Consider the following 115343-nt stretch of genomic DNA (forward strand, 5'->3'; position numbering starts at 1 on the left):
CTTACCGTTTCGGCTTGAAGCCTTTGGGCTTGTGACTGGAGTTGGCCGAATTGACCCCGAGAATGCCTCCCAGTGCGGCCATGCCAAACGCGCCGAGCAAAAAGAGGAACGCCCCCCATTGCAGCGGGGCATCAAAGCCGAGAAAGCCGATCAGAAGGATCAGGAGAAAGTAGGAGACTCCGGTTAACCCACCGTAGTACCAGCCTTTGCCGCCACAGCGCTTTCCGCTGACGAATCCGCCCACGAGAAGAGCGATCGCGTTGATGATGTACGTAAAATAAGGCAGAGAGCCTTCGCGCATGTCGGTAAAGCTAAGAAGCAAGGTAGCGAGCAATGCCCCAAACAAGACGAGACCTGTCGTGTACAAAAGACCTGTCAGTACAGAGGTGGACGCACTCCGCACAGTATTTACCCCCTCGCTGAGCAACTGTTTGTACCATCTATATGAGACGCTTGGCCCCTGTATTCATCTTCGCGTTGAACATTGGGAGGAATTTTCGTATGATGGATGGGGAACGAGACGGGGGTGAGGAAAGTTGATTAAAACGTACTTTTATAACCATTCCGAGCAGAAGATGTTTCACGACGTTGATCTGGCTACGAAGGATCAATGGCTGAAATCTCCCGAGGATTTGCTCTGGATTGATCTGTATGATGTGGGGAACAATGAGTTGCCCTATATTGCCAAGATCTTCGACTTTCACCCGCTGGCCATCGAGGACTGCCTGCACGTCAGTCCGCGTGCCAAGGTAGACAAGTACGACGATTATTATTTCTTCGTTTTTCACGCCCTGCGCTACAATGAAGAAAGCGACGACGAGATTACCACGGTGGAACTGAACGTTTTTCTCGGCCCCAACTACATCGTTACGATCCACAAATCTCCGATGAACACCATCGGACGGATCGCGGCCATGTGTCACCGCAACAATTCCTATCTGAATCGAGGTCCGGACTACTTGCTCTATGCGATTGTCGACGGGATTACCGATGAGTATTTCCCGATTATCGACCGGATCAGCGTGCGGATTGACGAACTGGAGGACGAGATTTACGAACACCAGATGGAGGAAATTACGGAAGAGTTCCTGGCGCTGAAACGGACGATTATTTTGATCCGGCGTGTCATCATGCCGCAAAAACGAATTTTCGCCAATGTGAATGGCCGCTTCTCTTTCGATATTTCCGAGGAAAACGTTCCGTTCTACAGCGACTTGACTGACCATTTGGAGCGCATAGCGGATTCAACCGAGACGTTCCGCGATCTGGTGAACGGTGCGCTCGATACGTATTACACGATCATCAGCGCCAAGACGACGGAAACGATGCGCGTCCTCACGATTATTTCCACCATCATCCTGCCGCTTACGTTTATCACCGGACTTTTCGGGATGAATACGTTCGCCTGGCTAGGGGAAGAGGCAGAGCCTTACATGCTCATCACTGCGCTTGTCATCATGCTGGCGATGACCTTCATCATGCTGCACATTTTCCGCAAGCGAAAGTGGTTGTAATTGGAGCTAATAGTTGCAAGCCCCTTGCCGAACACTATCGGTAAATGTTCGATAGGGGGCAACGGGAAGTGGACGATATTTCAACCGTATTGTTGCGCACCCTTTTCTCGTACTTTTTCCTCCTGATCCTGCTCCGCATCATGGGCAAGCGAGAACTGGGAAAGCTGTCCGTTTTTGATGTCGTGATCTCCATTATGCTGGCGGAAATGGCGGTACTTGCTATTGAGGACGTGGAAATGCCCGGGCTTCGGTTTTATTTGCCGATGCTTTTGATTGCTTTGCTGGAAATCGGGATGTCGTACCTTTCGCTCAAAAGCAAAAAATTTCGCGATGTCGTGGACGGCTCGGCCGATATGATTATCGAAAACGGGGAAATCCGCGAGCAAGCGATGCGCCGAAATCGGCTGAATATGGATGACCTGCTGGTTCACCTGCGGCAAAAAAACGTCAAAAACATCGCGGACGTGGAGTTTGCGCTGATCGAGCCGACAGGGCAAATGAGTGTCTTTTTGAAGCAGGAAAAAGAACAGCTCACGCGTGAAGATGTGGGACTGCCTGACGAAAAGCCGGTAAGTCCTGCTTCTTATAAAGGTCTGCCCATTCCGTTGATTCTCGACGGCAAGGTCAGGCAGGAAGCTTTGCAAAAGATCGGGCAAAATCAGCTTTGGCTGAAGCGGGAAATCCGCAAGTACGGGATCAAGGATTTTCGCGAGGTGTCTTTTTGCAGCATTGATGAGCACGGCATCATCTATCTCGACAAAAAAGACAAGCCGCTACACTAGGTGTCAGCGGCGCGGGAAGAACATGGCGAGCTGTTCGCCGATCCAGGGGATGCGGCGGACGTCCTGTTTGCCGAGGACGCGCATCGCCACGAGAAGTACCAGATAGACCAAGGCGCTAATGCTGGTGCTGGCGAGAAGCAGCTTGCCTGTTGAGGAATGCAGGAACAAGTGATTCGCCATGTAGGAGCCAAGGTACCCCATGGCCAGCATGGCGATCCCTATTTTTCCGAATTCCCATACGTCAATCGTAAAGCCGATTTTTTTGACGAGACTGGCAAAGTGGAGCAGCGTTCCCAATGTGATACCGATGTTGGCGGCAATCACAGCGCCATGGATGCCAAAAGCCGGCTGCGCGGTAAACACGAACATCGCCCCTGTCTTGATGATGGCGCTAAGCAGCGTATTGCGAAAGACGACCTGGGCGTAGTCGAGACCTTGCAAGGCAGCTGCCAGAGGCGCCTGGAAAAACAGAAAGACGGAAAAGGGAGCAAGCTCCTTCAGCAGGGCTCCGACTTCGCGATACTCGCTGCCGTAGAGCAGCACGCACAACGGCTCGGCAAAAATAGTAAGCAGGACGGTACAGGGTGCTCCGATTACGAGTGTGATGCGCATCGCTTGGTAGATGCGTCGATGCACGAGAGGAGCATTTTTTTGATAGGCGGCTTCGGCGACGGCAGGAACGAGCGAAACGGACAAGGAATAGGTTAAAAATGTGGGAAAGAGCAGCAGCGGGACGGCCATTCCGGCAAACTGTCCGTACAATCCGGTTGCGGCTGCCGTCGTGTACCCGGCGATGACGAGCGCGAGCGGCACGAGCATCGGCTCCAGGACGTAGGCGATCGAACCGATGATCCGGCTCAGCGTGACGGGCAGCGCGACGTGGATCAACTGCGCGAGGCTGGCTTTGCTGGCGGAAACCGCTTTTCGAAATGGCGTTTCCAAAAGCTGTGCAGCAGCTTTTTTGCTTCCTTTTCGGTATTGCCAGACAATGTAGAGGAGTCCGGCTGCTTCCCCGAAAATGATGCTGGCAACCGCCCCCGCCGTGGCGTACTCGATTCCTGCAGATAAAAACGACATGGTCATGACGACGACCAGCGCCATGCGGGCTACCTGCTCCAGCAGCTGCGAGACGGCTGTGGGGATCATGTTTTGTTTGCCCTGGAAATACCCGCGCAACACGAGCGAAATACTGGAGATCGGGATGACAGGGACAGCGGCGAGCATGACGATATGGGCGCGAGGGTCGGCGAACAGCGCCCCTGCAATCCAGTGGGAAAACAACAGGAGCAGCGTGCAGACGAACAGGCTGATGCCGCCGGCCACCGACAAGGCCAACAGCAGATAGCGGCGGGTCAGCCGGGGGTTGTTCGCCGCTTCCGTCTCTGCTACCTGTTTGGCGATGGCGACAGGCAGACCGAATGTCGTCACCGTAATCAGGAAGTACAACAGGGGCACGACCATTTGATACAGCCCCATTCCTTCCGCTCCGATGATGCGCGAAAGCACGATCCTGTGCGCAAAGCCGAACACTTTGGTGATGCCGCCAGCAACGATGAGGATAACCGTTCCGTAAAAGAATGACTGTTTCATGGAAGGCTCCTTTGCAAGGAAAAATTCACTCAGTAAAGAATATGGACGTGCCGCTGTCGGCATGACTACTTTGAGGGGGAAACAGGGATGGATCAAGCGCAAAAACAGGAATGGTACGGGCGAGTAGCAAGTCTTTGCCAGAGCAAGGCCGAGGAATTTGCCTTGCTGGGCTATGAAAATGTGGTGGCTACAGACGTCTGGGAATGTGTGACGAGCGGGTACAAGGAATTTCCCCCGATGCACCGCCTCGTCAACGATATCCTGTCGCTCAAGCCGAACAAGTACATGAACTATCTCATGATTCAGATGTATAAAAATTCGTAGTGAAACTTCTTGTCTCGACATTCGTATAAGAAACATGCTCATTGTAGATAAGGAGTTGGTTCCCATGGTTCAATTTTCCAGCATGAATTGACACGTTTTTTCATCCTTCGCTATAATGGGCATATTGGTTTCTCGCCTTGGCGCGGGACCCTGTTTATGAAAGAGGGGTATCACAACGATGATAAAATGGGGAAGATTTCTCCTGTTCCTGGTTGTTGTCGGGCTTTTGGCGACGCTTGTGTCCACGACGACCAAACAGGTGGCAGGAAACATCACTCTCGGCCTGGATCTGCAGGGCGGGTTTGAGATTTTGTACGAGGTGGAGCCTCTTGAGGAAGGCCACAAGGTTGATATCGAGCTGTTGAAATCAACGGCACACATGATTGAGAAACGGATTAACATCGGCGGCGTGGCAGAGCCGGTGATCTCTACCGAGCTGCCAAACCGGATTCGCGTGCAAATCGCTTCGCAATCCGCGGACCAGGACAAGCTGCGCGAGCTGATCGGCAAGCCGGCTGTGCTGACCTTCCGCGACGAGTCGGGCAAGATCATCCTGCAAGGAAGCGACCTGGCGCCAAACGGGGCAGCCGTCGGTTACGATGATTTGAAACGCCCGCTGGTAACGGTGAAATTTACCGATGCCAAAAAACTGGAAGACGTGACGCGTGCCAACTTGCATAAGCGTATGGCCATTTACCTGGATGAAACGCTTCAAACCAATCCGACCATTCAGTCAGTCATTACGGGCGGAAGCGCACAGATAACGGGTGACTACACCCAGGAGTCGGCACAGGAACTGGCTGACCTGCTCAATTCCGGTGCCATGCCAGCCAAGCTGATTGAGAAACAGGTGACATCGGTAGGAGCTTCCCTTGGTGCTCTCGCCCTGGAGAAAACGCTCTATGCCGGTTACATCGGGGCTGGCCTGATCTTCGTGTTCATGCTGCTCGTCTACCGCATGCCAGGGATGATCGCCAATATTACACTGGCTGGGTTTACGTATTTTTGTATGGTCGTACTCGACTGGATGGATGCTACCCTGACGCTGCCCGGGATCGCCGGATTCATTTTGGCAGTAGGGATGGCGGTCGATGCGAACATCATTACGTATGAGCGTATCCAAGAAGAAATTCGCTCGGGCAAAACGATTTTGTCGGCTTTCCGTTCCGGTGAGCGGCGTTCTTTGATTACCATTATCGACGCGCACGTGACGACGTTGATTGCGACCGGCGTTCTGTTCTATTTCGGGACAAGCTCCGTGCAAGGGTTTGCCGTCGTACTGGCAATGACAATCATCGTGAGTATCATTACCAACGTGTTTGGGTCTCGCTTCCTCCTCTGGCTGGTGGTCCGTTCCAACATGTTTAAAAAGCCGTTCTGGTTCGGAGTAAAGGAGAGTGAGATCGGTGAGCTTTGATCGTGAACACACTGTTATTCGATTCGACATCGTAAAGAATCGCCGGAAGTTTTTCATGTTCTCTTCCGTGATTATTATCATCGGTTTTTTGTTTATGCTGTTTCAGGGGCTGCACCTTGGCGTTGACTTCAAGGCGGGGACCCGTCTGGACATCTACGTAGGAAAAGAGTTCAATCCCGCTGATGTCGAAGCGGTGTTGAAGCAGGAGATTCCGAACGTAGCGTTTACCAAGGTGACGCCGTACGGAACGTATCAGGCGTTTACCCGCTTCGATCAAACGATCTCCTCCGATACGCTGATGAAAGTAGAAGAGGCGTTGAAGAAAAAGTTTGGCGATCAGGTGACGAAGCAAGTATCGTCCGTTGACCCGAGTATCGCGCAGGAAATGGTGAAAAAGGCAGCGATCGCGGTCGGGATTGCTTCGCTTGGGATCGTTGTCTACATCGCCATCCGCTTCCAGTTGCTGTTCGGGATTGCCTGCGTCGTCGGGCTTTTGCATGACGTCATCATTCCGATCGCGCTGTTCTCCGTGTTCGATCTGGAGGTAGACATTACCTTCATCGCCGCGCTGTTGACGATTCTCGGTTACTCGATCAACGATAAAATCGTTATTTTTGACCGGATTCGGGAGAACCTGCGCACCATGAAGTCCAAGACCATTCCGGATTTGGAGCATCTGGTGAACGTTTCGCTCTGGCAAACGATGCGCCGTTCCGTCTACACCGTAGCGACCGTGTTCTTTACCGCGCTTGCCATCGCGGTGCTCGGCAGCGAGAGCATTCGCAACTTCTCGCTGGCGCTCTTGTTCGGTCTGGTGAGTGGTACCTACTCTTCGATTTTTATTGCTGCTCAAGTTTGGGTAAACTTGAAGGAGCGGAATATGAGAAAGAAAAAAGAAGCGTAAGCGCATGGGCTTGTACGCGAAAAAACTTTCGCAACGTAGACCGCAGGGATGGTTTCCTGCGGTTTTCTGCTTAACGAGAAGTCCGCGACGTTTTTTGTCCATGTCCCCCTCGGGTGATCCGCTCTCGCCACAAAAGCCGTAAAAACGCCATGTTTTATGCAGTTGTCAGTCTCCCGCTCCATCCTCTATAATGAATGAGGATTGGAGGAGAGCCTATGCTGAAAGCGAAAACACGCTGGAAACTGGCCACCTACGATGAACAGATTGCGGCCCGGATCGCTGAGGAGTGCCAGCTGACTCCGCTCGTGTCCAAGCTGCTGGTGATTCGCGGCATCGACACAGCGCAGAAGGCCCGTGATTTTTTGCAAGCTGGCCCGGAATTGTTTCATGACCCTTTTTTGCTGGATGGAATGGAACAGAGCGTGCATCGCATTCAACAAGCCATAGAGAGGCAAGAGCCGATCTGCATTTACGGAGACTATGACGCGGACGGGGTCAGTTCGACATCGTTAATGGTACATCTGCTGCGCCAACTGGGCGCTGTTTTTGACTACTACATTCCCAACCGTTTTACGGAAGGGTATGGGTTACATAAAGACGCCTTGGCGCATCTGCATAAAAGCGGTTACAAACTGATTATTACCGTCGACACGGGAATCAGCGCAGTAGAGCAGGTAGCGTATGCCACACACTTGGGCCTTGACGTCATTGTAACCGACCACCACGAACCTCCGGCTGTCATCCCGGAGGCATTTGCTGTGATCAACCCGAAAAAGCCGGGCTGTACGTACCCGTTTGACATGCTTGCGGGCGTCGGAGTGGCTTTCAAGCTGGGGCATGCTTTGCTGAAGGAGCCTCCCTTGCATTTGGCTGACCTGGCTGCACTGGGGACGATCGCCGATCTCGTGCCGTTGGTGGATGAGAACCGCATTCTCGCCAGCGTGGGCCTGAAGCGACTGAATCAGACGCGCAATATCGGCTTGCAGGCACTCATCCGCGTGTGCGGGCTGTCGGACAGCGAACTGTCGGCAGGGCACGTCGGATTTGCTCTCGGACCGCGCCTGAATGCGAGCGGACGGCTGGAGACGGCAGAGTCCGCCGTCAAGCTGCTGACGACCGAGGATCAGGCCGAGGCGGAGCAGTGTGCGCAGATTTTGGACGATTTGAATCGCGAGCGCCAGGAGCTGGTGGCCGCGATGACGGAAGAAGCTGTACAGATGGTGAGAGAGCTGTACCCACCGGAGGAAAACAACGTCCTCGTGCTGGCCAAGGAAGGCTGGAACGTCGGCGTCGTGGGAATTGTGGCGTCTCGGCTGGTCGAGCTGTTTTACCGTCCGACAATCGTGCTCGGCATCGACCCGGAAAAAGGGATCGCCAAAGGCTCGGCGAGGAGCATTGTCGGCTTTGACATGTACGAGGGACTGACGGCATGCAAGGAGTGGCTCCCGCATTTTGGCGGACACACCATGGCGGCAGGAATGACCTTGCCTGTGGAAAACCTCGACTTGCTGCGCAACAAGCTGAACGCATTGGCGGGCGAGTGGCTGTCGGCAGAAGACTTTATCCCGCTGACCAAGGTCGATGTGGCGATGAGCTTGGAGGAGATCAGCCTGGAGGCAGCGGAGCAGCTGGAACGGCTCGCTCCGTACGGGATGGGCAACCCGACGCCGCTCGTCTTGCTGGAGGAAGTGGAAACCCAGGGAATGCGCACGATCGGACGCGATGACAACCATTTGAAATGCACGCTCGTCCGGTCAGGCCAGGCGCTGGATGCCATCGGCTTCAACTGGGCGCACGTGACGAAAAAAGTGACCCCCAAAGCGCGCCTTCAGGTGTTGGGAGAGCTGTCGGTCAATGAATGGAATGGCAACCGCAAGCCGCAGCTGACGATCCGCGATCTGTCGGTCAATCACCAGCAGGTTTTTGATTGGCGGGGAAGTCGTGATAAAGTAGAGAAATGGCAGCAGCTTGCGGCTGAGTCTGAAACGATGACGATTGTGTTTCGCAGGGAAAACTATGAGCAGCTGGCGCAAAAGGCGGCGGAAGCGCAACTGTCGTCCCTGCTTTTGCTCGGGTCATCCGTAAAGCCTGAACACGAGGGAGCGAAGCAAACGCTCGTCCTCTACGATTTGCCCAAGCGCCGTGCCGATTTGCAGGCGATCGGCGCCATGCTCCGGCAGGCGGAGCGAATTTACTGCCTGTTTGGCGACCCGGATTTGGGGATGGAGCGGCTTTCCTGTCCGGGCCGGGAGCACTTCAAGCAGCTGTACCAGATTTTTGTGCAGGTGCCAGCTGTGAAACGCATTCATCTGGATGCGCTGGCTCGCAAACTGCAATGGAAACGAAGCTTGCTGGACGGAATGCTTGCCATTTTTGTCGAACTGGAGCTTTTACGCGAGGATGCGGAACAGTACCGATTGCAGCAGACCGGGGAAAAAAGGCCGCTGGAAAGCTCGATTATTTACGCAGAGTGGAAAGAAGAGGCGCAGCTTGCGACAGACTTGTTGCTTTCTTCTTCGGAATCATTGATTCAAACGTTTCAACAGTTGGTGGCACCCGTCACCGTATAGGAGGAATTTTTCATGGATTACAAACAATACATTCGCGTCATTCCGGACTTCCCGCAACCGGGAATTCGCTTCAAGGATATTACGACTCTCCTGAAGGACGGCTCCGCTTATCGCGCTGCCATTCAGGATTTGGCTGCCTTCGCCCGCGAAGTGCAGGCGGATGTTATCGCAGGTCCGGAAGCGCGCGGATTTGTTGTGGGGGCTCCGCTGTCTTACGAGTTGGGAATCGGCTTTGTGCCGATCCGCAAATCCGGCAAGCTGCCTTACGAGTCGATCAAGGCCGACTACGATCTGGAGTACGGCAAGGACGCGCTCGCGGTACACGTGGACGCGATTACGCCTGGGCAACGCGTTCTGATTGCAGACGACCTCTTGGCAACCGGGGGAACGATTGAAACCACGATCAACCTGATTGAACAACTGGGAGGAAAAGTGGTCGGCGCTGCTTTCTTCATCGAACTGTCGTACCTGGAAGGGCGCAAAAAAATCGGAGAAGTTCCGATCAAATCCTTGGTGCAATATTAAGGAAGCAGATTTTGTCCATGCTTTCTTTGTGCAACGAAAAACGGGCCGCGCGCCCGTTTTTTTCTTTTGGTGCGTCCTGTTCATACTTTACGGGGGAAACAGCTTTACAATACGAACGACATAAAAGATAATAGTATGAAATAGACAAGTGGGATTCCTTCAGCCTGTTTCTTCGATAGCAACGACAACCTGTTCAGGCTTTTTTTATACGCAACGGAGCCTTCGCCTGTGACATAAGGCTTGGCAAAGCCTAGTTTTCCAATGAGAGGATAAGGGAAGGGAACTATGATTACCGGCATTGATGAGGTAGTAAAAAAAGCTAGCACCTATTTATCACAATCGGATCTGGACCTGATTACGCGTGCCTATCAGTTGGCTGAAAAAGCTCATGAGGGGCAGATCAGAAAATCAGGCGTTCCGTACATTATGCATCCGATTGCCGTGGCGGGGATTCTCGCAAACCTGCACATGGACGCCGTCACGATTGCGGCCGGATTTCTGCATGATGTGGTGGAAGACACCGACGTGACGCTTGACGATCTGCGGGAACAGTTCGGGCCTGATGTGGCTCTCTTGGTAGATGGGGTAACCAAGCTGGAAAAAATCAAATACAAGTCCAAGGAAGAGCAGCTTGCCGAAAATCACCGCAAGATGCTGGTCGCCATGGCTCAGGACATCCGGGTCATCATGATTAAGCTGGCAGACCGTTTGCACAACATGCGGACGCTCAGACACATGTCCGAAGAAAAACAACGCGAGATTTCCGATGAGACGCTGGAAATCTTCGCTCCGCTGGCCCATCGTCTGGGGATTGCCTCCGTCAAATGGGAGCTGGAGGACACGGCGCTGCGCTATCTGAATCCGCAGCAGTATTACCGCATCGTCAACCTGATGCAAAAAAAGCGGGTGGAGCGCGAAGCCTACCTGAACGAAGCTGCGGACACGATCCGGGAGAAGCTGGGCGAATTGAATATCGAGGCGGAAATATCGGGACGTCCGAAGCACATATACAGCATCTTCAAAAAGATGACCAAGCAGAACAAGCAGTTCAACGAGATTTACGATCTGCTGGCGCTGCGCATCATCGTCAACGACATCCGCGATTGCTACGCGGTGCTGGGCATCGTCCACACCTTGTGGAAGCCGATGCCTGGCCGGTTCAAGGATTATATCGCGATGCCCAAGACCAACATGTATCAATCGCTGCATACGACGGTGATCGGGCCAAAAGGCGAGCCGCTGGAAGTGCAAATTCGCACATGGGATATGCATCAGACGGCAGAAATCGGGATTGCGGCGCACTGGGCGTACAAGGAAGGCAAAAGCGTCGTGCAAGGCTCGTTTGCCGAGAAGCTGGGCAGTCTGCGCGAGATCATCGAAGGCGGGTCCGAAGAAGCGCCCAATGCGCAGGAGTTCATGGAAAGCCTCAAACAGGATTTGTTCTCGGATACGGTCTTTGTCTTCACGCCAAAAGGCGATGTCGTGGAGCTGCCCAAAGGCTCCGTGCCGATTGATTTTTCTTATCGGATTCACTCGGCGGTGGGCAACAGGACGATCGGGGCAAAAGTAAACGGCAAGATTGTTCCGCTGGACTACCCGATGAAAACGGGCGATATCGTCGAGATTCTTACTTCGAAGCATTCGTATGGACCGAGCCAGGACTGGCTGAAAATGGCGAAGTCCGCCCATGCGCGCAATAAAATCAAGCAATGGTTCAAAAAAGAAAAGCGGGAAGAAAACGTCGCCAAAGGCCAGCAAATGGTGGAAGCCGAGATCAAGGCGCGCAACTTCGACGTGAAGGAAGCAATGACGGATACGAATTTGAAGGAAGCGGCGGCACGGTTTAATTTTCAGGGGGCCGAGGACATGTTTGCGGCAGTCGGCTACGGCGGCATTACCGCCTCGCAGATTGCGACCAGACTGCTCGACAAGCTCCGCCGGGAGCGGGAAGAGCAAAATCCGGTCATCCCGGAAGTGAAGCAAAATCCGGCCCACCGTGCGCAAAAGAGCGCATCCGGCGTCAAGGTGCGGGGCGTAGACAACCTGCTGGTGCGCATCTCACGCTGTTGCACCCCGGTTCCAGGCGACCAGATCATCGGCTTTATTACCCGCGGGCGCGGTGTGTCTGTACACCGGAAAGACTGTCCGAACGTGTTGGCAGACGAGTGCTCGGAGCGTTTGATCGACGTCGAGTGGGATACGGACCAGAAGCACAATTTCAACGTGGAAATCGAGATCACGGGCAATGACCGCAGCGGCCTTTTAAACGACGTGCTGCAAGTCGTGGCTGAGACCAAGACGAACATTGCGGCGGTCAGCGGCAAGGCAGACAAAAATCGGGTGGCCACCATTCACATGACCATCTCGATCAGCAATGTGGATCATCTCTTGAAGGTTGTGGAACGAATCAAGCGCATCAAAGATATTTATACGGTTCGCCGCATTCTGAGCACCTGATCTTTTCTGGATCGGGTGTTCTTGTGTGCGAAGGGAAAGGAAGGAATCGACGTGAGAGTGGTCGTGCAAAGAACGAGGGAAGCGAGTGTAACCGTTGCCGGCGAGGTAGTGGGAAAAATCGAGCACGGGCTGTTGCTGCTGGTAGGCATCACCCATGAGGACAGCGAAAAAGAGGTGGAATTCGTCGCGGACAAAATCGCCCATCTGCGCATTTTTGAAGACGAAGAAGGAAAAATGAATCGGTCCGTGCTGGAGACAGGCGGGCAGATTTTGTCCGTGTCCCAGTTTACGCTGTACGGAGACTGTCGCAAGGGAAGAAGGCCCAACTTCATGGCGGCGGCTCGCCCGGAGCAGGCGGAACCGCTGTACGAACTGTTCAATGCCAAGCTGCGGGAAAAAGGTCTGGTGGTGGAGACAGGGCGTTTTGGCGCGATGATGGACGTGCGCCTGCTCAATGACGGGCCTGTTACCTTGATCGTAGAATCGTAAGGAGGAGGGGGACGGACAAATGGCACAAGAGGCACTGGTAATCGGAGCGAGCGGGATGCTGGCAGAGGTGGCGCGCTGGCTTGCCAAAGAAGGCTGGCAAGTAACGGTGGTGGGACGAGATCGCCGCAAGCTCGAACAGGTAAGGGACGGGGCTTTGCGCCCCGAAGCTGTTCATTTGCTCCCGCTCGATTACGGGCAGACGGAGACGCTGCGCACCGCCATGGCAAAACTTGTGGAGAGCCGAGGCCCGATGAATCTGGTCGTGGCCTGGATTCATCAAACGTCGCCAGATGCGCTTGCGACCGTGCTGGCAGAGCTGTCCCGTTCCCCGTGGCCGTTTCGCCTGTACCACGTCTGCGGCAGTCGCGCCTGGAAAAATCCTCCGGTTGTCCATGTGCCGGCAACGTGTTCGTACCATCGGATCATTTTGGGCTTCGTGTGCGAAGGAGACGAGGCGCGCTGGCTGACCAACGCGGAAATTGCCGATGGCGTCATCCGGGCAATCGGGGATAACGCAGCGCAGGCAATCGTCGGCCAGGTTGAGCCGTGGGAGAAGCGCCCGGCCTACTGAACAAGCGAACAAGTGCAAGATCCAAAGAAAAAACGGCTGCCGAGGCAACCGTTTTTTTGTTTGCGCGAAGGGCGACTCCTCCCGGATCAACCGCCCTGCGGCTGCAACGAGTTGAAGTATTGGACAATCCCTTTGAACAGGCCCTCTGCCGCCAGATCCTGCTGCTTCTCCGAGCGGGCGCGAATCTCGTCGTTGTAGTTCGAGAGGAACGAGATTTCGGCGAGGATGGCGGGAACGGTATTTTCCCGCAGGACGAAGTAGTCGCCGAAGCGGGACTGCAAGTCTTTGTAGTTCGTCGCCTTGACCAGTTCGTTTTGCACCAGGGAGGCGAGCTTGCTGGACAGGCCCTGCTGGTAGAAAAACACGATGGAGCCGTTGGTCGCCGTATTGGGATGGGTATTGTGGTGAATGCTGACGAAAATATCGGCTTTGTTCTGCACGGCTACGTCCACGCGCTGCTGCAAGGTAAGCTTGCGGTCGTCCGCCCGCGTCATGATGACGTTGGCTCCGGCCGCTTCCAGCTTGGCGCGCAGGAGCAGGGCGACTTGCAGGTTGACGGTTTTCTCCAGAGTGGAAAAGCTGGAGCCGGTCGCGCCGTTGTCGGTTCCGCCGTGTCCAGGGTCGACGACGATCAGCTTTCCGGCGAGCGCCTGGCTGCGAATGACAGCAGGCGCTCCGCTCGCCGCTACCAGCCAGCCGGCAACGTAGCCTGTCTGGCCGTTGCTGAGCGTTACTTGGAACCAGTCGCCTTCTTTCTTCACGATGCTGTATTTCTCGCCTGTCTGTACTTGCCGCAGCACGCTGTGTTCGGTGCCGGGACCGGTTCGGACATTCGTATTGGCGTTGATGATGGTGACGTACGGGCCGCTTGGCGTAGGCGTATTGGCTCCTGAAACAGTGACGAGCCAGCCTGCGACCCAGCCTGTTTTTCCGGCAGAGGTTTGCACGCGGTACCAATCGCCTTGCTTTTCCAATACCTTCAGCTTGCTGCCGATGGGCAGCGTGGCGAGAATCGCGCTGGACGTATGGGACTCGCTGCGCAAATTCAGCCCGTCTGTTTGCACCGTCGCGGTCTGTTCAGCAGCAGTGACAGGCTTGCTCGGCTGAGCGGCAGAAGTGCCGCCTGAGTTGGAACCGGGAGCCGTGGTGGTGTCTTGGGCAGGCGTGTTGCTGTTCGTTGAGATCCAGGCGTTTACGCCATCGTACGGGAACTGGATCCAGCCGTTTTGCTGGGTCAGCACGGTAATCGTTTCGCCTGGGTGCAGCTGTCCAATCGCAGGCTTGCTGGCATCCGGCGCAGGGTAGACATAGGGGGCAAAATCGAGGGTCAGACTGGCCCCCTGAACGGCTGACGGCTTCGGTGTGACAGCGCCCCCGGCAGTGCCCGGCGGTTTGCTGCCTGCCTGTCCGGTTGGCGGCGTTCCGGCTGTTCCGGCGCCTGGCACGGGGCCTGTCGAGGCGGCCGAGCTGTCTTTGACGAGCCAGGCGGCTACCCAGCCTGTTTTGCCTTCGCTTGTCTGAATCAGGATCCAATCGCCATTTTTTTGCACGATCGGGTAGCGCGTCCCGGGGTTGATTTTCTGGAGGACCGGGTACGTTTGCCCGGGACCGGAGCGCACGTTCAGGTTGGTCGTTGTACTCTCTACAGTGCCGGCCGCAGCGGGCGCAGGCGACTGCTGCGCCGAGACGAGCCAGTTGGCTACCCAGCCGCTTTGACCATTGGGAAGCTTGACCTGCACCCAATCGTTTTGGGCAGAGAGAACGGGTAGCACCGTCTTGTTCGGCACAGAAGTGATGACCGCGCTCTGGAGGCTTGGACCGGAACGGACATTGAGTTTGTCCACGGCGACCCGAACAGAATCGGCGGCCCAGGCCGTCGACATGGGGAGGGAGATGGCGCAGACGATCGCAAGGAGCGACCTCAGCATGTTTTGACGTACAGACACGATAGACATCCTTTCCAGATCATGAGCATGCTGGAATACGAGCCCAGCGATTTTTCATGTTTTTGCCAACGTACTATCTTCGCGCCCGGTTCGTTTTTTTCCTGCAAGAAGCGACAACGCTTTGCAAGTCGTTCGCCCGACTGCAAAGTCTCGCAGAAGGCCATACTAGAACGGAAGAGAACCATAGCACGCAGGAGGCGTAGAGTGTGAGGCAGTCAAACAAAGAAATCGTTGCGCAAGGCTTGAATCGACAATTTTTTTCCGTCGACTTTCATGACGATCTGGCCAAAGAATCGTCCCGGCAAACGGTAGAAATGTCCCACGAGTTTGTGGGCGGCATGCGCGACGTACACAAGCCAGGTCCAAACAGGAAGTAATCGCCTGAGGTGCCGCTCCTTTGCATGTGTTGACCGGGGGAATCTCCGTCAGCTATGATGAGGAATGGCATTTTAAAAAAGCAGGTGAACGGTCATGATTCAAATAAAATGCGAGGGTCACGCGTTCGAGCGCGAACTCTCCTTGATTCTCGCCTTGTTTTACGAAGATCCCGCGCTCGCCTTTGTCTCTTCCTGGGAAGGCGATGCTGCTATGCGAATCAAGCTGGCACTGACGGTGCAGGACGACGGGGTTGTGGCTTCGGGCGAGCTTTTCGCCGAAAACAGGCAGATCGCCCGTCAAGTCAAACGCAACTACGTCTCGCGTGACGAAAAGGCGATGCGCAAAACGGCCAAGCAGGCGCTCTGCTACGCCTTGCTGCTGATGCTGGAGGAACATACCGGCATCGAGCAAGGCTGGGGCATCCTGACGGGAATTCGCCCGACCAAGCTATTACACCAGTTGAACGTGGCTGGCGTCGGACGCGAGGAAGCGCACAGACAGCTCCAGCAGGATGTGATTTTGCGCCCGCACAAGCTGAAGCTCTTGCAAGCGATCGTCGACAAGCAGCTTCAGGTGGTGCCCGACCTGTACCAGATCGACCGCGAGCTGTCGGTGTACATCGGCATCCCTTTCTGCCCGACGAAGTGCGCGTACTGTACGTTCCCTGCCTATGCGATCCGCAGTCATACCGCTTCGGTCCATCCGTTCCTCGAAGGGCTGCATTACGAGATCGAAAAGGTGGGCGAGTGGCTGACGAAAAACGACCAGCGCATTACCTCCATCTACTTCGGGGGAGGCACGCCGACGAGTATTACGGCCGAGGATCTGAACCAGCTGTTTGAGACGATGCATCGCAGCTTTCCGCATATGGACGGGGTGCGCGAGTTGACGGTGGAAGCGGGCAGGCCGGATACGATTACGGCGGAAAAGCTTGCGGTGATGAAGCGCTGGGAGGTTGACCGCATCAGCATCAATCCCCAGTCGTTCACGCAAGAGACGCTCCGCGCGATCGGCCGCCACCATACCGTCGAGGAGACGATTGAAAAGTACCATCTCGCCATGGAAATGGGCCTGACGAACATCAACATGGATTTGATTATCGGGCTGCCCAACGAGGGAGTGGCCGAGCTGGCGCACAGTCTCGAAGAAGTGGAGAAGCTGATGCCAGCCTCGCTGACTGTGCATACCTTGTCGTTTAAACGAGCTTCCGAGATGACCCGGAACAAGGAGCGCTACAAGGTAGCCAGCCGCGACGAGATCAGCAGGATGATGGAGATGGCTTCCGCCTGGACAGTCGCGAACGGCTACGATCCCTATTATTTGTATCGCCAAAAAAACATTTTGGGTAACCTGGAGAATGTCGGCTACGCCAAGCCCGGCCAAGAGAGCATCTACAACATCATGATTATGGAAGAGGTGCAGACGATTCTCGGCCTTGGCTGCGGCGCCGTCTCCAAGCTCATGGCGCCGGGCAGCGGCAAGCTGAAGCGTTTTCCGAATCCGAAAGACCCGAAAACCTACAACGAGACGTACAAGACGCTCGTGGAAACCAAGCTGCGCGAACTGGACGAAATCTACGGAAGGGGCGTCGATTGCGCCATAAAGGAAGCGCACGGGCAGGCGTCCTTGCCGATCACCTGAGTAAAAAAAGTTTTATGGAGCGCCTGTTGACGCCCGCTGGCCGGTTTGCTATGATTCACAGTAAGCTTTTTGATACAACCAGATCTGATGACGGGAACAAGTATCCAAGAAAACGGATAACCAGAGAGGAAGCGCCGTGGCTGAGAGTGCTTTCGTATCACGACTTGGTGAAGGACATCCCCGAAGACCGCAGTGAACGGGCGAGGCTTCGTCCTCGATTCTTCAGTAACTGGCAGGCGTGTGTCGGCGTTAACGGCTAAATAAGTGGGATAGCCTTTTGCACAAGGCTGTTCAAACAGGGTGGCACCACGGGAGTATAACCAGTCTCTCGTCCCTGACATGTGGCGGATTGCTGAATGTCAGGAGGCGAGGGACTTTTTTATTTGGCATCGGAGAGGTTTTCTCATCCTGGGGTTTGGCGTAGCCCAAGTTTTTCAAAAGACATGGAGGTTCGAGAGGAATGACGAGAATCCAGATTCCCCGCGGTACGCAAGATATCATGCCGGGTACCGTAGAGCTGTGGCACTACGTGGAGGCAAAAGCCCGCGACCTGTGCCGCCGCTTTAACTACGCGGAAATTCGCACGCCGCTATTCGAGAGTACCGAGCTGTTCCAGCGAGGCGTAGGCGAGACGACGGACATCGTGGAAAAAGAGATGTACAGCGTGGCCAACCCGCGCAGCAACGACGCGCTCACGCTGCGTCCGGAAGGGACGGCGGGCGTCGTTCGTTCCTATGTGGAAAACAAGCTGTACGGTTCGCCTAATCAGCCGACCAAGCTGTACTATTTGGGGCCGATGTTCCGCCACGAGCGTCCCCAAGCAGGACGCTACCGCCAATTCGTGCAATTCGGAGCCGAAGCGATCGGTTCGAGCGATCCGGCGATTGACGCCGAAGTGATCGGGCTTGCCATTCGTCTGTACCAGGAGCTGGGGCTGACAGGGCTGTCCGTCGAACTGAACAGCGTCGGGACGGTAGAAGATCGCTCTCGCCACCGCGAACATCTGCTGGCGCATTTGAACGGCGTGCGCTCCGAGCTGTGCGAGGATTGCCAATCCCGGATTGATCGCAACCCGCTGCGCGTCCTCGACTGTAAAAACGAAACGTGCAAAGCCTTGACCAAAGACGCTCCATCCATTCTGGATTATTTGAGCGAAGAGTCGGCGGCTCACTTCGAAGCAGTGAAGGGCTACCTGACTGCGCTCGGCATTCCATTTCACGTCAACCCGCGTCTGGTGCGCGGATTGGACTACTACACGCTGACCGCTTTCGAAATCAAGATGGCGGAGATCGGCGCAGTGGAAACGCTGTGCGGCGGCGGACGCTACAACGGTCTGGTCGCGGAGCTGGGCGGCGACGACATGCCGGGAATCGGCTTCGCGCTGAGCATCGAGCGCCTGCTGCTTGCGCTGGAAAAGCAAGGGGTGCAGCTGCCGGTTACAGGCGGAATCGATTGCTTCGTCGTCGTGCAGACGCCGGAAGCGAAAAGAGCCGCATTTATTCTCGTAGACCAGTTGCGGCAGGCCGGGGTAGCCGCTGAGCTGGACTATCTCGACCGGAAAATGAAGGCGCAATTGAAGCAGGCAGATCGCCTCTCTGCCCGATTTACCGCGATCATCGGGGAGTCCGAGCTGGCAAACGGCACCATTGTCCTGAAGGAAATGGCAACAGGCGAGCAGCAGGAGATCAGACAGGACGAATTTGTCGCGGTCCTGGCTGCGAAAGTCCAACAAGCACACTAGCAAAACAACAAACCAAAAGTGAGGGAAATCATCATGTCTTGGCAATATCGCACCGTGCATTGCGGTGAAGTGACAACTGAACACGTAGGACAGGAAATCGTATTGAACGGCTGGGTGCAAAAGCGCCGCGACCTCGGCGGGGTCATTTTCATCGACTTCCGCGACCGCACGGGAATCGTACAGATCGTCTTCAACCCGGAGCATAACAAAACAGCGTGGGAAGCGGCGGACAAGGTGCGCAGCGAGTACGTCCTGGTGGTAAAAGGAAGCGTCGTGAAACGTGCGCCGGAGGCAGTCAATCCGAAGCTGAAAACGGGTGAAGTCGAGGTTCACATTTCCGAGCTTCACATCCTGAACGATGCGAAAACGCCGCCATTCCCCATCGAGGACGACATTGATGTTGACGAGCAGGTTCGCCTGAAATACCGCTACCTCGACCTGCGCCGTCCGGAAATGCAGCGTTCCCTGATTTTGCGCAGCAAAGCGGCGAAAGCATTCCGTGACTTCCTCGATGAGAACGGCTTCGTGGAAGTGGAGACGCCGATGCTGACCAAGAGCACGCCGGAGGGCGCGCGCGACTATCTCGTCCCATCCCGCGTGCATCCGGGCGAATTTTACGCGCTGCCGCAGTCGCCGCAATTGTTCAAGCAGCTGTTGATGGTGTCGGGTCTGGAGCGCTACTATCAAATCGTGCGCTGCTTCCGCGACGAAGACTTGCGGGCTGACCGTCAGCCTGAGTTTACCCAGGTGGACATCGAGACGTCCTTCCTGTCGATGGAAGAAATTTTGCCGATGATGGAAAAAATGGTGGCGCACGTCTTCAAGCAAACGATCGGCGTGGAAGTGCCGACTCCGTTCCCGCGTCTGACCTACGCGGAAGCGATGGCTCGCTACGGCTCCGACAAGCCGGACGTACGCTTCGGCATGGAACTGACAGACGTATCCGACCTGGTTGCGACCAGCGACTTCAAGGTGTTCGCAAGCGTGGTCGCTGGCGGCGGACAAGTAAAAGCGATCAACGCCAAAGGTTGCGGTCATTACTCCCGCAAGGAAGCGGATGACCTGCAAAAGTTCGCGGCCCGCTACGGCGCGAAAGGACTTGCGTACATGGGCTTCAAGGACGGCGAAGTAAAAGGCCCGATCGCCAAATTCTTCAAGGAAGAAGAGATCAACGAACTGAAGAAGCGCCTCGAAGCAGAAGAAGGCGACCTGCTCCTGTTCGTGGCCGACAAGCCGAAAGTCGTTGCGGACGCATTGGGCGCCCTGCGCTCCAAGCTGGGAGCCGAGCTCGGCCTGATCGACCACAGCAAGTTCGCTTTCCTGTGGGTCGTCGACTTCCCGCTGCTGGAGTGGGATGAGGAAGCCAAACGCTATGTCGCGCTGCACCACCCGTTCACGCGTCCAAAAGACGAAGACCTGCATCTGTTCGACACCGATCCGGGCCAAATCCGTGCGCAAGCGTACGACATGGTCCTGAACGGCTACGAGCTGGGTGGCGGTTCCATGCGGATTTTCAAACGCGATGTCCAGGAAAAAATGTTCAAGGCGCTCGGCTTCACACAAGAAGAAGCGCATGAGCAATTCGGCTTCCTTCTGGATGCGTTCGAGTACGGCACGCCTCCACACGGCGGCATCGCGCTCGGTCTGGATCGCCTGATTATGCTGTTGGCCGGCCGTACCAACCTGCGCGAAGTCATCGCGTTCCCGAAAACGGCAAGCGCGAGCGACCTGATGGTTAATGCGCCGGATGTGGTAACGCCCAAGCAGCTGGCAGAGCTGTCCATCGCCACGCTGGCAAAAGAAGAAGAAAAGGTAGAAGCGTAATCGACTTGCGCAACTGCATTGCTCTTTGATACATTGGTAATACTAGCTACAAGCCCTGCGATGTTCGTGACATCCGATAGTTTTGAGCCACAAAGTTTGTCTCGGGAGTTTTTCGTCCGCAATTGTAAAGGCATGCCTCCATCGAGTGGACGTCTGCAACAGTTGGGCAAGACACCCACCTGCGATCCGCAGGTTCAAAACTAAGGAGCAACACGGCATAATGGGGCTCCTTTTTTCGTTGCGATTCCTACTTTTCCGATTGACTATCATTTTACTTGCGAATGAAAGGTGAAACTTGCGATGCTTCATCAATTTTCCCGCTGTGAATTGGCCTTCGGTCCCGAAGGTTTGGAAAAAATGAAAAACAGCCGCGTCGCCGTTCTCGGTATTGGCGGCGTAGGTTCCTTTACCGTGGAAGCGCTTGCCCGCACCGGTGTCGGCAAGCTTGTGCTGGTGGACAAGGACGCGGTTGACATCACCAACATCAACCGGCAAATTCACGCGACGCTCCACACGATTGGACAGAAGAAGGCAGAACTGATGAAAGAGCGCATTGCCGCGATCAATCCGGAATGCGAAGTCGTGACGCTCAACATGTTCTACAACGGAGAGACCGCCGAGCAGCTGTTTGCCCATGAGCTTGATTACATCGTGGACGCCATGGATACGATGTCTGCCAAGCTGCATCTGATCCAGGAAGCCAAGCGTCGCCACATTCCCATCATCTCCAGCATGGGAGCCGCCAACAAGATGGACCCGACCCGCTTTGAGGTCGCGGATATTTCGCAGACGAGCTATGATCCGATTGCCAAGGTCATTCGCCGCGAGCTGCGCAAAAAAGGCATTTACAAAGGCGTCAAGGTGGTATATTCCAAAGAGATTCCGGTGACCGTGCGCACAGATGTCCGGGAAAAAATCGTGACCAACCCGAACTCCCCGATCAGCAAAGTGCGGCAGCCCCCGGCGAGCAACGCTTTCGTCCCATCCGTAGCGGGTCTGATTTTGGCCAGCGTCGTCGTGCGCGACCTGCTGGGCTGGCAGCCCGCCAAAGGATAGGCTAGCATGAACGATCTGTTTTCGTATGCCTATGACCAAGAAGGAGGCCGCAAGCAAAAGCCGCTCGCTGCCCGCATGCGGCCCAAGACGATCCAGGAAGTGATCGGTCAATCCCACATCTTGGCACCGGGCAAGCTTCTGCGCCGGGCGATTGAAGCCGACCAAGTATCCTCGCTCATTTTTTACGGTCCGCCCGGCACGGGAAAAACGACGCTGGCCAAAGTGATTGCCCGCACCACCCGCACGCATTTTTCCGAGCTGAACGCGGTCACGGCAGGAGTAGCGGACATCCGCAAAGTCGTGGAAGCCGCCAAAGAACGGCTCGTGATGGACAACCAGCGGACGACGCTGTTCATCGACGAGATTCATCGCTTCAACAAGTCCCAGCAAGACGCGCTTCTTCCCTACGTGGAGGATGGGACGATTATTTTGATTGGCGCCACGACGGAAAATCCTTATTTTGAGGTCAATCCGGCGTTGCTGTCGCGCTCGCAGGTGTTTGCCCTGCAACCGCTGTCGCACGAGGAGTTGCGGCAGGTCATGGAGCGGGCGCTGAACGACGAAGAAGACGGACTCGCAGAACTGTCCGTCAAGGTGACCACGGAAGCGGCGGAGCATCTCATCCAGTATGCGGAAGGAGACGCCAGACGGCTGTTGAATGCCTTGGAGCTGGCAGCGACGACGACGCCTCCTGACCCGGACGGCAGTGTGACGGTGACCCTGGACGTGGCTGTCGAGTCCATCCAGCGCCGCGCTGTTCGCTACGACAAGAGCGGCGACAATCATTACGATACGATTTCGGCTTTTATCAAATCGATCCGCGGCTCCGATCCCGATGCCGCGCTTTATTGGTTGGCGAGGATGATTGACGCGGGCGAAGATCCCCGCTTCATTTCCCGCCGACTGGTGATTTCGGCTTCCGAGGACATTGGAAATGCCGATCCGCAGGCGATCTCGGTTGCGGTTGCCTGCTTTCAGGCGGTAGAATTGGTGGGGATGCCCGAAGGCCGAATCCCTCTGGCCCAGGCGACGACCTATTTGGCTACGGCGCCGAAAAGCAACGCTGCCTACAATGGCATCAATGCCGCCCTGGAGCGGATTCGGACCGATGGCCACAAGCAGGTTCCGATTCACTTGCGGGATTCGGCCTACAAGGGCGCAGCCAGGCTGGGACACGGTCAGGGATATCTGTACCCGCATGATTACCCGTATGGATACGTGCCCCAACAGTATCTGCCTGACGGTGTACATGACACGTTCTACCAGCCCAAGGATTTTGGCTATGAGCGACACATCCGGCGCTTTCAGGAAGAGCGGAAAAAGCTGGATGCGCGCGGACTGCCCAAGAAAAACTCCCCCGAATAACGGGGGAGCAGAAACATCAGGTGCGGACATCTCCGCCGGGTTTGTTCGGCAAATCACCGTTTTCATTCGGCTGTTTGCTCTGCTCGCTTGCCCCGTAGCGGGCTTTGTGGGCAATTGTGCCCGCAGGCTGGTCGTACAAGGTGTCGGACGGGTGGTTGCGTCCTTGGACCGAGCGTTTGTTCGTTGCCATTTTGCTTTCACCCCCCTAAGATGCTAGTGTGTCCCAGGACGCCCAAGTCATGTAGGGGAAGGGAGTGGGTAAACCCAAGAATAAGAGGAGAGTTGCTACGTGAAGATTTCGACGAAAGGACGCTACGGACTGACGATCATGATGGAGCTGGCCAACCGGGTAGGAGAAGGCCCGACCTCCTTGCGCAGCATTGCCCAGAAGCACGAATTGTCCGAGCATTATTTGGAGCAGTTGATTGCGCCTTTGCGCAATGCAGGATTGGTGAAAAGTATTCGCGGAGCCTACGGCGGCTACGTGTTGGCGAAACAACCGAATGAAATCTCCGCCGGGGATGTCATTCGCGTACTGGAAGGTCCGATCAGTCCGGTTGAGTTTGCGGAAGAAGAGGACCCGGCGAAGCGTCATTTGTGGCTGCGCATTCGCGACAGCATATCCGCCGTGCTCGATTCCACCTCGCTTCAGGATTTGATTAGCTATGAAGACGACGGACATACCGATAACTATATGTTTTACATTTAAGTACGACTACCAAGCCAGTAGAAGGTGACACAGTGTCTGACATGTTGTATTTTGACCACGCTGCGACGACTCCGGTACATCCCCGCGTACTCGCGGCGATGACTCCGTACCTGACGCAAGTATTCGGCAACCCGTCCAGTGTCCACGGTGCCGGACGCGAGGCGCGCAAGGCACTGGAGCAAGCGCGGGATGCGATCGCGAGCTTTATGGATGCCGATCCGCAATCGCTTATCTTTACCAGCGGCGGAACCGAGGCCGACAATATGGCGATCATCGGCGGGGCGATGGCGCAGCGCGAACGCGGCCGCCACGTCATTACGACGCAAATCGAACACCACGCCGTCCTGCATGCCTGTGAATATTTGGAGCAGGCCGGATTTGAAGTGACGTACTTGCCTGTAGACGAGACAGGCACTGTCCGCCTGGAGGACGTGAAGCAGGCGGTCCGCCCGGATACCGTGCTCGTCTCCATCATGTACGGCAACAACGAGGTGGGGACGATTCAGCCGATCGAAGAAATCGGAGAGTTCCTGCGGGAAAAAGGCATTATTTTTCATACCGATGCGGTTCAGGCCTTTGGCGTGCTGCCGATTCGCGCAAGACAGCTGCCTGTGGACATGCTCTCCGTTTCGGCGCACAAAATCAACGGCCCGAAAGGAGTGGGGGCGTTGTACCTCGGTCGCAAAGTGCCGGTTATGCCGATCCTGCACGGCGGGTCGCAAGAACGCAAGCGCAGGGCGGGAACGGAAAATCTGGCCGGAATCGTCGGCTTTGCCGAAGCGGCAAAAGTAGCGGCGGAAGAGATGGCAGACCGTGTTGCCAAATACAAGCGCATGAAGGCCGCCATGCTCGCCGTTTGGGAAGAGACGAAAATCGCATACCAGGTAAATGGACACCCGACAAATGTCCTGCCGCATATTCTCAATGTCAGCTTCCCTGGCGTGCATACCGAAACCATGCTGATGAATCTCGATTTGGCACGGATCGCAGCCGCCAGCGGCTCGGCCTGCACGTCAGGCTCCCTGGAGCTGTCGCATGTGCTTGTGGCGATGCGGCTGAAGGAGGAGATCGCCCGGTCGGCGATCCGCTTCAGCTTCGGGATGACGAATACCGTCGAGGAAGCAAGACAAGCAGCGCAGACCGTGGCAGAAATCGTTCGCCGTCTCGTGCGCAGCAAATAAGCAAAGCAGTGACGCAAAACACCAGCGAAAATCGCCTGGAAGCAGAAGAACGCTTCCGGGCGGTTTTTTTTGCCACCGGAACAAGGGCAGAAGGCTTCGCCAACCGCATACGTCCAGTTGGTCATTTTTATGGAAAAAAATGGTTGTTTGAATGGATGCCAACCGAATCTGCCAAGCATACGTTACTACTGACGTCGGTTTTCAAGGAGAGAGCATGTTAACGAATCAAGCATCCAACGCTGCCGAGACACAGACGAAACGAATCGAGGCTCCGCTGCTCAGGGAGGCGGAACCAATCAGGCAGCCAAAGCTGCTGAGGGCAGAGTGCCATTATTTTTGCGCCATCTCTGACGGGACCAAGCTGGTTTACACAGACGAGGATGCGTGCCTGCCGTACAGCACAGGCGGCATTGTTGGCCCCGAGGACGTGTCCGTGGTGAATTTGTTTATTAACGGGCTGATTCAGCCGCCTGTACTGTACGAGGTGGCAAAAGGCAGGCTGCGGCTGCTCGCCCAGGAAGCTCCTGCCAAGGACGCGACCGTGATTCTGCAATTCATCGCCATTGCCTCTTCGTAGCGATCGCGGTCAAAACAAGCGCACGGCTCCGTCGTTCGTCCGCCATGTTTGCACATCTTGCGCAAGCAACAGATCAGAGGGAAAGGAGGAGGGCAATGGAAATTTTGAAATTGGTCCTGACCGCATCGACGACGACCAACGTGGTTCCCACTGTCACGAGATTTTTTCGCCGAACATTGGCTCTTGTGATCGGACCGGCGACGTTGACGGTCCAGGCAACTGATTTTCTAAAGGATGACGGCACAGCGGCCACTTCTCTCCCCGCGCTCCCGGCCAGCAACAGCTACTACAACGTATATATCAACGGGATCATGCAAATGGGCGGGCTTTCCACGTATACGCCGGGAGGGGCGGGAGTGGGAAAGCTGGAGATTGCCGTGCCGACCGGCCAAACGATTGCGCTTAGCACCGTCATCGTTCTGGAAATTGTCAGCTATGCCCCGACATCATCGACAATCGTGACGTAAAGCAGGCCGCGGCGGAGACGATTGCCCGGATGGCTGAGCGGTTGTCAGAGCAGGGAAAACGCTTTACAATGGAAAACATATGACTGCGAGAAACATCCACTTTTCCCGGTAAAGTGGATGTTTCTGTTCGTGCCACTTTGGCTCTTTTGGAGCAAGCAAGAGAGGAGAGGGTGAGATGGAGGCGCAGCAATCAATCTCCCTGTTTGCGGAACCCTTTATTCGCGGCTACATGACACACGAAATTTTTTACAACGAAGAAACGTGGTACGGCGTGATTCGTCTAAAAATAGAAGAGACGACGGAAGCACTCAAGGAATCGGAAGTCATCATTGTCGGCAACTTTCCTCGTCCGCATCCCGACGAGCTGTACACGTTTTACGGCGAGTGGAAGATGCATGCGCGCTTTGGCCAGCAGTATGTGGCCAAGCGTTACGAGCGGGAAACGCCCAGGACGCTGGCGGGCGTAGAGCGCTATTTGGCCAGCGGGCTGTTTCAGGGCATCGGCAAAAAGCTGGCCAAGCGCATCGTGGAGCACCTTGGGGTAGATGCCTTGACGATTATTGCGGATCATCCGGAACGGCTTGCCGAAATCCCGGGCATTTCCGAATCGCGCGCCAAACTCATTTACGACTCTGTCCTGGAGCATCGCTCGCTGGAGAGCGCGATGGTCTTTCTGTACGACTTCGGGATCGGCGTGAATCTGGCGCTTCGCATTTATCAGACGTACAAGCTGGAGACGATGAGGGTACTCAAGGAAGAGCCGTACCGCCTGATCGAGGACATCGCCGGGATCGGGTTCAAGCGGGCAGACGACATTGCCCGCGCGACAGGTATCGCGGCTTCGTCGGAAGAGCGCGTAAAAGCGGCGGCCTTGTTTGTGCTTCAGGAGGCGTCCTATTCGGAAGGCCACGTCTATTTGCCCGTGGGGGAGCTTTGCGAGAAGACGCTCCGTCTGTTGACGGAATGCGGCGGCCACGCCTTTTCTGGCGAAGAGATTACCCACGCCGTCGAGGCTTTGTTTGTGGCGAGCAAGGTTGTCTGGGAAGACGAGCGCGTCTACCTGCCTTCCTTGTTTTTTGCCGAGCTGGGGCTTGCCAAGCGATTGCGCCACTTCGCGAAGCGCGATTCGTTCGGATCGTTCCCGGCCTCCGAATTTTACCGTGCCCTGGGGGCTGTAGAGGACGAGTTGGGCATCACGTATGCCCAGACGCAGCGAGATGCCATTGAGCAGGCGATCACGTCCGGGCTGATGCTTTTGACAGGCGGACCGGGTACAGGCAAAACGACAGTGATTCGCGGGATTTGCCGCGTCTTTTCACAGTTGCACGGCCTGTCGCTCGATCTAAAAACATACAACGAAGAAAATCCGTTCCCGATCCTGCTCGTGGCTCCCACAGGTCGCGCTGCCAAACGGATGACGGAGACGACAGGCTTGCCCGCCATGACCATCCATCGTCTGTTGGGCTACAAAGGCGAAAGCTTCGAGCACGACGCGGAGCATCCGATTCGCGGCCGACTGTTGATCGTGGACGAGATGTCGATGGTCGATATTTGGCTGGCGAATCAGTTGTTTCGCGCCGTGCCCGATGACATGCAGATCATTATGGTCGGCGACCCCGACCAGCTGCCGTCCGTCGGTCCGGGAAACGTGCTGCTCGACATGATCCGTTCCGGCCTGCTGCCGCTGGTACAACTGACGGAGATTTATCGCCAGGCCGAAGAGTCCACCATCATCCGGCTGGCGCACGATGTGCGCAAAGGCCACGTCCCGGCCGATTTGCTCGATACGACTCCGGATCGGCGTTTTTTCACAAGTTCGCCACAAGATGTACCCGAAGCGGTGAAACAAATTTGCCTGGCAGCCGTAAAAAAAGGGTATACGGCAAAAGATGTACAGGTTTTGGCCCCTATTTACAAAGGCAATGCCGGGGTAAACCGGTTGAATGAAGAACTGCAGGAGCTGTTTAACCCGAAGACCCCGCAAAAGCGCGAGGTGACGTTCGGCGACATGACTTTTCGCACAGGCGACAAGGTCCTGCAACTGGTGAATAATGCCGAGGAACAGGTGTTCAACGGTGATATGGGTGAAATTGTTGCGATATTTTTCCCGAACGAAAACGCAGAGAATCAGGAAATGCTGGTCGCTGCCTTCGACAATCGGGAAGTGGTGTACAAGCGTTCGGATTACCACCAACTGACGCTTGCCTACTGCTGTTCCGTACACAAATCACAAGGGAGCGAATTTCCGATCGTCGTGATGCCGTTCGTCAAAAGCTACTACCGAATGCTCAGGCGCAAGCTCGTGTACACGGGCATTACGCGGAGCAAGTCTTTTCTCATCATGTGCGGGGAGCCGGATGCGTTTCGCGCGGCCGTGGAAACCGATGAGGAAGGCGTGCGGTACAGCTATTTGGAGCAGCGGCTCAAGCAGGAGTGAAGCTGGAACCATTTGCGCCGAATGGACAGACGCCTTTCGCCCGATACTAAAAGAGCGGAAGGGGGATGTCCCACATGCGCAAGGCAATGGATGTAGTCGGTTTGCCAGTTGTTTGCCTCCAGTCCGGAGAGACGCTTGGCACCGTGCGCGACATTCTTTGCGACTCCACTTGGCATGTACGAGGAGTCTTGCTGAGCGAGCAGGGTTGGTTCCATTCTGGCACCTATATTCCTACCGAACAGATTCATGCGGTAGGGGAGTCCTGCCTGACCGTATCGGGAAAAGACGCGATCACGCCCTTGCCTCATCTCGCCGGGTTTGAACCTGTCGGCATCGTGACGGGAAAAACAAAGCTGAAAGGGAAAGCGGTCATTACCGCTTCCGGAGAACTCCTGGGCAGACTGGAAGATGTTTACTTTTCAGCAAACTGGGAGAAACTTGTAGGGTACGAACTGTCTAACGGCTGGTTTGCAGATGTGACAGAAGGGCGCAAGCGCCTGTCTGTACCGGCTTCCGTCATCATCGGGGAGGAAAACCTGATCGTGCCGGACTTTGTTCGTAGCTAGGCGTGATAAGGGAGGAAAAAGCGTGATGCGTGTTATTTGCCCGAACTGCAGTTCCAAAGATGTAGGAAAGATTGGAACCAATCAATACTACTGCTGGAATTGCTTTATAGAGATGAGCGTTTCCAACGAGCAGATTGCTTCTGTCTACCAGGTGGAGGAAGACGGGTCCTTGCATTCGCTCAATGATCTGTTTATGGAAGATCAGACCGCTTCCGCACAACTGAACATGTAGCTGCTGCTCATGCGGTACAAACAAACTGGAGGTGGCACGCTTGTTTACTCGAAGCCTTTTGCGCGTCCTTGCCACAAGCGGAATCGTGGCTGTCATCGGCTATTTGATGGCCCCGCGCCGCCGCAGTCGGTTTTCGCTGAATTGGAATCGGTTGCCGTTCTCCATGCGTGATGTGACGCGCATGATGAAGACGGGACGCAAGCTGATGCGGGCGGTTACCCGTTAACGAGACTTTGGCGGCAACAGGAACGTTCAGAAGCACCCGAACATAGGATGGAGTTCGGGTGCTTTTTTTGTACGCAAAAAAGCTCCGTCGCATCGAGACGACGGAGCTTTTTGGGCGATGGATTAGTTTTGTTCGGCCAGTCGTTTTTGCTGCCGGCTTTTCATGCGTCCGATCAGCAGTACGCCGACCACGACAGCGACGATGAACAGCCATTTAACCCATGGGTACGCGGCGAAGAACGGCGTGAGGAATTTCTCGTTTGTGACCATGCTGGCCGCAGTATAGGCGAGAACGCCAGCCCCGATGTAGATGATGATCGGGAAACGTTCCATGAACTTCAAAATCAGCGTGCTTCCCCATACCATGATCGGCACACTGATGATCAGTCCGATGACGACGAGCAGAAAATCGCCATGCGCGGCACCGGCAACGGCGATGACGTTATCGAGACCCATCACCGTATCGGCGACGATGATGGTCCAGATCGCTGCACCAAGGCTTCCGCTCACCTTCATGTTTTCGTGACCGTCATCCGAGACGAGCAGCTTGAGGGAAATCCACATCAGAATCAAGCCACCGAAAAGCTGCAGGCCCGGGATTTTCAGCAGCCAGACCACGGCCAGCGTCGCCAAAGCCCGGATGATAATCGCACCGACCGTCCCCCAGATAATCGCCTTTTTTTGCTGTTCGGCAGGCAGATTTCGCGCAGCCATCCCGATGACAATCGCGTTGTCTCCGGCCAAGACAAGGTCGATGACGATGATGGCAAGCAGAGCAGACCAAAATTCAGGTTGTAACAATAATTCCATTTTTCTCTTCCTCCTCATCCTGTTTGATAAGAAAAGCGAGTCATCCGCCGGCCGTTTTCTTGATACCTCCTATAGTGTGTGTAAAGGGAGACAAAAGAAAACGACCTTTCCTTGGACAGGCAAAGGCCGCTTGAGAACAAAAATAGACCTTTTACCTGTTAGGCAAAGGTCTTGCTTACAACATCAGAAAAACATGTTGCCAACATAGCCGGGGATTTCTCCCGTAATGACGACTATGTTGCGAAAAAGCTACTCCCCTTTGGAGATATCCTCTTGTAACTCCATACTACTGTGGCGTTTCCCCAGTGTCAATAGGTTACATGATTTTTGTACGAAGAACGCACTCTAATGGAAAGGGAGAGGAGGTGTCCTTCGTGGATGAACTGCGCCGAAGCCGTTTGTTTGCTGCTGCGCTTTGGCTGATCGCGTTGCTTGTCATCGGCAACCTGCTGTGGATGCTTCGTCCGGTCCTCGCGCAGTTGTTTGCTCTTATGGAGGAAGTGCTGATTCCCATTCTGCTGGGGTTGGTCATCGCGTACTTGCTTCACCCGATTGTACAGCTGCTGGAAAAAAGGAGAGTTCCGCGGCTGATGGCCGTCCTGCTGATTTACGCTTCGTTTGTGCTGGTCATTACGATTTCTGTCATCAACGCGATTCCCGTGTTTACGATTCAGCTGGCGGAGCTGTCCGACGATTTGCCCCGACTGATGGAGTGGTACTACAAGTGGATGAGCGAGTGGGAGGCGCACAAATACTTTTTGCCGGACAGCATCTCGCACGGGGTAGATCGGGTGATTATCCAGTCGCAGGAAGGGATGTCCCACTCAGTGACCCAGTTCGTCAACAGCATGCGCCATTCCATTGGCAAGCTGTTCGCTTATGCCATCGTGCCGTTTATCGCTTTTTATTTTCTCAAGGACATGAAGGCGCTGCACGAGACGGGCATGTCCATCGTGCCCAAGCCGTACCGCAAGCAGGTGCTGGTCGTCTTGCGTGACATCAACGAATCGCTCGGGAACTACATACACGGGCAGATGATCGTGGCGCTGGTTGTCGGCGTGCTGGCTTATCTCGGCTATTGGCTGATCGGCATGCCGTATCCGTTTGTGCTCGCTGCGGTTGTGTGCCTGACGAACATCATTCCTTACATCGGGCCTTTGATCGGGGCAGCGCCTGCGATGGTTGTCGCCTTGACGATCTCGACGAAAATGCTGCTGTTCGTCGTCGCTGTCAACCTCGTCATTCAGGTGCTGGAAGGAAATATCCTGTCGCCCAACATCGTGGGGCGCTCCTTGCAACTGCATCCGCTTGCGATCATCGTGGCGCTATTGGTCGGGGAGACGCTCGGGGGGATTATCGGCTTGATCGTGGCGGTGCCTGTGCTCGCCGTATGCAAGGTAGTGATTAGCCGAATCGCTGTCCTGATGCATGAAAGTTGACATCGGTCAGGGAAAAAATTTATAATACGAACAAATGAGTACAAGTGAGATCAATGAGGGAACGAGTACGCTGCAGACCTTCTACAGAGAGGGTGCTCCACGGTTGAGAGGGCGCTCAGAAGAAGTGCAACGGAAGGCTACTCCTAAGACCGGGCAAAAACCGGCGGGTTGGCACCGTTACATGCCCAAAAGCGACAGACTGTCCGTGCCGTTGTGGCCTGCAAGGGAGTCTGTAAGCAGGGTGGTACCGCGAGAAAAAACAGTTCTCGTCCCTGAGGGGATGGGAGCTTTTTTTATTTATTTTCTAAATAGAGGAGAATGCAGATGAAGAAGCTGACAGGCAATCAAATCCGCCAGATGTTCCTTGACTTTTTTGTAGAAAAAGGCCATCGCATCGAGCCGAGTGCTCCGCTTGTTCCCATCGACGATCCGTCCCTCTTGTGGATCAACAGCGGCGTGGCGACGCTCAAAAAGTATTTTGACGGGCGCATCATTCCGGACAACCCGCGCATTACCAATTCGCAAAAATCAATCCGGACCAACGATATCGAAAACGTCGGCCGGACTGCTCGCCACCATACGTTCTTCGAAATGCTAGGCAACTTCTCCATCGGCGACTACTTCAAGGCAGAAGCGATTGAGTGGGCATGGGAGTTTTTGACCAGCCCGAAATGGATCGGTTTTGATCCGGAGCGGCTCTCCGTCACCATTCACCCGGAAGACGAAGAAGCGTTTGAGCTGTGGAACAAAAAAATCGGCATTCCGGAAGAGCGCATCATTCGTCTGGAAGGCAACTTCTGGGACATCGGGGAAGGTCCGAGCGGTCCGAATACGGAAATTTTCTATGATCGCGGAGAGGAGTTCGGCAACGATCCGAACGATCCGGAGCTGTATCCGGGCGGCGAAAACGAGCGTTACCTCGAAGTGTGGAACCTGGTGTTCTCCCAGTTCAACCACAACCCGGACGGCACGTACACGCCGCTGCCTAAGAAAAACATCGACACCGGCATGGGGCTGGAGCGGATGGCCTCCATTCTCCAGGGCGTGGACAACAACTTCGAAACCGACCTGTTGTTCCCGCTGATCGAGCAAACGAGCGCGATCTCTGGCGTGAAGTACAAGTCCAACCCTGAGCTGGACGTAGCGCTGAAAGTCATTGCGGACCACGCGCGCACGGTCGTGTTCGCCATCGGCGACGGAGCGCTTCCTTCCAACGAAGGCCGCGGCTACGTCATTCGCCGCCTCCTGCGCCGCGCTGTGCGCATGGGCAAAAAGCTGGGCGTGGAGAAGCCGTTCCTGTACAGCTTGACCGAGACGGTCGGCCGCATGATGGGCGAATTCTACCCGGAGGTTGTGCAAAAGCGGGAGTTTATTGAAAAAGTCATTCGCGCCGAGGAAGAGCGCTTCCACGAGACGCTGAACGATGGACTGGCAATCCTGTCCGAGATGGTGCAGGCGGCAAAAGCAAGCGGGCAATCGCAGCTGTCCGGTCAAGATGTGTTCAAAATGTACGACACATACGGCTTCCCGGTCGACTTGACAGAGGACTTTGCGAGCGAGCAAGGTCTGACCGTGGATCGCGACGGCTTCGAGCAAGCGATGGAGGAGCAGCGCGAGCGTGCGCGTGCAGCGCGTCAGGACGTGGACAGCATGCAAATCCAGGGCGGTCCGCTGTCCGAATTGACGGTTACAAGCGAGTTTGTTGGTTATACTGAATTGGTAGCAACAGGAAAAGTAGAAGCGATTATTTTGGACAACCAGCTGGTTGAAGAAGCAGAAGAAGGCCAAACGGTACAGGTCATTCTCGACCAGACGCCATTCTACGCGGAAAGCGGCGGTCAGATCAACGACGAAGGGTACCTGCTCTCCGATTCTGTCAAAGCGCGCGTAACCGACGTGCAAAAAGGGCCAAAGGGCCAAAACGTTCACTCGGTCATCGTAGAAGCGGGGACGCTGCGCAAAGGCGACACCGTGCGCGCGGAAGTGAACCGCGAAGCTCGCCTGGCGATTACGAAAAACCACACCGCAACACACTTGCTGCATCAGGCGCTCAAAGACGTACTGGGGCCGCACGTCAATCAGGCAGGTTCCCTCGTGGCGCCGGAGCGTTTGCGCTTCGACTTCACGCACATCAGCGCGATCACGCCGGAAGAACTGGAGCGCATCGAGGCGATCGTCAACGAAAAAGTGTGGGAAAACCTGGCGGTGGAGATTTCCCACAAACCGCTGGCGGAAGCCAAAGCAATGGGCGCTATGGCGCTGTTTGGCGAAAAATACGGCGACATCGTGCGCGTGGTCAAAGTCGGCGACTACAGCCTGGAGCTTTGCGGCGGATGCCATGTCAATAACACGGCGGAAATCGGGTTGTTCAAGCTGGTCAGCGAAAGCGGCATCGGGGCAGGGACACGCCGGATTGAAGCCGTGACCGGGCGCGGGGCTTACCAGTTCCTGAATCAGCAGTTCACGATACTGAAAGAAGTGGCGCAAGCCCTGAAAGCACCTGTGCTGGCAGAAACCCCTGCACGCGTGGAAGGCTTGCAGCAGCAACTCAAGGAAGCGCAACGGGAAAACGAATCGCTCCGTGCGAAGCTCGGCAACATCGAAGCGGCTGCCCTGACCGATCAGCTTAAGCAGGTAGATGGCATGAACGTCCTCGCGGCACGCGTGTCTGCTTCCGATATGGACAACCTGCGCGGCATGGTGGACGAGCTGAAAAACAAGCTCGGTTCCGCTGTCATCGTGCTTGGCTCTGTCGATGGCGAGAAGGTCAACCTCGTCGCGGGCGTCACCAAAGACCTGATGGAGCAGGGCGTTCACGCCGGCAAAATCATCAAAGAAGTGGCAGCTCGTTGCGGCGGCGGCGGCGGCGGCCGTCCTGACATGGCGCAGGCGGGCGGAAAAGATCCTTCCAAGCTGCAAGAGGCATTGGATGCGGTCGGGGAGCTTGTCAAAAGCCAGGCCGTAGCGAAATAGCCGATTCCCGCCAAGAAATTTGCAAAATCGACAAGGAGTAGCTTGCATCCGAGTCGAATACAGTAAGGAAGCGAAAAGTCCATACAACCTTTAAGTCTGGAAGGAAATCGAGGTGTTGATTGTGAGTTCGTTGGATAATACCATGAAATTCACGGTGCCCAAGGAAGCGAATACGGAGGATGTGCAGGCAACATTGACAGAGGTGTACAAAGCTCTGCAGGAAAAAGGATACAACCCGATCACCCAGATCGTTGGTTACTTGCTTTCGGGCGACCCGGCGTTTATCCCACGCCACAACAACGCGCGCAGCCTGATTGGCAAACTGGAACGGGACAAAATCATAGAAGAGTTGGTGACCGTTTACTTGTCCGAGCGCAAGTAGACCTTGAACATGACGAGAGTAATGGGATTGGATGTCGGCGACAAGACGATCGGCGTCGCAGTGAGCGATGAGCTGGGCTGGACCGCCCAAGGGGTGGAAACGATCAAGCGGCAATCCAAAGAAAAAGATTTGGCCCGCATTCAGGAATTGGTAGATCACTATCAAGTAGGTGCTTTCGTAGTAGGGTTGCCGAAAAACATGAATGGCACAATCGGACCGCGCGCCGAGATGTGCCAGGCATTCGGCAAGCTTTTGGAGGAACGGACATCTCTTCCTGTCCACATGTGGGACGAGCGATTGACGACCACGGCAGCGGAGCGGATGCTGATCTCTGCGGATGTCAGCCGTCAAAAGCGTAAAACAGTAATTGACAAAATGGCGGCCATATTGATCCTGCAAGGATATTTGGACGCAAAATCGAGGTGACCCAAAGTGAGTGAAGAGATGATGGAAGAATTCGAAGTAGGCGACGTGATTGCCCTGACAGAAGAGGGAACGGAGGAGCCTCGCGATTTTCGGATCATGTACATTTTCGATATCGAAGACCGTAGCTATCTGGTGCTCGTTCCGGTCGATCAGGAGGAAGAAGAAGAGTACGAGGTTCACTTCCTGCGCTACGACGGTACGGACATGCTCCAGCCAATCGAAGACGATGAAGAGTGGGAGCAAGTAGAAGCAACCTTCGAAACATTGATTGCCGATTTGGAGAAAGACGGGATCTAACATTAACATTTGGGGAGGGGGCGCATGCCCTCTCTTTTTCCTATCAGGTGGCGGAATACGTTTACAAAACGGGAGCAGCCAACGGCAAGCGGGTACAGGCGCTCGCCAAACGTTCTCTCTGTGTTGTCTTTTTTCGCCAAAAACCCGTATGCCGTGACAGCGAATGACACCTTTTGTATAATAGACGGGATGGAGAGAAGAGACCCTAAAGGGAGGATTTCTAGCTTGAAACCAATGTCAGCGAAGCCTGATTTCAAATCAGACAGACCTGCTGCGTATCAGCGCAGGAGGGGCGGCCGACTTGTCAGGTGGCTGGTGGCTTTGTTGCTCCTCGCCATCGTGGCCGTCGGGGGAGTAGCGTGGTATGTATACGCAGGACTGCAACCTGTCGATGGTCCGCAAACGGCCAAAAACGTGACGATTCCCACTGGCTCCTCCGCGCGGGAAATCGGCAGACTGCTGGAAGAACAAGGGCTGATCCGCAACGCCGAACTGTTCCAGTACTATGTGAAGTACAAAGGCGTGGCCCCGCAGTTGAAGGCGGGAGAGTACCAGTTTACAACAGGACAAGCCATAGACGATATGCTCACGGCGATGGCAGAGGGAAAGACGGTCGCGAACGCCGTGCGTTTTACCATCCCGGAAGGCTGGAACATTGAGCAGATTGCCGAGCATCTGGACAAGGAGGGCATTGTCGAGAAAGCTGCCTTTCTGAAAGAAGTGAACGAAGGGGAATTCCCCGAATACGAGTTTGTGGCACAGATTCCGGCAAACAAAGAACGCAAGCACCGCCTGGAAGGCTATCTGTTCCCGGAGACGTACGAGGTGAACAAGGACGCCACGGCACATGAGGTCGTCTCGAAGATGTTGGCCCAATTCGCGAAAGTATGGCAGCCGGAGTGGACGGAGCAGGTCAAACAGCGCGGGCTTACGCTGGATGAGGCAGTCAGCCTCGCGTCCATCGTCGAACGGGAAGTGACGGTAGACAAGGAGCGGCCAGTTGTCGCCGGCGTGTACTATAACCGCATTCGGGATAAATGGCCGTTGCAGGCGGACGCCACGGTGCAATTTGTTTTGGGCAAGCAGCGGGATCGGTTGACGTATGAGGATTTGAAGGTAAAAAGCCCCTACAACACGTACATCAATCCGGGCTTGCCGCCGGGACCGATTGCCAATCCGGGCAAAGCCTCGCTGGAAGCGGTTGTCAACCCTGCGAAGCACGACTACTTTTTCTACGTCACGAAAAAAGACGGAACCGCGGAGCATTACTTCTCCAAAACACTTTCGGAGCACCATGCAAATGATGCAAAAAGCAGGGGAAACTAACCGGGTTTCCTCTGTTCTTTTTGGCAAGGTATGCTATAATAATGCGGTTGTAACGAAAGAGGAGTGAAATCATGATAACCAATCCCGCAATCGACGACTATGTGTCGGGCCTGGTTCCGGCGCGATCCCCACTTCTGGCGCGACTGGAACAGGAAGCTGCCACGGAACATATTCCGATCATTCAGCTTGCTTCCGCTCAGGTGATGAGAATGCTGCTCTTGCTGCATCGCCCCCAAGCGATTTTGGAGGTAGGGACAGCGATCGGCTATTCGACCATTTGGCTTGCCGAAGCAGCACCGCAAGCGCGGATTGTCACGATGGACATAGATGAAGAACGCCTGGCTCGGGCGCGGGCCAATATCGCGGAAGCGGGCTGCGCGGACCGGATTGAGATTCTGTCGCGCGATGCGACGCTCGGACTGCCTGAGTCCTATCAGTTTGACTGCCTGTTTATCGACGCGGCAAAAGGACAGTATCGGGCGTTTCTCGATTTGTATGTGCCCCTTCTTCGGGAGGGGGGACTCGTCATCAGCGACAACGTCCTGTTCCGCGGATGGGTGGCGACGCCAGACGAAGCAGGCAAAAGACAGCGGCCGATGGTGGACAAGCTGCTCGCCTTCAACGCGCATTTGGCAGAGCGGCCGGATTTGGAGACGGCGTTTATACCGGTTGGGGACGGACTGGCTGTTAGCTTGAAGAAACCTGTACAGCCGTAGGACGAAATGGTTAGAAGCAGCATGAGGAAGGGGACATGTGGCATGGGTAACCCCGTATTGATTGGGGTAGCAGGAGGCAGTGGTTCTGGAAAGACCACGGTGGCAAAGGAGCTGTACCACCAGTTCCGCAACGATAGCGTAATCATGATCGAACAGGATTCGTACTACAAGGATCAGAGCCATCTGAGTATAGAAGAGCGCGCCTTGACGAATTACGACCATCCGCTCGCGTTTGACAACGACCTGTTGTTGCAGCACTTGCAGGAGCTGCTGCAAGGAAGAGCGATCCAAAAGCCGATCTACGATTTCAAGGTACACAACCGCAAGAGCGAGAAAATCCAGGTAGATCCGAAGGACGTCATCATTCTCGAAGGGATGCTGATTTTAGAAGACGAGCGGATTCGCAATCTCATGGATATCAAGGTGTTTGTCGATACGGATGCGGACGTGCGCATCGTTCGCCGGATCATGCGCGATATCGAGGAGCGCGGCCGTTCGCTGGACTCTGTGGTCAATCAATATTTGAATGTGGTGCGCCCGATGCACCTGCAATTTATCGAGCCGACCAAGCGCTATGCGGACGTCATCATTCCCGAGGGCGGATACAACCGGGTGGCACTCGACCTCTTGTCGACGAAAATCAAAAACATTCTGTTGGAAAAGCAGCAGCCAGCCAAGCTGTAGCATTCCATACGGTTTCGACGATAGCACACTGCACATTTGCAGTGTGTTTTTTACGTGAAAAAGTTTTTCGCCCGGCTAATCCGGCAATACTGGGAAAAAAAGGGCGGGGAGGGAAGCTGCATGCAGCTGGATCGACGGATCAAGAGACGGCATTTTCTCGTGTTGCTGGCGATGACGCTAGTCTGGCTGGGGCTGATGACCAGACTGTGGTGGATACAGCTCGGCGCGCCCCATCGCTTTTCCCGGCGCGGAATCGATTTGGTAAAAGCTTCGGTGAAGCAGCGGCAGCAGAGCTTTGTGCTGCACAGCGGCCGCGGCGATATTTTGGATCGCGGGGGCTATGCCTTTACAGGCGTCGAGCATCTCGCGCTGATTTTGTTTCCGCTTGCCCGCGGCAGCCTGGAAGGAACGGAAGGGCTTTCCAGGCTGGCGGAAATAACCGGCCAGTCGAAAGAACGGCTGTCCGAGACGATGGAAAAAGCAAAGGTCCCGCTGCTTCTGCGCAGCGAAACCGGCAAGCTGGTCGAGCTTACCCAAAAGCAGGCGGACGAGGTCAACAAGCTCTCGATTCCCGGAGTGGTGGCCTTGGCGGTGACAGAGCGGTATCGCACAGAGGAAGTGGCCAAGCATTTGATCGGCTTCATTCACAAAAATCCGGCCATGGTCGAGTCGCTCTACCCGGACGAGTGGGCGAGCGGCAAAATGAATGCGGAATCTACCGTCGGCGCATCCGGGCTGGAAAGAAGCTTTGACCGCTTTTTGCAAGGAGTGGAGCCGTCTGTCTTGTCCTACTACGTAGACGGGCAGGGCAAGCCGCTTCGTGGACTGGATATTCGCTATATGAAGCCAAGCAATCACTATTACCCGTTGTCGCTGTCGACTACGCTTGATGTGGAGATCCAGCGGAAAATGGAGGCGGCAGCCGATCAGGTCGGCCTGCGGGAAGGCAGCGTCATCGTACTGGATGCGCAAAATGCCGATATTCTCGCGGCTGTCAGCCGTCCGAACTACGACCAGACCAATGTAGGCGGCCAGGCAGGCGAGTGGAAAAACAGAGCCTTCAAGCAGCTTCCGCCAGGCTCTGTCTTCAAGACGGTGGTAGCCGCTGCCGCCTTGGCGGAGGGCGTCATTTCCCCTACGGAGCGGTTTACATGTACGGGCGAGTACGGCAAATACCATTTTTCCTGCTGGAAAAAGGAAGGGCATGGCAACGTCACGATGGAAGAGGCTTACGCCCAGTCGTGCAACATCGCGTTTGCGGAGATTGCGAAACGCGTCGGCGCAGAAAAGCTGGAGGAGTACGCCAGCAGGCTGGGCTTGACCACGCAGGTGGGACATGCGACTTCGCACCTGTTCAAGCTGGACGGGTTCAAACAGCTCGATGGCGAAGAAAGCGGCCGCGTGTTTACGAAGGACGTATCCTACAAGGACGAAGGCGTCTTGATCCAGAGCGCCATCGGCCAGCGCGATGTGCGGATGACGCCCCTGCAGGCGGCGAACATGATGGTGACGATCCTGCGCGGCGGCCAACCCGCGCAGGTACGTCTGGTCAAGGAAATTGCCTATCGAAACGGACAGCCGTTCTACCAGTTTCCGGAGCAGAAGCTCTCTGCCGCCGGAATCGATTATGTGACAGCGAGCAAGCTACGCAAAATGATGCGCAAGGTCGTCACGGATGGGACCGCCCAAATGTTGCTGGACTCTTCCTGGCCGGTTGCCGGGAAGAGCGGGACCGCCCAGACAGGGAGTACAAGCGATTCCAAAAATCACCTTTGGTTTGTCGGCTACGCTCCTTTGGAGGAGCCGCGCTATGCGATTTGTGTCGTAGCAGAGAACCAGCCAAGCTCGGGGAAGAACCAGGCGATAGAGCTTTTTCGACGGGCCGTCGATGAGCTTGCCGATTATACAGCTCGATCTTCCCCACTTCGCGCAGGGTATTCCCGAGAATGAAGCCGCGCGCCTGAATCTGATTGCGCTTGCCAAGCCCGACAATCAGCATCAGCGGCGAGGAAGACATGTACATGGACTGCGAAGCCTTTGTCCAGATGGTTCGTTTGTCGCCTTTGCTGGGAGACAGCCGCTTGATCGTGTGGCTATGCCAATCTCCGATGTATTGCCATTGATTGTTTCGACGCAGTTTGCGGACGAGTTTTTGCAAATAGTCATCATCGAAAAAGATCGAGTGAGGCTGATGGATCGCCTTGGGCCCCGGGTCGCTGGCAAACGTCACGACCCACTTTTCATCCCCGAGCGGATACCCCATCATCACCCCTCCTGTTTCCAGCGAGGGTCTTTTTCGTACGGCCTGCTCGATCTGCTTCCATGCCTTTGGCGTGATGTACAGTGTCGTCATGAAACGCGTTCCCTCCTTGAAATCACCGCTAGCATTCGCTCTATATCGTATGTGCGGCACAAGCAGAAGGTCCCGCGCGCGAAAATCGGAATGTTGTCGAAAAAAAGATTGTAACTCTCCTCCTTCCTTTCTATAATTTAGAAAAGGACATGACTGGAAAGGTTGATTGTATGCCTACGGCACCCGTCGATCAGACACTGATTGGGCAAATACTGGCAGAGGATCTGTATTCCCACAGCGGAGTTTTGCTGTTGGGGAAGCATACGACCATTACGGCTGCACATGTGCCGATTCTTTTGAAACAGCAAGTGCGAGAGGTTGAGGTCGTGCCAGCCTGGACAGAAGGAACGGGAGAGCAGGTATCCGCGCAATTATTCCGCTCGGAGTCTGACGAGGAGATGGTAGCCGCTTACGTACACGCCTTGGACCAGACGCGGATGATGTTCGACAGGTTGCAGCAAGAAAGGATGGCCAGTCTGGAGCCGTTTTCGCAAATCTTTGCCCATGTGCTGGAAAAATCGACGAAGCATTTGGGGCTGTTTCGCTCCTTGTACGTGCTGGAAGGGTCAGACAGCTATACTTATCGGCATTCGTTGAACGTAGGCATTCTCTGTTCGCTGATCGCCCGCCTGTTGAAATGGGACGACCAGCAGGTGGCGTTTATGGGGAACGCAGGATTTTTGCATGACGTGGGAAAAATGCGCATTCCGAAAGAAGTTTTGCTCAAGCCAGGCAAGCTGACAGACGAGGAGTTCGCGATCATGAAACAGCATACGACTTACGGCTACGAGATGATTCGCGAAATGGAGGGCGGTTCGGAAAAGCTGGCGCTCTGTGCGCTGCTTCACCACGAACGGCTGGATGGCTCCGGGTACCCCGAGCAGCGAAAAGGCGATGCGATTCCGCTGGAGTGCCAGGTTTTGGCGATTGCCGACATGTTTGACGCCATCTGTTCCGATCGGGTCTACAAGGGCAGAACCTCTCCCTTCGAGGCGGCGCAGCTCTTGTGGAAGGAAGCCTGCAACGGGCAGTTGAACATCGAGGTGGTCACGGTATTTGTGCGCTATATCGCCTTGCTGTACGTCGGAGCGAGGGCGCGTCTGAGCAGCGGCGAAGAGGTAGAAGTGATCCTGATTCACCAGGACGAGCCGATGAGGCCGTTGGTGCGGCGCAGCGGAGAGTTTCTGGACTTGCGGTACGAGCGCAAGCTGACGATTGAGAAAATGATTGGGTAAACGACAGAGCGAGCATGCTCTCCCGTTTGACAGACCGTTCTCATGGATGAGAGCGGTTTCTTTGTTTCCCATTTGTGACAGCTGCGCAGGCGGCTCGACCTTGGGGGCAAAGTGTGACACAATGGGACTGAGGTAGCAAAAAAGCGTGTCGTCTCACATGGCCGTCCTGGTGGTGGGGATGGCGTATAGACACGCATACACAAGGGAGAGAGTGTCATGATACGGAAAGCGGAACCGAAAGATGCGGTCTTTGCGGCACCGCTGATTTATCAGGCGATTGGGGAGATTGCCCACACCTTGACGGGAGCGACGGAGGCGGACGAAGCGATCGCGGCGATGGCGCAGTTTTTCGCGCAAAAGCAAAATCGGCTCAGCTACGAAAATGCCGTCATTGCCATGGAAGGAGACGTGCCTGTGGGACTGGCTGTTTTTTATCACGGCAGCCAAACCGAAGCGCTGGATCGGCCGTTCGTGGAGTATGTCAAAAAGCGGACGGGCGTTGCTCCTGCGCTGGTCAAGGAAGCGCGCGACGATGAGTTTTACCTGGATTCGATTGCGGTACGCTCCGACAAACGGGGCAAAGGGATCGGCAAAAAGCTGCTGGCCGCGTTCGAGCAGGAAGCCATCCGGCGCGGTCATGACCGCGTCGCCCTGTTGGTGGACGAGGATAACCCCCGCGCCCGTCAGCTTTATGAAGCATGGGGCTATCGCCAGGACGGAATGGTTACGGTGAGCGGACATCGGTTCCGTCATATGGTCAAAAGTGTGTTTGTACCGGTATAGATCATGTCGGTGCAGAAAAAACGTTTCCTGACTTGATGGAAACGTTTTTGGCATGTGGGTGTACGGTGGCATGGGAGATGGAGCGGCTGGCACGTAGGCGATGGGCTCGTGGAGCTGTTGGCGAAAATCGAATATGAGGAAGGAGCAGGGGCGTCCGACTGAGTGCGGGCGCTTTTTTGTTGGCAGGTAGAATGGAATTTTCTAGTCAGCAGTTCTTTTTGATATTTTCTATCTGCTCAGCATTTTGCGAAAGTTAGGGGTGGATTAGCTCCGAGAGGCATCTCTTGGAGCGGTTAACTCCACGCCGGGCAAAGCCACGTACTAGCAGGCTCCATTCCCAAGGAACTTGGTGCATAAATCCGAGCTTGATCGATGCAGATGACTTGTTGATGTAGATTGACAGTAAAGTAAAAAATTAGTAGCATATTTTTGTTGTTTAAAAATTTACATATTTTGGAGGAAATATTGTGGTTAGTGTAGGAAATGCAACTTCTCAATCTAATTTTGCCTGGGTGCGGAACACAAGAGACGTAAATAACGTGAAAGAATTGTACAAAGCAAGTTCACAAGTGAACACAATCGCGACAACCGCAAAAGTTGATAGCGTTGAAATCTCAGATCAAGCACATCAAATGTTAAGAAGTGCCCAAGCTAGATCATTCGATTGGGATGATATTACAGCTACTGTTGAGGATTGGTATAACAAAGGGAAACAATGGCTTAGCGATGCTGCTGATTTTGCAATAGCTGCTGGTAAAGAAGGGCTTGACTTTTTAATACTAGATGATGTGAAAACCTTGTTCAATCCGAAGGCAGATACAACAGATAGGGCGCTCGCTGCCTTGTCTTTATTCCCTGCTGGTAAGGCTGTAAAAGGTTTGAAGCTACTTGGGAAATACAGCGATGATGTTGCAAAATTTGCGGATCGGGTTCTTTCAGGGAAGGTTAAGGTTGGTAAATATTATGTGAAGTCCCGTATTGGTGAAGATTCATTGCTGGTACGTGAAGCAGAAAAAGCAATGCAAGATCGGAAAATTCAGCAGGATGCCGACAATTTAATAAGGAGATATTTAGAAGGAAATAATAATCCTGGGATCGGAAATAATAAAATCTTTGGGGATGTTTTTGAACTCAGATCAAGAGATGGTGCGAGGGTGTACTTAAGAAAGGTAGGAGATACGGTTGAAATCCTCGCAAAATCTGATAAAAATAATCAAAAGGCTGTCATCAAACGCTTAGAGCAACTATATAAATAGATGCTAGTCGTCGTTGGTGGATAAAGTCGAATATTTAGTAGCTTTGCACTTGATGGATAACAGCTAGTAAAATAAATGGATAATGGACAAAAGAGAGGGAACGAATGATTATGAAAAGGCATATTTGGATTAGTACGGATTATTCTGAAATCGAACCGAATCTAAAAGACGATAGTAACGTTGATGTTGTTGTTACATTACCTGATCGAACAAGATGGTGGGGAACATTTTTTTCATATCAAAACATAGAAACTCTACGTCAGAAAAATAAAGAAACCGGAGAGTGCTTATCTGGTACATATCTCTGGTCGGCCAACATGATCATTTCCGAAGATGTAAGCCGTGAAACCATTGAAAAAGTGGTCGATCATTTAATGGAAGAAGGCGATTTACAAAGGGTCATGGCGAAAATAAGTGATGTACCAAGTGAGTCGGAGGCTGACTATGGAGAAGGCTTCTTTGACAAATGTTGAATTTTCAACCTGCTGCGAAAGTGGCAGGTTTTTCTATGCCTCTCAAACCCACCTCGTCCCTGGGCGCACAACAAAAAGAGTACCCGAAGGCACTCCCAGCGATTTTCATATAGCGGCGGGCGTTTGCCGCACTTCGGCACAACGTTGCCAAATACAGGACATTTCGCTGCGGCTCGGACATATGTATGGGGATAGAACCACTAGCCGAAAACCGCTAGCGGTTTCTATCTGGTTTATCTCCCCTGTGTCTGCTTCGTCCGGTAAAACTCATTGAACAGCTTCATCAGCGCCCGCTTCTCGATGCGGGAGACGTATGAACGGGAAATACCCAGCTCCCGAGCAATTTCCCGCTGCGTCTTTTCTTTGTCCTGATCGAGGCCAAACCTGCCGATGATGACCTCTTTTTCCCGTGCGTCGAGGATGTGGATGTGCTGATAAATCTTGTTCGATTCCAGCTTGAGCTGGACGGCGTCCACCACCTCGTCTGTTTCGGTGCCGAGCACGTCGATAAGCGTGATCTCGTTCCCTTCCTTGTCCGTACCGATAGGATCGTGCAGAGAAACGTCCTTCTTCGTTTTTTTCAGGCTGCGCAAATGCATCAGGATTTCGTTTTCGATACAACGGGCTGCATACGTAGCCAGCTTCGTGCCCTTTTCCACCTGGTAGCTCTCAATCGCCTTGATGAGTCCGATCGTGCCGATGGAGATCAGATCTTCACTGTCTTCGCCCGTGTTTTCGAATTTCTTCACAATGTGCGCCACCAGTCGCAAATTGTGCTCGATCAGCTTGTTGCGGGCGTACGGGTCGCCTTTTGCCATGAGGCGGAGGTACTTTTCTTCTTCCGTATCCTGAAGAGGCTGGGGGAACGCATTGTTCTTGACATAAGCGACAAACATGAGAAGTTCTTTGAACACAAGGGAAAGCGCCGCGATGATGCTGGACATGGCTGCCACCTCCACGTCTGGATAGCTTACTTCTATGCTTATGTGGGCGAATACCCAGATGTGCAAGTACCAACGGAAAATCGGGGCCTGCATCCTGGCGGGCTTGCCTTTGGCTTTTCGTTCCTTTACATCCCCGTTTCAGGAAGTTGCAATTTGGATAAACTGCAAAATAATCGGGACGCCTTGGGAGGGTACCTCGCTCAGAACCAGCAGCCCGTTTTGCACGACATAGCTGTTGGGCGGTTGCAAAATCCCGTTGATGAACAAATTGACGATCGAAACCGACTGCTGTCCGAGAATCCCTGAGGTGCTGAGCTGTGGTGCGGCATCCGCGTCGGTGTACACATTTTTTTGTCCATCGGAAAACGTCGTGTATTGATAAATCGTGGTGGTCAGCAGTCCTGGCGTGCACGGACACGGCGGGCAAGGGGGGCAGGTAGGGCACGGCTGTCCCGGAAAAATGTCCGGACACCCCAAAGGCATGAGTTGATAGCGAACATTTAGGGAGTACGTCCGATTGGGGGCGCTATGCTGGATGTATCTTTGCGGCAAAACTTTTCCCTCCTCTCACCACGAATGATGTGCGTTCTTGCGTGTGTCGGTTCATTTCTATATTTTCCCATGCGTAACTCGGCTAAGCTGTTTTTTTATCCAACGAGAACCGGCCAAAAAGCAGCGTGCGCCACTTCTCCAATTCATGTCAGGCAGCCTGGCGGCGGAACGGGAGTACCCCAGGCATGTACAATCACCTGGGGCTTCCCGTTTGAGTGGATCTCTTGTTTTAGTTGACGACGAATTCAACCAGGACAGGTGTCCCCGCATTCTCAGCGTCGCCATCCGGAATCGTGATAGTGGTTGTACTGATGGTGGACGTGTTTCCGGGCTGCAGGACGCCGTTGATGTAGAGATTGTAGAAGGCAAAGGTGCTTGGGAATGCAGTAGCCGCAGTACCCGCATCTGTACTGAACTCGGTTGCTGCAATCGCAAAAGTGGCTCCTGTACCTGTTCCGGCTCCCATCGTCGAGGTGAAGCGCAGAGACGTCATAAATGGTTTGATGATTGGCATGTATACCAACTCCTCATGTAAAGTACGTAAGGAAAAAACCTTACAATACATATCAAATGACCGAATCTGCGTTCCCGAAACGGACAAACATCATTTGGGAGAATGTATATTTTCTCGGTTTTGAACCTCGTAACCTGATGGAGCTCGTGGGAGTGCAAAGCTTTGCGGAAATATTTGTTGAGGGAATGGCTGCGCAACCCGAGCAAGAGCCTGTGCTCAAGCAAAAGGCGATTCAGCAAGCGGGCGAGGATGCCCGAAAATTTTAACCAAACGAACGCGAAGCAATAGCCGAAGCAATGCACAAAAGGAGCTACAGCCTGCCATGTATAAGGACAGGTGTGGCTCCTTTCCCATAAGTACCTATGCACAGTCTACTGTGAGGTCATATTGCCCCTCCCTCTACCTCACGCGCGATTGCCATCCTTCAAAACGGCTAAAGTGCACGGAGTCCAAATCCCCGACAAAAAAAGACTTGCCATCGGCTGCCCAGCCTAAAAATTGAATGTTGTCCTTGGTATTCAAATAAACGCCGCCATCGAGCGGGTATGTAAACGATTGATTCGCCGTCTTCATGACAAGCTGTTCGGTGGCATCCTGGGCATTGGAGGTAAACAGAAATTTTTCCGCGACATAGCTATGGCCGGTCGGTGACCAGAAAATGTTTGTCAACTCACGCTCCACATAAATGGGATCAGGATAATCGGCGGTCGGCACGCTTTTTCCTGTTTGCAGGTCCGTCATAAAACCGCGCCCTTCCTTGATGTCAAAGCGCAGCTTCATGTCGTTGGAAAACGAAGGGAAACGCTTGAAGGCATGCGTGTACTTGAGTCCCGTCGGCAAATCCAGCTCTTTGATCGTGCCGTTGGCCTTGTACAGCACTTTTTTGGACGTCGGCATCCAGTAGAGCAGTTGTACCGACTGGGTGCTGCTTTGTTCTTCGGCAGAAAGCGCAAACTGGTCATTGACCTTCTTTTTTAACGTCTTCAAATCTTGCAGGTAAAGCTTGTTGCGCTTGTGGGTATCCGGCTCTTTCTGATCAGACTGGATATAGGTGAGATAACGGCCATCCGGCGCCACCGCATAGTCCAGAATCGGTGTGTCAGCGGTCCCGTTTACCAGCAAGGTTTTTTGTTTCGTGAGCGGGTTGTATCGGTACAAGCTGGCTCCTTCCAGGATAAAGAGGTCATCCTGGCTGTTCGTCCATTTGGCAAAACCGCCGAGCTGGCTGAGTTGCTTGGTTTTGGTGTCATACAGATAGGGGATGGTCGGTTCCGTTTTTTTGAACCCTTGCTTCTCGGCATAGACAAAGCGTCCGCTTGGCGACATGCTTGCGCGGTGCACGGCAGGAAGCTGCGCTACGAGCGTTTGCTTTTTTCCATCGAGACTGATCCGGTATATGTTCGATGGCTGGGCTGTTGCGTTAGCCGCAGGCGAAACCGCGCTCGCAGCGCTTGCTCCGGGTACTCCGGGCGAGAAGAACGGAAAACAGATAGAGGCGGCAAGCAGCATGGCTGCCAAGGCTGCTTGATTCGCTTTTTTCATGAATCATCATCTCTCCTTCCTCTGAAGGATTAGACGTCCAAAAAGCCGGAAAGTTACCAGCAAAGGAAACAGATTTCCCTGGTAGTCATCCTGTTTTGACAGTGCCTCAGCTAGCTGGCTGGAGCCGATGCCCCGTGCGATCCAGGCTGAACAATCTTCCCGAAGTTCAGCGCAGGAGGAAGGGCGACGCCTGATGTCAAGCACTCACGTCAACCTGTTCGGCCTGTTTTTTCCAGCAGGACAGGAGGAGATAGCCGAAGGCAATGCCGCAAATGATGGAATGCGTGCTGCCGTAATAAAAAAACGATAGGGCAGGAAGGTAGTCCACTGCGGGAGAATAGTACAGGAGAGCAAGGATACTGCCCATACATGTGGGAATGCCGAACACAATGAATTTGATCCAGTCAAATGACCAGCTTCCTTTTGCCGCACATGTTTGAACAAAACCCGGCAGCCCAAACAACAAACCGACGAAGATGGGATAGAGAGTGCTGTACAAGATCATGGGAAAATGATTGAACGTTTGTCTGGCTTCCACCATAAAAACTTGTTCGAAGTACAAAACAAGATCCAGGACGAGTGCGGCAACGATCACATATCCTATATAAAGGGCAAAGAGCTTGCTTTTTTTCATACGTGTTTCCTCCTAGTCTTTATCCAAAACGTTTCAAGCGTGCTATTCCAGCCAAAATTCTTTGCCCTCCCATTCGAGCAATTTCCTAAACCATTCGGTAAAACGCATGGGCAAGTCCAGCGGGTTTTCCGGGTCCATCAACACTGATCCGGCGGTTCCACTCATGCCCGTGGCGTACTTTCAGGCACAAGGATGTAGAACAAGCTTTTCAGGTCTTCGGACTGGCTAACACCTCCCCCCAAAATGGCAAGCTTGGGCTTGCCGTTCTTACATTTTCTTTCCTTCCATTCCTTATTCTGCATTCTTTTCCGTTTCTCCTCGTTTTTTTAGCAATAGTTCCTTTTTGTTACATTCACATGAAAAAAGCCCCCGAACAAGAGCGATGGGTTCCCCTTGTTGCAAAGAGGGCAAGTGGAACAAGCAGGCATCGTGCGACTGTTTTTTCACCAATCTTTCATGCATTTTTATCCGAAATTAAATATTGACTTAAAACAAAAATGCATGATAAAATAAAATTTTTTAAAACGTAAAAGTGTGTTATAATGGAAAAGATCGCATTGTAGGAGGTGGACGTATGTTTCATGTAGGTGACAAGATTTTTTACCCGATGCACGGGGCAGGCGTAGTCGAGGCAGTGGAAGAAAAAGAATTCCTGGGTGAAAAGCAGCTCTATTATGTGCTCAACATGCTGCAAAAAGGGTTGAATATCATGGTCCCCGTTGAAAAGATGTCCGAACTGGGCACTCGCTTGATCGTTGCGGCTGACATTTTGGACGAAGTGTTGGCAGTCATGCAGGCAGAGCGCCCTGACTCCACGTTGAATGCGGCACAGCGCTACAAGCAGAATACGGAAAAAATGAAGAGCGGCGATATTTATGAGCAGGCGGAAGTGATCCGGGATTTGTGGCGGATCAGCCAGGGCAGAATATTGGGCACGAGTGACAAGCTGATGCTGGACAATGCCCAGCAGATGATGGTCGGCGAAATTGCGCTGGTAAACGATGTGGACATCGAGCGTGCCGCACAAGTGCTGCGCCATGCGCTGTCTGAAGAACCGCTGGCCGAGCCAGGAGCGGCGGTATCCAACATGCATGCGGGGTAAAACGGAACAAGCCAGCAAAGGGTGTGATTGCTTCGGCAGTCACACCCTTTTTTTCGTTCCCCGCTGGCAACGAGCCATTTGCTACAGCGCGGAAAAGGCCAGCTTATCTGCTTGGATGGACTCGCCGAAGATGGAGCGGGATGGGCTTGCCACACACTGGCGGCGAAAGCCTTGGCAAAGAACGAAGCAACAGAAGAAAGGGAGCCTGGCTTTCGGCTCCCGTTTACTCGATTTACTCGATCAAAATACCTGGCTTCCGGCCGATAATGGGAATCGCGCGGTTCCACAGCAGCCGCAGCTTTTTTCGTTGCAGCGGCGGAATATGCCGATCCGGATGCTTCAGGTACGAGCGGATCGGGATGACCCGAAAACGGACGCGGCCTTCTTGCAGGAAGCGCTGGCAGTAGGTCGGGATCACGGAGATTTGTCCGATGGCCACCTGCCCGTGCGCATCCTTTCCCACCGAAAAACGCAGAATGGCCCCGACCTGCGACTGATCGAAGCGAAGCATTTTCTCGGAGGTGAAGTTTCCGAGCGAATAGGCGACCAGCGTCCGCTTTTTCCTGCCGTCCGCAAGCGCAAGCGCGGGGGTGACGACGGGCTGCAGGACGTGGGGGTGCGCACCGAGGATGACATCCGCGCCATGGTCGAGCAGACTTTGCACAAGCAGGCGCTGGTTCGTTGTCGGGGTGTAGCGGAATTCCACGCCAAAATGCAGGGCGACGATCACGAGGTCGACGAGCGGGCGGATGGCGGCGATGTCCCGCAAAATGGCTTCGCGGCGGATGAGATTGACGAGCCATGGCATGTGGGCAGGAATCACCTGTTTGTTCGTTCCGTACGTGTACGCGAGCAGTGCGATGCGGATTCCGTTCACTTCCCGGACAAATGGCATCGTTGCTTCCTGCATGGAGCGGTACGTGCCCGTGTGCGCCAGCTTGTAGCGATCCAGGACGTCCAAGGTGCGGAAAAGTCCGCTTGGCCCGCCGTCCAGACAGTGGTTGTTCACGGTCGTCACGACGTCAAATCCGACCTGTTTCAAGTCGCGCGCCAGCTCGTCAGGACAATTGAACCGCGGATAGCCAGTGCGTGCCGAGCCGATCTGGTAGGGCTGGCCGCTGCCGGAAAACGTCGTCTCCAGATTGCCGATGGTCAGGTCAGCGCCTGACAGGATCGGGGCGACGGGAGCGAACATATCCGCAAAGGAATACTGATCCGCAGAAGCCAGCCTGGCAGAAGCCACCTGCTCCTTCCACATGAGGATATCGCCTACAGCAGCGATGGTGACCTTCTTTTTCATTGGCTTCACCTCTTCACTCTACTCTATTCCGAAAGTCGTCCGTCCGTTTTGGATAGAAGCGGAACGTTTTCATAGATAGCGGTCTATACAGGCTGTCTCCCTCGGACATACAATACGAAAGCGGATGGGGAGAGGGGGGAATGGCCGTGAAAAAGAAAGGCAAAAAGACAACGCCGCCAAAGACGGTGGTTCTGAACAAGCCGGTGATCGCGGTGACGGGAAGCGCCGGAAAAACGACGACGAAGGAAATGATCTATGCGATTCTGAAACGACGCATGCTCACCTATCGTTCGATGTACAACAAGAACTTCTTGGGAAATACGCGAGCGCATGTCAGACGCTTGCGGGACGAGCACGAAGCGGCGGTGCTGGAATTCGGGATATTGGGGAGTGGACATATTCGCCAGCATTGCCGGATCATTCAGCCGAACATGGGGGTCATTACGAACATAGGCACAGCGCACATCGGGAATTTTGGCGGAGACATTGGACGGCTCGCCCTGGCGAAATCCGAGTTGATCCGCTACATGAAATCTACCGGCACCGTCTTTCTCAATAGGGACTGTCCCTACTCGCGCCAGTTTACGCAGCAGCCGTTTGCAGGGGCGTTTGCTGGCCGATTCGTGACGTTCGGGATCGAGCAGGACGCGGACTATCGTGCGGACAGAGTGATGCCGGAGGAAGGAGGAATTTCCTTCGTCTGCTCGTTTCGGCAACAACGGGAGAAGCTGTTCATCCCGATTTTGGGAGAGCACAATGTGTACAACGCGCTGGCGGCGATCGCCGTAGCGCATACACTCGGCTTTTCGTTCCAGGACATTCGGGAAGGGCTGCGCCAGTTCCAGCCGCAGCGCAAGCGGCTCGTCAGCTATCGGCTTGCGAACAATGTCCAGGTGTTAGACGATACGTACAGCTCCAATCCGGATGCGGCCAAGGCGGCGATTGATGTGCTCAGCCAGTCTGGGCCCGGCACCAAAATAGCCGTGTTGGCGAGCATGCTGGAAATGGGGAGCTACGAAGTGCGAGGGCATGAAGAAGTCGGGAAGTATGTGAGCCAAAAGAATGTGGATTACTTGTATACGCTAGGGAGAAGCGCCAGCTATATTGCGCGCGGGGCCATCCGGGCAGGCTTTCCGGCGAACCGGGTCATCCATTGCCAAAGCAAGGTGGTCCTGCATCGCTGTCTCGCCAGGAGAATGAAGCCCAACACGACTTTTCTGGTAAAAGGCTCGCACCGTCTGAAAATGGGAGAAACCGTCCAGTTTTTGTGCAATGCGATTGCGAGAGGAAAACGAAAACCGCGGTAGCGCTGCCAAGACCTGTCAGGCGAGCAGGCGCTTGTCCCGGGAGCGGACAAGGGCCTTTTGGGCATGGGAAAAGGAACGGGACGAACCAGTCAGCCTGGTCCGAACAAGCAGGACTATGGTCATCCGACGATGTCACCAAATTCTCGATTGGAAAGATTTGCAGACTTAAACGGGCTGAGTTTTTCCAGTAAAGTGGATGTGTACCCAATCCGCTGGGAAAAAACAGCCAGGAGGAGAAAGAATGACGAAACGAGATTGGTTGCAAAAGTCGACTGTCGCCGTCATGCTCAGTACATCCTTGCTTCTGTACGCAGAAGGCGGACAAGCAGCAGCCAAGACTGTGGATTCGCAATCTTCGGTCAAAGCGGAAGAAATTGTGCAGGTAGCTACGTCCCTGATCGGCAAAGACTACAAATACGGGGCAGTGGGGCCGAATTCATTCGGTTCGGCAGGACTCGCTACGTACGTGTACAAGCAGGTCGGGCTGACGATTGACGATACGATAGCCAAGCTGTACAAGACAGGAACATCCATCCCGTTAGACAACATTCAGGCGGGAGATTTGCTGTTCTTTTCCTCGAATGGCAAAGACGCTCCGACCTTCATGGGAATTTCCATCGGAAATGACCAGTACATATCCTCGTCGCAAAGCGAAGAGGCCGTCGTTTTGAAACAACTCAGCCGAGACAGAAAGAAGCTGGTGGGCGCACGCCGCATTTTGGCGGAGGACACCGGCGTGGGCGCAACTCCGGCCCCCGGGAAGCAGGAAGAGTCCGCCTCTTCCATTGCGGACAGGGTGATTGCGGCCGGGAAGAAATACATCGGCACACCGTATGAGTATAGCTCGTCCCGTGCGAACAAAAAGACGATGGATTGCTCCGAATTTACGATGTGGGCGTACCGCGATGGCGCCAATATCGACATGGGCAATGGCGGAGCGCGCTCCCAGGCCCTTTTTGTGAAAAGCAACGGCACATACACAACGGACATCAACAAGCTGAAAAAAGGCGATCTCGTCTTCTTCATGGCCTATAAAGGCTACAAGGAATCCGACTACAAAGGAATCAACGTACCGCAGCAAAGCATTACCCACGTCGCCATTTACTTGGGCGACGACAAGCTGCTGCATACATTCTCCAAGGAGTCTGGCGGCGTGACGATTACCGATTTCAAGCGTACGCACTGGGAATACCGCTTCATCATGGGCGGCCGCCCTTATTGAACGGGGTGGAGTCTCTCGATCCTTTCGCGAGGGCAACAATGCTAGGATGCCTACGTACAAGAGCGGAAAAAATAGGTGAATGACCACGGGCAAACGTACAGTCCATCTGTGCGTTTGCTGCATCTCTTATAGGGAGACTTGTAGGAGGTGAAACGTCATGTCATATCAGTATCCCCCAGGAGGCTATCCTCCGGGAGGTTACCCGCCACCGCCGCCGCCCGGAGGTTCTTCTGGAGGTTTTCCTCCCCCGCCGCCAGGTCCGCCTCCAGGCAGGACGCCCAGTTCGCCGGGATCGAGAGGATATGGAGGGACACGCCGGATTGAACCGGGCGGGTTTTATCCGTGCCTCTATCGGTATACGTACATTTGGTTGCAAAACGGTCGGTCTTTCTGGTTCTATCCCGTATTCATCGGTCGTTCATCCGTAACAGGCTACCGCTGGAGAGGAAACCGCTGGGAATACTATGGCTTGGAACTGAACCGAATCGCCTACTTTACTTGCTAATAAAACAGGTACATTGCATGGTTGCAAAACGGCCTTTCCCGGATGGACGGGAAAGGCCGTCTTGGATTTTTGGGGCAGCTTGCGTGCCTGCTACTGGACCGTCACGGTGAAATTTTGGTGGTCGTGTACGTCGCCTTTTTCCAGATGGACCTTCACCGTGTATTCCCCCGGGGCAGGGAAGGAGAGGCGGCCGGCGTACTGTCCGGGACTTGGTTCTGTGGCATCCGCGAAGCTGTGCTTCGCCTCATCTCCTGTCCAAAACTCAAACCTGACTGTTCCTCCCGCAAAGGGCTGCTGCTCCTTCATCAGGTGAACGAGCATGACTGCTTCCGATTGCGCTTTCAACTCGTCTGGGGGCAGCAGGTGAAAGTCGATTCCGCTGGCTGCATGCCCCGCAGAGGGAGCAGAAGCAGAAGCGGCGTTGTCTGCGGCTTTCACGGTAAAGGACATCTTCCGCATGTTGTGGAAATCGCGGGCGGTCACATGGTAATAGACAAAATAGGAACCGGGCTCGCTGATCGTCTGCTGTGCCGTGTAGACGCCAGCGGATACGAGCTTTGCCGGGATCGTTTGATGCTGTTCCTGTCCATCCTTCCACCATTCGAAGGATACTTCCTTGGCATCGTCCACCGGCTGGCCTTCCTGGGTCACCTTGACGGAAAACGTAATGGGTTGACCCGCTACCGGCTCGGCAGGCTCCAGCGAAAAAGCGGCGTCAACAGGGGCGCCGGAAACTTCCATCCCCTGGTCGTTTGGACCGGAACAGGCCGCAGCCAGAATGGCCAATGCGGACAGGCATAGCGTAAAAAAGCGTTTCATTTGCGTTTACCCTTCCTTCTTCAAGTTCAGCAGCTCTTGATAGATTTGCTCGGGATCAAAGTCCTCGCCCATGCCGAATTTGCGGATGACCGTGTTGTTTTGATCGACGAGATACGTGCTCGACGTATGGGAGATGAATCCGTCCGCAGTCGTCTTCGCAAAAAAGCCGAGCGAGCTGGTCACGGTGCGAATCGTCTCTTCATCGCCGCGCAAAACGATCCAGCCCTCGTCGGCAATGCCGAGCTGGTGGATGTAGGAGCGCAGCACCTCCGGGGTATCGTTTTGCGGGTCGATCGTAATCGTCAAAAACTCAATGCCGCGTCCCATGAGTCCAGCCGCTTGCAGCCGCTTTTGCAGCTGCACCATTTTCACGGTAGTCGTCGGACATATATCGGGACAGCGTGTATAGATCAGCTCGACCAGGCGAAGGCTCCCGGGCTTCGGTGCGAGGGAGTAAGCCTCTCCGTCCAGCGTCTGTAGCTGTACATCCGGCAGCCTGGCCGAAACCGTCGCCGGGCTCAGCCAAAACCACGAGGCGACGAGCGCGGCGAGGACGAAAAGCGGCAAAAACAGCAGCAGCCGTCTGAGGCGGATGGCGGCAGTCGGGGTGAGCGGCACGCGGGATGCCTCCTTTGTTTGCAGATCGGTAGAGTGTGCTTTTCAGGTCGTTATTGCAGGAGCGGCCCATCGTTCGGATGATCTTTTTCTTTCCGGTACCAGGCGGCAAACACGTAGGCCAAAACGGAACCGTACGTCAACTCCTGCATCAGCTTCATGATGATCCCGCCAAGCCGCTGATCCTCCAGCGGCAGGAGGGAAACGGCAAACATCGATTTGTCGATGGGGGCGGAAAAGAACGGCGCACACAGCAGGGAGGGACCGTTTACATACGTGTCGTACAGCGCCGATTCCGAAAAAATAATGAGCGCGCAGGCTGGCGTAATCAGCACGCCGTTGGCAAAAATGTAGGCCAGCTTTTGCAACTCGGACAAACGATGAATCTCCGGAATCGGAGCGATAACCGGCAGCCACATCAAAAGGGCCGCACCCAAAAGCAGCAGGTGGATCAGATTATGGACGGCCAAATGGTTCATTGCCATGTCTAGCATAACAGGCATGTGATAAAACGAAAATAGGGCATTGAACATGAGGACGGCCGGAATCGGATGGCTCGCCACGCGCAAAAACGCTTTCAGCCCCCTGCGGTCAAACAGCGAGCGCATGAGCCAGGGAGGTGTGCCAGCCAAAAGCAACAGCGGCATCACCAGGTAGAGCAGGGATTGCTGGAGCATATGGGCACTGAACAAAAAATGGCCAGCGACGTTCAACGGGCTGCCCATGCCGCAATAAAACAGCAGCAAGCCAGTGGAAAACGACAGCTTCTGTGCGAGGGTGGCTGGTTTTGCGTCAGGAAACGTCCGGCGCAAAGGACCTGTCAGCGAAAAGTAGGCAAGTCCGATCAGAGCGGTCAACAAAATCAACTCCGGGTTCCACGTCGCCCGAAAGCCAAAGGTTTCGGTCAAGTCGATGAGGGACAACACGATTACCTCCGTTTTCCTGAAAGATTCCCCAGTACCCATTATAGACAATCGTTTCCAAAAGCCTAATGACTCGTTCGGGCTATTTCTTGCGGCACCAGCTCGCCTGTTTGTGACCTGGCGCAAGACAGCCCCCGAACGGCAAAGTCCGGGGGCTGTTTCTCCACTACCCACTACTACGATTGTTTCTGTTGCTCCAGCCATTTCTTCCACTCGGCGGCATCGTGTCCGCCTACCAGACGAGCGACTTCCTTGCCGTCTTTATAGTGGACAAGGGTCGGCGTGAATTCGATCTGGAAGTCGTCCCAGCTGGCAGCGAATTCAAGCAAGTTGTGCTTCTTCATGTCGATCTGCATGTCTTTGACGATCGGCACGAGGACCGGCGTGGTCGCGCGGCAATGCTCGCACAGCGGGCTGTAGTAGTAGACGAACAACTCTTCCTTGCTCTCGATCTTTTGCTTCAGCTCCTCTGGCATAATCAGGTTGTCGTACAGCGGATCTTTCAATTGCTCGATCGTAGCCGGATTCAGGTTGGCTTTTCCGTACGGATTGCCTGCAGCCGCCTCGCGGTTGGAAATATCCGAGTACACAATGGCGCCAATCAGCAGTGCAGCTACCAGGATGGAAAAAAAGATGATTTTTTTCATACCTCAAATCTCCTTTGCATGTTTCCTGACGATGAACAAGAGAATGCTAATCAGCGCAAAAGCGACCAGCGCCAAAAACGGAATCGTGACGAAGCCGAACCAGTTGATGTAGTCCGTATTGCACGGCACGATGCCGCAAGCGTTGCCCAGCTCATGCAGAGCAGGCACCTTTTGAATCAGGTAATGGTAGAGGGAGATGCAGCCGCCGATCAGCGACAGAATCAGGGCGTATGAGGACATTTTGTACTCTTTTTTGGCGGCGGCCACCCCCAGCAAAATGATGAGCGGATACATCAAGATTCGCTGGTACCAGCACAGATCGCACGGTATGTATTTCAATCCTTCGGAAAAATACAGGCTTCCGGCTGTGGCAATCATCGCCACGCCCCATGCGGCAAACATGGATTGTTCCATCACTTGCTGACGTTTCATAACAACACCTCGTCCCTATCTTATCACAGGTTGAATCGGAAGTAGCTGATAAAAAGCAATCATCTGTGAAAAGAAAAGGCTTGTCCAAACGAGAAACGCTACCTGAAGCGGTTGCCACAGGTAGTAGCCGAAGCTTTGCCCAACCGACAGACATCGTCACAATCAGATGACCCGTACGTACAAGTCGGGTTGGACGTCCTGAATCGGGACGAAGATGGATTGCAGGGAAGGCCATTCGACCAATAATATCCCTCGCCGATACGCAGCTCCGCCGTCAATTCCCACGAGATTGCCCCTTCTCCAAGGTCCCTGGCCTTCATATCCAGGCAGTCGGGGAACGGGGGTGTGCCCAAAGACGATTGGCCTGTCTCCTTGTTCATGAAGGTAGAAAGGCTCGCGAATCCACAGGAGATCTTCCGGGTTTTGCTCTTTCAGAGGGATTCCCGGGCGAATCCCCGCATGAACGAGAAGAACGGCGGGCGCTCCCGACGCCGGATCAGCCGGCAGCTCCATGTACAGCGGTAAGCTGGATAAAGCAGGCAAGAGACCTGGATACTCGGCGAGAATGAACCGTCTCGCCTCCTCCTGCTCTGCGGTCGAGGGCATCGAATGAAGGAACGCCCGGCGCAGGGGATGATGACCGAGCAGCGAACGGATCGTGGCATCGCCTCCGTTGTAGCGCAGGTACAGCTGCGGATTTCCTTGCCCTTTCAGCCAGTCCTCCAACATTTGCTCGTGATTGCCTTTCAGCAGAAAGACGTGGTTCGGGTACTCTTGGCGCAGGCGGAAGAGCTCGAACAACACTTCCTTGGATTCGGGTCCGCGGTCAATCATGTCGCCAATGACGTAGAGCCGATCTGTCTGCGGAGAAAAGGAGGCATCGCGCAACGCTCTCTGAAATGCCTGATATTGTCCGTGAATATCCGAAACGAAATAGGTGGCCATTTTCCCATCACCTCCCAAAGAGAACTTGGCGCAACTGCTATTACCATATGTAGAAAGAAAAAGGGAGTGCCAGGGCATGCGCGTAAGCAAAACATGGGCGCACCTTCTGTCTGGCAAGGAATATGGATACCTATGAGACAGATACCCAGAAGCTGGAGGGAAGATAGGACAGATGGCTACATCTTATCGGGATTACACTTCACCCAATACGCAGTTTACCTTTGATCTGCGCAACAACACGTTTTTTCGCAAAGACGCCGGAAACTTCATTGATGCGCTCGGCATCCAGCAGCTGAACACGCTCGGCAACACGTCGTTGCTGGATATTTTTCTCACGACGGGGAATGTGATTGAACCGCATATTCATCAAAATGCTTCCGAACTCGTCTACTGTGTAGCGGGAGAGGCTGTCGTATCGATCATCAATCCGTTTACAAACCAGTTGCTCAACTTCAATCTCAAGCCGCGGCAAGTGGCGAACGTACCGCAGGGCTGGTGGCACTATGAAGTGGCCTTGACGGACGATACCCATCTGATCGCGATTTTCGATGCGCCTGTTCCGGAAGTGATTTTTGGCTCCGATATCCTGCGCCTGACGCCGGCAAATATCTGGGCGCACACGTACTGCCTGGACGAAGCGAAGGTAAAAGACACCCTTGCGCCGATCACCCAAACCGTCGTCATCGGTCCACCGCTCGGCTGCCCGCAGGGGGCAAACCCCGCTCCCAACCAGGGCCGTAGCCAGTGGCAAAACACTTCCAGCCAATATCCGCACTACGACTATTCCAGTCAGTATTCCAGCCAATGGCCGGTGAACTCCTACTACGACGCTGCGGCTTACACGCAGCCGCCGGAGTACGGGCAGTACACCCAATACCCGGAACTGGCAGGCTACACCTACTATCCGACTAGCCAGCCGCAAACCGCTTATCCTTATCAGCAGCCGCCATACGGATATTCTGCTACGTACTAGCTGTACACCCTCTTCCTCCTCCGCTACAATGAGGGCAAAACGCAAGAGGGGGAAGCAGATGGAGATACTTGCCAAATGGTTGCAGGAATCGCCGGGCGCGGTCGTCTTTACGGGGGCAGGGATGTCGACGGAAAGCGGCTTGCCGGATTTTCGCTCGCAGACGGGGCTGTGGCGGGGCAATGATCCGCAAAAACTCGCGAGTACACAGGCGATGCGCAACAACCGCGAATCGTTTGTGGAGTTTTACCGGATGCGGATCAAGGCGCTTGCCGCTTGCAAACCGCATGCCGGACACGCGCTTTTGGCCCAGTGGGAGCAACGCGGTCTGGTTGCAGGCATCATCACGCAAAATGTAGATGGCTTCCATCAGCGGGCAGGGAGTCAGGCAGTCGCACAGCTTCACGGCACACTGACGACGGTCAGCTGCACTCGCTGTCGGGCGAGCTACCCGAGCGAGCGGTATTTGCAGGAGGAAGGGATCGAATGTACGTGCGGCGGCTTCGTTCGCCCGGATGTCGTCCTGTTCGGAGAGTCGCTGCCCCAGTCGCAGGTTGACCTGGCAGTGGAATGGACAGAGCGCGCGCCGCTATTGATCGTGCTCGGCTCGTCGCTTACGGTCAGCCCTGCCAACTGGTTCCCGCAGCGGGCCAAAGAAAACGGAGCCAGGCTGGTGATCGTCAATCAGGAGCCGACTCCTTTGGACGGATGGGCGGACCTGGTCGTGCAGGACGTGAAAATCGGCGAGCTGCTGTCGCGCACGGAACAGTGGCTTGGCAACTGAATGAGCGGCAGGCGTACTCAACGGCAGGAGAGTACGCCTGCGGTTCATGTGGCGGCAGAAAATTTGCGGGCAGAGTGTCCCTAGAGCTTCCGAGAAAAACATGGTACGATGCTGGGAGGACGGCAAATCGAAAAGTACAGGTGACGATGATGCAGATTCTTTCGGTAGAAAACCTCTCCAAAAGCTACGGAGAGAAAGTTTTGTTTGACAACATTTCCTTTCATATCGCGGAAAAGCAGCGAATTGGCCTGATTGGCGTCAATGGCACGGGAAAATCGTCCCTCTTGCGGATCGTGGCGGGACTCGATACTCCGGACAGTGGAAAAATCATTCATGCCAACCAGTTTCGCGTGGAATATTTGCCGCAAAATCCGAGCTTCGACGAAGAATCTACGGTGCTTGCGCAAGTGTTTTACGGAGAATCCCCGCTCATCCAGTTGCTGCGGGAGTACGAAATGGCGCTTGCGGCCGTGCAGCAAGACCCGCAAGACGAGAAAAAGCAGGCACGGCTGTTTGCGGTGCAAAGCCGGATGGATGCGGCCGATGCGTGGGAGAGCAATACCCAGGCCAAGATGATTTTGACCAAGCTCGGCATTTCCCGATTTTCACAAAAGGTCAAAGAGCTGTCTGGCGGCCAGCGCAAGCGGGTAGCGATGGCAAGAGCGCTGATTCAGCCAGCCGATTTGCTGATTTTGGATGAACCGACGAACCATATCGACAATGAGACGGTCGAGTGGCTGGAAGATTACTTGTCCCGCTACAAAGGAGCCTTGCTGCTCGTCACGCATGATCGCTATTTCCTCGATCGGGTGACAAACCGCACCTTCGAGCTGGATCGCGGCAAGCTGTACAGCTACGAAGGCAACTACGCGACGTTTCTGGAGAAAAAAGCCGAGCGCGAAGAAAACGAGGCGGCGGCAGAGGACAAACGGCAAAACCTGTTGCGCCGCGAGTTGGCCTGGCTGCGCCGGGGGGCAAAAGCACGGACGACCAAGCAAAAAGCGCGTGTCCAGCGGGTAGAGGAACTGCGCGATCGGACGGTGGACGGTCCGGCGGCGAAGCTGGAGATGGCGCTTGGCGCAAGCCGCCTGGGCAAAAAGGTCATCGAGATCGAACGGATCGAAAAAGTGTACGGGGACAAAAAGCTGGTCGACGACTTCAGCTATATCGTGTTGCCGGGCGATCGCGTCGGGATTATCGGTCCAAACGGCAGCGGCAAATCGACGCTGTTGAACATGCTCGCGGGCCGCATCCAGCCCGACAGCGGAACGATTGATGTCGGCACGACGGTAAAAATCGCCTACTACACGCAGGACAGCGTGGACATGGACGAAAAGCTGCGGGTGATCGAGTACGTCAAGGAAGCGGCGGAAGTGATTACGACGAGCAACGGAGAGGCGATTACGGCTTCGCAAATGCTGGAGCGGTTTCTGTTCTCCCCGTCGATGCAGTGGACGCCGATTTCCAAGCTGTCCGGCGGCGAGCGGCGCAGGCTGTACCTGCTGCGGACGTTGATGGGCGAGCCGAACGTGCTGCTGCTGGATGAGCCGACGAACGACCTCGATATCCAGACGCTGAGCATTTTGGAAGATTACTTGGAGCAGTTTCCCGGAGCGGTCATCACCGTTTCCCACGATCGCTACTTCCTGGATCGCACGGTTGACCATCTGTTTGCCTTTGAAGGAAACGGGCGGATTCGCCACTTTACGGGCAACTACTCCGATTATTTGGAAGAAAAGCGGAGAGAGGATGCCCTCGCCGCTTCCGAGGCGCAACAGTCGTCTGCCGAGAAGCAGCCGGGCAGCCAGGCGACTCGCGGCAACAACCGCACGAAAAAGCTCTCCTACAAAGATCAAAAAGACTGGGATACCATCGAAAGCAAAATCGCCTCGCTGGAAGAGCGCCTTGCGCAATTGAAAACAGACATTGCGGCAGCGGGCAGCGACTACGCCAAGGTGGAAAAGCTGTTTGCGGAAGAGCAGCAGGTCGCAGCCGAACTGGAAGCGGCCGTGGAGCGATGGGCGGAGCTGTCTGCGCTGGTGGAAGAGTTGGAGCGAGGGAAGTAATTGGCAGCGTGCCAATCTCTGTTTGTTTCGCCAGTTATTGAGGCTGGGAAAGCGCACGCGATCTCCTGTAGACTAGAGAGGATTACTAGAGTAGAGGAGTCGCTGTCGTTGCCTGCCTATAAACTGGACCCGGAATGGGTCATGTCGTACCTGGCGTTGCAAGAAGAAAGACTCGCTTGCGAAGTCCATCCCAAGGACAAAGAAGCGATCATGAACAAGATCAGGGAATTGACGCTGTCGATCATGTACAAGCAAGCCCGAAGATTTCTCGTCTATCTGGAGACGGAAGACCGAAAACCGATCGCGAAAAAAAGAAAGCCTACCATGTGAACAAGACCCGCCTTTTGCCAGGAGCATAAGGCGGGTCTTTGCGTATGGTCACTGCTGCCGGATGCGCACGGGCGTACCGATGGGAACGAGCTTCGCCAGGGCGTTGACATCCTCGTTGTACATGCGAATGCAGCCGTGCGAGACGTATTTGCCGATGGAGGACGGGTTGTTCGTCCCATGGATGCCGTAGTGCGGTTTGCTGAGCCCCAGCCAGTACGTCCCGAAGGCGCTGAGCGGACCTCCGGGGTAGGAATTCGGATAGGGCACCTTGTTGATGATAGTGAAGTCTCCCCGTGGTGTCGCCGTGGCGATTTTGCCGAGCGCCACCGGGTAGGAGCGAACGAGCTTGTTTCCGTCGAACAGGTCGAGTCTGAGCTTCGCGATCGAGATGCGAATGTTGTATGCAGGCATTCCCTCACCTCCCTTATGGCAACCGCTATCGACATAGCTGCTACCACTATCTTATGTGCGAGAAGGAGAGGGGTACTTTTGGTTTTATCCGTTACCGGAAGGAAGAAAACGTATCGGGATAGCGCAGGCCGTCGCGGTAAAACAAGGTTCTCACCCACGCGTACAGCCGAAGCGGAATGGAAGGAAAGACAATCGCCAGCTTGCCTTCCTCCAGAATGGGCAGATCGAGCGGAGACTGAATCTCGTAGGGCACTCCCTCTTGATCGAGCAGCGCCTTGTAGCGGTGGGCTTCACTCCAGCTCACCGGGTAGTAAAATGATTTTTCCATCGTATCCAACACCTTTCCGGTTATCACTGCTTCCCATTATATGCAACCCGTTTGGGGTAAAAAAAGAAGCGAACGTATAAAATAGGGAAAAATAGGCCCGGTTGTTGCCGGCTCACGTCAGGGCAAAAATTCCGTCATGATTTTCCGCGCGAATCGGTGTAAAGTAGAAGTATCCAGAAATTGGAGGGGCAGTTTGTATGGCGCAGACACACTTGCACTTTAACATGCACATCGGCAGAAAGAAGCCGGAGAGCGTACTCAACAGAGAAACAGCGTGTCCGTTCTGCGATCGCAGCAGCTTGACAGATGTGCTGGAGCAGCGCGGTTCCATGATCTGGCTGATGAACAAATTTCCCGTCCTGCAAGATACGCATCAGACCGTATTGATCGAATCGGATGAGTGCGATGGCGATTGGTCCACCTATTCCCGGGAGCATGCGCACGCCTTGCTCGCCTTTGGCGTGGAAAAGTGGCTGGAGATGGAGCGAAGCGGCTCTTTTCGCTCTGTGCTGTTTTTCAAAAATCACGGACCGTATTCCGGCGGGAGCATTCGTCACCCGCACATGCAGATCGTCGGGCTGACAGGCTACGACTATCGCACCCAGCTTAGGGACAGCGACTTTCACGGAATCACCGTCGACCGGGAGGCAGGGGTGGAGTGTACGCTCTCGACGCATCCGCGGGCGGGTTTTTTTGAGTACAACGTCGTTTTGTCCGACCTGGATCAGCTGCCCAGAATGGCTGATTATTTGCAAATTTTGGCGCACTGGATCTTGCACCATGTCAATCCGCGCAACCAGAGCTACAACTTTTTCTTCTATCAATGGAAAGAAAAGCTGATCGCGAAGGCAGTGCCGCGCTTCGTGACCTCCCCGCTGTACGTTGGCTATTCGATTCCGCAAGTAGCGAACAATCTGGAGGAAATGGTGGAGGAGATGAGAAGGCATTATTTTTGATAATAGACTAGGGCGTGGGTGAAAACGCATGATTGAGTCAAGAAAATAGCGATCATACCTTTTTGCACGGAGTTAAGTCGAAGGATAACTTTGGGTGAAGGGGTTGTTTTTCTATGGGGCGTACTAAGTATTACAAATATGACAAAGCCTTCAAAATAGCTGCCGTAATGCAGATCATGGATGAAGGAAAGAAGGTCTCCCATGTTGCGAAGGCTTTAGGCATTCTTCCTACGATGCTGAGCCGATGGGCGGGGGTATGAATATCAAACATACGGTGATGAAGCATTTACAGGTAACGAACCAATCGCCAACAAGGATCTCGAAATCAGACGGCTACAAAAGCGCTTGGACGAACGCGAAAGGGAGATAAAGGGAGATTAAGATTGTAAAAAAGTTTCAGACATTCTTGAAGGAGCCCGAGTAGCCAAGTATCGGTTATTTCAAAGCCACGTAAAAATCTATCCCGTCCGGCTCATGTGTAAAGTGCTTGGAATCAGCCCCCAAGGGTATGATGACTGGAAGAAACCCAGAAAAAGTCAACGAACCATCGACCAGGAAAGTCTCGAGGTAGCCATTTTGCAAGTGTATAAAGAATTTATGGGTCGATATGCCAGTCCCTGGATCGCTTTAGAGTTGTGCAAACGCGGCTTGTTTACCAGCAAGAACCGTGTCGTTCGGATGGGACTGGCTGACGTTTCTTATCGAAAACGAAGTCGGATCGGACGAAAACCAAAAGGATCGGGAATCATGGATAATTTAGTGAAACGTGCGTTTGAAGCCCAAACGAAAACACGCTCTGGATTGGAGATATCATTTACCTTCCCTTTCAGCATGGATTTCTCTGTACTTGACCAACGTCCTCTTGTTCGGTTTTTGCACCTAAGGGCAAAGCCGCCATCTGCATGAATGTCTCATGCCCCGGTTCCTTCGGGATATGACTCGGTCTGTCGGTTGTTTATCCACTCGTGGTATTCGTCTAATTCCAGATACTTTCTGCCTGTACTCCACTTTTCAGCGTGGCTCAGAAGCATGGCACCGATGAGTCGAATGGCAGACGCGCGGTTCAGGAAGATACGCATCACCCTTTCGCGTCGGCGGATTTCTTCGTTCAGCCGCTCAACAGAATTGGTTGTACGGAGGCGTTTTCGGTATCGTTCAGGGAGCTCGGAGATGGCTACCGCATCGTCAAATCCTGCCTCCAGGATACGCATGGCCTTGGCAGCCTTTTCTCCAAGGGCGACAAAGGTTTCGCCCAGCAGTGTACGTGCGACAGGAATACTGGGAGCATCCAGAATAGCACGGACATGTTTATGGACGTCCTCTTGAAGCGTTTTCGGTGTTGCGTCTATGATATTTCGCAAAAAATGGGTTTCCACGTACAGCCTTGAAACTGTGTAGGAATCGCTTTGACAAGACCGCTATGTTGATCCGAGACGACAAAATCAACGACATGAAGGCCCCGTTCTTTCAAGCTGACAAAAAGGAGGAACAACTGTCGTAAGACTCACTGTCGCCAATGGTAAAGCCAAGGATTTCCCGGCATCCCTTTTGCTTGATGCCGGTAGCCAACAGAAAGCTTCGGGAACTGAGAACACTAAAATCAGCCGGTTACACCCTTAGTGTGGTGAAAACCGGCTGATAGTGGGTTTTACGTCATACGACTGGCTAATACAGTGATTTATCTTCTGGGAGAAAAATTCCTAGAATGATATACAATACACCTAATGCCGGAACTGCTAGCAAAATAAATATAAGTCTCACAATGAACGAAGAAATTCCGAAATATTCTGCAATCCCTCCACAAACACCTAAAATTGCTTTATCAGTAGAGGATCTTTTCAACTGTTTCTTCATTGTGGTCCTCCTAAGACGAATGAAAGAATAAATATTCTCTCTGAATATTATTTTACATCATCTTTTGAAAGCGTAGTTTCATAATCATTGTCTCCTACATTCAGATAGAGCTTCATAGTAGATTGCCCTGTAGGAATTGTGTAGGTAAAATCCATTTGACTGTACGCACGTCTCGTACTAGTTTCATATTTTCTTTTTATACCCACGGTAGGAGGGGTAAAACTTCCTCCAAGTACACTTACATACGGGTCATATGAATCGACTATATAATCATTGTTGTTACCTGACACAATTACAATGTCAGAATAAAATCCAAAGTTAACTATACCAGTAAACCAATAAGATTCAATCATGTATGAACCAGGAGACACCATTGGCTGTATCTCTGAATCTACTAATCTAGTTCCATACATTATTTTAGAACCGTCATTAAAAGTAATGACTCTGGATTTATTTAAACTGTTTTCTCCATTTGCAATAATCTGTGCTTTCGCCTTTTGCAAATTCTCCTCTTTCATAGAATCTAAAACTTCACCGTTTTCCAACTTCTTAATCAATGTGTTCTGTGTTTTCTCATCTATGCCTAATTCACTAAAACGATCTTTTAAGTTTTCGATGTCGGTTTGACTAAATTCAAAAACCTTAGGATTAGCAGATACTTTTTCCGCAGAAACACCTTGAACAAAAGCAACTAGCATCAACACAAAAATCGACATAAACGAAACAAATTTCTTCACTTCCGTTCCCTCCCTTTTTTTGGTTAAACATATATATTATACCACTAACTTTGCGATTATTGCAATCGAAATACGCATAATATTCAGACGTTTGGTTTTGAGTATGGATGGCACAAAAAAATCCTTTACAATGGAATGGTCAGGTAGTTTCTGCCAAATCCACTGAAAGGATACCACTATGGACAAGAATACCGAATTTTGTCATTTGCTAAATGGGTTCGCCTATTTTTTCGAAACGTTTTTTTGAAGATTTGGCTTCTAGTGACCACGACAAGTACGTCAAAAAGCTAATGACCTCTGCCTATCTCCTGTTATTTCTGCATGCTCAACTTCAGCAACGAGAAGGATAACGGGCGATTGCAGATGACGCCAGCACGTGTTCATGACCGGACTCAACTCGATCCGCTCGTAGACAATCTGGGGACGACGTATGTGTTTGATCGTCCTGTCTCCGAAGGGAGTTCCATCAAAAGAGATGGTTATGTCTTCCGCCTCATAGAGACAACCGATTCACAGGGAAACCCCCTCCTGCCAAATTCGAATCGAGGGAGTTATCTGCCGAAGAGATCAGCGAGATGTATCGGAGTCGCTGGGCCATTGAAATCTTCTTTACATGGTTGAAGCAGCACGTGAAATTCACTTCGTTTTACGGGAAAAGCCAAGAAGCGGTTGTATAGCATCTGATTTAATTGCATATAAATGCCAAGTTGACGGAACTACCTTTGTGGGTCACTCCGTTCTTTTGCCATTTGAAACCGGAATATTGTTAGGAAATATCAATTTATTAGCCCTGGCAATTTTTATGAACACTAGTGAATTTTAGCCGTGATTTATCTAATTACCTAGTTAACAAGATGAGATGAGGTAAGACGTCAAAAAGGGGAGAGTCGCTTGGGATACGAGATTGTGGCCACAACATCGCTGACAGCTGCACAGCTTACGGAAATCAACCAGCTGGCGGCGATTTGCAACGGGCATGACGGCATTGCTTTGAAAATAAACCCGAGCATGCTGGAACAGCGTTCGGGCGAGCACACAGAGGATTTTCTCTGTTACGCGGACAACAAGCTGGTCGGATATCTTGGCCTGTATGTGTTCCACGCCAAAGAGGCGGAGGTCAGCGGCATGGTCCATCCGGATCACCGGAGAAAAGGGATTTTTACCGGACTGCAGCGCAGGGCCGAAGCAGAGTGCCGCAAGCGGGGCATTCCTGCCCTGCTGTTTATCGTCCAGCAAAAATCGCAGGCAGGGGCCGCTTATCAGAAGCGAATCGGCGCCCCATACGAGTATTCGGAATACTGGATGGATTTGGGGAAATCTGGACGAGAAGCCTTGAACCACGCTGTGCGGTTGCGGCCTGCTACCGCAGAAGATGAAGAGACATTGGTTCAGCTCGATGTACGCGGTTTTCAGATGGAGGAAGCGCAGGTACGGGAGATGAAGGAGAAGATGGCGAACGATCCTCGTATCAGTACGTATCTGGTGCTGGCAGAGGAACGGGCGGTCGGCAAAATCAGCGTAAGCAAAAATGGCACGCAGGCGTTTATTTACGGCTTTTGCGTCCATCCTGATGAGCAGGGCAAAGGCTACGGCCGCCAGGCGCTGGCGCAGACGATTGCGCTGCTCGAAGCAGAAGGCTTCGCAGAGATCTCCCTTGAGGTTGCCTGTGAAAACAACAGGGCGCTCGGGTTGTATGAGTCGTGTGGCTTTGTCGTGAAGTCAGCCAACGATTACTACAGGCTGAAGCTCTAGGACGCTTTCTGGCGCAAACTGCTTTTGCCGACGCCCGCAGATTGGCAAACGAAGCCGCTTCCGTGCTACCATAGGAAAGGTAGCATTGCGGAAAAGGGAGTGACGAAAGCATGAAACTGTTGTCCATCGAACCGACGCCGAGTCCGAATGTGATGAAGCTGAACGTGGACGAGACTCTGCCAGGCGGCGTGCAACATGTTTATACAAAAACGGAAGCGCAAAAAGCACCGGAGCTGATGCAGGAGCTTTTGGCCATTGACGGAGTGACGTCGATTTTTCATACGGCGGACTTCCTGGCTTTGGAACGCAAGTCGAATGCGGACTGGCAGCGCATCTTGACGGAGGCGCGGGAAATTTTGCAGGCGGGAAAAGGAATGGCGATCCCTGTCGTCTCCGCGGAGCAAGCGGGGGCCTACGGGGAGGCGCAGGTGTTCATCCAGATGTTCCGCGGCGTCCCGATGCAGGTTAAGGTGACGATGGGGACGGAGCAGATTCGCGCCGCCTTGCCTGAGCGATTCGGGCAGGCCGCCGTACAGGCCGGCTCTGCTTCCCCGAACTTAATTATGGAGCGCAAATGGGTGGAGCACGGTGTCCGTTACGGCGATTTGCGCGAAATCGGCGAGGAGGTAGCGCAGGAGATCGATGCGACGTACCCGCAGAGCCGCTTGGAGGAACTCGTCCAGCAGGCGATGCTGCTCGGGCCGGGCGAGACGCCGCAGGCGGTCGAGCGCGAGAAAAAGGTCGTGACACTCGAGATGCTCGACGATCCGGATTGGCAAAAGCGCTATGAGGCGCTGGACCGCATGGAGCCGACAGAGGAAGACTTGCCTGTCCTGGCAAAAGCGCTGCGCGACCCCAAACCGTCCATTCGCAGGCTCGCTGTCGTCTACCTGGGGATGGTCGGAGGCGACGAAGTGTTCCCGCTGTTGTTCGAAGCGCTTCGCGACGATTCCGTGTCCGTGAGACGCACGGCAGGCGATACGCTGTCCGATCTGGGCGATCCGCGGGCGATTGGGCCGATGTGTACGGCGCTCAAAGACCGGAACAAGCTCGTGCGCTGGCGTGCGGCCCGCTTCCTGTATGAAGTAGGTGACGAGACGGCGCTCGACGCCTTGCGCGCGGCCCAGAACGACCCTGAGTTCGAAGTCAGCTTGCAGGTGCAAATGGCCTTGCAGCGAATCGAGAGCGGGGAAGCAGCCAGCGGTACGGTCTGGCAGCAGATGACAAGACGCAACGACTAGCCTGCTCTATCGCGGCTTCCTTTTGGGGGTGGTCGCGATAGGGCTTGTTTTTGTTTGGCGTGGAAAAAGAAGCGGGCTACACGCCGCCGTACATGGCCAGGAGCTTCCGGTCCGGGCCGCCCACGCTGCACCTGAAGCGAGCGATAGCCGTCCAGCACGACGGGGCGCAGGCTGGCAGGAAGTAGCTTGGCAGCTTGCAGCAGCCTGTCGGCGACCGCACTTCGGACGAGACAGTCCGCCGGAGCATGCGCAAACCCTTCGTGGTAGCAGACCGGATATACCGCTAGCTGTGGGGCATACTGCATGAGAGAAACGAGCGGCTCATTGTTTTCGCGGATGGCAGGGAGTGGACCTGCCTCTTTTTGCGCGGGGGGAATCGGGATTTTCCAGTCCATGCAGTCCATTTGGAGCATCCCCTTTGCCTTTTTCCCTATCCTCGCACACGTTTGTCAGGTAAAAATTGGTATCTAACAGTATAAAAATAGACACAGTTCAATAATAGTTGACTTCCTCCTTATCCATCCCTTATTCTATTGTAGGGTTTAGCTCATGTAATCAACATTGCTAGTGCGTAGGGGAGATTGTGTATGACAACCAATCACTATGACGTTGTTATTGTAGGTGCCGGACTGGCTGGTCTTTCCAGTGCCGCCTACCTGTCGTCGAAAGGCAAAAAGGTTTTGGTTTTGGAGCGCGGACAATTGGGTGGACGTGCCGTTACCATGAAGATCAAGGGCTTTAACTTCAACTTCGGTGCTCACGCCATTTATGCACGCGACAGCTCCGTTCTGAGAACGTTCGAAAAAGAACTCGGACTCAACATTGACTGGCAAGACTTCAATCCGACAAAAGCAAAGTACGATATCGGGGACGATTTGACTGCCGTTCCTTCCAACGTGCAAGGACTTTTCCAAACCAAGCTGTTAAAAGGAATGGACAAGGTATTATTTACGTTTGAGATTTTGAAAACGATGCTGAAAATGGAAAAGGGCCATCCGCACATGTCGATTCAGAAGTGGATGGAGAAAAAGCATGTCAGCGAAGATGTACAGGACATGATGCTGACGCTTGCATCCTCCAACTTCTTTACGCGCGAACCGGAAAAAATTCCGTCTGACGTATTCTTCACGTACTACAGCCGTCTGTTTACAACGAACAAGCCTGTAGCGTATATCGGCGGCGGTTGGCAGGCGCTGATTAACGAACTGGTTCGCGTCATTGAGGAAAACCAGGGCACGATCATGCTCAAGAACAAAGTCGAGCAGTTTCTTGTAGAAAATGATCGCGTGACGGGAGTGGCGACGCCAGAGGGCGAGTTTACGGCTGATGAGTTTGTCTGCTGTATTCCGCCGAGGGAAATGGCAAAAGTATTCGCAGGAACACGTCTGGAGCACGCGATTGCCCAGCATGCCGAATACGAGCCGACAGTCGTCATGGTGTATGACATTGGGCTGAAAGAGCGGATCGATGTGCCGTTCTCCTACATCTACGACAAGCAAAACAATATTTTCATCACAGATATCTCGTACTACGACCGTACTTGTGTGCCGGAGGGCGGACAGCTGTTGCAGGCAACCGCTTATATGCGCCAGGATGAGGTGGGCAACAAGGAAGCAGCGGACATTCGCAAGCAGCAGATCGAAAACCTGTACGACAAGCACTTCCCGGGCTGGCGCGAGCAACTGGTCGTTCCGCGTGTGTCTGCCCGTGCTGTTGTCCAGGAGATCAAATGGACGATGAATCAAAAGCCGATGCCTACTTTCTTCCCCGACTATCGCAACCTGTTCTTTGCAGGGGACTGGTGCGAAGGTCAAGGCCAGCTTTCCGAGTTGTCCTTCTCCAGCGCATGGCAAGTATCCAATCTCATCTTGGAAAAAGATCAATAAAGGCGAAGCAAGCGGGTTCTTTCTTTTCGTGGGAAAAGGAAGAACCCGCTTTTTGGCGTGGTCAGCCCAAAAGCCAGACCTTACAAGAAAAAGCCCGTCCGGGAAAACGGATGAGCGGCGCGCCTACGCTTGCGGCGGGCCGTACGTTTCGTACAGCAGGCTGCCGATGCGTGCCATGACACGGGCAGCATCCCGTTGCGGCAGCCCCTTGTTGAGCAGGGAGACGCTGATAGCGTGTGGTCCTGTATAGAAAATCCCGACATCATGCGTAATTTTCGAGACGGAGCCTGTTTTGTTCGCAAACTCCCATTTGGGCAGCATCCCGATGATGGCGCCGTCCGGATCGGGCAACAGAGAGGGGAAGCGGTCACGATGCTGCTGCTGTTTTAACATCGCGATCATTTTCAGACAGCTGTCGTAGGAAACGACTGTACCCGTCGCCAGGCAGCGCAGGTGACTGCCGATGTCTGCTGCCGTAATCTCGTTGAACCCGGCAAGCTCGGCCGGCCTGACCATCAGCTTGTGGAAAAAGGTACTGTTTTCCATGCCGGTTTTGCGCATGACGCTGCGGATGATGTCTCTTCCGACCAGGTCGATCATCATGTTGGTGGCGGTGTTGTCGCTCTGGATCATCATCAACGTGACGAGGTCGTACACGGTGAATTCCGTCCCGGGCGTCATGTGCTGCAAGACGCCTGCTCCCCCCACGAGATCGTCCCGGCGCAGCCTGAGCCTGTCTTCCAAAGCGAACTTGCCGGCATACGCCTCGGCGAATACGGCGGTCATGATCGGCACCTTGATGACGCTTGCGGCGTAGAAGCGCTGCTTTTCGTTGATGGTGAGCGTTTCGTTTGTCCGCAAATCTTCCAGATAGATGCCCCACTCGCCGCCAGCGGCTTCGCAGAGCTTGGAAACAGGGGGAAAAAGACCGGATAGCACAAGGCCCATCTCCTTTTTAGTTATATAGACAAAATTTTCTAAAGATACTATGATTGAATCATGTTTGCAGCAATCATGCAAATCATTCCGGAACAAAGGGTTGCTGACAGTAGTGGCCGCCGCAAGAAACGGCGGAAAAAGGCGGACTTCCCGGGGGCTGCAAAATAGACCCGGAAGCCATAAGGGAGTGACTGGCGTGCGTCCGATCATTGGTGTCGCGTGTACGAAAATGGTTTTCCCGAATCACCATCTCGACCCGTTTTTCTATGTCGGGTCCGGCTATGTGGACGGAGTGGCCCGCGCTGGCGGCATTCCGCTCATCCTGCCGCTGTTGACCGTACAGGAAGCGCCGTTCCGGGAGATGATCGAGTCCCTCGACGGGCTGATCCTGACGGGCGGCGACGATCCTGCCCCGCATCTGTACGGGGAAGAGCCGCTGCAAGGGCTGGGGAACATCGAATACGAACGGGACCTGGCCGAGCTTGCCGTAATCAAGCTGGCGCTGGAGCTGAAAAAGCCGATTCTGGGCATTTGCCGGGGCATGCAGATCGTGAATGTAGCGTGTGGCGGCACGCTCATTCAGGATATTCCCAGTCAGGTTCCGGGAGCTTTTCAGCACGCGCAAAAAGGCTCCCGGGAGTACGGCGCGCATAAGGTCACACTCAAGCCTGGCTTTCTGGCGGATGCGCTCGGGCAGCAGGAGGTGCTGGTGAACACCTCTCACCACCAGGCGGTCAAAGACGTGGCCCCCGGCTTCCAGGTGACGGGAAGCGCGGCTGACGGAGTGATCGAGGCCATCGAGAGTCTTGACGGGCTCGTGATCGGCGTACAGTGGCATCCTGAGCGGATGTGGGCGCACGACAGCCAGATGCTGAAAATCGCCGAGGCCTTTATTGCCCGGGCAAAGCAGCAAAAGCAGCAAAGCCAGCAAAAGCGGCAAGCGAAGTAAGCGACAGAAAAACAGGTCCATCGCATTCCGGACAGATACCCGTCCTGCTGCCAGCAGGGCGGTTTTTTCATAGGGGCAACGACGGCGGCGCGTCGCCTATGGCTTGGTGCAGCTGCGTTTGCTCGTGCCGGGCTGGCGTGCGGCCAGACCGAGCCTGTAAGTCTGCCCCCAATCGGTGTATACTGGTCCTACGAGGTGAGAGCCATGTTACCAGTCGGAGCAAAAGCCCCGGTCTTCACGGCAAACAGCACAAAAGGTCCGGTAGACCTGGGAGAATATGTCGGCAAGCAAACCATCGTTCTGGTATTTTACCCGGGCGACGATACGCCCGTTTGCACCAGGCAGCTGTGCGCCCTTCAGGACAACTACGCGAGCTTGCAGCAGAAAAACACGGTTGTCTTCGGCGTCAATCCGGGGGAGTTGGGCAAAAAGCAGGCGTTTTCGGAAAAGTTTCAGTACGCTTTTCCGCTGATCGTAGACGATGGCGAAACCATCCGCGAGGCATATGATGTAGGAAAAATTCTCGGCCTGTTTTTTCAGCAGCGCATTGTCTACATCATCGGCAGGGACGGGACGATCGTGTATGCGAAAAAAGGCAATCCGCCCGTATCCGAGCTGCTTGCCGTGATCGAAGCGCAAGGGCAGTAAAGCGGCCGTAGTGGGGGGAGATATCCACCGCTTGCGTCGAAGGAGCAAAACAGGGATAATACAAATGAGAATGTATGTTTGGTGGTTATCCGTCATGAAAAAAATCCTTCACCTGGATATTGACGCTTTTTTCGCCAGCGTAGAGCAGCTGGATCGGCCGGAACTGCGCGGAAAGCCCGTGATTGTAGGCGGGCCTGCCAATCGCGGGGTTGTCTCGACGTGCAGCTACGAGGCGCGCAAATACGGCGTGCGCTCGGCCATGCCGATGGCGCTGGCGCGGAAAAAATGCCCGCAGGGTGTGTACCTTCCCGTCCGCTACAGCCGCTATGCAGAAAAATCCGCGGAAGTCAGAGAAATTTTTGCTTCCTATACGACACGCTACCAAACGGTCGGTCTCGACGAGGCGTACCTGGATGTGTCCCACTACGCGAATGCCGTGCCTGTTGCCCGCGAGTTGAAAGAGCGGATCAAACGGGAGACGGGCCTTACCTGTAGCATCGGGCTTTCCTATAATATGTCGCTCGCCAAAATCGCCAGCGATTTGAAAAAGCCGGACGCCTTTGTCATCATCCGGTCTGAGGAGGCATTGGAGGTCCTGCGACCGCTGCCGATCGGAACGCTGCATGGAGTCGGCAAAAAGTCGCAGGAGTTGCTCGCCAAAAAGGGCATCGAGACGGTGGAGGACTTTTGGCGGCTCTCGCTGGATGAGGTTGTCCAGCTGTTCGGCAAGTTCGGACGTTCCTTGTACCACCGGGCCAGGGGCGAAGACAACCGCGAGATCGTGATGGACCGCGTGCCCAAGTCGACGAGCCGTGAAACGACGCTGCCTTTTGATTTGTACGACCGCGAATCGATCGCGCCGATTGCGCTTTCGCTCTTGCGGGAGATCGAGGAGGACGTTCGTCAGGAAGGAGTCGAGCCGCAGACGATCACGCTCAAGATCAAGTACGCCGACTTCACGCAACGAACGAAGCAGCACAAGGCAGTCGCCGGAGCCAACTGGCAGGAGTTGTTGGAAGAGTTGCTCGATGCCTTCGATTATTCGCAAGGGGTGAGACTGGTGGGCGTCGGCTTTTCCCATTTTGTCGAACCGCAACAAGAGCGCTACGAGCAGCTTACGCTGTTTCCGTGGAAGCTCGGGAGATAGGGAGGGAAGGGATGGAGGCGGACCATGCGTTTCACTGTTGTGCGACCTGTGTTCATTTTCGCGTGGAAAAAGCGCCTGGCGGTGTAACCTATCGCTGTTCGCGTCTCACCTACGAGACGCGGCCAGACTATCGCTTCCAATGCTGGACCCCGACGGAGCGGGTCAGACGGCTGATGGCGTCCAGACAAGAGCAATTCCGGAGCGAATGAAAGACAACAAACCCCCCGTTGCCACGGTTCGCGTGACAGCGGGGGGTATTTGCTTCGGGGCGGACGGCGGACGGCTGGCGACGGGGCGAGCGCGTTTCGTCGGGGCATTGCAAGGCTTCAGGACGAATGCATGTTGCCCTTTTGGGTGGAATAGCGCCCGGTTTTGCTCGCTTTCAACTGCATGAACAACAGGATACCGAAGCCGAGCACGGTTGCCGCGACTGCGAGGATAGCCGAGGATATCGGCAGCAAGTCCGTCAAAATGCCGCCAGCCAGTGGTCCTGCCACCATGCCGATCCCGTGGAACATGTTGAACAGGGAGTAGGCCGTGCCGTAAGCGCCGCTTCCCCCTCGGTCGATGATGCCCCCCAGTGTCGGGAGGGTAGGGGACAGGGTGAAGCCGATGCTCGCCCCGATCAGCGCCATCGCGATGCCTGCTTGCCACAGCGAGTCGGCCCACACCAAGAATGGCAGGAAGACAGCGAGCATGATAATCCCGACGAACATGAGGGTGTACGGGTTCCAGCGGTTGGACAAGGAGCCTGCTACCGGGGCAATCAATCCGTATGCCAATGTCATCGCGGCAAACAACAGGCCGATCGCAGTCGGCGTGCTGCCGAGCTTCTCCGTCAAAAAGACAGGCAACGTCGGCTCCAACAGACAAAGCGAGATTTCCGCAAGCAGGACGATCCCGGCGATGAAGACGACCTGCGGATTGCGCAAAAATCCGCCGATTTCCAGTTTTTCGCTGGCTGTGCGCGTCCCTTCTTCCTTGAGGAACAAATACACCAGCACGAGGTTGACGACAGTGAAGGCGGCAGCTGCGAGGAACGGCGTCCGGTGATCGCTGATTTCAAACAGCCAGCCGCCAATCGGCGCGCCCAGCAAGGTGCCCGTGGAGATTGCGGTCAGCGCCGTTCCCATGACGGCTCCGCGCATTTGGGGCGGAAACAGGTCCGCGAGCAAGGCGAGAGCCGTCGGCCAGGTCGCCGCTGCAGCGATCCCTTGCACGAAGCGGGCCGTAATCAAGAGGGCCATCGTTTCCGCAAAAGCGAACAGCAGCGTGGAAGCCGCAAGCCCGATCAAGCCGATGAGCAGCACGGTCCGTCTGCCCAACCGGTCAGAGACCGGCCCGAAGATCGGTGTCGCAAACAGCATGGCGACCGCATAGCTGCTGAACAGGACGCCCATCATGGTTGCGGATGGTTGCAGCGTCGCAGAAAAATAAGGAACAATCGGAATCAACAGGCTGTAGAGCAGCGTGTCGATGAATAAAATCAAAATCACAAACCATAAGCCGGTACGCTGCGGCTTTGTCATTTGCGTGAAACGCGCCATCGGTACCACCTCTTCTCAATCGTTGACTCTTTTACTCATAAAACTATTTTTGTTTTATTCGTTTCCGCAAAAAAGAGGAATAAAAGGAGTCACCTTTTATCCACGGGCACGAGGCCGTACAACAAAACGTCCACAATCGCGGCCAAAGCTTCCGATACGGTAATCTGGTTCTGCATGTAGAAGCGCTGGTCCAGCGTCGAGTTGACGGCGTCCACGATCAGCTTCATCATCAGCGTCACGTTCCGATTGACGATCAGCCCTTCCTTGATTCCTTGCTCGATCAGTCCGCGCAGCGTCTGCCAGTCGTCCGAGAGCGCGGAGTCGATCAGCGCCCATTGCTCCGGATAGTAGCGCTTCATCTGTTCGAGAATGCGCAGATCGTAAAATTCGTAGTGTGTCGGCAACACCATCATGACGCCTTTGATTTTATCGAGCAGAGAAAGTCGGTCGTCATCGAGAATTTGCTGCGTTTTTTCATCGGCCTCCGCAAAGGTTTGGGAGATGATCGTTTCGAGAATCTCCACCTTCGAGGAAAAGTGCTCATAGAGCGTACGCTTGCTGATGCCGAGCCTGCGGGCCAGGTCGTCCATGGAGAACTTCATGCCCTTGTCTCTGATCTCTTCAATGAACCCTTTCATGATCCGGTCTCTCATCACCACACCCCCTGTCTCCTAACTGTAAAACGAATTAAACAAAAATAGTTTTCTTGGTGTCTACATTATGGCATAGAAGCGCTGTCCATGGCAAGCGGCGTCTGACGTTTTTCTTTTGCAACTGAGTGGTCGATTATGGTATAGTAGGTGCCGAAATCGCGGTTGATGGCTGCACATCATTTGGAGGTGCTCCGTGTTTTTAAACAAGCTGATGCCCAATCAGTTCGTAGAGTCTATCCACCACATTGATATAGATCAATTGAAACGAAATAAAATCCGCGCGGTGATAACCGATTTGGACAATACCCTTGTGGAATGGGACAGGCCAGAGGCTACTCCCGAGGTAATCGACTGGCTGGCCCGCCTGCACAACGCAGGCATCCAGGTCACGGTGGTGTCCAACAACAACAGGGAGCGCGTCCGGCGCTTCTGTGCACCGCTCGATCTCGGTTTTATTTGCGCGGCGCGAAAGCCGACAAACCGCGCCTTTTTGCAGGCCGTTCGGCAAATGAATGTGACGATTGCCGAGACGGTCGTGATCGGCGATCAATTGTTTACCGATGTGCTGGGAGGAAATCGGCTGGGGTTTCACACGATCCTGGTCGTACCGGTGGCCCAGACGGACGGTTTCTGGACGCGCTTTAACCGTCAGATGGAGCGCGTGGCTTTGAACTGGATGGAAAGGAAAGGAATGGTTTCGTGGAGGAGAAAAGCATGACGGAACAATCAATCGGCACGTGTGCCGGCTGTGGTATTGCGATTCAAACCGAGGATGCGAAAAAGCCCGGCTATGCGCCTGCATCGGCGCTGGACCGCAAAGTGGTGATCTGCCAGCGTTGCTTTCGCATCAAGCACTACAATGAAGTGGCGCCAGTCGCGATGGGCGACGACGACTTCCTGAAAATTTTACACGGCATCGGCTCGACGGAGTCGCTGGTCGTCATGGTCGTCGATATTTTCGACTTCCAAGGCTCCTGGCTCAGAGGCTTGCCGCGCTTTGTCGGCAACAACCCGATTTTGCTCGTCGGCAACAAGGTGGATCTCTTGCCGAAAAATATCAACCTGAACCGCGTACGCAACTGGATGCAGCACGAAGCCAAGGAGCGCGGCCTGCGCCCGGAAGACATCGTGCTCATCAGCGCGCAAAAAGGGCAGCATATCGACGAGCTGCTCAGACGGATCGGCGAGCTGCGCAAAGGACGCGATGTGTACATCGTCGGCGTGACCAATGTCGGCAAGTCGACGATGATTAACCGCATCCTGCACGACTACGGAGCGGCAGAGCTTGAGATTACGACTTCGCCGTTCCCCGGCACGACATTGGACAAAATCGAGATTCCGCTCGAAGACGGGCGCTCCATTTTTGATACGCCGGGCATTATCAACCGCGATCAGATCGGACACATGATTTCTCCGGCCGATCTGCGGAAAATTACGCCCAAGAGCCGGATCAACGCCAAGGTGTACCAGCTCGAAGACGAGCAAACCTTGTTCCTCGGCGGACTTGTCCGCATCGATTTTGTGCGCGGACCGAAGCAGCCGTTTGTCATCTACGTCGACAACGACCTGTACATTCATCGCACCAAGCTGGAAAAGGCCGACGACGTGTTGCAAAAGCATCACGGCACATTGCTGGTGCCGCCGACAGGGGAAGAAGCGGCCAAAGCCTTGCCGCCGTTCGTGAAGCATACGTTCAAGGTCAAGCAGTCGCAAATTCCTACGGATATCGTCATTTCCGGTTTGGGCTGGGTGACCCTTCAAGGCAAGCACGAAGCAAACGTCGTGGTGCACGCGCCAAAAGGGGTAAGCGTGGGCATGCGCAGAGGGCTGATCTAGCTTTTTGGAAAGCGCCCTGCGTCAGGGCGGTCAATGCTTGCCGCCACAAGCTAGAGAGAGAAGCTACGGGGGAGGATAAGCTCCATGATTACGAGCAAAACACAGTTGGTCGGCCTGTTTGGACATCCGGTATCCCATTCGCAGTCTCCGATGATGCACAACGCTGCTTTTAAAGAGGCGGGACTCGGATTTGCCTACGCGGCTTTCGACGTCGAACCGGAAGTGCTGGAGGACGCGGTAGCGGGGATTCGCGCATTGGGCCTTCGCGGGATTAACGTCACGATCCCGCACAAGGTCGCGATCATGCCGATGCTTGATGAAATCGATCCGCTGGCGAAGCGAATTGGCGCCGTCAACACGGTGGTTTGTCAAGAGGGCAGGCTGATCGGCTACAATACAGACGGCATGGGCTACGTCCGCTCCCTTGTGGAAGAGACGGGCATTGTGCTGGACAAGCAAATCGTCACCATGATGGGCGCGGGCGGTGCTGCCCGTGCCGTTGCGTTTACGCTCGCCGAACAAGGCGTGAAGGAAATCCGCATCATTAATCGCTCGCGGGAAAGAGCCGCCGTGCTGGCCGAGCATGTAGGCGCCCTCGTCCCGACGAAAATCGTAGAACAGGGCGAAGGAAAAGACGCGATCGCAGATTCCTCGCTTTTGATTAATACGACGTCCATCGGGATGCTGCCAAATGTGCAGGACACCCCGGTGCCAGCCGACTGGCTTCATTCCGGGCTGATTGTCAGCGACCTGATTTACAACCCGCTGGAGACAAGACTGCTCCGCGAAGCGCAGGCGGTCGGGGCGACGGTTCACTCCGGCGTCGGCATGTTTGTAAACCAGGGCGCCCTGGCCTTTGAGCTGTGGACCGGAACGGAAGCGCCGACAGACATTATGCGCGAGGTCGTCTTGCAGCAACTGACGAAAACAACCTGATCGAATAGGATTGCAGGAATGAAAAGGAGGCATGCCGATGTTAACCGGCAAGCAAAAGCGCTTTTTGCGCGCAGAAGCTCATCATCTCACCCCGATTTTTCAGGTAGGAAAAGGCGGCGTGAATGAAAATATGATTACCCAGATCAAGGAAGCGCTGGAAGTGCGCGAACTGATTAAAGTCGCGATTTTGCAAAACAACACCGATGACAAGCATCAAGTAGCAGAAGAACTGGCAGCGGGCGCGGGGGCCGAGCTGGTGCAGCTGATCGGCCATACGGTTGTCTTGTACAAAGAGTCGCGGGAGCACAAGACCATCAAGCTGCCGTAAGTGATCGAGCACGATGAAGCACACACGAAAAAAAGTCGGGATCATGGGCGGCACGTTCGATCCCATCCATTGCGGCCACTTGCTGGCGGCAGAACAGGCCAGAGAGCAGGCTGGGCTTGACGAGGTCTGGTTTATGCCGGCGCACATTCCGCCGCACAAGAGCAGGGGGGGCCTGACAGCGGCGCAGCATCGCCTGCAAATGGTTCAGCTGGCCATCGCCGACCACGAGTCGTTTCGCGTAACGGATATCGAGCTGAACAGAAACGGCCCCTCTTACACGTACGATACGATGGTCCAGCTCACGCAACAGTTTCCTGATTGTCAGTTTTCTTTTATCATTGGGGGAGATATGGTCAAAATCTTGCCCAAATGGTACCAGTTCCCGCAGCTGATCCGCATGGTACGCTTTATCGGTCTGGCGCGGCCAGGCTCGGAGCCGGACCCGGAGGCGTGCGAGTACGTCACTTTTGTAGAGATGCCGGTCTGGGACATCTCTTCCACGTTAATCCGCGAAAAGGCGGCGGCGGGCAAAAGCATCCGCTACCTGGTACCTGATGCTGTGGAGCGTTATATAAAGGAGAACCGATTCTATGAAACTCTTGTCTAATCGGGAGGAGCTGCTTGCGCGCATTCGGGCGCACATGCACGAAAAGCGCTACAAGCATACGCTGGGGGTCGCCGAGTCTGCTCGTGAACTGGCACAGCGATACGGCGCGGATCCCGACAAAGCCGAGCTTGCCGGACTTTTGCACGACTACTGCAAATGCTGGCCCGTGGAGAAAATGTTCGAGATTCTCGTTCGCCACGATATGCCCACCGAGCTTCTGGAAGGGGAAAAAGAGCTGTGGCACGCCTTTGCCGCAGCGATCGTCATTCAGACTGATCTGGGGGTGACGGACCCGGATATTCTGCAAGCCGTCCGCTACCATACGACAGGGCGAGCCGGGATGTCCCTGTTAGAAAAAGTGGTTTGTGTGGCAGACTATATAGAACCGAACCGAAATTTTCCCGGCGTAGAGGAAATTCGCGCGCTGGCCGCAAAAGACCTCGATGCAGCCCTGGCGCTCGCTTTGGGAGGCACGATCCGGTTTTTGATAGAAAAGCAGAAGACGGTCTACCCGTTGACGCTTATCGCTTATAACGATCTGGTATCCCGCAAAGGAAAAGAAGGAGGGTTTTGATGGTTAAAACAGTAGAAGAGTTGGCTCGCTTGGTAGTGAAGGCAGCGGAAGACAAAAAGGCGGAAAATCTGAAGGTGCTGGACATCAGCAAGCTTTCGGTGATTGCAGACTACTTCATGATCTGCCACGGAAACAACGAGCGGCAAGTACAGGCGATCGTGCGCGAAATTCGCGATCAAGCCCATAAGAACGGCTTTGACGTGCGCGGTATTGAAGGCGCGGATGAAGGGCGCTGGGTGCTGGTGGACCTTGGCGATATCGTGATTCACGTCTTCCACCGCGAAGACCGGGAGTTTTACAACCTGGAACGCCTGTGGAAGGATGCCGAAGAAGTGTCCTTCCCAGCGCAAGGGTAACAACGAATGGCATACGCACATATGGCCGCAGTCTACGACAGGCTGATGGCGGACACGCCCTACGATCAATGGCTGGACTGGGTGGAGCGCACCTGGAAAAAGGGAGAGGCCCCCAGACGAGTCATTGATCTCGGCTGCGGGACGGGAGCGATCGCGATTCCCCTGGCCAAACGAGGCTACCGCGTCACAGGCGTCGATCTGTCTGCCGAGATGCTGGCGATTGCCTACGACAAAATGCGGCAGGAGCAAGTAGAAGTGACGTGGGTCGAGCAGGATATGCGCGCGCTTTCCGTGCCGGAGGCAGACGCGGTCATCTCCCTGTGCGACTCCCTCAGCTACCTGACGGAAGAAGCGGACGTGCAGGAGACGTTTCGGCGCGTCTTCGCGCACCTTGCTCCGGGGGGAAGCTTTTTGTTTGACGTGCACAGCCCGTACAAAATGCTGCATGTTTTCGGAGACGAGACATTTACCTACGTCGATGATGAGGTTTCGTACATTTGGCAATGTTTTTGCGATCCGCTGCGCCTGGAGGTCGAGCACCAGCTTACCTTTTTCGTGCGCCAGCCAAACGGCTTGTACGAGCGGCTGGAGGAGGAGCACTGGCAAAGAGCCTATCAGCCGGTTCAGTTGATGCGCTGGCTGGCCGAAGCGGGCTTTGTCGACATCGTCATTACGGCAGACTATTCGGATTTGCCGCCGCAGGAAACGAGCGAGCGCCTGTTTTTTGCCGCTCGCAAGCCGTAGCATTTGACACGGCTGGTTCCCATTGACTATAATGGCGTTATAACTGCAAATTTCGACGCGTTTGAAGAGGAATAGTAGGAATAGCCCCCGCGCATAAAGAGAGTTGACGGCAGGTGCAAGTCAACCCGGGACTATCTGAACTCGCCTCTAAGCACTTGCCCCGAAGGCCGTTTTGGACGGCTGCGTAAGGGTGAGCGGCTCATCCCCGTTACGGATTACAAGTGGGTGAATGCTTGGCCATTCGCCAATCTGGGTGGTACCGCGGGAATGGAAACAAAACCTCTCGTCCCTTTCGTAGAACGAATAGGACGCGGGGTTTTTTTGTTTGGTCGAAAAGGAGTTAGCGAGATTCGGCAACAGCTTGGCACTGCCAAGTTTTCACATTACCTATTTTCATTTTCAAGATGGGAGTGCTCTACCATGGTTTTCAGTCATCGCGATATCGAAAAAAAATGGCAACAATACTGGGAGCAGAACAAGACCTTTAAAACCTCTGACGACCCGGGCAAGAAAAAGTTTTACGCGCTCGATATGTTCCCGTATCCATCCGGTGCCGGACTGCACGTCGGACATCCGGAGGGCTATACGGCTACCGATATTTTGTCCCGCATGAAGCGGATGCAAGGGTACAACGTGCTCCATCCAATGGGCTGGGATGCGTTCGGCCTGCCAGCCGAGCAATACGCGCTCGATACCGGGAACGACCCTGCGGAGTTTACGGAGAAAAACATCAATACCTTCCGCCGCCAGATCAAGTCGCTGGGCTTCTCCTACGACTGGGACAGAGAGATCAACACGACCGACCCGAGCTACTACAAATGGACCCAGTGGATTTTTACGAAGCTGTATGAACACGGCCTGGCGTATATCGACGAAGTAGCGGTGAACTGGTGCCCGGCGCTGGGAACCGTTCTGGCCAACGAGGAAGTCATTGACGGCAAAAGCGAGCGTGGCGGTCATCCGGTCGAACGCCGTCCAATGAAGCAGTGGGTACTGAAAATTACCGCGTACGCGGAAAGACTGCTCGAAGATCTGGAAGAGCTGGACTGGCCGGAGAGCATCAAGGAAATGCAGCGCAACTGGATCGGCCGTTCCGAGGGGGCAGAGATTACGTTTGCCATTGATGGGCACGACCTGAACTTCACTGTCTTCACGACCCGCCCTGATACGCTCTACGGCGCTACCTATGCCGTACTCGCGCCGGAGCACAAGCTGGTTGAACAGATTACGACGCCGGAGCAGCGAGCAACGGTGGAAGCGTACCTGGAGCAGACCAAGCGCAAAACCGACCTGGAGCGTACCGATCTGGCAAAAGAAAAGACAGGGGTATTCACAGGCGCGTATGCCATCAACCCGGTTAACGGCGAGCGTCTGCCGATCTGGATCGCGGATTACGTGCTTGTCAGCTACGGAACCGGAGCGATCATGGCGGTACCGGCGCACGATGAGCGCGACTACGAGTTCGCCAAAACCTATGACCTGCCGATCAAAGCGGTGATTGCAGGCGGAGACATTGCCAAGGAAGCGTACACCGGCGACGGGGAACACATCAACTCGGGCATGCTCGATGGCCTGAACAAGGAACAGGCGATCAACAAAATGATCGAATGGCTGGAAAAAGAAGGAAAAGGCAGCCGCAAAGTGACCTACCGTCTGCGCGACTGGCTGTTCAGCCGTCAACGCTATTGGGGCGAGCCGATTCCGATTCTGCATCTGGAAGACGGCACGATGAAAGCTGTGCCGGAATCCGAATTGCCGATCATGCTGCCCAAAACCAAAGAAATCAAGCCGTCCGGGACAGGCGAATCGCCGCTCGCGAACATCACCGACTGGCTGAACACCGTCGACCCGGAAACAGGCATGAAAGCGCGTCGCGAGACCAACACCATGCCGCAGTGGGCGGGCAGCTGCTGGTACTTCCTGCGCTTTATCGATCCGCACAACGACCAAGCCTTGGCGGACCCGGAAAAGCTGAAAGAATGGCTGCCGGTCGACATCTACATCGGCGGTGCAGAACACGCGGTCCTGCACTTGCTCTACTCCCGCTTCTGGCACAAATTCCTGTACGACATCGGAGTCGTGCCGACCAAGGAGCCGTTCCAAAAGCTGTATAACCAGGGCATGATCCTCGGGGAAAACAACGAAAAAATGAGCAAGTCCAAAGGCAACGTCGTCAACCCGGACGATATCGTCAACAGCCACGGCGCCGACACGCTCCGTCTGTACGAAATGTTCATGGGGCCGCTGGATGCGTCCATCGCCTGGTCGACCAAAGGTCTCGATGGCGCGCGCCGTTTCCTGGATCGCGTATACCGTCTGTTCGTGCAGGACAACGGCGAGTTGAACCCGAAAATCGTCGATACGGCAAAACCGACCAGCATGGAGCGCGTCTACCATCAAACCGTGAAAAAAGTGACGGAGGACTACGAAGCGCTGCGTTTCAATACCGCGATCTCCCAACTGATGGTATTTGTCAACGAAGCCTACAAAGCAGACGTCCTGCCGAAAACCTATATGGAAGACTTCGTGAAAATGCTGTCCCCGATCACGCCGCATCTGGGCGAGGAGCTGTGGGAGAAGCTGGGCCACAAAGAAACCATCGCTTACGAGCCATGGCCTACTTACGACGAATCGAAGCTGGTCGAGGACGAAGTGGAAATCGTCATCCAGATCAACGGCAAAAACAAGGAAAAATTGCTCATTGCCTCCGATTCGACCAAGGAACAAATGGAAGAGCTGGCACTTGGCAACGAGCTGATTCAGGAACTGATCGCTGGCAAGACGATCGTCAAAATCATTGCCGTTCCTGGCAAGCTGGTCAATATTGTGGTCCGTTAATCCATCCGGACGCTCCAAAAACGACGGATGGATGATGGATGCTCTGCGCCCGGTAGCATGTAGGGGAGCAAACGGGCGCGGGGCGTCACGCCAAAAGAAAAAGGAGGGGAGCCTGTCAGTTGGACAGGTGTCCGCTCCTTTTTTGTTTGCTTTTTGTTTGCTGCCAGCGCTCCATGCTGCCGTGCTGGTCGCCGGTTGCGTTTTGGGGCTTGCTCCTGCCAGTTCCCCAGGAACGCCTTCAGCTCCTCCTACCGCGGCTGTTCGTTCAAATAACGGTCGAGCAGCTCCTGATCCTCGGCGAACTTCGCCCGCGTGCGCCGGAATACTTCCGCAAAAATGCCGGGCACCTTGCTTTGCAGAGGAATCAAGCCTTCGCCGGTGATTCCACCGGGGACGCAGACGCGTTGTTGCAGGGTGGGAAGCGTGAACTTTTCTTCACGCAACAGATCGGCTACCCCGATCAGCATCTGCGAGGTCAAATAGGTAGCGGCTTCTGTCGAGATGCCGGTCTCTTCCACGGCATCCTGGATCAGCTGCTGCAAAATATAGCTCAAAAACGCAGGACCGCAACTGGCGATGTCAGAGGTGATGCGCAAGAAAGGCTCGGTGATCTCGACAGGCGTGCTGATGTGGGCAAACAGGTGGCGGATGTAGTGACGCTGCTCCTCATCGGCGCGCGCACCGAATTCGCAAAGGCTGACGCCACTTTGTGCCGCGTTAGTAATACTGGGAACGACGCGGACGACGGCGCAGGGCACTTTTGACTCCAGATGCTCCAGCTTGATCGGGCTGGTAATGGTAATCAAAAGGTGTTCCGCCGTCAGGACAGGGGCAAGCTGCTCCAGGAGCACGCTGTATTCCAGCGGCTTGACACACAGCAGGATGATGTTGGCTTCTCTGGCCAAATCTACGTTGCTATGGGCGACCGCCAGCCCGCCAAGCCGTTTCGCGAGCTGTTCGGCTTTTTCGATCGTGCGGTTGCTAATGATGATCTGACCGGGAGACAGTGCTTTGGCGGACAGCAATGCTTCAATCAAGATACTGCCCATGCTGCCCGTACCAATGAACCCGATTTTATCCATGGGCATACCTCCCTCCGATATTCTTTCCCCATTCTATGTGAGCACAAGGGCAAACATGACCAGACGTTGCTTTATTGCGCAACGATGCGGTCTTTGATTCGCGCGAACATTTTGGAGCCGATCCCGGAAACCTTTTGCAGCTCGTCGGAAGAGCGGAAGCGGCCGACTTGGGCGCGGTATTCCAAAATGGCGTTTGCCCGCGCCTCGCCAATCCCCGGCAGGCTCATCAGCTCATCGACCGTAGCGGTGTTGAGATTGAGCGGCTTGGTTGTTGGCACAGCCCCGCCCGCCCCCGCAGCACGGGTACCGCTCGCGGGCACAGGGGAAAGGGGAGGCGCGCCAACTGCCGTGACAGGCCCGCCAGCAGTGCTGCCTTTTGCCGGAATGAAGAGGGCAGTCCCATCTGCTAGCGGCTCAGCCAGATTGATCTGATCGAGGTCCGCTTCCGGCAAGGCGCCGCCAGCCTCCTCGATGGCGTCCGCTACACGCATGCCCGGCGCAAAGCGGTACAGTCCCGGCTTTTTCACCTTGCCCTTTACGTCGACGTAGAGCGGGGGAGGGGCCGACTTCGCCTCAGGCTCTGCTGGCGATTTGGGGTGAGCAGCCGCGGGCTGGCCACGAGCAGGGGCTGGCTCCTGTTTCTGGGGGGCCAAGACGCCCGCTTCCGGCTTCTCGCCAACGCGCTCCCCTTCCGCATAGGCCGGGGAAACGAGCGGCACGCCAACCGTCTCCGTCCGCTTCTCCCCTGGATAGAGCCAAAAGCTGACGGCCAAAAACAAGAGTGCCGCCGCAATCAGGATCAGGCGTCGATGACGTTCCCACCAATCCAAGAGCATAGCAAAAGACCCTCCCTTACCTCGCGTTTGCTTGTGGAATAGAGCTGAAGCATTTCTCTAGTCACAATCTACGAAAAGTAAGAGAGGGTCTGCAAATGATTTTCGCCTCTGTGGCGACCGTCCTAGCCGATGTGCTGCAACGAATTCTTTTTGCGGCGAATGTCTACAGTCGGACTGACGTACGGATCGAACGTATATTTTTGCTCGATAAAGATTTGATGCCAGAGCATGAAGACGAGGATCGTCCAGATTTTGCGACTGTAGTCGGCATTTCCTTCGCGGTGCTCGTCGAGCATGTAGAGCACGTAGGCCTTATTGATCAAATTGTCGACCTTCGATTCGAAAATGAGCTCTTTTGCCCATTTGTAAAACTCGTTTTTCAGCCAGTAACGGGTCGGAACCGGGAAGCCGAGCTTCTTCTTCGACTTGATTTCCGGCGGCAGGAAGTCTTTCATCGCCTCGCGCAGCACATGCTTGGTCGTGCCATTGGCGATCTTGTACTTCGTCGGAATGGTAGCGGCGAATTCGAACACTTTCAGGTCGATGAAAGGAACGCGCAGCTCCAGCGAGTTTGCCATCGTCATTTTGTCGGCTTTCATCAAAATGTTTCCGCGCAGCCAGGTGTGAATGTCCAAATACTGCATTTTGGTCACGTCATCGTACTGCGAAGCGCGCTTGTAAATCTCCTCTGTGATCGTAAACGGCGAGACGTACGATTCGGAACGGGCGATGTCGTCCATGACGACGCGGCGCTTCATCTCTTCGCTGAAGATCAGGGCGTTTCCGAAAAAGCGCTGTTCCACCGTCTTGGAGCCGCGGATGAGGAAGTTTTTGCCTTTTACCTGATCGGGCAGGCGCTGGGCCATGTAGCCGATCGACTGGCGCATCCAACCGGGCATGCCGGAAAACATCTTGAGCGAGCTAGGCTCCCGGTAAATGTTGTACCCGCCGAAAAACTCATCGGCCCCTTCGCCGGACAAGACGACGGTGACATGCTCGCTGGCCATCTGCGCGACGAAGTAGAGCAGGATGGCGGAAGGGTCCGCTACCGGTTCGTCCTGGTGCCAGATGAGGCGCGGCAGTTCATTCATGTACTGCTGGGCGTTGACGACGCGCTCGAAATGCTCCGTGCCCAAAAAGGCGGCCGTCCGCTTCGCGAAATCCAGCTCGCTGTAGCCGGGAATGTCCGAGCCGACGGAGAAAGTTTTCACAGGCTCGAAGGTGCGCAGCATGGCGACGATACTGCTGGAGTCGACGCCGCTGGAAAGAAAAGCGCCGCGCGGAACCTCGCTGATCCGGTGCTTGTCGATGGATTCGAGCATCACGCTGCGCGTCCCTTCCACGAAGTACGAGAACGGCTTGCTCTCGTCCGGTTTGAACTCCACGTCCCAGTAGCGCTCCAGCTTGATCTGGTCGTTCTCGATGATGAACGAATGCGCGGGCGGGATGCGGTATATGCCTTGATACATCGTCTCGGGATCGGGGACGTATTGGAACGTCAAGTAATGATAAAAGCCGTTTTGGTTCACTTCGCGCGTAAAGCCGGGGAGCTCCAGCAGGCTTTTGATCTCGCTGGCGACGCCGATGGAATCGCTCGTTTCCACGTAGTAGAGCGGCTTGATTCCAAAGTGGTCGCGCGCGCCAAACAGCCGTTTTTTGCGCGAGTCGTAAATGGTAAAGCCGAACATCCCGCGCAAGTGCTTGGGTGCGTCCGTTCCCACTTCCTCGTAAAGGTGAAGGATGGTTTCAATATCAGAATCGGTATGAAAGACGTGACCGATGCCTTTTAGCCATTGCTGCAACTCCTTGTAGTTGTACACTTCTCCGTTGCCAATAATCCAGATATCACGTGTTTCGTTAAACAGCGGTTGATGCCCGCCTTCCACGTCAATGATGCTTAAACGACGAAAGCCCAGGGCGATGTTGTCTTCGAGATGAAAACCATCGTCATCTGGACCGCGGTGCAGGATGACACCGGTCATCGCGCTGATCGTTTCTTGCCGAACCGGCATTTGCCGCTTGTTGTAGAGTGATACGATTCCACACATATGAAATGACTCTTCCTCTCACTGGATTGCTCCTGCTAACTCTATCATGTATCGCAAGTTGGCGCAATCTCTTCTGAATGCCCGGCCTTGTGCGCAAAACGGTTGCACCGCCAGGGAAAGTGGACCCTCGTCTCTTCTATTTTTGTCCGCCTGCCACGGGATATACTCTGTGCAGCAAAAGAACAGTTCGACAAAGGGACGGAGGGGGAAACGATGTCGTTATGGTATGCGAGCCTGGCTGTGCTGAGCGGCTTGCTCCTGTCGGCCTATACGCATCCGGTCTGGCTTTTGGGTGCTGCCGGCGTGTGGGCGGCAGCCGCTGCGTTTATTCCGCGCGCCGTGCGAGGCCGCCTCGCTTTTTGCGCCTGTCTCTTTATTCTAGCAGGTCTCTATTTTTATGGGTACGAGATTCTCCAGAGATCGGCCATGAAACCGCTGGCGGAGCAGGAGCGAACCGTATGGGTGCGCGGGGAAATCGCTTCTCGTGTCAAGCGCGATGGCGACGTCGCGCGTTTTTTTGCGGTCGTTCGCGAGTGGCGCGAAGAAGGCGGGAGCAGAGAGCAGCTCGGGATAAACGAAACGATCGTTCTGCGCGTCACATTGAGTACGGCGGAGGAAGCGGCAGCCGCAGAGAAGTGGCGCACAGGAAGCGAGCTTACGGCGCGCGTCCGGCTCAGTCTGCCGCAAGGAGCGCGCAATCCGCATGCCTTTGACTATGCACGCTACTTGCGCTGGCAAGGAGTGCACGTCGTGGGGGAGGCAGCTTTCGGAGAGGTGCGGGTCGAGACGGCTGCCAGCATCCGGGGGAGCTTTCAGCAATGGCAGGAGGCGGGTGCGGAACGGATCGAAGCGTTGTTTGCTGATCGGGAAACGGCCGGGTATATGAAGTCCTTGCTGCTCGGACTCAGTGAAGACGTGACGCCGGAGCTGGAGTCGATGTACGCCACTTTGGGGCTCAGCCACGTTCTCGCGATTTCCGGCCTGCATGTGACGCTGGTTACCTCGATGTTCCTGTGGTGTCTGGACAGGCTGGGAGTAAACCGCAGGTGGGGGTTTGGGGCAACGGTCGTTTTGCTCATCGGATACGTCCTTTTGGTCGGAGCGAGCGCATCGGCTGTCCGTTCCGGCTTGATGGGGGGCGTGGGACTGGTCTGTCAGGTCGCGGGAAAAAAGCTGGATGGAAAAGAAGTCTGGGCGGGTGCCTTGCTGGTCATGCTTGCCGTCCATCCGTATCAGCTGTGGCATGTCGGATTTCAGCTGTCTTTTGCGGTCACACTGGGACTGATTCTGTTTGTCCCGTACAGCTTGCACGTGTTTGTCAGGGTGCCTGTCTGGATCAGGACGCTCGTGGCGGTTACCTTTTCCGCCCAGCTTGTCTCTTTTCCGTTTCTCGTCTATTATTTTCATCAGTTTTCGCCGCTGTCCTGGCTGGTCAACCTCCTGGCTACCCCCGTCCTGTCTCTGCTCGCCCTGCCTCTCGGATACATCGCACTCGTGCTTGCTCTCGTCCATCCGGCGCTTGCGGCTCTTCCTGTCTGGTTCACGACCCGCCTGCTTGGCTGGATACACGACCCGCTGTACGCGTTGGACCAAAAAGTGATTCCATTTACCTACTGGCCGCATCCAACGTGGTGGTGGATGCTCCTGTACGCCTGTTTTCTCGGGATACTGCCGCTTTTGTGGAATCGGGGCTATCACCGAAAACGGGACGTGGCGCTTTGTGCGGCCGTATTTCTCGGGCTTTTGGTTGCGGCACGGCAGCCGTTTGCAGGGAGCGATGAAGTGCGGATTACGTTTCTCGATGTCGGGCAAGGGGATTCCGTCGTTGTCGAAATTGGCAATCAGAAGGTATACTTAATGGATGCAGGTGGGACAATGCGCCATCCGGCAGCGGAACCGTGGATGGAGAAGCGCGATCCTTTTGAAGTAGGCAAGGACGTCGTTCTCCCGTTTCTCATGGCGCGCGGGATCGAAACCATCGATCGCGCCATCATGACCCATGGCGACTTGGACCACATCGGAGGAATGGAAGCGCTGGTTTCCCGCTTTTCGTTTGGCGAGGTACTGGTGAACGGGGATGTGCCGGAAGCGAAGGAAGCGAAGATTCGCGAGCGTTTTCGGCAAAAAGGCGTCCCGATTACGACTGGCACTCCTGGTCAGGTGTGGTCGGATGGACCGGGAATCGAATGGAAATGGCTTCATCCTGGAGAAACGACGCTCCGTGGAAACGATGCATCCGTCGTTCTTCAGCTTACCGCTTACAATCATACGGTTTTGTTCACGGGAGACATCGAACGGAGCGGAGAAGCAGCGCTCGTCCGAAACGGTCTTTCGCCCGTGGATGTATTGAAGGTACCCCACCACGGCAGCAATACTTCCAGCTCCGAGGAGCTGTTGGCGGCGATTGCCCCCAAGGCAGCGGTCATCTCGGCAGGGGCGAACAATCGGTATGGACATCCTGCCGCGAAAGTGCTGCAGCGTTTGGGGACATATGGTACCGCGATTTACCGGACAGATCGGCACGGGGCGATTACGCTGATAATCTCGCCTGCCGGACTGTCTTGGAATACCCAACAATTGGATACATAATCTGGTTGCAACCTTTTTCATGAGCGACCCGTCTGTAGGGGGGAGAGGAGATTATGCAGGAAGCAGAACTGATCAGGCTGGCGCAATCCGGGGATCATGATGCGCTTGTCGAGCTGCTTCGATCCATTGAGACCTCCGTTTACCGAAGCGCTTATTATATTCTGGGAAACGAACAGGACGCGCTCGATGCTGCTCAGGAAGTGCTCATTCGCATTTATCGAAAGCTGGACACCTACCAGGAAAAGGCCAAGTTTTCCACGTGGGTGCAACGCATTGTCAGCAATGTCTGCATGGATAAATTTCGCGCGAAGAAGGAAACGGTCTCAATCGACGAGCATGAGCTGGTCTTGCCTGATCGAAACAACGTAGAAGATGAGATCCTTCTCACCGGGCTGTCGAATGACATCCAGGAAGCCATCGCAAAGCTGCCCAAGCAGCACCGGATGGTCGTAGTACTTCGCTATCTGGAAGATTTTTCCTATCAAGAAATAGCGGAAGCGTTGGATTTGCCGCTTAACACGGTCAAGTCGTATTTGTTTCGGGCTAGGCAACAGTTGCAAGAACTGTTGTGCGACTATCAGAAAGGGGGGATCGGTTGATGACGAACGAAGAGATTTGGGAATGCATGCAGAGGGATCTGGATGGGGATTTGTCCGAGCAAGAGCAGCAGATGCTGCACACCCTCATTCAACAAGATGCTGACCTGCAACTGATGTACAACCGTTTGAAAACTGTGTCGCAAAAATTAGAGCAGTTGCCCCCTGTCGTACCCTCATTCAGCCTTGTAGATTCGATTTTGCCACAGCTGGAACAGGCCGCAGCAAAGCCGGCAGCTGCAAAATCTGCGGCGATTGAGGAATCCTTGCCTACCCTTGCAGTTAAGCGCAAGCCGTCTTCGCTGTCGGAATCGAAAAAATGGAAGCGAATGAAAGTGTGGTTCGCCAGCGTTGGCAGCACGGCTGTTGCAGCCTGCCTGTTGATCGGCATGCTGTTTGCGGGCGGGGACGGAAAGCCGGCGGAGCCAGATCCGTTTCGTCAAGGAGCAGACAGCGCTCCACCACCCGCCGTTGAAGACAACAACGTGGTGTACGGACCGGAAGTTCCTCCTCCCAGCACTCATCCATCTCCATCGAATAAAAAGCAGGAGGGGAACAAGACCGAGGAAGCTCCGTCCAAGAAAAAAACGTCCAAGCCCCCTGTGAAAAACGAGCCAAAATCAACAGTTCAGCCGCCTGTCCACCACAACAGCAACACGATTCCGCCAGCTTCGAAGCCCGCAGTTGCTCCAAAGCCTGTAGTGACAGAGGATAAGCCACCGTCCTTTCCGATCGGACTGGAAGAGAAAACGGACGAAGAAGACAACAACCATGCGCGTGAAAAAGAAGACAGGGATGAAGACGAGGAGAAAGACAGCAAACGAGACAAAAAGAAGGAGCAGGAAAACCGGCAAGAGCGCGATGAATAATCATCGTGCTTCTTTTCCCGCTCCAGGGCAAACGCGTTTTTCAAAAGTGAACTGGCACCACGAAGGGGAGTCTTGCGTAAAGTACAGTATCAAGCACCCCCTGCTTACCGTTTGGGGAGGAGGAATCCCGGGGCTTTTCCCTAAACGTTTACATAGAGGTGCCTATAGATGGAAAAACCGCTACCGCTTTGAACAGGTAGCGGTTTTTTTCGGGGGCGAGCCGGATAAAAAAATTGGCGCAGCCAAGTTTTTGCATGCTATAATGACGCAGACAAGTTGCAAGGAAAGGGAGAGAAACACGCATGCCACTCCTGTCGGCCATTCGGGAAATTCGGCAAAAGCAGTTTTCGCCGCTGTACGTGCTCTTCGGCCCGGAATCGTTTTTAGCCGAGGAGTTTTTGTCGTTGGCCAAAGACGAAATGATCGACCCGTCGTTTCGCGATCTCAACATGAGCGTCTACGATTGTACGGAGACGGGACTCGCGGACATTTTGCAGGACGCGGAGACCTTGCCGTTTTTGGGAGAGCATCGTCTGGTCATTGCCAGACAAGCGTATTTTTTGACGGGGAGCAAGCCGCAGACAAAAGTGGAGAGCGATCCGGATGCGCTGCTCGGATATTTGCAAAACCCCCCTCCGTACACAACGCTGATTTTGCATACAGAAGCCGAAAAGCTGGACGAACGCAAAAAGCTTGTCAAAACGCTACAGCAAAAAGCAAAGGTGATCCCGTTCCCGCTGTTAAAAGACGCGGACTTGTACGGCTGGGTAGAGCGGCGGGCTGAAAAATACCAGGCGCGGATCGGGCGACCGCAGGCGATGAAGCTGGTGGAGCGCGTAGGCCATGAACTGCGGTTGTTGGACAAGGAGCTGGAAAAGCTTGCCTTGTACGTGGGAGCAGGGGCCAGCATCACGGATGAGGTGATCGAGACGCTCGGCGCACGCACCTTGGAGCAGGATGTTTTCGGGCTGATCGAGCAGGTTGCGTCGGGGAAGCTGGACCGGGCGCTGCGGATGATGTACGACTGCATGAAGACGGGCGAGGAGCCGATCAAGCTGCTCGCGCTCTTGGCAAGGCAGTTTCGCATGCTGCTCCACGTCAAGCAGCTCGCGCCGCGCGGTTATTCGCAGCAGCAGATGGCTGGCATGATTAAAATGCATCCGTACGCCGTAAAAAAAGCGATGGAGCAGGCGCGGCATTTTTCCGAGGAGTCGTTAAAGCGGCTTTTGGGGATTCTGGCGGAAGAAGATTTTCGGATGAAGTCCGGTCAGGTGGACAAGCGTCTTGCGCTGGAGCTGTTTGTGGCGCGGGCTCATGCCGAACGGCAAAAAACGACGGGCTAGCGCCAGTGCCCATAAAAAAACCCCAGGAACGTAGTGTTCACGGGGTTTTTTGGTGGTCTCTTAGACGACAGGAGCGCTCAGAACGTTGAGCTTTTTCATCAAACGAGACTTTTGACGGTTTGCTGCGTTTTTATGAATGAGACCTTTCGAAGCGGCCTTGTCCAGCTTTTTCACAGCCACCAGAAGAGTGGATTTCGCCAATGCTACATCAGAAGCGGCGACAGCTTTCTCAAAGCTCTTGATGGAAGTGCGCAGATCAGACTTTTGAGAAGCACGTTGTGCGCGGCGCTTTTCGATTGTTTTGGTGCGTTTAATTGCGGATTTAATGTTTGGCATGTGTGTCACCTCCTTAGACGACCATAGACATACAGTCATACAACAAAGTAATTCTAGCATGGGCAAAGACCATTTGCAAGAAAGGATTCGGAATAAAAATAAAGGATTCAAGCAACCTAGTAGCAGGAAGAAAACGGTCATGGCCGTTTCTCGCGAAGGAGAAGGGAGTCGATGGAACATGGCGCACAACATTGATTTGTCAGGCTACTCGATTCGAACCGATTTGGCCCTAGAGGCGCATGAACTGGCCCGGCAGCAGAACGAAAGCAATATCGAAGGCGTATGGCTGCAAGCCGACGACAGCGAACCGAACATCAAGGTGACCAGGCTGCATGTCCAGACGGAAGAGGCAGGCAAGCGAATCGGCAAGCTGCCCGGTCGCTACCTGACGATGGAAGTGCCCAAGCTGCGCGAAAACGATACTTCTATAGAAGAGCAAGTTGCCAAACGGTTTGCCGTGGAATTTGCCGCTTTTCTGGAGCAAATGGGCATCACCCGGGACCAGAAGGCGCTGATTGTGGGACTGGGCAACTGGAATGTGACCCCGGACGCGCTCGGACCGATGGTGGTGGAAAACTTGCTGATTACGCGCCATCTGTTTCAACTGGCGCCGGAAACGGTGGGAGAAGGCTATCGCGAGGTCAGTGCCATCTCGCCGGGAGTGCTCGGCATTACCGGCATTGAGACGAGCGAGATTGTGTTCGGGGTAGTGGAAAAAAGCAAGCCGGACTTCGTCATCTGCATCGATGCACTCGCTTCCCGCGCTCTGCATCGTGTCAATACGACGATCCAAATATCCGACACAGGGATTCATCCCGGCTCCGGGGTAGGCAACAAGCGCAAGGCGATCGATCAGGCGACGTTGGGAATTCCGGTGATTGCCGTCGGCGTGCCGACCGTCGTGTTTGCCTCGACGATCGTCAATGACGCGATTACGTATTTGCTCGGGCATTTCGGACAGTCCATGGCGGAGAGCAAGCGGGCGTTCAACAAGCTGGCCCTGAGCAGCGTGCCGGAGCGCCGCGAGCCGTATACCGAGGATGATTTGCCTGACCCGGAATCGCGCAAGACGTTTATGGGGCTGGTAGGCTCGCTGCCGGAAGAGGAGAAGCTCCAGCTGATCCACGAGGTGCTTCGGCCGCTCGGACAAGATTTGGTCGTCACGCCAAAAGAAGTGGACGACTTCATCGAGGGAGTGGCCAACGCGATTGCCACCGGGCTGAACCGTTCGCTGCATCAGGCCGTGGACGAGGACAATAGCGCCGCCTACACGCACTAGCGAGGCTGGGCACGAAAAGCGCTAGATTGTGAGAGGACCGCTAGAAAAGGGTTCTATCGTCTCTATGAGGCTCATAGGCTAAAGCATAGACAAGCGTGAGAGAGAGCAGAGCGCTTCGTCCATGCAACAGCCAGAGGAGTGAGACAGATGGCGACCCTAATCCAACGCCAATTCGCAGTTCTTTCATTCATAACCGCTTTTTTGTTCGTCATGACGGGTGTGTTGTCGCTGGGAGGAAATCGTGTCGCGATCACCTCCTCCGCCATCCAGCAGGCGGCCTCGCATATATCCAGTCTGGCGATTTTAAGCTGGATGGGGCAGGAGATCCCGGCTCTGTCCGCTACCGTGCAAGCTTCGTCCGATGCCAGATCCAACAGCGTGACAGGCTTTCTTTTTCAACTGGCGACCAATATCCAGCCCGGCGATTTGCGCAGCCTGCTCGGCAGAGAACTGCCCGGAATGGTGACGACGGAAGATGCGCGGTTTGTCGTCCAGGGAAAAGGAGCGACGCTCGCTGACTTTTACGTCGAGTACCCTGCCCATCCGAAGCAGGTGGCGGACACGTCCCAGCTCGTGCCCGTCGTGGAGCCGCAAGAACAGGCGGCCGCAAAACCCGCGGAGGAAAAACCCGCTCCTGCGGCGAAGCCGGCCACGACGAACGGCAAAAAAATCGTCTTCGTCTACAATTCGCACAACCGCGAATCGTGGTTTAGCGAAACAAAGCCGATCGGCACTTCCGTCGATCATCCCACCCAAAACATTTCTCTTGTCAGCCAACGTCTCAGCGAAGCGCTGAACGAGCGGGGCATCGGCGCGGATGTGAGCAAGGACGATATTTACCAGCAGCTTTTGAACAAAAAGATGGATTACGCGCTGTCCTACGCGCAATCGCTCCAGGTAGTGAAAGCCGCTGTCGAAAAGAACCGGGAGCTGCACTACTTCTTCGACCTGCACCGCGATACGGCTCCGCGTGATCGCACGACCGTGACGATCAAGGGAAAAACGTATGCACGCGTCATGTTTGTCATCGGCAAGCGGAACAAAAGCCACGAGAAGAACGAGGCGTTTGCCACCGAACTGCACCAGCTGATGGAAAAGATGTACCCCGAGCTGTCGCGCGGCGTGATGGAAAAAGGGGCAAAAACCGATCATGGCGAGTATAACCAGTCCATCTCTCCGGGAAGCCTGTTAATGGAAATAGGCGGCACGGAAAACACCTTGCAGGAGAGTTTGAATACGGCGGAGGCATTGGCCGATGTCTTTGCCGCTTATTACCTGCAGGCGGAAAAGGTAGGCAAAACAGTAACGGAAGAGCCTGCGAAGAGGTGATGGGCATGAACGTGACGGTGAAACTGACAGGTCTTTTGATCATCTTGCTGGTCGGCGTGGTGATCGGTCTGCAAACGGCGGAGCGGGGAATTTCCAAGGTGAGCGGAGTGCCCGAAGAAAACGCACAGACGTTTTACATCAAAAAAGTGGATCAGGGGCAGATGGAAATTGCGGTGCTGGGCAAGCAGGTGCAGACGGCAGCGCCGGAAAAAATGGTCAATTACGTGAGCCGCGTAGGCTTGACGTTGGGCGACAGTATCAAAAACGGCGCGCAAATGTTTGTCGATTGGGTAGGGAGTTTTTTCGAACCGTAGATTTTGTTTACGCGCAAAAAGAAGGGGGGCACAAAGCCTCCGTGACAAAAGACCCGCCAGAGCGGGTCTTTTAAGTGTGGCCGGCTGGCGGGGGAGGAGGGGCGCCGCATGCTGCAACGCAGGCGGGGGCTTGCGCTTCGTGCCGCAAACGGAATGGTGGCAAGGGAAAGAGGGGAGAAATCGAGTAGTCAGTAAAAATGAAATAGTTAGAATTTGTTGTGTTGCCAAAAAATTGTATTAATGGCATAATGTCTACTGATAGATCTTTTTCTACTGAATATGTCGGTAAGAGAGGTGAGCCACGTGTCGCATCCTGTCCTGCAAATCGAAAACCTGCAAACGCACTTTTTCACGGACCGCGGCCAAATCCCTGCCGTTGACGGCGTGACGATCACGGTTAACAAAGGAGAAGTAGTCGGCATCGTAGGCGAGTCTGGCTGCGGGAAAAGCGTTACGTCCCTGTCAGTCATGCGGCTGGTGCCGAATCCACCCGGAAAAATCGTCGGGGGCAAAATCAAGTTCAAAGGGGAAGACCTCGTAACAGCCGATGAAAAGCGGATGAGAAGCATCCGCGGAAATGAAATCGCGATGATCTTCCAGGAACCGATGACATCGCTCAATCCTGTTTTTACGATCGGGAATCAGATTGGCGAAGCGGTTCGATTACATACGAAGGCTAGTAAAAAGGAGTCGCGGGCGCGCGCGATCGAGATGCTGAAAAAGGTAGGGATCCCGCGAGCCGAAGCGATTGTGGATGAATACCCGCACCAGCTCTCCGGCGGGATGCGCCAGCGGGTCATGATTGCCATGGCCATGGCCTGTAACCCGGAGCTGCTGATTGCGGACGAGCCTACGACGGCGCTCGACGTGACCATTCAGGCGCAAATTCTCGATCTGATGCGCCAGCTCAACGAAAAGGCGCAGACGGCCATTTTGCTCATTACGCACGATCTGGGCGTAGTGGCGGAGATGTGTCACCGCGTCGTGGTCATGTACGCGGGCAATGTCATCGAGGAGGGAGACGTCCGCACGATTTTGAAAAAGCCCAAGCATCCGTACACAAAAGGATTGCTCCAATCCTTGCCCAAGCTGGAAGAGTCGCGGGAGAGGCTCTACTCCATCCCGGGGAACGTGCCGATTCCAGGCTCGCTTACGGTCGGATGCCGCTTTGCCCCCCGCTGCGAGCAGGCGACAGATCTGTGCCGCAGCGAAATGCCGCAGCTAAAAGCAGTCGGGGACAATCATCTGTCCCGTTGCTGGCTGAGCGAATAACCCGAGAGGAGCATGCCCGTTGACAGAAGAACTGCTCGTCGTAAAAAACCTGAAAAAATATTATCCCATCACAGGCGGCATCCTGGGCGGGGAAGTAGGCGTCGTGAAGGCGGTAGACGATGTTTCGTTTACGGTCAAGCGCGGGGAGACACTGGGACTGGTCGGAGAGAGCGGCTGTGGCAAGTCGACGACCGGGCGATCGCTTTTGCGGCTGATCGAGCCGACTGCGGGTGAAGTGACGTTTGATGGCGTGAACGTGACCGCGCTTTCAGCGGAGGAGATGCGCAAAATGCGCCGCGATATGCAAATCGTTTTCCAGGACCCGTTCGCTTCCCTGAATCCTCGTCACAATATTGAGAAGATTCTGGAAGAACCGCTGGTCGTTCACGGGATCGGAACGAGTGCCGAACGCAAACGAAAAGTACGGGAAATGCTGGAGGTCGTGGGGCTGAGCAGCTATCACGCCAGGCGTTATCCGCACCAGTTCAGCGGAGGGCAGCGCCAGCGGATCGGAATTGCCCGGGCGCTCATGCTCAATCCGAAGCTGATTGTGGCCGATGAGCCTGTATCTGCGCTCGATGTGTCCATTCAGTCGCAAGTGCTCAATCTCATGCAAGATTTGCAGCGAGAGATGGGCCTCACCTACTTGTTCATTGCCCATGACCTGAGTGTCGTGCGGCATATCAGTGATCGGGTGGGCGTGATGTACCTCGGCCGGATCGTGGAATTGACCACGAGCAGCCAGCTTTACACGAATCCGCTCCATCCGTATACCAAAGCTTTGCTGTCTGCCGTGCCGACGCCGGACCCCGACGCTGTACGGGAGCGGGTGATTTTGCAAGGAGACGTGCCAAGCCCTGCGAATCCGCCCGGCGGCTGTACGTTCCATACGCGCTGTCCGCATGTGACAGAGGAATGCCGCTCTGTTCGTCCCGCTTTTCGGGATGTGGGCAACGGGCACTTTGTGGCTTGTCATTTGTACAAGCAGTAAACCGTGCCGGGGGTGTCCGCCTGCTGACATGGATGCCTTGTTAAAGGGGGGATGCGAGGCAGGAGCGTCAAGAGTGACCACCTATCCAAGTAACATGTTTTCACTTTAGTAGAGGGGGATGTTTTCATGAAGAAGAGAGTTCTCTCCGCAGCCATGACCAGCCTGTTGGCGCTGGCCATGTTGCTTGCCGGGTGCAGCGGTTCGCAAACGACACAAGGGCAGGCAGAACAGCCAAAAACAGAAACGCCGGCATCCGAGCCAGCGAAATCGGGCCCCAAGCAATTGATCGTGGGTCGCGGCGGCGACTCCGTAGGTCTCGATCCGATTGCCCAGACCGATGGCGAATCGTTCAAGGTGACGGAAAACATTTTCGACACCCTGGTCGGCTATGCGGAAGATAGCACAGAGGTAGTGCCTTCCCTGGCGGAGAAGTGGGAAATCTCGCCGGATGGACTGACGTACACGTTCCACCTGCGCAGCGGCGTGAAGTTCCACGACGGCACGGATTTCAATGCGGAAGCGGTCAAATGGAACTTCGAGCGCTGGAGCGACAAGAACCATCCGCAGCATAACAAGGAAGGCTTCGAATACTACAACGACATGTTCGGCGGCTACAAAGGCGACGAAACCCACGTCATCAAGAGTGTAGAAGCCGTTGACGCGCAAACGGTGAAATTCACCCTGAATCGCCCGCTTGCTCCGTTCATTCAAAACCTGGGCATGTCCTGCTTCGCCATTGCCTCTCCTAAAGCGGTGCAGGAGATGGGACCTGAGAAGTTCAACGAAAATCCGGTAGGAACCGGGCCGTTCAAGTTCAAAGAGTGGAAGCGCAACGACACGATTACGCTGGAGAAAAACCCGGACTATTGGAACGCTGGCTACCCTAAGCTCGACAAGCTGGTGTTCAAGGTCATTCCGGAAAATACCGCTCGTCTGACCGCGCTGACCTCCGGGGAGATCGACTTGATGGACGGCCTGAACCCGGATGACGCGGAAACGGTGAAAGGCAACAGCGATCTGCAACTGATCCTGCGTCCGTCCATGAACATCGGTTTTGTCGGCTTTAACGTCGAGAAAAAGCCGCTGGACAATCCGAAAGTTCGCGAAGCGCTCGCCTATGCGATCAACAAACCGGCGATCATCGAAGCGTTTTTCGCCGGACTGGGACAACCGGCTGTGAACCCGATGCCGCCTTCCATCTGGGGGCACAACAGCAACATCAAGGATCGTGAGTACAACATCGACAAGGCGAAGCAGCTTCTGGCGGAAGCCGGCTTCCCGAACGGCTTCAAAATCAAGTTCTGGGCGATGCCAGTTGCTCGTCCGTACATGCCGGATGGCGTGAAAATTGCCGAGGCCATTCAGCAAGATCTGAAAAAGATTGGCGTAGAAGCAGAAATCGTCACGATGGAATGGGCGGCGTATCTGGACAAAACCAAGGTAGGCGAGCAGGAAATGTTCCTCTTGGGCTGGACGGGCGACAACGGAGACCCGGACAACTTCCTGGCGACCTTGCTGGATAAAAACAACATCGGCGGCAACAACCGTACACGCTGGGCCAATGAAGAAGCGCACAAGCTCTTGATGGCAGCCCAGTCTGCAACGACGAAGGAAGAGCGTGAGAAGCTGTATCTGCAAGTGCAGGAAATCATTTTCAAGGACGTGCCGCTGGTGCCGCTGGCTCACTCTACGCCAGCGCTGGCAGCCAAGGCAAACGTAATCAACTACAAGCCGCATCCAAAAGGCTCCGAAAGCCTGGAGAAGGTTGACTTGAAGTAATATCCGCATGGATTCGATGAGCAAGCAGGGTAAGAGGAGCGACCCTCTTCTTGCCCTTTCTTTCTTCCTATTCCGTCATTATTTTTGGTAAGGAAAGCGAGGAGATGGCGTTGCTATCCTACAGCATCCGAAGAATTCTTATGCTCATCCCCGTTCTACTGGGCATGTCCATCGTCGTATTTTCCATCATACGCGCCATCCCAGGTGATCCGGCTCTGACCATATTGGGAGAGAAAGCAAGTCCAAAAGCGATTGAAGATTTACGGGAAGTTTTAGGGTTGAACAATCCGTGGTACGTGCAATATGTGGACTATTTGAAGCAAATTCTCACCGGAGATCTGGGGGTTTCCCTGCATTCCGGAGCCAGCATCACGCAAGAAATCGGCCCGTATTTGGCCGCCACCACTGAGCTGACGATTGTCAGCATGCTGTTCGCTGTCATCATCGGGGTGAACGCAGGAATCTTGTCCGCGTGGAAACAAAACTCTTGGTTTGACTACTGTGCGATGCTGATTGCCTTGATTGGTGTTTCCATGCCCATTTTTTGGCTAGGTTTGATGGAGCAGTGGTTCTTTGCGCAAGAACTGAAATGGCTGCCATCCGTTGGTCGCGACAATTCGCGTAATCCTGTAGAGGCCATTACGCACTTCTATATACTGGACACCATTATGGCTGGACGGTGGGATCAGCTGTGGGAGGTCATCAAGCATTTGATCCTGCCGGGAGTGGCTTTGGGGACGATTCCGATGGCGATTATCGCCCGGATTACCCGTTCGAGCATGCTGGAAGTGATGCGTGCCGATTACGTGCGGACCGCCCGGGCAAAAGGCTTGGCGCAGTTTTGGGTCGTGTACAAGCACGCGCTGAAAAATGCAATGATTCCCGTTCTCACGGTGATCGGCCTGCAAACCGGCTTGCTTTTGGGCGGAGCGGTGCTGACCGAAACGATTTTTGGCTGGCCGGGCGTCGGCCGCTACATTTTCACGGCGATTGGCAACCGGGACTATCCGGTGATTCAATCCGGTATCTTGGTGATCGCTACGATTTTTGTCTTGATTAATCTTCTGGTCGACCTTCTGTACGCTTATATCGATCCGCGCATTAAATACCGCTAGGGGAGGGACGATGAGACATGGCAGAGACACAAGTACAGACAGTATCCCTGAGAGTAAAAGAGGAAGAAGTTGTCTCTCCTTGGCGGGAAGCTTGGAGAGCGTTGCGCAAAAACAAGCTCGCGATGGCGGGGCTGGCGATCATTCTGTTTTTTGTGACAGTAGCCGTCTTTGCGCCAGTGATTGCTCCGTACCCGTACGATGAGGGAGAACTGGTGATGAAAAACAAGCCGCCGTCCGAGGAGCATTGGTTTGGGACGGATTACAACGGGCGGGATGTGTTCAGCCGCGTCGTTTACGGCGCACGCATCTCCTTGTGGGTCGGGACCTTCTCGGTGATCGGCTCCGTCGTGGCTGGCACGATTTTGGGTCTGTTGGCGGGCTTTTACGGCAGATGGATCGATACCGTCATCTCTCGCGTGTTTGATATTATGCTGGCGTTTCCGAGCATTCTATTGGCGATTGCGATCGTCGCCATCTTGGGGCCTTCCCTGCAAAATGCGCTGCTGGCCATTGCCATCATCAATATCCCGACCTTTGGGCGTCTCGTGCGTTCGCGCGTACTCAGCCTGAAGGAAGAGGAGTTCGTCATGGCGGCGCGCGCCATCGGGATGAAGGATTCGCGCATTCTCATGCAGCACATCTTGCCAAACAGCCTGGCGCCGATCATCGTGACAGGCACGATGGGGATTGCCACCGCGATTATTGAAGCGGCAGCGCTCGGCTTCCTGGGCCTCGGTGCCCAAGCGCCGGAGCCGGAGTGGGGCAAAATGCTCTCCGATTCCCGCCAGTACATTCAGAAGGCGCCGTGGACGGTCATTTTTCCGGGGCTGTCGATCATGCTGACCGTTCTCGGCTTTAACCTGATCGGAGACGGGATGCGGGATGCGCTTGACCCGCGGATGAAAAACTAGCGTGCGATCACAGGGGCAAAACGGGCAAACGGGGAAGGCAGTCCGTTTGCCTCTTTTTTTGTTCCGTCCCGCTCTTCTTTTTTGGGGAAAGAAATGGTATTCTCGAGGAAGAATCTTGTCGAAAGCGAAGGTGACGCAGGTGTATTTGGAGCGCATTTCGAAACTGCACAATTTTTTGACCAAGCAACAGCTCGACGCGGCAGTCATCACCTCTCCCAAGCACGTTTCCTATTTGACCGGCTTTTTTACCGATCCGCACGAACGGTTTATGGGGCTGATTGTTCCGGCCCAGGGCGACCCATCCCTGATCGTTCCCGCCCTTGACCGCGAAGCGGCACAAGCGGCTTCGACTGTTCAGACGATTCACACACATACGGATATTGAGAATCCGTACGAGCTGCTCAAGCGCGTATTGCCAGCGAACCTGAAGAAGCTGGGTATCGAAAAAAGCCACATGACCGTAGAGCGTTACGAGGCGATCGGACAAGTTGTCTGTGCAGAGAGCTACGTGGATGTGGAAGAGCCGCTCCGCGAAATGCGCCTGATGAAAACGCCGGATGAAGTGGCCCGTATAAAAAAGGCGGTACAATTGATTGAAGATACACTCCGCGAGACGCTGAAAACATTCCGAATCGGCCAGACCGAACAGGAAATCGTCGCGGAGCTGGAATACCAGATGAAGCGTCTGGGAGCGGACGGCCCGTCTTTTTCCACGATGGTTTTGGCGGGGGAAAAGTCGGCCTTGCCGCACGGAACACCTGGTTCGCGCAAGGTGCAGGAAGGCGATTTGCTCCTGTTTGACATCGGGGTAGCAGCGGACGGCTACGTTTCCGATATTACCCGTACGTTTGCGGTCGGCCAGATCAGCGAGCAACTGCGCGACATATACGAAACGGTGCTGGCAGCGAACGAGGCGGCGATTGCCGAGGTGCGTCCAGGGGTGACGTTTGCCCATCTCGACCAGACCGCGCGCGACGTTATTACTGCAAAAGGCTACGGCGACTATTTCATTCACCGTCTGGGGCACGGCCTCGGAATGGACGTGCACGAATATCCGTCCGTACATGGGCAAAACCAGGAAACGCTGCGCCCAGGCATGGTCTTCACGATTGAACCGGGGGTGTACGTGCCGGGAGTAGGCGGCGTGCGCATCGAGGACGATGTGGTGGTCACCGAAACGGGCGTGGACGTGCTGAGCCAGTTCCCGAAGACACTGACGGTGATCGGATAAGTTTTTCCCGATGACAATTGGATAGCAATCTGATGGTGCTGCCCGGAATCGCTTGGTTCCGCCAGCTTAAAAGGGAAGTCCGGTGAAAATCCGGCGCGGTCCCGCCACTGTAACGAGGAGTGTCCGGCCAAAAAGCCACTGTTTTTCGCGCGACGAAAAATGGGAAGGCGGCTGGGGACGATGATTCGTAAGCCAGGAGACCTGCCATGAGATGATGTGCAATCGACCCACGAGGATGGGACAGATGTGGAAGCAGACCAGGAACAGGCGCTGTAGCAGCGCTGATTCTATAGGTATGCCTGCGTATGTCGAGCACCTCCCGATTGGAAAACTGGGGGGTGCTTTTTTCTATGAACACCCCCGTGGCAGTCGAGGCTGGGAAAGGGGTGATGCAGCTGTCGAGTTGCCAAACAAGCAGGCTCTCTGTATAGTAAAGTTGTAATTCGTATTCATTACGATTTACATAACGCTTCATTTTCAGCATGCCAACAACAAAAGAAGAGGGGTTACCAGATGAGTGCAATCCGTATGAGAAAAAAAGCTTTCCACGCTTTCGGGATGGCTGCGCTGACAGCGATCCTGCTGCTTTTGTCCGCATGTGGCTCTACAGCACCTGCTGCGACCGAATCCACGGGGGCGAATGCTGGCTCGGAGCAAACGGCCCAGCCTGCTGCTGACAACAAGCCCGTCACGATTGTGACCAACGGAATCGAGATGACGTACCCGGAAGCGCCCAAACGCGCTGTCACGATGAACCAGCACGTAACCGAAGTCATGCTCGCGCTGGGTCTGGCTGACAAAATGGTCGGAACCGCGTACCTGGACGACCACATTTTGCCTGAGCTGAAAGCCGATTACGACAAGGTGCCTGTCCTGTCCGACAAGTATCCGACCAAAGAGGTGCTTTTGGCCGCAAACCCTGATTTCGTTTACGCAGGCTGGAAAAGCGCATTTGGCGACAAAGGCGTCGGCTCGATGGAGGATCTGGAAAAAATGGGGATCAAATCGTACCTGCAAGAGTCCTCGAACAAGCCGGGTCCGACGATTGACGACGTGTTCGCGGATATTCGAAACATCGGCCGCATTTTCCGTGTAGAAGACAGAGCGAACGAACTGATTGGCAAAATGAAAGCGGAAATCGAGCAAACCGTAAGCAAAATCGGCAAGGTGGACAAGCCGCTGAACGTATTCGTGTACGACAGCGGAGAAGACCAGCCGTTGACCGCTGCCAACAACTACATGACGGCCCTGATTCACGCGGCAGGCGGCAAAAACGTGTTCGACGACATTCAAAAAGGCTGGGCGACCGTCAGCTGGGAAGAAGTCGTGAACCGCAAGCCGGACGTCATCGTCGTGGTCGACTACGGCGACAAAACCATCGAGCAAAAACAAAACTTCCTGTTGTCCAAAAAGGAACTGGCTGACGTGCCAGCGATCCAGAACAAGCGTCTGATCGTGCTGCCGTTGTCCGCAGCGTCCGAAGGGGTCCGCGCCCCCATCGCGCTGAAAATTCTCGCGGAAGGTCTGTACCCGGATACATTCCAATTAAGAAGCGGCTGCTAAGAGAAGGAGGGAACGGCCCTGCACAAGATCAAGATGCCCTTCATCATCGTTGCCCTGCTGATCGGGCTTGTCGTCTCGATTACGTTTGCGGTGACACTCGGCTCGGTGGAAATCAAACCAGCGACGGTATGGAAAATTGCCTTGGCGAATCTCCCGCTGGTTCATCAATGGGTGGAAGTGGATTGGTCAAAAGGAGAACAGACCATTATCTGGGACATTCGGTTTCCCCGCGTCCTGCTGGGGGCTGTCGTCGGGGCCGGCCTGTCTGTTGTAGGGGTGGCGATCCAGTCTCTGGTTCGCAACTCCCTCGCAGATCCGTACATATTGGGAGTCTCCTCGGGCGCATCGGCCGGAGCGACGCTGGTCATTTTGTTCGGAGCATTCAGCATGTACGGACAATTCGCGCTTTCCTTCGGTGCGTTCACCGGATCGCTCGTCTCGATCCTGCTTATTTTTACCTTGTCCCGCATCGGCGGGCAAAACTCGACGGTGCGTCTGCTCATGGCCGGCATCGCGATATCCGCCATCCTGTCTGCGATCACCAGCCTGATTATTTTTTCTGCGCCCAACGAGCACGGCATCCGCTCTGTCCTGTTCTGGATGAGCGGCAGTCTGGCCGGAGGGAAGTGGGAGTATTTGACCATCCCGACGTTGATTGTCGTCATCTGTCTGCTTGTCCTGTTGACGCAATACCGTTCGCTCAATGCGATGCTGATGGGCGAAGAAGCGGCGGGGACGCTGGGCGTCAACACGGTGCGATTTCGCAAGCTGCTGCTCATCATGACCGCGCTTTTGACGGGCGTCATCGTCTCGATCAGCGGTTCCATCGGCTTTGTCGGCTTGATGATGCCGCATATCGTACGCGTCATCGTCGGCTCGGACCATCGGCGCGTCCTTCCTGTCAGCGCCTTGCTCGGGGCCATTTTCCTGATTTGGGCGGACGTGATCGCCCGGCTTGCGTTTGCGCCGGAAGAGCTGCCAATCGGGATTATCACGGCGCTGTGCGGCGGTCCGTTCTTTCTTTGGCTGATGATGCGCAGCTCATATTCTTTCGGAGGTAGCGGGCGATGAATCTGCATGTGGAGAACATTTCGATCGAGCTGGAGAAAAAAACGATTTTGCGCGACGTGAGCCTGACGGTTCGCTCCGGCGAATTTGTGGGGCTGATCGGGCCGAATGGCAGCGGAAAGTCCACCCTGCTCAAAAGCATTTACCGGGCGCTTGCGCCACGCAGCGGATTTATTTCCCTGGACGGGGCGGACGTGTACCAGCTTACCGCCCGGCAAAATGCGCAGCGCATGGCGGTCGTGCGCCAGGAGTCGTCCATCGAGTTTGATTTTACCGTCATGGAAATCGTCATGATGGGGCGCTCTCCCCATAAACGGCTGTTTCAAACCGATACCCCGGCGGACAGCCGCATCTGTGAGGAGGCGCTGGCGCGGGTCGGCATGCAGGCGTACGCCTCGCGCAGCTTTTTTTCCTTGTCTGGCGGAGAAAAGCAACGCGTGCTGATTGCAAGAGCGCTGGTCCAGCAAGCCGGGTTTCTCGTCCTGGACGAGCCGACCAACCATCTGGACGTCCGGTACCAGCTACAGGTGATGGATCTGGTCAAGACGCTCGGGATTACCGTGTTTTCCTCGCTGCATGATCTGAATATCGCCGCCATGTACTGCGATCGGCTGTACGTCATGCGCGACGGGGAACTGGTTGCTTCCGGCACGCCGGAAGAAGTGCTTGAACCCGCGTTGATTCGCGACGTTTTCGGGGTAGAGACAGAGGTGGTCACCCATCCGATCACGGGGAAAAAACACGTGTATTTCTTTTCGGAAGCCGTTCGCATCCAACCATCGCGACAGGAGGTCAAAGCACAATGAGCGTGTACAGTTGCCGCGTATGCAAGTTCCGCTATGACGAATGGATTGGCGATACGAAAAACGGCGTCCCGCCAAGGGTGCCTTTTTCGCATTTGGCAGGCTCGGTCTGTACGACCTGTGGGATGCAAGGGGAAGGGCGGCATGTGCGCCTTCCGGAGGCCACATACTCCGGATTGGAAGCCACCTATTACGACCAGTTTGCCGGAAAAGCGGGCATCGCGTTTTACCGCGACTGGCTGCTGCAAGAAGCAGCGCAAGCCCCGGTGTCCGTGCTGGAGCTTGGCGTAGGCACCGGGCGCATTGCCATTGAGCTGGCGCGCTGCGGCTTGTCCGTCTGCGGCGTGGACAACAGTCCTGACATGCTGGAGATCGCGACGAAAAAGAAGCGGCGCATGCTCAAGGACAACGAGGAGCTGCTTGAGCTGATCGAGCAAAATGTACAGGAGCTGCAGCTAGCTTCCCGCTTTACCCATGTGCTGCTGCCCGAAGGCATTTTTCAGCAGGCGACCTGTAGAGAGGAGCAGCGGCAGTTGCTTTCGGTCGTTACCCGGCATTTGACAGAAGGCGGAATCGTGGCGATTGACTTGCTCCTGCCGCCTGTGAACCGCACATGGTCGCTCATGCAGCGCAAGTTTGTGTTCCCGGACCGGATGGTGTACCAAAAAGTCGAGGGAGAAACGCTCATTGCCGAGCAAAAATTCCGCTATACGCTGACCTATGAGACGTTTGTGGAGCAGGTGGAGCAGCCGCGCTACCGAGTGGAGCGTGAGCTGGCGCTGCTTTTGCCGGGGGAGCTGGAGTTGCTCCTGGAATCTTCGGGCTACAAGGTCGTGCAAAGCAGGGAAAACGTCGTCTGTCACCACAGCCAGCCGCCAGCACAAACGGGAGAGTACGAGCCGGATCGCTGGCAGCACGGCGGCTATCCGTTTGCGGAACCGCCCGGCGCTCCAGGGGCGGCGACGCGCTGGACGATCATGGCCCAAAAAATATCCGCAGACGAGCCGACCCGATCGCGGTCATCCTAGTGCCCGAATCCTTTGCCGCTGACGAAAAACGTGACAAACGCCGTATTCTCTTTGGTTGCTCTTTCTATCACGCGTTTGTTATAATTACCGTTAGTGTATTTTTTCGAGCGCAATCTGGATGTTTGGATGGATTCGCGTGGGAGGGAACGAACAACACATGGATCGCCGTGAAAGACAAAAAAGGATTCGAAATTTTTCCATCATCGCCCACATTGACCATGGAAAGTCGACGCTGGCAGACCGGATTCTGGAGTTGACCGGCGCATTGACTGCACGTGAGATGGAAGCCCAGTTTCTGGATACGATGGAGCTGGAAAAAGAGCGCGGCATCACGATCAAACTGAATGCCGTGCGTTTGAACTATAAAGCAGAGGACGGAGAGGAGTACATTCTCCACCTGATTGACACGCCTGGACACGTAGACTTTACGTACGAGGTTTCCCGCAGTCTGGCTGCCTGTGAAGGGGCGATTCTCGTCGTGGACGCTGCGCAGGGGATCGAAGCCCAGACGCTTGCCAACGTCTATTTGGCGCTGGACAGCAACCTGGAGATCATTCCGGTCATCAACAAGATCGACCTGCCGAGCGCGGAGCCTGAGCGCGTGAAGCAAGAAGTCGAGGATGTCATCGGGCTGGACGCCAGCGAAGCCGTACTGACTTCTGCCAAAGCGGGCATCGGGATCAAGGAAGTGCTGGAGGCGGTTGTCCAAAAGGTGCCGGCTCCAGAGGGAGATCCGGACGCGCCGCTGCAAGCTTTGATTTTCGACTCGTACTTTGACGCGTACAGAGGGGTTATCGCTTCGATCCGCGTCGTGAACGGTACGCTTCGAAAAGGCATGAAAATCAAGATGATGGCGACAGGCAAGACGTTCGAGGTAACGGAAATCGGGACCTCTACGCCGCGCCAGACACCAGTGGAAGAGCTGACCGTCGGCGACGTAGGCTACGTGGCGGCTTCGATCAAAACAGTAGGCGACACGCGCGTCGGGGATACGATTACCGATGCGGCACGCCCTGCTGCCGAGCCGTTGCCAGGCTACCGCAAGATCAATCCGATGGTATTCTGCGGCCTGTACCCGATCGAGACGAACGAGTACAACGACCTGCGCGAAGCACTCGAAAAGTTGCAACTCAACGACGCGTCGCTGCAATTCGAGCCGGAGACCTCGCAAGCGCTCGGCTTTGGTTTCCGTTGCGGCTTCCTGGGACTTTTGCACATGGAGATCATTCAGGAACGCATCGAGCGTGAATTCAACATCAACCTGATTACGACGGCTCCGAGCGTTATTTACCGGATTACCCGGACAAATGGGGAAGTCATCGAGATCGACAACCCGTCGAAGATGCCGGAAGCGCAAAAAATCGAAATGATCGAGGAGCCGTACGTACTGGCGACCATCATGGTGCCAAAAGAGTACGTGGGCGACGTCATGCAGCTTTGCCAGGGCAAACGCGGGGAGTTCCTCGACATGCAGTACATGGGCGAAAACCGCGTGCAGCTCAAATACGACATGCCGCTCTCCGAGATCGTCTACGACTTCTTCGACATGCTGAAGTCGGGTACGCGCGGATATGCCTCCTTCGACTACGAAATGGCGGGCTACAAGCCGTCCAAGCTGGTGAAGATGGATATTCTCCTGAACGGTGAGATGGTCGACGCCCTGTCGTTTATCGTGCACAAGGATACGGCTTATGCGCGCGGCAAAGTCATTTGCGAAAAGCTGAAAGAGCTGATTCCGCGGCAGCAGTTCGAGGTGCCGATTCAAGCGGCCATCGGACACAAGGTCGTGGCCCGCGAAACGATCAGCGCCCTGCGCAAAAACGTTCTCGCCAAGTGCTACGGCGGGGACATTTCGCGGAAACGCAAGCTGCTCGAAAAGCAAAAAGAAGGAAAGAAGCGCATGAAGTCCGTCGGTTCCGTCGAGGTGCCGCAAGAAGCGTTTATGGCTGTTCTGCGCATGGATGATAAGAAGTAGGCCTGACCTCGTGTCAGGTCTTTTCCATTCGTCGACAAGCGCGCAGCCTGGCGCGACCGGGTGTTTCACCCTGATTCCACATCCAAAGGAGGGGAAGAGCTATGACGCCGCAATCGGTTTACATCCACATTCCCTTTTGTACGAATAAATGCTACTACTGTGATTTCAACTCGTTTGTGACCAACAACCCACAGTTGATCTGGGATTATCTGGACGCCTTGAACAAGGAGATGGAGCTGACGTTTCGCGAGCAGCCCGTTCAGGAGGTCAAGACGATCTTCGTTGGCGGAGGGACGCCTACTTTTCTCGACCACGCGCAGATGCGGGCGTTTTTGCAGAGCGTACAGACCCACCTCGGCCCGTACTGGTCGGAGGATATCGAAGTGACGATGGAAGCCAATCCGGGGACGACCGATGTGGAAAAGCTGCGGATTATGCGCGAGCTTGGCGTCAATCGGCTCAGCTTCGGCGTGCAGTCGTTTGACAATGCCCTCTTGAAGCGGCTGGGACGGATTCACGATCGGGACGACGTGTACCGCAGCATCGAGAACGCGAAGCAAGTAGGGTTCACGAATATCAGCATCGACCTGATGTTCGGCCTGCCGGACCAGACGATGGAGATTTTTCGCGAGACGCTGCGCAAGGCTTTCGAGCTGGGGACGACACACTTCTCCGCGTACAGCCTCAAGGTGGAGGAAAATACGCTCTTCCACACGCTCTACCAAAAAGACCAGCTGCCGCTCCCTTCGGAAGAGACCGAGCTTGAAATGTACATGGTGCTGATCGAGGAGATGGAGCGACACGGCTACCCGCAGTACGAAATCAGCAATTTTGCAAAACCGGGCTTTGCGAGCAAACATAATAAAACCTATTGGCTCAATCGTGAATACTATGGGGTGGGGGCAGGTGCTCACGGCTACGTGTGCGGGCAAAGACACGTCAACGCGGGTCCGCTTCTGCTTTACATGCAAAAATGCAAGGAAGGGCTGCCGCGTGTCGAGCAGTTTGCCGTGCCGAAGGAAGATGCGATGGAGGAACAGATGATTCTGGGGCTGCGATTGCGAGAAGGCGTCGATCTGGCCGAATTCGCTTCGCGCTTTGGCGTATCTGCACACGAAGTTTTTGGGACAATAATAGAAGAAGAGATCGCCAAAGGCATGCTGGAAGAGCAAGACGGCCGGTTGAAGCTGACCAAACGGGGGCTTCCGCTGGGAAATGAGGTATTTGCGCGTTTTCTGCGCTAAAAATCAGGACATTGCTGGCGAAATGGGGGAGATTTTGGCCGTGGATCTCGCGCAAGTCCGTTGACAAATCCTTCTACTATTGATACCTTAGTAAGTAGATTTAGCACTCGTTAGTGATGAGTGCTAACAAACGCTCCGGACAGCGGAGCGGCACCTATCTTTCTTTTCATGCTCAACGGGGAGGCGAGCGACATCTATGTTATCTGACCGTCAACGATTGATTTTGAGTGCGATTGTCGATAATTACATTCATTCTGCCGAACCGGTTGGTTCCCGGACGATTTCGAAACGGGAGGACATCGGGTTTTCTTCGGCGACCATTCGCAACGAGATGTCCGACCTGGAAGAGCTAGGGTACTTGGAGCAACCCCACACGTCGGCAGGGCGGGTTCCTTCCACAAAAGGATACCGTTTTTACGTCGACAATCTGATTCAGCCGCAGCGCTTGAGCGAGGCGGAGTTGGGCAAACTGAAACAGTTGTTTGCCGAGCGTATTCTCCATTCCGAACAGGTGGTAGAGTACACCGCTCAAATTCTTTCCCAGTTGACCAACTACACGGCCATTGTGCTGGGGCCGGAGATTTTTGAGCATCGGTTGAAACATATTCAAATCGTTCCTCTGAACGAGACACAAGCGGTTGCGATTGTCGTTACGCATACCGGGCGTGTGGAGAACAAGCTGATCGATCTTCCCGAAGGCATGGGCGCAAGCGAAATCGAGCGCCTTGTCAACCTGTTGAATGCCAAATTGACCGATGTCCCGCTGTGGCAGTTGAGACAGCGCGTCTATCAGGAAATATCGGGCGAGATGCGCCGCTATGCGGAGCAGTACGAGGAAATGCTGAAGATTCTCGACAAGTCGTTGACGCAAGAAGAGGAGCGCGTATACTTACGCGGTGCGACCAAGATCATGGATCAGCCCGAATTCCGCGACGTAGACAAGGTCAAGGACATTCTGGAGCTTTTGGAGCAAAACGATCAACTGTTGCATTTGTTCGGGATGCCGGGAGAGGGACTTACGGTGCGCATCGGTCAGGAGAATCAGCTGGACGCGATCAAGCAATGCAGTGTGATTACCACATCCTACTCGCTTGCAGGCAAGCCGGTAGGGATGGTTGGCATACTTGGCCCGACGCGAATGGAATATGGCAAAGTCATTACCGTACTCAACTATTTGGCAGAAGGCTTATCGCGCATGCTGACTTCGCAGTTTGAGAAATAAATGGAGGAAGGCTCCTCCTGATTTTTTTGTCAATCGGCAATCAGGAAGAGAGCTTGTAGGAGGTATCGAAGTTGAGCGAGGAAAAAATGACGCAAGATCCGTCTGCCCCAAACGAGCAAGTCAACGAGGCAGCCGCCGAGCAAGAAACGGCCGAAGTGAACTGGGAGCAGGAAGCTGCCCAGTGGAAGGCGCAGGCAGAGGAACATCAAAACCGCATGCTGCGCGCCCTGGCTGACATGGATAACCTGAGACGCCGTGTGCGCAAGGAGCAGGAGGACCTGGCCAAGTACGCTTCCCTGAAAATCGTGGAAGAGCTGCTGCCGGTTCTGGACAACTTCGAGCGCGCGCTGGCTGCCGACAAGGAATCCATGACGGTAGAATCGCTTTTGGAAGGAATCAACATGGTGTACCGCCAGATGGTGCAAGTTTTCGAAAAAGAAGGCTTGAGCGCCATCGAAG

The 115343-nt window shown here is 54.7% G+C and carries 112 protein-coding genes, 1 other RNA gene, 3 pseudogenes, 1 riboswitch and 2 other annotated features (1 of these 119 running past the window's edge); of the genes and pseudogenes, 85 read left to right on the top strand and 31 right to left on the bottom strand.

The features are described from left to right. Position 1: 1 nt before the first annotated feature. A complete protein-coding gene (locus ACTHO6_RS00645) occupies positions 2-403 on the bottom strand; it encodes a TIGR04086 family membrane protein (RefSeq protein WP_440238301.1) in 402 nt (133 codons plus the stop codon). 133 nt (positions 404-536) lie between these two features. Between ACTHO6_RS00645 and corA the strand changes: the two genes are divergently transcribed. Further along, positions 537-1514 carry a magnesium/cobalt transporter CorA gene (corA, locus tag ACTHO6_RS00650; RefSeq protein ID WP_440238303.1) on the top strand — a complete coding sequence of 326 codons (978 nt, stop codon included), beginning with the start codon at positions 537-539 and terminating at the stop codon, positions 1512-1514. Positions 1515-1582: 68 nt separating this feature from the next. Beyond that, positions 1583-2296: a DUF421 domain-containing protein gene (locus ACTHO6_RS00655; RefSeq protein ID WP_440238305.1), complete on the top strand. Its 714-nt coding sequence runs from the start codon at positions 1583-1585 to the stop codon at positions 2294-2296. Between the two features lie 3 nt (positions 2297-2299). On the opposite strand, the gene spoVB is transcribed toward ACTHO6_RS00655, so the two are convergent. Next, positions 2300-3886 (bottom strand): stage V sporulation protein B, encoded by a 1587-nt coding sequence (gene spoVB / locus ACTHO6_RS00660; protein WP_440238307.1) that lies wholly within the window; start codon positions 3884-3886, stop codon positions 2300-2302. 87 nt (positions 3887-3973) lie between these two features. Here spoVB and ACTHO6_RS00665 point away from each other — a divergent pair, with 87 nt between their 5' ends. From ACTHO6_RS00665 to ACTHO6_RS00700, 8 genes are all read left to right on the top strand, one after another. Further along, positions 3974-4210 (top strand): post-transcriptional regulator, encoded by a 237-nt coding sequence (locus ACTHO6_RS00665; RefSeq protein WP_440238309.1) that lies wholly within the window; start codon positions 3974-3976, stop codon positions 4208-4210. Positions 4211-4388: 178 nt separating this feature from the next. Next, complete coding sequence (secD, locus tag ACTHO6_RS00670; protein WP_440238310.1) at positions 4389-5627, top strand: protein translocase subunit SecD; 1239 nt, start codon at positions 4389-4391, stop codon at positions 5625-5627. Next, positions 5617-6531 (top strand): protein translocase subunit SecF, encoded by a 915-nt coding sequence (secF, locus tag ACTHO6_RS00675; protein ID WP_440238312.1) that lies wholly within the window; start codon positions 5617-5619, stop codon positions 6529-6531. The genes secD and secF overlap by 11 nt, the downstream gene beginning before the upstream one ends. 215 nt (positions 6532-6746) lie before the next feature. Then, a complete protein-coding gene (gene recJ, locus ACTHO6_RS00680) occupies positions 6747-9101 on the top strand; it encodes a single-stranded-DNA-specific exonuclease RecJ (protein WP_440238314.1) in 2355 nt (784 codons plus the stop codon). A gap of 12 nt (positions 9102-9113) precedes the next feature. Next, positions 9114-9626, top strand: coding sequence for an adenine phosphoribosyltransferase (locus ACTHO6_RS00685; RefSeq protein WP_440238316.1), 513 nt, complete (start codon positions 9114-9116; stop codon positions 9624-9626). 285 nt (positions 9627-9911) lie between these two features. After that, positions 9912-12083, top strand: coding sequence for a RelA/SpoT family protein (locus ACTHO6_RS00690; protein ID WP_440238318.1), 2172 nt, complete (start codon positions 9912-9914; stop codon positions 12081-12083). Positions 12084-12134: 51 nt separating this feature from the next. After that, a complete protein-coding gene (gene dtd, locus ACTHO6_RS00695; protein ID WP_440238320.1) occupies positions 12135-12572 on the top strand; it encodes a D-aminoacyl-tRNA deacylase in 438 nt (145 codons plus the stop codon). A gap of 19 nt (positions 12573-12591) precedes the next feature. Next, positions 12592-13143 carry a short-chain dehydrogenase gene (locus ACTHO6_RS00700; protein ID WP_440238322.1) on the top strand — a complete coding sequence of 184 codons (552 nt, stop codon included), beginning with the start codon at positions 12592-12594 and terminating at the stop codon, positions 13141-13143. A gap of 86 nt (positions 13144-13229) precedes the next feature. Here the strand turns inward: ACTHO6_RS00700 and ACTHO6_RS00705 are convergent, their stop codons facing one another. Beyond that, positions 13230-15098, bottom strand: a complete 1869-nt coding sequence (locus tag ACTHO6_RS00705) for an SH3 domain-containing protein (RefSeq protein WP_440238324.1) — start codon at positions 15096-15098, stop codon at positions 13230-13232. 197 nt (positions 15099-15295) lie between these two features. Here ACTHO6_RS00705 and ACTHO6_RS00710 point away from each other — a divergent pair, with 197 nt between their 5' ends. The 7 genes from ACTHO6_RS00710 to ACTHO6_RS00740 all read left to right on the top strand — a co-directional run bounded on the left by ACTHO6_RS00710 (position 15296) and on the right by ACTHO6_RS00740 (position 23094). Beyond that, a complete protein-coding gene (locus ACTHO6_RS00710; protein WP_440238326.1) occupies positions 15296-15466 on the top strand; it encodes a hypothetical protein in 171 nt (56 codons plus the stop codon). Between the two features lie 94 nt (positions 15467-15560). Then, a complete protein-coding gene (locus ACTHO6_RS00715) occupies positions 15561-17108 on the top strand; it encodes a coproporphyrinogen III oxidase (RefSeq protein WP_440238328.1) in 1548 nt (515 codons plus the stop codon). 78 nt (positions 17109-17186) lie between these two features. Next, positions 17187-17447 (top strand) — a binding site (T-box leader). Positions 17448-17568: 121 nt separating this feature from the next. Then, entirely contained in the window at positions 17569-18849 is a 1281-nt protein-coding gene (gene hisS, locus ACTHO6_RS00720; RefSeq protein ID WP_440238330.1) for a histidine--tRNA ligase, read from the top strand. A 33-nt stretch (positions 18850-18882) separates the two neighbouring features. Continuing rightward, positions 18883-20673: an aspartate--tRNA ligase gene (gene aspS / locus ACTHO6_RS00725; protein WP_440238332.1), complete on the top strand. Its 1791-nt coding sequence runs from the start codon at positions 18883-18885 to the stop codon at positions 20671-20673. A gap of 49 nt (positions 20674-20722) precedes the next feature. Continuing rightward, positions 20723-20904: non-coding RNA, 6S RNA (gene ssrS, locus ACTHO6_RS00730), on the top strand. 69 nt (positions 20905-20973) lie between these two features. Beyond that, the gene (locus ACTHO6_RS00735) at positions 20974-21729 is read left to right on the top strand and encodes a tRNA threonylcarbamoyladenosine dehydratase (protein ID WP_440238334.1); all 756 of its coding nucleotides are present in this window, start codon (positions 20974-20976) and stop codon (positions 21727-21729) included. 6 nt (positions 21730-21735) lie between these two features. Beyond that, a complete protein-coding gene (locus ACTHO6_RS00740) occupies positions 21736-23094 on the top strand; it encodes an AAA family ATPase (protein WP_440238336.1) in 1359 nt (452 codons plus the stop codon). Positions 23095-23110: 16 nt separating this feature from the next. Here ACTHO6_RS00740 and ACTHO6_RS00745 read toward each other — a convergent pair whose 3' ends face one another. Continuing rightward, positions 23111-23284: a hypothetical protein gene (locus ACTHO6_RS00745; RefSeq protein ID WP_440238338.1), complete on the bottom strand. Its 174-nt coding sequence runs from the start codon at positions 23282-23284 to the stop codon at positions 23111-23113. 99 nt (positions 23285-23383) lie between these two features. On the opposite strand from ACTHO6_RS00745, the gene cymR reads away from it, so the two are divergent. The 8 genes from cymR (at position 23384) to ACTHO6_RS00785 (ending at position 29489) form a co-directional block, all read left to right on the top strand. Further along, positions 23384-23803, top strand: a complete 420-nt coding sequence (cymR, locus tag ACTHO6_RS00750; protein ID WP_440238340.1) for a cysteine metabolism transcriptional regulator CymR — start codon at positions 23384-23386, stop codon at positions 23801-23803. Positions 23804-23835: 32 nt separating this feature from the next. Continuing rightward, a complete protein-coding gene (locus tag ACTHO6_RS00755) occupies positions 23836-24984 on the top strand; it encodes a cysteine desulfurase family protein (protein ID WP_440238342.1) in 1149 nt (382 codons plus the stop codon). Between the two features lie 214 nt (positions 24985-25198). After that, positions 25199-25561 (top strand): DUF4183 domain-containing protein, encoded by a 363-nt coding sequence (locus ACTHO6_RS00760; RefSeq protein WP_440238344.1) that lies wholly within the window; start codon positions 25199-25201, stop codon positions 25559-25561. A 95-nt stretch (positions 25562-25656) separates the two neighbouring features. Further along, positions 25657-26028: a DUF4183 domain-containing protein gene (locus ACTHO6_RS00765; protein ID WP_440238346.1), complete on the top strand. Its 372-nt coding sequence runs from the start codon at positions 25657-25659 to the stop codon at positions 26026-26028. Between the two features lie 175 nt (positions 26029-26203). Further along, the gene (recD2, locus tag ACTHO6_RS00770) at positions 26204-28465 is read left to right on the top strand and encodes an SF1B family DNA helicase RecD2 (RefSeq protein ID WP_440238348.1); all 2262 of its coding nucleotides are present in this window, start codon (positions 26204-26206) and stop codon (positions 28463-28465) included. 74 nt (positions 28466-28539) lie between these two features. Beyond that, complete coding sequence (locus ACTHO6_RS00775; protein WP_440238350.1) at positions 28540-29031, top strand: PRC-barrel domain-containing protein; 492 nt, start codon at positions 28540-28542, stop codon at positions 29029-29031. 25 nt (positions 29032-29056) lie between these two features. Continuing rightward, a complete protein-coding gene (locus ACTHO6_RS00780; protein WP_440239382.1) occupies positions 29057-29263 on the top strand; it encodes a hypothetical protein in 207 nt (68 codons plus the stop codon). Between the two features lie 31 nt (positions 29264-29294). Further along, entirely contained in the window at positions 29295-29489 is a 195-nt protein-coding gene (locus ACTHO6_RS00785; protein ID WP_420913691.1) for a hypothetical protein, read from the top strand. A 122-nt stretch (positions 29490-29611) separates the two neighbouring features. On the opposite strand, the gene ACTHO6_RS00790 is transcribed toward ACTHO6_RS00785, so the two are convergent. Then, positions 29612-30298, bottom strand: coding sequence for a TerC family protein (locus ACTHO6_RS00790; protein WP_440238352.1), 687 nt, complete (start codon positions 30296-30298; stop codon positions 29612-29614). Positions 30299-30672: 374 nt separating this feature from the next. Between ACTHO6_RS00790 and ACTHO6_RS00795 the strand changes: the two genes are divergently transcribed. From ACTHO6_RS00795 to ACTHO6_RS00835, 9 genes are all read left to right on the top strand, one after another. Then, positions 30673-31737: an AI-2E family transporter gene (locus tag ACTHO6_RS00795; protein WP_440238354.1), complete on the top strand. Its 1065-nt coding sequence runs from the start codon at positions 30673-30675 to the stop codon at positions 31735-31737. A 324-nt stretch (positions 31738-32061) separates the two neighbouring features. Beyond that, positions 32062-34710 carry an alanine--tRNA ligase gene (gene alaS / locus ACTHO6_RS00800; RefSeq protein WP_440238356.1) on the top strand — a complete coding sequence of 883 codons (2649 nt, stop codon included), beginning with the start codon at positions 32062-32064 and terminating at the stop codon, positions 34708-34710. Positions 34711-34831: 121 nt separating this feature from the next. Continuing rightward, positions 34832-35092 (top strand): IreB family regulatory phosphoprotein, encoded by a 261-nt coding sequence (locus ACTHO6_RS00805; protein WP_440238358.1) that lies wholly within the window; start codon positions 34832-34834, stop codon positions 35090-35092. A 9-nt stretch (positions 35093-35101) separates the two neighbouring features. Then, positions 35102-35518, top strand: coding sequence for a Holliday junction resolvase RuvX (gene ruvX / locus ACTHO6_RS00810; protein WP_440238360.1), 417 nt, complete (start codon positions 35102-35104; stop codon positions 35516-35518). A gap of 6 nt (positions 35519-35524) precedes the next feature. Beyond that, positions 35525-35815, top strand: a complete 291-nt coding sequence (locus ACTHO6_RS00815) for a DUF1292 domain-containing protein (protein ID WP_005832492.1) — start codon at positions 35525-35527, stop codon at positions 35813-35815. 225 nt (positions 35816-36040) lie between these two features. Further along, on the top strand, positions 36041-37141 hold the full coding sequence (mltG, locus tag ACTHO6_RS00820; RefSeq protein WP_440238362.1) for an endolytic transglycosylase MltG: 1101 nt from the start codon (positions 36041-36043) through the stop codon (positions 37139-37141). A gap of 71 nt (positions 37142-37212) precedes the next feature. Next, on the top strand, positions 37213-37857 hold the full coding sequence (locus ACTHO6_RS00825) for an O-methyltransferase (RefSeq protein ID WP_440238364.1): 645 nt from the start codon (positions 37213-37215) through the stop codon (positions 37855-37857). A gap of 42 nt (positions 37858-37899) precedes the next feature. Beyond that, complete coding sequence (gene udk, locus ACTHO6_RS00830; RefSeq protein WP_440238366.1) at positions 37900-38541, top strand: uridine kinase; 642 nt, start codon at positions 37900-37902, stop codon at positions 38539-38541. A 120-nt stretch (positions 38542-38661) separates the two neighbouring features. Continuing rightward, positions 38662-40491 (top strand): peptidoglycan D,D-transpeptidase FtsI family protein, encoded by a 1830-nt coding sequence (locus tag ACTHO6_RS00835; protein WP_440238368.1) that lies wholly within the window; start codon positions 38662-38664, stop codon positions 40489-40491. Positions 40492-40534: 43 nt separating this feature from the next. On the opposite strand, the pseudogene ACTHO6_RS00840 reads toward ACTHO6_RS00835, so the two are convergent. Then, positions 40535-40894 (bottom strand): annotated as a pseudogene (locus tag ACTHO6_RS00840) (Mov34/MPN/PAD-1 family protein); the annotation flags it as partial. A gap of 170 nt (positions 40895-41064) precedes the next feature. On the opposite strand from ACTHO6_RS00840, the gene ACTHO6_RS00845 reads away from it, so the two are divergent. From ACTHO6_RS00845 to ACTHO6_RS00860, 4 genes are all read left to right on the top strand, one after another. Further along, positions 41065-42129, top strand: a complete 1065-nt coding sequence (locus ACTHO6_RS00845; protein ID WP_440238370.1) for an HD-GYP domain-containing protein — start codon at positions 41065-41067, stop codon at positions 42127-42129. A gap of 216 nt (positions 42130-42345) precedes the next feature. Continuing rightward, entirely contained in the window at positions 42346-42912 is a 567-nt protein-coding gene (locus tag ACTHO6_RS00850) for an N-acetyltransferase family protein (protein WP_440238372.1), read from the top strand. 539 nt (positions 42913-43451) lie between these two features. Continuing rightward, positions 43452-44168: a hypothetical protein gene (locus ACTHO6_RS00855; RefSeq protein WP_440238374.1), complete on the top strand. Its 717-nt coding sequence runs from the start codon at positions 43452-43454 to the stop codon at positions 44166-44168. Positions 44169-44272: 104 nt separating this feature from the next. Then, positions 44273-44641, top strand: a complete 369-nt coding sequence (locus ACTHO6_RS00860) for a hypothetical protein (protein ID WP_440238376.1) — start codon at positions 44273-44275, stop codon at positions 44639-44641. A 233-nt stretch (positions 44642-44874) separates the two neighbouring features. On the opposite strand, the gene sigK is transcribed toward ACTHO6_RS00860, so the two are convergent. The 5 genes from sigK to ACTHO6_RS00885 all read right to left on the bottom strand — a co-directional run bounded on the left by sigK (position 44875) and on the right by ACTHO6_RS00885 (position 48827). Continuing rightward, positions 44875-45585 carry an RNA polymerase sporulation sigma factor SigK gene (gene sigK, locus ACTHO6_RS00865; protein ID WP_440238378.1) on the bottom strand — a complete coding sequence of 237 codons (711 nt, stop codon included), beginning with the start codon at positions 45583-45585 and terminating at the stop codon, positions 44875-44877. Between the two features lie 138 nt (positions 45586-45723). Further along, a complete protein-coding gene (locus ACTHO6_RS00870) occupies positions 45724-46137 on the bottom strand; it encodes a DUF4183 domain-containing protein (RefSeq protein WP_440238380.1) in 414 nt (137 codons plus the stop codon). A 229-nt stretch (positions 46138-46366) separates the two neighbouring features. After that, positions 46367-46651 (bottom strand): DUF4183 domain-containing protein, encoded by a 285-nt coding sequence (locus ACTHO6_RS00875; protein WP_005832515.1) that lies wholly within the window; start codon positions 46649-46651, stop codon positions 46367-46369. Between the two features lie 399 nt (positions 46652-47050). Further along, positions 47051-48193 carry a hypothetical protein gene (locus ACTHO6_RS00880; protein ID WP_440238382.1) on the bottom strand — a complete coding sequence of 381 codons (1143 nt, stop codon included), beginning with the start codon at positions 48191-48193 and terminating at the stop codon, positions 47051-47053. A 196-nt stretch (positions 48194-48389) separates the two neighbouring features. Further along, on the bottom strand, positions 48390-48827 hold the full coding sequence (locus ACTHO6_RS00885) for a hypothetical protein (RefSeq protein WP_440238384.1): 438 nt from the start codon (positions 48825-48827) through the stop codon (positions 48390-48392). Between the two features lie 574 nt (positions 48828-49401). Here ACTHO6_RS00885 and ACTHO6_RS00890 point away from each other — a divergent pair. Further along, positions 49402-49929 carry a CarD family transcriptional regulator gene (locus ACTHO6_RS00890; RefSeq protein WP_440238386.1) on the top strand — a complete coding sequence of 176 codons (528 nt, stop codon included), beginning with the start codon at positions 49402-49404 and terminating at the stop codon, positions 49927-49929. Positions 49930-50161: 232 nt separating this feature from the next. On the opposite strand, the gene ACTHO6_RS00895 is transcribed toward ACTHO6_RS00890, so the two are convergent. After that, positions 50162-51229 carry a CapA family protein gene (locus ACTHO6_RS00895; RefSeq protein WP_440238388.1) on the bottom strand — a complete coding sequence of 356 codons (1068 nt, stop codon included), beginning with the start codon at positions 51227-51229 and terminating at the stop codon, positions 50162-50164. Positions 51230-51369: 140 nt separating this feature from the next. On the opposite strand from ACTHO6_RS00895, the gene ACTHO6_RS00900 reads away from it, so the two are divergent. After that, positions 51370-52536, top strand: coding sequence for a UDP-N-acetylmuramoyl-tripeptide--D-alanyl-D-alanine ligase (locus ACTHO6_RS00900; RefSeq protein WP_440238390.1), 1167 nt, complete (start codon positions 51370-51372; stop codon positions 52534-52536). Positions 52537-52777: 241 nt separating this feature from the next. After that, on the top strand, positions 52778-53758 hold the full coding sequence (locus ACTHO6_RS00905; protein WP_440238392.1) for a C40 family peptidase: 981 nt from the start codon (positions 52778-52780) through the stop codon (positions 53756-53758). A gap of 595 nt (positions 53759-54353) precedes the next feature. Here the strand turns inward: ACTHO6_RS00905 and ACTHO6_RS00910 are convergent. The 6 genes from ACTHO6_RS00910 to ACTHO6_RS00935 all read right to left on the bottom strand — a co-directional run bounded on the left by ACTHO6_RS00910 (position 54354) and on the right by ACTHO6_RS00935 (position 58644). Further along, positions 54354-55082 carry a FixH family protein gene (locus ACTHO6_RS00910; RefSeq protein ID WP_440238394.1) on the bottom strand — a complete coding sequence of 243 codons (729 nt, stop codon included), beginning with the start codon at positions 55080-55082 and terminating at the stop codon, positions 54354-54356. Between the two features lie 6 nt (positions 55083-55088). Beyond that, a complete protein-coding gene (locus ACTHO6_RS00915) occupies positions 55089-55700 on the bottom strand; it encodes an SCO family protein (RefSeq protein WP_440238396.1) in 612 nt (203 codons plus the stop codon). A gap of 50 nt (positions 55701-55750) precedes the next feature. Continuing rightward, on the bottom strand, positions 55751-56662 hold the full coding sequence (gene ctaG, locus ACTHO6_RS00920) for a cytochrome c oxidase assembly factor CtaG (protein WP_440238398.1): 912 nt from the start codon (positions 56660-56662) through the stop codon (positions 55751-55753). A gap of 134 nt (positions 56663-56796) precedes the next feature. Then, positions 56797-57267 (bottom strand): thioredoxin family protein, encoded by a 471-nt coding sequence (locus ACTHO6_RS00925; protein ID WP_440238400.1) that lies wholly within the window; start codon positions 57265-57267, stop codon positions 56797-56799. Between the two features lie 3 nt (positions 57268-57270). Further along, the gene (locus tag ACTHO6_RS00930; RefSeq protein ID WP_440238402.1) at positions 57271-57699 is read right to left on the bottom strand and encodes a disulfide oxidoreductase; all 429 of its coding nucleotides are present in this window, start codon (positions 57697-57699) and stop codon (positions 57271-57273) included. A gap of 162 nt (positions 57700-57861) precedes the next feature. Further along, the gene (locus ACTHO6_RS00935; RefSeq protein ID WP_440238404.1) at positions 57862-58644 is read right to left on the bottom strand and encodes a metallophosphoesterase family protein; all 783 of its coding nucleotides are present in this window, start codon (positions 58642-58644) and stop codon (positions 57862-57864) included. 172 nt (positions 58645-58816) lie between these two features. Here ACTHO6_RS00935 and ACTHO6_RS00940 point away from each other — a divergent pair, with 172 nt between their 5' ends. From ACTHO6_RS00940 to ACTHO6_RS00955, 4 genes are all read left to right on the top strand, one after another. Further along, the gene (locus ACTHO6_RS00940; RefSeq protein ID WP_440238406.1) at positions 58817-59617 is read left to right on the top strand and encodes a cupin domain-containing protein; all 801 of its coding nucleotides are present in this window, start codon (positions 58817-58819) and stop codon (positions 59615-59617) included. 58 nt (positions 59618-59675) lie between these two features. Beyond that, on the top strand, positions 59676-60398 hold the full coding sequence (locus ACTHO6_RS00945) for an NAD-dependent deacylase (RefSeq protein ID WP_440238408.1): 723 nt from the start codon (positions 59676-59678) through the stop codon (positions 60396-60398). A gap of 149 nt (positions 60399-60547) precedes the next feature. Continuing rightward, the gene (locus tag ACTHO6_RS00950) at positions 60548-62464 is read left to right on the top strand and encodes an ABC transporter ATP-binding protein (protein ID WP_440239385.1); all 1917 of its coding nucleotides are present in this window, start codon (positions 60548-60550) and stop codon (positions 62462-62464) included. A 108-nt stretch (positions 62465-62572) separates the two neighbouring features. Continuing rightward, positions 62573-62794: a hypothetical protein gene (locus ACTHO6_RS00955; RefSeq protein WP_440238410.1), complete on the top strand. Its 222-nt coding sequence runs from the start codon at positions 62573-62575 to the stop codon at positions 62792-62794. A 48-nt stretch (positions 62795-62842) separates the two neighbouring features. Here the strand turns inward: ACTHO6_RS00955 and ACTHO6_RS00960 are convergent, their stop codons facing one another. Next, a complete protein-coding gene (locus ACTHO6_RS00960; RefSeq protein ID WP_440238412.1) occupies positions 62843-63205 on the bottom strand; it encodes a L,D-transpeptidase in 363 nt (120 codons plus the stop codon). A gap of 91 nt (positions 63206-63296) precedes the next feature. Continuing rightward, positions 63297-63533, bottom strand: coding sequence for a hypothetical protein (locus tag ACTHO6_RS00965; RefSeq protein WP_007784848.1), 237 nt, complete (start codon positions 63531-63533; stop codon positions 63297-63299). 197 nt (positions 63534-63730) lie between these two features. Here ACTHO6_RS00965 and ACTHO6_RS00970 point away from each other — a divergent pair, with 197 nt between their 5' ends. Beyond that, entirely contained in the window at positions 63731-64489 is a 759-nt protein-coding gene (locus tag ACTHO6_RS00970; protein WP_440238415.1) for a DUF4931 domain-containing protein, read from the top strand. Between the two features lie 113 nt (positions 64490-64602). Continuing rightward, the gene (locus ACTHO6_RS00975; protein ID WP_440238417.1) at positions 64603-64749 is read left to right on the top strand and encodes a transposase; all 147 of its coding nucleotides are present in this window, start codon (positions 64603-64605) and stop codon (positions 64747-64749) included. 651 nt (positions 64750-65400) lie between these two features. On the opposite strand, the pseudogene ACTHO6_RS00980 reads toward ACTHO6_RS00975, so the two are convergent. The 3 genes and pseudogenes from ACTHO6_RS00980 to ACTHO6_RS00990 all read right to left on the bottom strand — a co-directional run. Further along, positions 65401-66073, bottom strand: a pseudogene (locus ACTHO6_RS00980) (IS256 family transposase); the annotation flags it as partial. A gap of 81 nt (positions 66074-66154) precedes the next feature. Next, the gene (locus ACTHO6_RS00985) at positions 66155-66343 is read right to left on the bottom strand and encodes a PspC domain-containing protein (protein WP_440238419.1); all 189 of its coding nucleotides are present in this window, start codon (positions 66341-66343) and stop codon (positions 66155-66157) included. Between the two features lie 47 nt (positions 66344-66390). After that, positions 66391-67080: a hypothetical protein gene (locus ACTHO6_RS00990; RefSeq protein ID WP_440238421.1), complete on the bottom strand. Its 690-nt coding sequence runs from the start codon at positions 67078-67080 to the stop codon at positions 66391-66393. Positions 67081-67544: 464 nt separating this feature from the next. On the opposite strand from ACTHO6_RS00990, the pseudogene ACTHO6_RS00995 reads away from it, so the two are divergent. From ACTHO6_RS00995 to ACTHO6_RS01005, 3 genes and pseudogenes are all read left to right on the top strand, one after another. Then, positions 67545-67757 (top strand): annotated as a pseudogene (locus tag ACTHO6_RS00995) (transposase); the annotation flags it as partial. 214 nt (positions 67758-67971) lie between these two features. Then, positions 67972-68832 (top strand): GNAT family N-acetyltransferase, encoded by an 861-nt coding sequence (locus ACTHO6_RS01000; protein ID WP_440238423.1) that lies wholly within the window; start codon positions 67972-67974, stop codon positions 68830-68832. 110 nt (positions 68833-68942) lie between these two features. Continuing rightward, positions 68943-70073, top strand: coding sequence for a virulence factor (locus tag ACTHO6_RS01005; RefSeq protein WP_440238425.1), 1131 nt, complete (start codon positions 68943-68945; stop codon positions 70071-70073). On the opposite strand, the gene ACTHO6_RS01010 is transcribed toward ACTHO6_RS01005, so the two are convergent. Next, positions 70070-70477, bottom strand: a complete 408-nt coding sequence (locus ACTHO6_RS01010) for a hypothetical protein (RefSeq protein WP_440238427.1) — start codon at positions 70475-70477, stop codon at positions 70070-70072. The genes ACTHO6_RS01005 and ACTHO6_RS01010 overlap by 4 nt on opposite strands. Positions 70478-70660: 183 nt before the next feature. Here ACTHO6_RS01010 and ACTHO6_RS01015 point away from each other — a divergent pair, with 183 nt between their 5' ends. After that, entirely contained in the window at positions 70661-71959 is a 1299-nt protein-coding gene (locus ACTHO6_RS01015; protein WP_440238429.1) for a phytoene desaturase family protein, read from the top strand. Between the two features lie 123 nt (positions 71960-72082). Here ACTHO6_RS01015 and ACTHO6_RS01020 read toward each other — a convergent pair whose 3' ends face one another. Then, on the bottom strand, positions 72083-72898 hold the full coding sequence (locus ACTHO6_RS01020) for a serine hydrolase (RefSeq protein WP_440238431.1): 816 nt from the start codon (positions 72896-72898) through the stop codon (positions 72083-72085). A gap of 196 nt (positions 72899-73094) precedes the next feature. Here ACTHO6_RS01020 and ACTHO6_RS01025 point away from each other — a divergent pair, with 196 nt between their 5' ends. From ACTHO6_RS01025 to ACTHO6_RS01040, 4 genes are all read left to right on the top strand, one after another. Beyond that, a complete protein-coding gene (locus tag ACTHO6_RS01025; protein ID WP_440238433.1) occupies positions 73095-73847 on the top strand; it encodes a gamma-glutamyl-gamma-aminobutyrate hydrolase family protein in 753 nt (250 codons plus the stop codon). A 204-nt stretch (positions 73848-74051) separates the two neighbouring features. Next, positions 74052-74495 carry a peroxiredoxin gene (locus tag ACTHO6_RS01030; RefSeq protein ID WP_440238435.1) on the top strand — a complete coding sequence of 148 codons (444 nt, stop codon included), beginning with the start codon at positions 74052-74054 and terminating at the stop codon, positions 74493-74495. Between the two features lie 94 nt (positions 74496-74589). After that, positions 74590-75642, top strand: a complete 1053-nt coding sequence (locus tag ACTHO6_RS01035) for a DNA polymerase IV (RefSeq protein WP_440238437.1) — start codon at positions 74590-74592, stop codon at positions 75640-75642. Between the two features lie 11 nt (positions 75643-75653). Beyond that, positions 75654-75851 carry a hypothetical protein gene (locus ACTHO6_RS01040; protein ID WP_440238439.1) on the top strand — a complete coding sequence of 66 codons (198 nt, stop codon included), beginning with the start codon at positions 75654-75656 and terminating at the stop codon, positions 75849-75851. Positions 75852-75968: 117 nt separating this feature from the next. Here ACTHO6_RS01040 and ACTHO6_RS01045 read toward each other — a convergent pair whose 3' ends face one another. After that, on the bottom strand, positions 75969-77189 hold the full coding sequence (locus ACTHO6_RS01045; RefSeq protein WP_440238441.1) for an MFS transporter: 1221 nt from the start codon (positions 77187-77189) through the stop codon (positions 75969-75971). Between the two features lie 89 nt (positions 77190-77278). Further along, entirely contained in the window at positions 77279-77842 is a 564-nt protein-coding gene (locus ACTHO6_RS01050; protein WP_440238443.1) for a TetR/AcrR family transcriptional regulator, read from the bottom strand. Positions 77843-78035: 193 nt separating this feature from the next. On the opposite strand from ACTHO6_RS01050, the gene ACTHO6_RS01055 reads away from it, so the two are divergent. From ACTHO6_RS01055 to leuS, 9 genes are all read left to right on the top strand, one after another. Further along, the gene (locus ACTHO6_RS01055; RefSeq protein ID WP_440238445.1) at positions 78036-78560 is read left to right on the top strand and encodes a YqeG family HAD IIIA-type phosphatase; all 525 of its coding nucleotides are present in this window, start codon (positions 78036-78038) and stop codon (positions 78558-78560) included. Then, the gene (gene yqeH, locus ACTHO6_RS01060) at positions 78557-79678 is read left to right on the top strand and encodes a ribosome biogenesis GTPase YqeH (RefSeq protein WP_440238447.1); all 1122 of its coding nucleotides are present in this window, start codon (positions 78557-78559) and stop codon (positions 79676-79678) included. Before ACTHO6_RS01055 ends, yqeH begins: the two co-directional genes overlap by 4 nt. A gap of 84 nt (positions 79679-79762) precedes the next feature. Further along, entirely contained in the window at positions 79763-80614 is an 852-nt protein-coding gene (locus ACTHO6_RS01065; protein ID WP_440238449.1) for a shikimate dehydrogenase, read from the top strand. 37 nt (positions 80615-80651) lie between these two features. Beyond that, positions 80652-80942 carry a ribosome assembly RNA-binding protein YhbY gene (gene yhbY / locus ACTHO6_RS01070; RefSeq protein WP_440238451.1) on the top strand — a complete coding sequence of 97 codons (291 nt, stop codon included), beginning with the start codon at positions 80652-80654 and terminating at the stop codon, positions 80940-80942. A 13-nt stretch (positions 80943-80955) separates the two neighbouring features. Further along, positions 80956-81549, top strand: coding sequence for a nicotinate-nucleotide adenylyltransferase (locus ACTHO6_RS01075; protein ID WP_440238453.1), 594 nt, complete (start codon positions 80956-80958; stop codon positions 81547-81549). Beyond that, entirely contained in the window at positions 81533-82123 is a 591-nt protein-coding gene (gene yqeK, locus ACTHO6_RS01080; protein WP_440238455.1) for a bis(5'-nucleosyl)-tetraphosphatase (symmetrical) YqeK, read from the top strand. The genes ACTHO6_RS01075 and yqeK overlap by 17 nt, the downstream gene beginning before the upstream one ends. Then, positions 82123-82479: a ribosome silencing factor gene (rsfS, locus tag ACTHO6_RS01085; RefSeq protein WP_440238457.1), complete on the top strand. Its 357-nt coding sequence runs from the start codon at positions 82123-82125 to the stop codon at positions 82477-82479. Before yqeK ends, rsfS begins: the two co-directional genes overlap by 1 nt. A gap of 6 nt (positions 82480-82485) precedes the next feature. After that, a complete protein-coding gene (locus tag ACTHO6_RS01090) occupies positions 82486-83223 on the top strand; it encodes a class I SAM-dependent DNA methyltransferase (RefSeq protein WP_440238459.1) in 738 nt (245 codons plus the stop codon). 51 nt (positions 83224-83274) lie between these two features. Beyond that, positions 83275-83517: a binding site (T-box leader), on the top strand. 126 nt (positions 83518-83643) lie between these two features. Next, positions 83644-86061, top strand: coding sequence for a leucine--tRNA ligase (gene leuS / locus ACTHO6_RS01095; RefSeq protein ID WP_440238461.1), 2418 nt, complete (start codon positions 83644-83646; stop codon positions 86059-86061). Positions 86062-86309: 248 nt separating this feature from the next. Here the strand turns inward: leuS and comER are convergent, their stop codons facing one another. The 3 genes from comER to asnB all read right to left on the bottom strand — a co-directional run bounded on the left by comER (position 86310) and on the right by asnB (position 90027). Next, positions 86310-87143: a late competence protein ComER gene (comER, locus tag ACTHO6_RS01100; protein ID WP_440238463.1), complete on the bottom strand. Its 834-nt coding sequence runs from the start codon at positions 87141-87143 to the stop codon at positions 86310-86312. A gap of 71 nt (positions 87144-87214) precedes the next feature. Continuing rightward, entirely contained in the window at positions 87215-87979 is a 765-nt protein-coding gene (locus ACTHO6_RS01105) for a helix-hairpin-helix domain-containing protein (RefSeq protein ID WP_440238465.1), read from the bottom strand. A 122-nt stretch (positions 87980-88101) separates the two neighbouring features. Continuing rightward, positions 88102-90027, bottom strand: coding sequence for an asparagine synthase (glutamine-hydrolyzing) (gene asnB, locus ACTHO6_RS01110; protein WP_440238467.1), 1926 nt, complete (start codon positions 90025-90027; stop codon positions 88102-88104). Between the two features lie 213 nt (positions 90028-90240). Between asnB and ACTHO6_RS01115 the strand changes: the two genes are divergently transcribed. The 4 genes from ACTHO6_RS01115 (at position 90241) to holA (ending at position 95424) form a co-directional block, all read left to right on the top strand. Beyond that, complete coding sequence (locus tag ACTHO6_RS01115) at positions 90241-92616, top strand: DNA internalization-related competence protein ComEC/Rec2 (protein ID WP_440238469.1); 2376 nt, start codon at positions 90241-90243, stop codon at positions 92614-92616. 53 nt (positions 92617-92669) lie between these two features. After that, entirely contained in the window at positions 92670-93215 is a 546-nt protein-coding gene (locus ACTHO6_RS01120) for an RNA polymerase sigma factor (RefSeq protein WP_440238471.1), read from the top strand. Then, entirely contained in the window at positions 93215-94081 is an 867-nt protein-coding gene (locus ACTHO6_RS01125; RefSeq protein WP_440238473.1) for a hypothetical protein, read from the top strand. The genes ACTHO6_RS01120 and ACTHO6_RS01125 overlap by 1 nt, the downstream gene beginning before the upstream one ends. Before the next feature lie 302 nt (positions 94082-94383). Further along, positions 94384-95424 (top strand): DNA polymerase III subunit delta, encoded by a 1041-nt coding sequence (gene holA, locus ACTHO6_RS01130; protein ID WP_440238475.1) that lies wholly within the window; start codon positions 94384-94386, stop codon positions 95422-95424. 60 nt (positions 95425-95484) lie between these two features. On the opposite strand, the gene rpsT is transcribed toward holA, so the two are convergent. Next, a complete protein-coding gene (gene rpsT, locus ACTHO6_RS01135) occupies positions 95485-95760 on the bottom strand; it encodes a 30S ribosomal protein S20 (RefSeq protein ID WP_440238477.1) in 276 nt (91 codons plus the stop codon). Positions 95761-95938: 178 nt separating this feature from the next. Here rpsT and gpr point away from each other — a divergent pair, with 178 nt between their 5' ends. The 17 genes from gpr to grpE form a co-directional block, all read left to right on the top strand. Beyond that, a complete protein-coding gene (gpr, locus tag ACTHO6_RS01140; protein WP_440238479.1) occupies positions 95939-97039 on the top strand; it encodes a GPR endopeptidase in 1101 nt (366 codons plus the stop codon). Positions 97040-97186: 147 nt separating this feature from the next. Next, positions 97187-98368, top strand: a complete 1182-nt coding sequence (gene spoIIP / locus ACTHO6_RS01145) for a stage II sporulation protein P (RefSeq protein ID WP_440238481.1) — start codon at positions 97187-97189, stop codon at positions 98366-98368. 5 nt (positions 98369-98373) lie between these two features. Next, positions 98374-98682, top strand: coding sequence for a DUF3679 domain-containing protein (locus ACTHO6_RS01150; RefSeq protein WP_440238483.1), 309 nt, complete (start codon positions 98374-98376; stop codon positions 98680-98682). 303 nt (positions 98683-98985) lie between these two features. Further along, on the top strand, positions 98986-99954 hold the full coding sequence (locus ACTHO6_RS01155; protein WP_440238485.1) for an ABC transporter ATP-binding protein: 969 nt from the start codon (positions 98986-98988) through the stop codon (positions 99952-99954). A gap of 19 nt (positions 99955-99973) precedes the next feature. Beyond that, positions 99974-100945: an ABC transporter ATP-binding protein gene (locus ACTHO6_RS01160; protein WP_440238487.1), complete on the top strand. Its 972-nt coding sequence runs from the start codon at positions 99974-99976 to the stop codon at positions 100943-100945. 126 nt (positions 100946-101071) lie between these two features. Further along, positions 101072-102724 (top strand): ABC transporter substrate-binding protein, encoded by a 1653-nt coding sequence (locus ACTHO6_RS01165; RefSeq protein ID WP_440238489.1) that lies wholly within the window; start codon positions 101072-101074, stop codon positions 102722-102724. Between the two features lie 104 nt (positions 102725-102828). Continuing rightward, the gene (locus ACTHO6_RS01170) at positions 102829-103839 is read left to right on the top strand and encodes an ABC transporter permease (protein ID WP_440238491.1); all 1011 of its coding nucleotides are present in this window, start codon (positions 102829-102831) and stop codon (positions 103837-103839) included. A gap of 17 nt (positions 103840-103856) precedes the next feature. Then, positions 103857-104750 (top strand): ABC transporter permease, encoded by an 894-nt coding sequence (locus tag ACTHO6_RS01175; RefSeq protein WP_440238493.1) that lies wholly within the window; start codon positions 103857-103859, stop codon positions 104748-104750. A 139-nt stretch (positions 104751-104889) separates the two neighbouring features. After that, positions 104890-105981, top strand: a complete 1092-nt coding sequence (locus tag ACTHO6_RS01180; RefSeq protein ID WP_440239387.1) for a M24 family metallopeptidase — start codon at positions 104890-104892, stop codon at positions 105979-105981. A 16-nt stretch (positions 105982-105997) separates the two neighbouring features. After that, a riboswitch (cobalamin riboswitch) is annotated at positions 105998-106204 on the top strand. A gap of 290 nt (positions 106205-106494) precedes the next feature. Then, a complete protein-coding gene (locus tag ACTHO6_RS01185) occupies positions 106495-107544 on the top strand; it encodes an ABC transporter substrate-binding protein (protein ID WP_440238495.1) in 1050 nt (349 codons plus the stop codon). 33 nt (positions 107545-107577) lie between these two features. After that, positions 107578-108615, top strand: coding sequence for a FecCD family ABC transporter permease (locus tag ACTHO6_RS01190; RefSeq protein WP_440238497.1), 1038 nt, complete (start codon positions 107578-107580; stop codon positions 108613-108615). Then, entirely contained in the window at positions 108612-109418 is an 807-nt protein-coding gene (locus ACTHO6_RS01195; protein ID WP_440238499.1) for a heme ABC transporter ATP-binding protein, read from the top strand. The genes ACTHO6_RS01190 and ACTHO6_RS01195 overlap by 4 nt, the downstream gene beginning before the upstream one ends. Then, positions 109415-110443 (top strand): methyltransferase domain-containing protein, encoded by a 1029-nt coding sequence (locus ACTHO6_RS01200; RefSeq protein ID WP_440238501.1) that lies wholly within the window; start codon positions 109415-109417, stop codon positions 110441-110443. The genes ACTHO6_RS01195 and ACTHO6_RS01200 overlap by 4 nt, the downstream gene beginning before the upstream one ends. 157 nt (positions 110444-110600) lie before the next feature. Beyond that, positions 110601-112418, top strand: a complete 1818-nt coding sequence (gene lepA / locus ACTHO6_RS01205) for a translation elongation factor 4 (protein WP_440238503.1) — start codon at positions 110601-110603, stop codon at positions 112416-112418. Between the two features lie 101 nt (positions 112419-112519). Next, entirely contained in the window at positions 112520-113662 is a 1143-nt protein-coding gene (gene hemW / locus ACTHO6_RS01210) for a radical SAM family heme chaperone HemW (RefSeq protein ID WP_440238505.1), read from the top strand. Positions 113663-113858: 196 nt separating this feature from the next. Beyond that, positions 113859-114884, top strand: a complete 1026-nt coding sequence (gene hrcA / locus ACTHO6_RS01215) for a heat-inducible transcriptional repressor HrcA (protein ID WP_440238507.1) — start codon at positions 113859-113861, stop codon at positions 114882-114884. 71 nt (positions 114885-114955) lie between these two features. Further along, positions 114956-115343 carry the 5' portion of a nucleotide exchange factor GrpE gene (gene grpE / locus ACTHO6_RS01220; protein WP_440238509.1) on the top strand. It continues 155 nt past the right edge of the window, so 388 of the gene's 543 nt are visible here — the first part of the coding sequence; the start codon lies at positions 114956-114958; its stop codon lies beyond the right edge, outside the window.

Origin of the sequence: Brevibacillus sp. SAFN-007a (assembly GCF_051967035.1) — a bacterium.
Taxonomy (GTDB): Bacteria; Bacillota; Bacilli; order Brevibacillales; family Brevibacillaceae; genus Brevibacillus.

Coding starts and splice junctions, on each gene's coding strand:
- spoVB (WP_440238307.1), bottom strand. CDS start 3,886: ATGAAACAGTCATTCTTTTACGGAACGGTTATCCTCATCGTTGCTGGC.
- ACTHO6_RS00665 (WP_440238309.1), top strand. CDS start 3,974: ATGGATCAAGCGCAAAAACAGGAATGGTACGGGCGAGTAGCAAGTCTT.
- secD (WP_440238310.1), top strand. CDS start 4,389: ATGATAAAATGGGGAAGATTTCTCCTGTTCCTGGTTGTTGTCGGGCTT.
- recJ (WP_440238314.1), top strand. CDS start 6,747: ATGCTGAAAGCGAAAACACGCTGGAAACTGGCCACCTACGATGAACAG.
- ACTHO6_RS00685 (WP_440238316.1), top strand. CDS start 9,114: ATGGATTACAAACAATACATTCGCGTCATTCCGGACTTCCCGCAACCG.
- ACTHO6_RS00690 (WP_440238318.1), top strand. CDS start 9,912: ATGATTACCGGCATTGATGAGGTAGTAAAAAAAGCTAGCACCTATTTA.
- ACTHO6_RS00700 (WP_440238322.1), top strand. CDS start 12,592: ATGGCACAAGAGGCACTGGTAATCGGAGCGAGCGGGATGCTGGCAGAG.
- ACTHO6_RS00705 (WP_440238324.1), bottom strand. CDS start 15,098: ATGTCTATCGTGTCTGTACGTCAAAACATGCTGAGGTCGCTCCTTGCG.
- ACTHO6_RS00715 (WP_440238328.1), top strand. CDS start 15,561: ATGATTCAAATAAAATGCGAGGGTCACGCGTTCGAGCGCGAACTCTCC.
- hisS (WP_440238330.1), top strand. CDS start 17,569: ATGACGAGAATCCAGATTCCCCGCGGTACGCAAGATATCATGCCGGGT.
- aspS (WP_440238332.1), top strand. CDS start 18,883: ATGTCTTGGCAATATCGCACCGTGCATTGCGGTGAAGTGACAACTGAA.
- ACTHO6_RS00735 (WP_440238334.1), top strand. CDS start 20,974: ATGCTTCATCAATTTTCCCGCTGTGAATTGGCCTTCGGTCCCGAAGGT.
- ACTHO6_RS00740 (WP_440238336.1), top strand. CDS start 21,736: ATGAACGATCTGTTTTCGTATGCCTATGACCAAGAAGGAGGCCGCAAG.
- ACTHO6_RS00745 (WP_440238338.1), bottom strand. CDS start 23,284: ATGGCAACGAACAAACGCTCGGTCCAAGGACGCAACCACCCGTCCGAC.
- ACTHO6_RS00760 (WP_440238344.1), top strand. CDS start 25,199: ATGTTAACGAATCAAGCATCCAACGCTGCCGAGACACAGACGAAACGA.
- ACTHO6_RS00765 (WP_440238346.1), top strand. CDS start 25,657: ATGGAAATTTTGAAATTGGTCCTGACCGCATCGACGACGACCAACGTG.
- recD2 (WP_440238348.1), top strand. CDS start 26,204: ATGGAGGCGCAGCAATCAATCTCCCTGTTTGCGGAACCCTTTATTCGC.
- ACTHO6_RS00775 (WP_440238350.1), top strand. CDS start 28,540: ATGCGCAAGGCAATGGATGTAGTCGGTTTGCCAGTTGTTTGCCTCCAG.
- ACTHO6_RS00780 (WP_440239382.1), top strand. CDS start 29,057: ATGCGTGTTATTTGCCCGAACTGCAGTTCCAAAGATGTAGGAAAGATT.
- ACTHO6_RS00790 (WP_440238352.1), bottom strand. CDS start 30,298: ATGGAATTATTGTTACAACCTGAATTTTGGTCTGCTCTGCTTGCCATC.
- alaS (WP_440238356.1), top strand. CDS start 32,062: ATGAAGAAGCTGACAGGCAATCAAATCCGCCAGATGTTCCTTGACTTT.
- ruvX (WP_440238360.1), top strand. CDS start 35,102: ATGACGAGAGTAATGGGATTGGATGTCGGCGACAAGACGATCGGCGTC.
- ACTHO6_RS00825 (WP_440238364.1), top strand. CDS start 37,213: ATGATAACCAATCCCGCAATCGACGACTATGTGTCGGGCCTGGTTCCG.
- udk (WP_440238366.1), top strand. CDS start 37,900: ATGGGTAACCCCGTATTGATTGGGGTAGCAGGAGGCAGTGGTTCTGGA.
- ACTHO6_RS00835 (WP_440238368.1), top strand. CDS start 38,662: ATGCAGCTGGATCGACGGATCAAGAGACGGCATTTTCTCGTGTTGCTG.
- ACTHO6_RS00845 (WP_440238370.1), top strand. CDS start 41,065: ATGCCTACGGCACCCGTCGATCAGACACTGATTGGGCAAATACTGGCA.
- ACTHO6_RS00850 (WP_440238372.1), top strand. CDS start 42,346: ATGATACGGAAAGCGGAACCGAAAGATGCGGTCTTTGCGGCACCGCTG.
- ACTHO6_RS00860 (WP_440238376.1), top strand. CDS start 44,273: ATGATTATGAAAAGGCATATTTGGATTAGTACGGATTATTCTGAAATC.
- sigK (WP_440238378.1), bottom strand. CDS start 45,585: ATGTCCAGCATCATCGCGGCGCTTTCCCTTGTGTTCAAAGAACTTCTC.
- ACTHO6_RS00875 (WP_005832515.1), bottom strand. CDS start 46,651: ATGCCAATCATCAAACCATTTATGACGTCTCTGCGCTTCACCTCGACG.
- ACTHO6_RS00880 (WP_440238382.1), bottom strand. CDS start 48,193: ATGAAAAAAGCGAATCAAGCAGCCTTGGCAGCCATGCTGCTTGCCGCC.
- ACTHO6_RS00885 (WP_440238384.1), bottom strand. CDS start 48,827: ATGAAAAAAAGCAAGCTCTTTGCCCTTTATATAGGATATGTGATCGTT.
- ACTHO6_RS00890 (WP_440238386.1), top strand. CDS start 49,402: ATGTTTCATGTAGGTGACAAGATTTTTTACCCGATGCACGGGGCAGGC.
- ACTHO6_RS00895 (WP_440238388.1), bottom strand. CDS start 51,229: ATGAAAAAGAAGGTCACCATCGCTGCTGTAGGCGATATCCTCATGTGG.
- ACTHO6_RS00900 (WP_440238390.1), top strand. CDS start 51,370: ATGGCCGTGAAAAAGAAAGGCAAAAAGACAACGCCGCCAAAGACGGTG.
- ACTHO6_RS00905 (WP_440238392.1), top strand. CDS start 52,778: ATGACGAAACGAGATTGGTTGCAAAAGTCGACTGTCGCCGTCATGCTC.
- ACTHO6_RS00910 (WP_440238394.1), bottom strand. CDS start 55,082: ATGAAACGCTTTTTTACGCTATGCCTGTCCGCATTGGCCATTCTGGCT.
- ctaG (WP_440238398.1), bottom strand. CDS start 56,662: ATGGGTACTGGGGAATCTTTCAGGAAAACGGAGGTAATCGTGTTGTCC.
- ACTHO6_RS00925 (WP_440238400.1), bottom strand. CDS start 57,267: ATGAAAAAAATCATCTTTTTTTCCATCCTGGTAGCTGCACTGCTGATT.
- ACTHO6_RS00930 (WP_440238402.1), bottom strand. CDS start 57,699: ATGAAACGTCAGCAAGTGATGGAACAATCCATGTTTGCCGCATGGGGC.
- ACTHO6_RS00935 (WP_440238404.1), bottom strand. CDS start 58,644: ATGGCCACCTATTTCGTTTCGGATATTCACGGACAATATCAGGCATTT.
- ACTHO6_RS00940 (WP_440238406.1), top strand. CDS start 58,817: ATGGCTACATCTTATCGGGATTACACTTCACCCAATACGCAGTTTACC.
- ACTHO6_RS00945 (WP_440238408.1), top strand. CDS start 59,676: ATGGAGATACTTGCCAAATGGTTGCAGGAATCGCCGGGCGCGGTCGTC.
- ACTHO6_RS00950 (WP_440239385.1), top strand. CDS start 60,548: ATGCAGATTCTTTCGGTAGAAAACCTCTCCAAAAGCTACGGAGAGAAA.
- ACTHO6_RS00960 (WP_440238412.1), bottom strand. CDS start 63,205: ATGCCTGCATACAACATTCGCATCTCGATCGCGAAGCTCAGACTCGAC.
- ACTHO6_RS00965 (WP_007784848.1), bottom strand. CDS start 63,533: ATGGAAAAATCATTTTACTACCCGGTGAGCTGGAGTGAAGCCCACCGC.
- ACTHO6_RS00970 (WP_440238415.1), top strand. CDS start 63,731: ATGGCGCAGACACACTTGCACTTTAACATGCACATCGGCAGAAAGAAG.
- ACTHO6_RS00975 (WP_440238417.1), top strand. CDS start 64,603: ATGGGGCGTACTAAGTATTACAAATATGACAAAGCCTTCAAAATAGCT.
- ACTHO6_RS00985 (WP_440238419.1), bottom strand. CDS start 66,343: ATGAAGAAACAGTTGAAAAGATCCTCTACTGATAAAGCAATTTTAGGT.
- ACTHO6_RS01005 (WP_440238425.1), top strand. CDS start 68,943: ATGAAACTGTTGTCCATCGAACCGACGCCGAGTCCGAATGTGATGAAG.
- ACTHO6_RS01010 (WP_440238427.1), bottom strand. CDS start 70,477: ATGGACTGCATGGACTGGAAAATCCCGATTCCCCCCGCGCAAAAAGAG.
- ACTHO6_RS01015 (WP_440238429.1), top strand. CDS start 70,661: ATGACAACCAATCACTATGACGTTGTTATTGTAGGTGCCGGACTGGCT.
- ACTHO6_RS01030 (WP_440238435.1), top strand. CDS start 74,052: ATGTTACCAGTCGGAGCAAAAGCCCCGGTCTTCACGGCAAACAGCACA.
- ACTHO6_RS01035 (WP_440238437.1), top strand. CDS start 74,590: ATGAAAAAAATCCTTCACCTGGATATTGACGCTTTTTTCGCCAGCGTA.
- ACTHO6_RS01040 (WP_440238439.1), top strand. CDS start 75,654: ATGGAGGCGGACCATGCGTTTCACTGTTGTGCGACCTGTGTTCATTTT.
- ACTHO6_RS01045 (WP_440238441.1), bottom strand. CDS start 77,189: ATGGCGCGTTTCACGCAAATGACAAAGCCGCAGCGTACCGGCTTATGG.
- ACTHO6_RS01050 (WP_440238443.1), bottom strand. CDS start 77,842: ATGAGAGACCGGATCATGAAAGGGTTCATTGAAGAGATCAGAGACAAG.
- yqeH (WP_440238447.1), top strand. CDS start 78,557: ATGACGGAACAATCAATCGGCACGTGTGCCGGCTGTGGTATTGCGATT.
- ACTHO6_RS01065 (WP_440238449.1), top strand. CDS start 79,763: ATGATTACGAGCAAAACACAGTTGGTCGGCCTGTTTGGACATCCGGTA.
- yhbY (WP_440238451.1), top strand. CDS start 80,652: ATGTTAACCGGCAAGCAAAAGCGCTTTTTGCGCGCAGAAGCTCATCAT.
- ACTHO6_RS01075 (WP_440238453.1), top strand. CDS start 80,956: ATGAAGCACACACGAAAAAAAGTCGGGATCATGGGCGGCACGTTCGAT.
- yqeK (WP_440238455.1), top strand. CDS start 81,533: ATGAAACTCTTGTCTAATCGGGAGGAGCTGCTTGCGCGCATTCGGGCG.
- rsfS (WP_440238457.1), top strand. CDS start 82,123: ATGGTTAAAACAGTAGAAGAGTTGGCTCGCTTGGTAGTGAAGGCAGCG.
- ACTHO6_RS01090 (WP_440238459.1), top strand. CDS start 82,486: ATGGCATACGCACATATGGCCGCAGTCTACGACAGGCTGATGGCGGAC.
- leuS (WP_440238461.1), top strand. CDS start 83,644: ATGGTTTTCAGTCATCGCGATATCGAAAAAAAATGGCAACAATACTGG.
- comER (WP_440238463.1), bottom strand. CDS start 87,143: ATGGATAAAATCGGGTTCATTGGTACGGGCAGCATGGGCAGTATCTTG.
- ACTHO6_RS01105 (WP_440238465.1), bottom strand. CDS start 87,979: ATGCTCTTGGATTGGTGGGAACGTCATCGACGCCTGATCCTGATTGCG.
- asnB (WP_440238467.1), bottom strand. CDS start 90,027: ATGTGTGGAATCGTATCACTCTACAACAAGCGGCAAATGCCGGTTCGG.
- ACTHO6_RS01115 (WP_440238469.1), top strand. CDS start 90,241: ATGTCGTTATGGTATGCGAGCCTGGCTGTGCTGAGCGGCTTGCTCCTG.
- ACTHO6_RS01120 (WP_440238471.1), top strand. CDS start 92,670: ATGCAGGAAGCAGAACTGATCAGGCTGGCGCAATCCGGGGATCATGAT.
- ACTHO6_RS01125 (WP_440238473.1), top strand. CDS start 93,215: ATGACGAACGAAGAGATTTGGGAATGCATGCAGAGGGATCTGGATGGG.
- holA (WP_440238475.1), top strand. CDS start 94,384: ATGCCACTCCTGTCGGCCATTCGGGAAATTCGGCAAAAGCAGTTTTCG.
- rpsT (WP_440238477.1), bottom strand. CDS start 95,760: ATGCCAAACATTAAATCCGCAATTAAACGCACCAAAACAATCGAAAAG.
- gpr (WP_440238479.1), top strand. CDS start 95,939: ATGGCGCACAACATTGATTTGTCAGGCTACTCGATTCGAACCGATTTG.
- spoIIP (WP_440238481.1), top strand. CDS start 97,187: ATGGCGACCCTAATCCAACGCCAATTCGCAGTTCTTTCATTCATAACC.
- ACTHO6_RS01150 (WP_440238483.1), top strand. CDS start 98,374: ATGAACGTGACGGTGAAACTGACAGGTCTTTTGATCATCTTGCTGGTC.
- ACTHO6_RS01165 (WP_440238489.1), top strand. CDS start 101,072: ATGAAGAAGAGAGTTCTCTCCGCAGCCATGACCAGCCTGTTGGCGCTG.
- ACTHO6_RS01170 (WP_440238491.1), top strand. CDS start 102,829: ATGGCGTTGCTATCCTACAGCATCCGAAGAATTCTTATGCTCATCCCC.
- ACTHO6_RS01175 (WP_440238493.1), top strand. CDS start 103,857: ATGGCAGAGACACAAGTACAGACAGTATCCCTGAGAGTAAAAGAGGAA.
- ACTHO6_RS01185 (WP_440238495.1), top strand. CDS start 106,495: ATGAGTGCAATCCGTATGAGAAAAAAAGCTTTCCACGCTTTCGGGATG.
- ACTHO6_RS01190 (WP_440238497.1), top strand. CDS start 107,578: ATGCCCTTCATCATCGTTGCCCTGCTGATCGGGCTTGTCGTCTCGATT.
- ACTHO6_RS01195 (WP_440238499.1), top strand. CDS start 108,612: ATGAATCTGCATGTGGAGAACATTTCGATCGAGCTGGAGAAAAAAACG.
- ACTHO6_RS01200 (WP_440238501.1), top strand. CDS start 109,415: ATGAGCGTGTACAGTTGCCGCGTATGCAAGTTCCGCTATGACGAATGG.
- lepA (WP_440238503.1), top strand. CDS start 110,601: ATGGATCGCCGTGAAAGACAAAAAAGGATTCGAAATTTTTCCATCATC.
- hemW (WP_440238505.1), top strand. CDS start 112,520: ATGACGCCGCAATCGGTTTACATCCACATTCCCTTTTGTACGAATAAA.
- hrcA (WP_440238507.1), top strand. CDS start 113,859: ATGTTATCTGACCGTCAACGATTGATTTTGAGTGCGATTGTCGATAAT.